The 115,343-nt window shown below is 34.1% G+C and carries 102 protein-coding genes and 2 tRNA genes (2 of these 104 cut by a window edge); 49 read left to right on the forward strand and 55 right to left on the reverse strand.

Annotation, left to right across the window (positions count from 1 at the left end; genetic code table 11):
* From GXM16_RS14940 to GXM16_RS14960, 5 genes are all read left to right on the forward strand, one after another.
* On the forward strand, positions 1–154 hold the end of the coding sequence (locus GXM16_RS14940) for an aspartate kinase (protein ID WP_163395294.1). Its footprint begins 1,109 nt before the window's first position; the window shows 154 of its 1,263 coding nt (coding positions 1,110–1,263); the start codon falls outside the window, past its left edge; its stop codon occupies positions 152–154.
* Positions 155–303: 149 nt separating this feature from the next.
* Positions 304–528, forward strand: a complete 225-nt coding sequence (locus GXM16_RS14945; protein WP_163395295.1) for a DUF5808 domain-containing protein — start codon at positions 304–306, stop codon at positions 526–528.
* A gap of 100 nt (positions 529–628) precedes the next feature.
* On the forward strand, positions 629–4,060 hold the full coding sequence (locus GXM16_RS14950; RefSeq protein WP_163395296.1) for a hypothetical protein: 3,432 nt from the start codon (positions 629–631) through the stop codon (positions 4,058–4,060).
* Between the two features lie 63 nt (positions 4,061–4,123).
* Positions 4,124–4,591 carry a hypothetical protein gene (locus GXM16_RS14955; RefSeq protein WP_163395297.1) on the forward strand — a complete coding sequence of 156 codons (468 nt, stop codon included), beginning with the start codon at positions 4,124–4,126 and terminating at the stop codon, positions 4,589–4,591.
* 312 nt (positions 4,592–4,903) lie between these two features.
* Positions 4,904–5,974, forward strand: coding sequence for a glycosyltransferase (locus tag GXM16_RS14960; protein ID WP_163395298.1), 1,071 nt, complete (start codon positions 4,904–4,906; stop codon positions 5,972–5,974).
* Between the two features lies 1 nt (position 5,975).
* Here the strand turns inward: GXM16_RS14960 and GXM16_RS14965 are convergent, their stop codons facing one another.
* From GXM16_RS14965 to GXM16_RS14975, 3 genes are all read right to left on the reverse strand, one after another.
* Positions 5,976–7,274, reverse strand: a complete 1,299-nt coding sequence (locus GXM16_RS14965) for a porin (protein ID WP_163395299.1) — start codon at positions 7,272–7,274, stop codon at positions 5,976–5,978.
* A gap of 167 nt (positions 7,275–7,441) precedes the next feature.
* Positions 7,442–8,521, reverse strand: coding sequence for a sensor histidine kinase (locus GXM16_RS14970; protein WP_163395300.1), 1,080 nt, complete (start codon positions 8,519–8,521; stop codon positions 7,442–7,444).
* Between the two features lie 214 nt (positions 8,522–8,735).
* Entirely contained in the window at positions 8,736–9,419 is a 684-nt protein-coding gene (locus GXM16_RS14975; protein WP_163395301.1) for a response regulator transcription factor, read from the reverse strand.
* 233 nt (positions 9,420–9,652) lie between these two features.
* On the opposite strand from GXM16_RS14975, the gene GXM16_RS14980 reads away from it, so the two are divergent.
* From GXM16_RS14980 to GXM16_RS14995, 4 genes are all read left to right on the forward strand, one after another.
* Entirely contained in the window at positions 9,653–12,403 is a 2,751-nt protein-coding gene (locus tag GXM16_RS14980) for a TonB-dependent receptor (protein ID WP_163395302.1), read from the forward strand.
* A 198-nt stretch (positions 12,404–12,601) separates the two neighbouring features.
* Positions 12,602–13,783, forward strand: a complete 1,182-nt coding sequence (locus tag GXM16_RS14985; RefSeq protein ID WP_163395303.1) for a hypothetical protein — start codon at positions 12,602–12,604, stop codon at positions 13,781–13,783.
* A gap of 108 nt (positions 13,784–13,891) precedes the next feature.
* Positions 13,892–14,227: a T9SS type A sorting domain-containing protein gene (locus GXM16_RS14990; RefSeq protein ID WP_163395304.1), complete on the forward strand. Its 336-nt coding sequence runs from the start codon at positions 13,892–13,894 to the stop codon at positions 14,225–14,227.
* Positions 14,228–14,318: 91 nt separating this feature from the next.
* Positions 14,319–15,299 (forward strand): LuxE/PaaK family acyltransferase, encoded by a 981-nt coding sequence (locus GXM16_RS14995; RefSeq protein WP_163395514.1) that lies wholly within the window; start codon positions 14,319–14,321, stop codon positions 15,297–15,299.
* Here GXM16_RS14995 and GXM16_RS15000 read toward each other — a convergent pair whose 3' ends face one another.
* From GXM16_RS15000 to GXM16_RS15025, 6 genes are all read right to left on the reverse strand, one after another.
* A complete protein-coding gene (locus GXM16_RS15000; RefSeq protein ID WP_163395305.1) occupies positions 15,300–15,554 on the reverse strand; it encodes a type II toxin-antitoxin system RelE family toxin in 255 nt (84 codons plus the stop codon).
* Positions 15,554–15,760, reverse strand: coding sequence for a hypothetical protein (locus GXM16_RS15005; RefSeq protein ID WP_163395306.1), 207 nt, complete (start codon positions 15,758–15,760; stop codon positions 15,554–15,556). Before GXM16_RS15005 ends, GXM16_RS15000 begins: the two co-directional genes overlap by 1 nt.
* Positions 15,761–15,794: 34 nt before the next feature.
* A complete protein-coding gene (gene tyrS, locus GXM16_RS15010) occupies positions 15,795–17,090 on the reverse strand; it encodes a tyrosine--tRNA ligase (protein ID WP_163395307.1) in 1,296 nt (431 codons plus the stop codon).
* Position 17,091: 1 nt separating this feature from the next.
* On the reverse strand, positions 17,092–19,863 hold the full coding sequence (locus tag GXM16_RS15015) for a peptidase associated/transthyretin-like domain-containing protein (protein ID WP_163395308.1): 2,772 nt from the start codon (positions 19,861–19,863) through the stop codon (positions 17,092–17,094).
* Positions 19,864–19,872: 9 nt separating this feature from the next.
* Positions 19,873–20,640, reverse strand: a complete 768-nt coding sequence (locus GXM16_RS15020) for a GLPGLI family protein (RefSeq protein WP_308422538.1) — start codon at positions 20,638–20,640, stop codon at positions 19,873–19,875.
* 82 nt (positions 20,641–20,722) lie between these two features.
* Positions 20,723–21,031 carry a hypothetical protein gene (locus GXM16_RS15025; RefSeq protein WP_163395310.1) on the reverse strand — a complete coding sequence of 103 codons (309 nt, stop codon included), beginning with the start codon at positions 21,029–21,031 and terminating at the stop codon, positions 20,723–20,725.
* A gap of 256 nt (positions 21,032–21,287) precedes the next feature.
* Between GXM16_RS15025 and GXM16_RS15030 the strand changes: the two genes are divergently transcribed.
* Together GXM16_RS15030 and GXM16_RS15035 are read left to right on the forward strand one after the other, a co-directional pair.
* Positions 21,288–21,611, forward strand: a complete 324-nt coding sequence (locus GXM16_RS15030; protein ID WP_163395311.1) for a helix-turn-helix domain-containing protein — start codon at positions 21,288–21,290, stop codon at positions 21,609–21,611.
* A gap of 47 nt (positions 21,612–21,658) precedes the next feature.
* A complete protein-coding gene (locus GXM16_RS15035; protein WP_163395312.1) occupies positions 21,659–22,660 on the forward strand; it encodes an NAD-dependent epimerase/dehydratase family protein in 1,002 nt (333 codons plus the stop codon).
* Here GXM16_RS15035 and GXM16_RS15040 read toward each other — a convergent pair.
* Genes GXM16_RS15040 through GXM16_RS15050 form a run of 3 tightly spaced genes read right to left on the reverse strand, consistent with a single transcriptional unit; the run spans position 22,655 to position 25,256 of the window.
* The gene (locus GXM16_RS15040) at positions 22,655–23,173 is read right to left on the reverse strand and encodes a DUF4296 domain-containing protein (RefSeq protein ID WP_163395313.1); all 519 of its coding nucleotides are present in this window, start codon (positions 23,171–23,173) and stop codon (positions 22,655–22,657) included. The genes GXM16_RS15035 and GXM16_RS15040 overlap by 6 nt on opposite strands.
* 6 nt (positions 23,174–23,179) lie before the next feature.
* Positions 23,180–24,520: a dihydroorotase gene (locus GXM16_RS15045; RefSeq protein ID WP_163395314.1), complete on the reverse strand. Its 1,341-nt coding sequence runs from the start codon at positions 24,518–24,520 to the stop codon at positions 23,180–23,182.
* 10 nt (positions 24,521–24,530) lie between these two features.
* Positions 24,531–25,256 carry a polyprenol monophosphomannose synthase gene (locus tag GXM16_RS15050; RefSeq protein ID WP_163395315.1) on the reverse strand — a complete coding sequence of 242 codons (726 nt, stop codon included), beginning with the start codon at positions 25,254–25,256 and terminating at the stop codon, positions 24,531–24,533.
* Between the two features lie 106 nt (positions 25,257–25,362).
* Here GXM16_RS15050 and GXM16_RS15055 point away from each other — a divergent pair, with 106 nt between their 5' ends.
* The 3 genes from GXM16_RS15055 (at position 25,363) to GXM16_RS15065 (ending at position 27,413) form a co-directional block, all read left to right on the forward strand.
* Entirely contained in the window at positions 25,363–26,040 is a 678-nt protein-coding gene (locus GXM16_RS15055; RefSeq protein WP_163395316.1) for a DUF4271 domain-containing protein, read from the forward strand.
* A gap of 11 nt (positions 26,041–26,051) precedes the next feature.
* A complete protein-coding gene (locus tag GXM16_RS15060; RefSeq protein WP_163395317.1) occupies positions 26,052–26,801 on the forward strand; it encodes a uroporphyrinogen-III synthase in 750 nt (249 codons plus the stop codon).
* 141 nt (positions 26,802–26,942) lie between these two features.
* The gene (locus GXM16_RS15065) at positions 26,943–27,413 is read left to right on the forward strand and encodes an Lrp/AsnC family transcriptional regulator (protein WP_163395318.1); all 471 of its coding nucleotides are present in this window, start codon (positions 26,943–26,945) and stop codon (positions 27,411–27,413) included.
* A 128-nt stretch (positions 27,414–27,541) separates the two neighbouring features.
* Here the strand turns inward: GXM16_RS15065 and GXM16_RS15070 are convergent, their stop codons facing one another.
* From GXM16_RS15070 to GXM16_RS15080, 3 genes are all read right to left on the reverse strand, one after another.
* On the reverse strand, positions 27,542–28,228 hold the full coding sequence (locus GXM16_RS15070; RefSeq protein WP_163395319.1) for a zinc metallopeptidase: 687 nt from the start codon (positions 28,226–28,228) through the stop codon (positions 27,542–27,544).
* A gap of 100 nt (positions 28,229–28,328) precedes the next feature.
* Complete coding sequence (locus GXM16_RS15075; protein ID WP_163395320.1) at positions 28,329–28,958, reverse strand: response regulator; 630 nt, start codon at positions 28,956–28,958, stop codon at positions 28,329–28,331.
* 13 nt (positions 28,959–28,971) lie between these two features.
* Positions 28,972–30,960, reverse strand: coding sequence for a sensor histidine kinase (locus GXM16_RS15080; protein WP_163395321.1), 1,989 nt, complete (start codon positions 30,958–30,960; stop codon positions 28,972–28,974).
* 171 nt (positions 30,961–31,131) lie between these two features.
* Between GXM16_RS15080 and GXM16_RS15085 the strand changes: the two genes are divergently transcribed.
* Complete coding sequence (locus GXM16_RS15085; RefSeq protein ID WP_163395322.1) at positions 31,132–31,533, forward strand: hypothetical protein; 402 nt, start codon at positions 31,132–31,134, stop codon at positions 31,531–31,533.
* A 283-nt stretch (positions 31,534–31,816) separates the two neighbouring features.
* Here the strand turns inward: GXM16_RS15085 and GXM16_RS15090 are convergent, their stop codons facing one another.
* The gene (locus GXM16_RS15090) at positions 31,817–34,918 is read right to left on the reverse strand and encodes a leucine--tRNA ligase (RefSeq protein WP_163395323.1); all 3,102 of its coding nucleotides are present in this window, start codon (positions 34,916–34,918) and stop codon (positions 31,817–31,819) included.
* A 229-nt stretch (positions 34,919–35,147) separates the two neighbouring features.
* Here GXM16_RS15090 and GXM16_RS15095 point away from each other — a divergent pair, with 229 nt between their 5' ends.
* The 9 genes from GXM16_RS15095 (at position 35,148) to truB (ending at position 43,873) form a co-directional block, all read left to right on the forward strand.
* A complete protein-coding gene (locus tag GXM16_RS15095; protein WP_163395324.1) occupies positions 35,148–35,495 on the forward strand; it encodes a winged helix-turn-helix domain-containing protein in 348 nt (115 codons plus the stop codon).
* Positions 35,496–35,614: 119 nt separating this feature from the next.
* The gene (locus GXM16_RS15100; RefSeq protein WP_163395325.1) at positions 35,615–38,173 is read left to right on the forward strand and encodes a TonB-dependent receptor; all 2,559 of its coding nucleotides are present in this window, start codon (positions 35,615–35,617) and stop codon (positions 38,171–38,173) included.
* 84 nt (positions 38,174–38,257) lie between these two features.
* Positions 38,258–39,190 carry a TonB-dependent receptor plug domain-containing protein gene (locus GXM16_RS22725; protein ID WP_208797385.1) on the forward strand — a complete coding sequence of 311 codons (933 nt, stop codon included), beginning with the start codon at positions 38,258–38,260 and terminating at the stop codon, positions 39,188–39,190.
* Positions 39,191–39,219: 29 nt separating this feature from the next.
* Entirely contained in the window at positions 39,220–40,254 is a 1,035-nt protein-coding gene (locus GXM16_RS22730) for a TonB-dependent receptor plug domain-containing protein (protein ID WP_229684366.1), read from the forward strand.
* A 17-nt stretch (positions 40,255–40,271) separates the two neighbouring features.
* The gene (locus tag GXM16_RS15110) at positions 40,272–40,859 is read left to right on the forward strand and encodes a molybdopterin-dependent oxidoreductase (protein WP_167519872.1); all 588 of its coding nucleotides are present in this window, start codon (positions 40,272–40,274) and stop codon (positions 40,857–40,859) included.
* Between the two features lie 236 nt (positions 40,860–41,095).
* Positions 41,096–41,971 carry a cell division protein FtsX gene (locus GXM16_RS15115; protein WP_163395326.1) on the forward strand — a complete coding sequence of 292 codons (876 nt, stop codon included), beginning with the start codon at positions 41,096–41,098 and terminating at the stop codon, positions 41,969–41,971.
* Positions 41,972–42,027: 56 nt separating this feature from the next.
* Complete coding sequence (locus GXM16_RS15120; protein ID WP_163395327.1) at positions 42,028–42,279, forward strand: DUF3098 domain-containing protein; 252 nt, start codon at positions 42,028–42,030, stop codon at positions 42,277–42,279.
* A gap of 83 nt (positions 42,280–42,362) precedes the next feature.
* Positions 42,363–43,172 (forward strand): undecaprenyl-diphosphate phosphatase, encoded by an 810-nt coding sequence (locus GXM16_RS15125; RefSeq protein ID WP_163395328.1) that lies wholly within the window; start codon positions 42,363–42,365, stop codon positions 43,170–43,172.
* A 2-nt stretch (positions 43,173–43,174) separates the two neighbouring features.
* Positions 43,175–43,873, forward strand: coding sequence for a tRNA pseudouridine(55) synthase TruB (gene truB / locus GXM16_RS15130; RefSeq protein ID WP_163395329.1), 699 nt, complete (start codon positions 43,175–43,177; stop codon positions 43,871–43,873).
* A 374-nt stretch (positions 43,874–44,247) separates the two neighbouring features.
* On the opposite strand, the gene GXM16_RS15135 is transcribed toward truB, so the two are convergent.
* A complete protein-coding gene (locus GXM16_RS15135) occupies positions 44,248–44,865 on the reverse strand; it encodes a thioredoxin family protein (protein WP_163395330.1) in 618 nt (205 codons plus the stop codon).
* A 183-nt stretch (positions 44,866–45,048) separates the two neighbouring features.
* On the opposite strand from GXM16_RS15135, the gene pyrH reads away from it, so the two are divergent.
* The 3 genes from pyrH to GXM16_RS15150 all read left to right on the forward strand — a co-directional run bounded on the left by pyrH (position 45,049) and on the right by GXM16_RS15150 (position 49,065).
* Entirely contained in the window at positions 45,049–45,756 is a 708-nt protein-coding gene (pyrH, locus tag GXM16_RS15140; RefSeq protein WP_163395516.1) for a UMP kinase, read from the forward strand.
* A gap of 135 nt (positions 45,757–45,891) precedes the next feature.
* Positions 45,892–46,455: a ribosome recycling factor gene (gene frr / locus GXM16_RS15145; protein WP_163395331.1), complete on the forward strand. Its 564-nt coding sequence runs from the start codon at positions 45,892–45,894 to the stop codon at positions 46,453–46,455.
* Between the two features lie 114 nt (positions 46,456–46,569).
* Positions 46,570–49,065 (forward strand): DUF5686 family protein, encoded by a 2,496-nt coding sequence (locus GXM16_RS15150; protein ID WP_163395332.1) that lies wholly within the window; start codon positions 46,570–46,572, stop codon positions 49,063–49,065.
* Between the two features lie 87 nt (positions 49,066–49,152).
* Here the strand turns inward: GXM16_RS15150 and GXM16_RS15155 are convergent, their stop codons facing one another.
* The 4 genes from GXM16_RS15155 to GXM16_RS15170 form a co-directional block, all read right to left on the reverse strand.
* Positions 49,153–51,423, reverse strand: coding sequence for a cation:proton antiporter (locus tag GXM16_RS15155; RefSeq protein WP_163395333.1), 2,271 nt, complete (start codon positions 51,421–51,423; stop codon positions 49,153–49,155).
* 111 nt (positions 51,424–51,534) lie between these two features.
* Positions 51,535–52,254, reverse strand: a complete 720-nt coding sequence (locus tag GXM16_RS15160; RefSeq protein WP_163395334.1) for a LytR/AlgR family response regulator transcription factor — start codon at positions 52,252–52,254, stop codon at positions 51,535–51,537.
* Positions 52,217–52,978, reverse strand: a complete 762-nt coding sequence (locus GXM16_RS15165) for a sensor histidine kinase (protein ID WP_163395335.1) — start codon at positions 52,976–52,978, stop codon at positions 52,217–52,219. The genes GXM16_RS15160 and GXM16_RS15165 overlap by 38 nt, the downstream gene beginning before the upstream one ends.
* 69 nt (positions 52,979–53,047) lie before the next feature.
* On the reverse strand, positions 53,048–53,377 hold the full coding sequence (locus GXM16_RS15170; protein WP_163395336.1) for a DMT family transporter: 330 nt from the start codon (positions 53,375–53,377) through the stop codon (positions 53,048–53,050).
* Positions 53,378–53,553: 176 nt separating this feature from the next.
* On the opposite strand from GXM16_RS15170, the gene GXM16_RS15175 reads away from it, so the two are divergent.
* The 3 genes from GXM16_RS15175 to rpoN all read left to right on the forward strand — a co-directional run bounded on the left by GXM16_RS15175 (position 53,554) and on the right by rpoN (position 59,218).
* A complete protein-coding gene (locus GXM16_RS15175) occupies positions 53,554–55,920 on the forward strand; it encodes an efflux RND transporter permease subunit (RefSeq protein WP_163395337.1) in 2,367 nt (788 codons plus the stop codon).
* Between the two features lie 306 nt (positions 55,921–56,226).
* Positions 56,227–57,672, forward strand: coding sequence for an asparagine--tRNA ligase (gene asnS / locus GXM16_RS15180; RefSeq protein ID WP_163395338.1), 1,446 nt, complete (start codon positions 56,227–56,229; stop codon positions 57,670–57,672).
* Between the two features lie 91 nt (positions 57,673–57,763).
* Positions 57,764–59,218 carry an RNA polymerase factor sigma-54 gene (gene rpoN, locus GXM16_RS15185; RefSeq protein WP_163395339.1) on the forward strand — a complete coding sequence of 485 codons (1,455 nt, stop codon included), beginning with the start codon at positions 57,764–57,766 and terminating at the stop codon, positions 59,216–59,218.
* A 65-nt stretch (positions 59,219–59,283) separates the two neighbouring features.
* Here the strand turns inward: rpoN and GXM16_RS15190 are convergent, their stop codons facing one another.
* Together GXM16_RS15190 and GXM16_RS15195 are read right to left on the reverse strand one after the other, a co-directional pair.
* Positions 59,284–59,703: a hypothetical protein gene (locus GXM16_RS15190; RefSeq protein WP_163395340.1), complete on the reverse strand. Its 420-nt coding sequence runs from the start codon at positions 59,701–59,703 to the stop codon at positions 59,284–59,286.
* Between the two features lie 34 nt (positions 59,704–59,737).
* Positions 59,738–60,328, reverse strand: coding sequence for a thymidine kinase (locus GXM16_RS15195; RefSeq protein WP_163395517.1), 591 nt, complete (start codon positions 60,326–60,328; stop codon positions 59,738–59,740).
* Positions 60,329–60,558: 230 nt separating this feature from the next.
* Here GXM16_RS15195 and GXM16_RS15200 point away from each other — a divergent pair, with 230 nt between their 5' ends.
* From GXM16_RS15200 to GXM16_RS15230, 7 genes are all read left to right on the forward strand, one after another.
* Positions 60,559–61,575: a hypothetical protein gene (locus tag GXM16_RS15200; protein WP_163395341.1), complete on the forward strand. Its 1,017-nt coding sequence runs from the start codon at positions 60,559–60,561 to the stop codon at positions 61,573–61,575.
* Between the two features lie 32 nt (positions 61,576–61,607).
* Positions 61,608–62,327 carry a 16S rRNA (cytidine(1402)-2'-O)-methyltransferase gene (gene rsmI / locus GXM16_RS15205; RefSeq protein WP_163395342.1) on the forward strand — a complete coding sequence of 240 codons (720 nt, stop codon included), beginning with the start codon at positions 61,608–61,610 and terminating at the stop codon, positions 62,325–62,327.
* 141 nt (positions 62,328–62,468) lie between these two features.
* Positions 62,469–62,813, forward strand: a complete 345-nt coding sequence (locus tag GXM16_RS15210; protein WP_163395343.1) for a HopJ type III effector protein — start codon at positions 62,469–62,471, stop codon at positions 62,811–62,813.
* 141 nt (positions 62,814–62,954) lie between these two features.
* Positions 62,955–64,655 carry a single-stranded-DNA-specific exonuclease RecJ gene (gene recJ / locus GXM16_RS15215; RefSeq protein WP_163395344.1) on the forward strand — a complete coding sequence of 567 codons (1,701 nt, stop codon included), beginning with the start codon at positions 62,955–62,957 and terminating at the stop codon, positions 64,653–64,655.
* A complete protein-coding gene (locus GXM16_RS15220) occupies positions 64,645–65,922 on the forward strand; it encodes an MFS transporter (RefSeq protein ID WP_163395345.1) in 1,278 nt (425 codons plus the stop codon). The genes recJ and GXM16_RS15220 overlap by 11 nt, the downstream gene beginning before the upstream one ends.
* A 122-nt stretch (positions 65,923–66,044) precedes the next feature.
* Complete coding sequence (locus GXM16_RS15225) at positions 66,045–66,908, forward strand: carboxypeptidase-like regulatory domain-containing protein (protein ID WP_163395346.1); 864 nt, start codon at positions 66,045–66,047, stop codon at positions 66,906–66,908.
* 85 nt (positions 66,909–66,993) lie between these two features.
* Entirely contained in the window at positions 66,994–67,350 is a 357-nt protein-coding gene (locus GXM16_RS15230) for a hypothetical protein (RefSeq protein WP_163395347.1), read from the forward strand.
* Here the strand turns inward: GXM16_RS15230 and GXM16_RS15235 are convergent, their stop codons facing one another.
* The 3 genes from GXM16_RS15235 to GXM16_RS15245 form a co-directional block, all read right to left on the reverse strand.
* Positions 67,351–68,094: a UDP-2,3-diacylglucosamine diphosphatase gene (locus GXM16_RS15235; protein ID WP_163395348.1), complete on the reverse strand. Its 744-nt coding sequence runs from the start codon at positions 68,092–68,094 to the stop codon at positions 67,351–67,353.
* Between the two features lie 93 nt (positions 68,095–68,187).
* Positions 68,188–68,640, reverse strand: a complete 453-nt coding sequence (locus GXM16_RS15240; RefSeq protein ID WP_163395349.1) for a 6-pyruvoyl trahydropterin synthase family protein — start codon at positions 68,638–68,640, stop codon at positions 68,188–68,190.
* A gap of 164 nt (positions 68,641–68,804) precedes the next feature.
* Positions 68,805–69,569, reverse strand: coding sequence for an enoyl-CoA hydratase/isomerase family protein (locus GXM16_RS15245; RefSeq protein WP_163395350.1), 765 nt, complete (start codon positions 69,567–69,569; stop codon positions 68,805–68,807).
* 105 nt (positions 69,570–69,674) lie between these two features.
* On the opposite strand from GXM16_RS15245, the gene GXM16_RS15250 reads away from it, so the two are divergent.
* Positions 69,675–69,748 (forward strand) — tRNA-Ala (locus tag GXM16_RS15250).
* A 45-nt stretch (positions 69,749–69,793) separates the two neighbouring features.
* On the opposite strand, the gene GXM16_RS22685 is transcribed toward GXM16_RS15250, so the two are convergent.
* Positions 69,794–69,970 carry a hypothetical protein gene (locus tag GXM16_RS22685; protein ID WP_167519873.1) on the reverse strand — a complete coding sequence of 59 codons (177 nt, stop codon included), beginning with the start codon at positions 69,968–69,970 and terminating at the stop codon, positions 69,794–69,796.
* 166 nt (positions 69,971–70,136) lie between these two features.
* On the opposite strand from GXM16_RS22685, the gene GXM16_RS15255 reads away from it, so the two are divergent.
* The gene (locus GXM16_RS15255; protein ID WP_163395351.1) at positions 70,137–70,700 is read left to right on the forward strand and encodes a DUF6642 family protein; all 564 of its coding nucleotides are present in this window, start codon (positions 70,137–70,139) and stop codon (positions 70,698–70,700) included.
* A gap of 192 nt (positions 70,701–70,892) precedes the next feature.
* Here the strand turns inward: GXM16_RS15255 and GXM16_RS15260 are convergent, their stop codons facing one another.
* The 5 genes from GXM16_RS15260 to GXM16_RS15280 form a co-directional block, all read right to left on the reverse strand.
* A complete protein-coding gene (locus tag GXM16_RS15260; protein ID WP_163395352.1) occupies positions 70,893–71,222 on the reverse strand; it encodes a YegP family protein in 330 nt (109 codons plus the stop codon).
* Between the two features lie 113 nt (positions 71,223–71,335).
* Positions 71,336–72,292, reverse strand: coding sequence for a lipid A deacylase LpxR family protein (locus GXM16_RS15265; protein ID WP_163395353.1), 957 nt, complete (start codon positions 72,290–72,292; stop codon positions 71,336–71,338).
* Complete coding sequence (gene mtgA / locus GXM16_RS15270) at positions 72,282–73,049, reverse strand: monofunctional biosynthetic peptidoglycan transglycosylase (protein WP_167519874.1); 768 nt, start codon at positions 73,047–73,049, stop codon at positions 72,282–72,284. The genes GXM16_RS15265 and mtgA overlap by 11 nt, the downstream gene beginning before the upstream one ends.
* A gap of 49 nt (positions 73,050–73,098) precedes the next feature.
* Positions 73,099–77,982 carry a T9SS-dependent choice-of-anchor J family protein gene (locus GXM16_RS15275; protein WP_163395354.1) on the reverse strand — a complete coding sequence of 1,628 codons (4,884 nt, stop codon included), beginning with the start codon at positions 77,980–77,982 and terminating at the stop codon, positions 73,099–73,101.
* Positions 77,983–78,024: 42 nt separating this feature from the next.
* Complete coding sequence (locus GXM16_RS15280) at positions 78,025–79,137, reverse strand: NAD(P)/FAD-dependent oxidoreductase (protein WP_163395355.1); 1,113 nt, start codon at positions 79,135–79,137, stop codon at positions 78,025–78,027.
* 269 nt (positions 79,138–79,406) lie between these two features.
* Between GXM16_RS15280 and GXM16_RS15285 the strand changes: the two genes are divergently transcribed.
* Positions 79,407–81,308, forward strand: a complete 1,902-nt coding sequence (locus tag GXM16_RS15285) for a S9 family peptidase (protein ID WP_163395356.1) — start codon at positions 79,407–79,409, stop codon at positions 81,306–81,308.
* Between the two features lie 137 nt (positions 81,309–81,445).
* Positions 81,446–83,887 (forward strand): ATP-binding response regulator, encoded by a 2,442-nt coding sequence (locus GXM16_RS15290; RefSeq protein ID WP_163395357.1) that lies wholly within the window; start codon positions 81,446–81,448, stop codon positions 83,885–83,887.
* On the opposite strand, the gene GXM16_RS15295 is transcribed toward GXM16_RS15290, so the two are convergent.
* The 5 genes from GXM16_RS15295 to GXM16_RS15315 all read right to left on the reverse strand — a co-directional run bounded on the left by GXM16_RS15295 (position 83,884) and on the right by GXM16_RS15315 (position 86,588).
* Entirely contained in the window at positions 83,884–85,224 is a 1,341-nt protein-coding gene (locus GXM16_RS15295) for a sigma-54-dependent transcriptional regulator (protein WP_163395358.1), read from the reverse strand. The genes GXM16_RS15290 and GXM16_RS15295 overlap by 4 nt on opposite strands.
* 127 nt (positions 85,225–85,351) lie before the next feature.
* Entirely contained in the window at positions 85,352–85,648 is a 297-nt protein-coding gene (locus GXM16_RS15300; RefSeq protein ID WP_163395359.1) for a hypothetical protein, read from the reverse strand.
* A gap of 17 nt (positions 85,649–85,665) precedes the next feature.
* Positions 85,666–85,962, reverse strand: a complete 297-nt coding sequence (locus GXM16_RS15305; protein WP_163395360.1) for a PepSY-like domain-containing protein — start codon at positions 85,960–85,962, stop codon at positions 85,666–85,668.
* Between the two features lie 14 nt (positions 85,963–85,976).
* Positions 85,977–86,264, reverse strand: coding sequence for a hypothetical protein (locus tag GXM16_RS15310; protein ID WP_163395361.1), 288 nt, complete (start codon positions 86,262–86,264; stop codon positions 85,977–85,979).
* Positions 86,265–86,291: 27 nt separating this feature from the next.
* The gene (locus GXM16_RS15315; protein WP_163395362.1) at positions 86,292–86,588 is read right to left on the reverse strand and encodes a hypothetical protein; all 297 of its coding nucleotides are present in this window, start codon (positions 86,586–86,588) and stop codon (positions 86,292–86,294) included.
* A 508-nt stretch (positions 86,589–87,096) separates the two neighbouring features.
* Here GXM16_RS15315 and GXM16_RS15320 point away from each other — a divergent pair.
* Complete coding sequence (locus tag GXM16_RS15320; RefSeq protein WP_163395363.1) at positions 87,097–88,347, forward strand: OmpA family protein; 1,251 nt, start codon at positions 87,097–87,099, stop codon at positions 88,345–88,347.
* 162 nt (positions 88,348–88,509) lie between these two features.
* On the opposite strand, the gene GXM16_RS15325 is transcribed toward GXM16_RS15320, so the two are convergent.
* From GXM16_RS15325 to pdxA, 9 genes are all read right to left on the reverse strand, one after another.
* Positions 88,510–89,412 (reverse strand): leucine-rich repeat domain-containing protein, encoded by a 903-nt coding sequence (locus GXM16_RS15325; protein WP_163395364.1) that lies wholly within the window; start codon positions 89,410–89,412, stop codon positions 88,510–88,512.
* Positions 89,413–89,468: 56 nt separating this feature from the next.
* Positions 89,469–91,637, reverse strand: a complete 2,169-nt coding sequence (locus GXM16_RS15330) for an alkaline phosphatase PhoX (RefSeq protein ID WP_163395365.1) — start codon at positions 91,635–91,637, stop codon at positions 89,469–89,471.
* Positions 91,638–91,766: 129 nt separating this feature from the next.
* Entirely contained in the window at positions 91,767–93,599 is a 1,833-nt protein-coding gene (locus tag GXM16_RS15335) for a cytochrome-c peroxidase (protein ID WP_163395366.1), read from the reverse strand.
* Between the two features lie 122 nt (positions 93,600–93,721).
* Positions 93,722–95,068: an acetyl-CoA carboxylase biotin carboxylase subunit gene (accC, locus tag GXM16_RS15340; RefSeq protein WP_163395367.1), complete on the reverse strand. Its 1,347-nt coding sequence runs from the start codon at positions 95,066–95,068 to the stop codon at positions 93,722–93,724.
* A 98-nt stretch (positions 95,069–95,166) separates the two neighbouring features.
* A complete protein-coding gene (gene accB / locus GXM16_RS15345) occupies positions 95,167–95,655 on the reverse strand; it encodes an acetyl-CoA carboxylase biotin carboxyl carrier protein (RefSeq protein ID WP_163395368.1) in 489 nt (162 codons plus the stop codon).
* Positions 95,656–95,678: 23 nt separating this feature from the next.
* Positions 95,679–96,677, reverse strand: a complete 999-nt coding sequence (locus GXM16_RS15350) for a beta-ketoacyl-ACP synthase III (protein ID WP_163395369.1) — start codon at positions 96,675–96,677, stop codon at positions 95,679–95,681.
* 173 nt (positions 96,678–96,850) lie between these two features.
* Positions 96,851–97,045, reverse strand: a complete 195-nt coding sequence (rpmF, locus tag GXM16_RS15355; RefSeq protein WP_008465217.1) for a 50S ribosomal protein L32 — start codon at positions 97,043–97,045, stop codon at positions 96,851–96,853.
* 9 nt (positions 97,046–97,054) lie between these two features.
* Positions 97,055–97,597, reverse strand: coding sequence for a YceD family protein (locus tag GXM16_RS15360; RefSeq protein ID WP_163395370.1), 543 nt, complete (start codon positions 97,595–97,597; stop codon positions 97,055–97,057).
* Between the two features lie 106 nt (positions 97,598–97,703).
* Positions 97,704–98,753 (reverse strand): 4-hydroxythreonine-4-phosphate dehydrogenase PdxA, encoded by a 1,050-nt coding sequence (gene pdxA / locus GXM16_RS15365; RefSeq protein WP_163395371.1) that lies wholly within the window; start codon positions 98,751–98,753, stop codon positions 97,704–97,706.
* Positions 98,754–98,810: 57 nt separating this feature from the next.
* Between pdxA and GXM16_RS15370 the strand changes: the two genes are divergently transcribed.
* Positions 98,811–99,401, forward strand: a complete 591-nt coding sequence (locus GXM16_RS15370) for a riboflavin synthase (protein ID WP_163395372.1) — start codon at positions 98,811–98,813, stop codon at positions 99,399–99,401.
* 34 nt (positions 99,402–99,435) lie between these two features.
* Here the strand turns inward: GXM16_RS15370 and GXM16_RS15375 are convergent, their stop codons facing one another.
* The 5 genes from GXM16_RS15375 to GXM16_RS15395 all read right to left on the reverse strand — a co-directional run bounded on the left by GXM16_RS15375 (position 99,436) and on the right by GXM16_RS15395 (position 103,727).
* Positions 99,436–99,645 (reverse strand): hypothetical protein, encoded by a 210-nt coding sequence (locus tag GXM16_RS15375; RefSeq protein ID WP_229684360.1) that lies wholly within the window; start codon positions 99,643–99,645, stop codon positions 99,436–99,438.
* 169 nt (positions 99,646–99,814) lie between these two features.
* Positions 99,815–99,888, reverse strand: a tRNA-Ile gene (locus GXM16_RS15380).
* Positions 99,889–100,024: 136 nt separating this feature from the next.
* Entirely contained in the window at positions 100,025–100,429 is a 405-nt protein-coding gene (gene mce / locus GXM16_RS15385) for a methylmalonyl-CoA epimerase (RefSeq protein ID WP_163395373.1), read from the reverse strand.
* A gap of 12 nt (positions 100,430–100,441) precedes the next feature.
* Positions 100,442–102,763 carry a hypothetical protein gene (locus GXM16_RS15390; protein ID WP_163395374.1) on the reverse strand — a complete coding sequence of 774 codons (2,322 nt, stop codon included), beginning with the start codon at positions 102,761–102,763 and terminating at the stop codon, positions 100,442–100,444.
* Positions 102,723–103,727 carry a hypothetical protein gene (locus tag GXM16_RS15395; protein ID WP_163395375.1) on the reverse strand — a complete coding sequence of 335 codons (1,005 nt, stop codon included), beginning with the start codon at positions 103,725–103,727 and terminating at the stop codon, positions 102,723–102,725. The genes GXM16_RS15390 and GXM16_RS15395 overlap by 41 nt, the downstream gene beginning before the upstream one ends.
* 183 nt (positions 103,728–103,910) lie before the next feature.
* On the opposite strand from GXM16_RS15395, the gene GXM16_RS15400 reads away from it, so the two are divergent.
* Positions 103,911–105,605: an Ig-like domain-containing domain gene (locus tag GXM16_RS15400; RefSeq protein ID WP_163395376.1), complete on the forward strand. Its 1,695-nt coding sequence runs from the start codon at positions 103,911–103,913 to the stop codon at positions 105,603–105,605.
* On the opposite strand, the gene GXM16_RS15405 is transcribed toward GXM16_RS15400, so the two are convergent.
* Entirely contained in the window at positions 105,602–106,369 is a 768-nt protein-coding gene (locus GXM16_RS15405; RefSeq protein ID WP_163395377.1) for an amidohydrolase, read from the reverse strand. The genes GXM16_RS15400 and GXM16_RS15405 overlap by 4 nt on opposite strands.
* Positions 106,370–106,542: 173 nt before the next feature.
* On the opposite strand from GXM16_RS15405, the gene GXM16_RS15410 reads away from it, so the two are divergent.
* From GXM16_RS15410 to GXM16_RS15425, 4 genes are read left to right on the forward strand one after another with little or no spacing between them, the layout of a single operon-like run.
* Positions 106,543–107,862: a GntP family permease gene (locus GXM16_RS15410; RefSeq protein ID WP_163395378.1), complete on the forward strand. Its 1,320-nt coding sequence runs from the start codon at positions 106,543–106,545 to the stop codon at positions 107,860–107,862.
* 4 nt (positions 107,863–107,866) lie between these two features.
* Positions 107,867–108,334: a RidA family protein gene (locus GXM16_RS15415; protein ID WP_163395379.1), complete on the forward strand. Its 468-nt coding sequence runs from the start codon at positions 107,867–107,869 to the stop codon at positions 108,332–108,334.
* 41 nt (positions 108,335–108,375) lie between these two features.
* Positions 108,376–109,491 carry a D-TA family PLP-dependent enzyme gene (locus GXM16_RS15420; RefSeq protein ID WP_163395380.1) on the forward strand — a complete coding sequence of 372 codons (1,116 nt, stop codon included), beginning with the start codon at positions 108,376–108,378 and terminating at the stop codon, positions 109,489–109,491.
* Between the two features lie 14 nt (positions 109,492–109,505).
* Positions 109,506–110,576 carry a dipeptidase gene (locus tag GXM16_RS15425; protein WP_163395381.1) on the forward strand — a complete coding sequence of 357 codons (1,071 nt, stop codon included), beginning with the start codon at positions 109,506–109,508 and terminating at the stop codon, positions 110,574–110,576.
* Here the strand turns inward: GXM16_RS15425 and GXM16_RS15430 are convergent.
* On the reverse strand, positions 110,573–111,346 hold the full coding sequence (locus tag GXM16_RS15430; protein ID WP_163395382.1) for a DeoR/GlpR family DNA-binding transcription regulator: 774 nt from the start codon (positions 111,344–111,346) through the stop codon (positions 110,573–110,575). The genes GXM16_RS15425 and GXM16_RS15430 overlap by 4 nt on opposite strands.
* Positions 111,347–111,517: 171 nt before the next feature.
* Here GXM16_RS15430 and GXM16_RS15435 point away from each other — a divergent pair, with 171 nt between their 5' ends.
* Positions 111,518–113,818, forward strand: coding sequence for a family 20 glycosylhydrolase (locus tag GXM16_RS15435; RefSeq protein ID WP_163395383.1), 2,301 nt, complete (start codon positions 111,518–111,520; stop codon positions 113,816–113,818).
* Between the two features lie 229 nt (positions 113,819–114,047).
* Here GXM16_RS15435 and GXM16_RS15440 read toward each other — a convergent pair whose 3' ends face one another.
* Together GXM16_RS15440 and GXM16_RS15445 are read right to left on the reverse strand one after the other, a co-directional pair.
* Positions 114,048–114,893, reverse strand: coding sequence for a hypothetical protein (locus GXM16_RS15440; RefSeq protein ID WP_163395384.1), 846 nt, complete (start codon positions 114,891–114,893; stop codon positions 114,048–114,050).
* A gap of 150 nt (positions 114,894–115,043) precedes the next feature.
* Positions 115,044–115,343: the 3' end of a succinate dehydrogenase/fumarate reductase iron-sulfur subunit gene (locus GXM16_RS15445; RefSeq protein ID WP_163395385.1), read on the reverse strand. 447 nt of this gene lie beyond the right edge of the window; only the last 300 of its 747 coding nucleotides appear in the window; its start codon lies beyond the right edge, outside the window; its stop codon occupies positions 115,044–115,046.

Here is a 115,343-nt window from a genome sequence, read left to right on the forward strand (position 1 = left end):
ATTCAAAGTTGATTATAACGAAAATGTAACATTGTATACGATTCGTCACTTTAACGAGCAGGCTGCAGAAACTGTTGTAGAAAACAAGGAAGTTTTACTTAGACAAGTAAGCCGTGAGACAATGCAGATTGTTACTAAAGAATTAAAACAATAGTTTCTAAACAGGTAATTATTCAATTCAGATTATATTAGAAAGGTTTCACTAAAAACGGTGAAACCTTTTTTTTATTTCCAGTAACTTTATTTATTCAAAAAAAACTAAATTTACTCTAAATCAAAACATTAACTCCTAATATTGAATTAATGCATTATAACGAACCTTCAGAAGAAACCAAAAACAGATGGCATAATGATCCTGACAATTGGGTTTGGGGCATGTTCTATTATAATACGGAAGACCCGAGATTATATCTGCCAAAAAAAATCAAAGAATTTGGATGGACGATAAACTTTGCAAATCCTAATTCAGCACTAGTAATATTAATACTAATTTCAGTGATATTAATGTTCGTACTGTCTGCTCATTAATCCTCATAAATTATACTTTTTAGCTGTCGAAACTAAAACATCACACACAACATTTCCCAATTATAAATACTACTTTTGGCTTTTTAGAGTTAAAGTATTTATGCTGAAAAAATTACTGTTTTTAATAGCTTTTATTTGTTATTCCGGGCTTCATGCTCAGGACGCAAATTTGCTTTATAAAACCAAAAAAGTAATTGTTACAAGAGATACCATTCACCTGGAAAATGTGAGTATCAACTCCGGATTTTTTGAGCTTTTAAATTCTAAAAATGAACCCATTGATTCAGCATTTTATAAAATCGATTTTCAAAAAGGAAAGCTTCTTCTAAATGAAAAATTCACTTCAGAATCAGACACCTTAATTGTCAATTATTTAAAATACCCTGATTTTTTAACCAAAGAATACAGCCTTTACAAATCAAGCCAGGTGGTAAGTAATGATGCAGGCTCTGATAAATTATACAAAATAGACAATTCTAATACTAAAAAAGCCACTCCGTTTGATGGGCTAAACACATCTGGAAGCATCACTCGTGGTGTTACTATAGGAAATAATCAAAATACGGTTTTAAATTCCAATTTAGACCTTCAGATTACTGGAAAATTATCAGACAAGGTAAGTCTACGGGCTTCGCTGCAGGACAATAATATTCCGCTGCAGGAAGGCGGTTATTCGCAAAAACTGGATCAGTTTGATAATATTTTTATGGAATTATTCAGCGATGACTGGAACATTCGCGCCGGAGATGTATTTTTAGAAAACAGGAAGACGCAATTTTTAAGTTTCAATAAAAAAGTTCAGGGATTGTCTGCCAGTTTTGATTTTGGAGAAGAGGATAATAAAACCAATGTTTTTGCATCTGTAGCTTTCGCAAAAGGACAATATGCAAAAAGTACTTTTATCGGACAGGAAGGAAACCAGGGACCATATAAGTTAAAAGGACAAAATGGCGAATTGTATGTTTTGGTCATTTCAGGATCTGAACGTGTGTATGTAAATGGTATTTTATTAAAAAGAGGTGAAAATAACGATTATGTAATTGATTATAATGCCGGCGAAATTGTCTTTACATCGCTTTTTACGATTACTTCTGAGATGCGAATTAACATTGAATACCAGTATTCAGAAAGAAGCTATAACCGAATAGTGACGTATGCTGGTGCCTCTCACGAAAACAAGAAATGGAGTTTTGCAGGTTATTTATATTCTGAAAATGATTTAAAAAACCAGCCTTTACAGCAAAATCTTTCTCCGGAACAAGTTCATATTTTAAGTGAGGCTGGAGATGATACAAATTTGATGAAAGCTCCCTCAGCTTATGAAGACACTTATTCCGACAAGAAAATTTTATATAAAAAAATAATTATAAATGGCATTGAAGTTTACGAGAATTCAACTAACCCGGATGATGTTTTGTACAATGTAAAATTCAGTCTTGTAGGTGCCAACTCCGGAAATTATGTAATCAAGAATGCAAATTCTGTTGAACGAGTTTATGAATATATTGCCCCCGCAAACGGAATTCCTCAGGGAAATTACGAACCTGTTGTGCAATTGGCAGCTCCTATGAAACTTCAGGCAGCGACTTTTTTAGGAAAGTATAATCCGAACGAAAAAACACTGGTTGATTTTGAAATTGGAATCAGTAATAACGACCAGAATTTATTTTCGGATATTGATGATAGTAACAACAACGGAATCGCCTTAAAACTAAACACCAAAAAACGTCTTTTTACGAAAGAATGGACATTAGATGTTTTTGCCAATTATCAATTTGTAGATGAAAATTTCAAATCGGTTGAACGTTTATATAATATTGAATTTAACCGTGACTGGAATTTAAACACGACACTTTTAGGCAATCAGAGTTTGTTGGTCGCGGGTTTAAATTTTGATTTGTTTTCGAAGAAAAAAACTTCTAATATTGGCTTAGTCAACTATCAATTTGAAAAATTAGATTTTAGTGAAAGTTATTCAGGAAGCAGACACACAGCAACTGCTTTCTTCAAATTAAAAAACTGGACTATCGAAAATCAGGGTAGTTTTCTGAACAGTGATGCAACAACTTCGACTTCAAAATTCATTAGAAACTTCGCCAGAACCAAGTATCATTTTGGAAAAAACTGGGTTGGTGGTAATTTTCAGATAGAAGATAACCAGGAAAAAGACAAAGCTACCAATCAATTTTCGGCAATTAGCCAGCGATTTTCAGAATATGGCGTTTTCGTGGGACGAGGCGACAGCACTAAGGTTTTTGTAGAACTGGGTTATTTGCGCAGAAAAAATGACAGTTTACAAAACGGATTATTACAGCATGTAAGCAATTCGCAAACCTATTTTTTAAAATCTAAGCTGATTCAGAACAAAAAAACAGATTTGGCCGTTTATGCCAGTTATCGAAATTTAGATTTCACAGCTTCTGACCGTGAAAGTGAACCATCGTTAAATTCGAGAGTTCTATACAATGATCGTTTTTTCAATCAGTTTCTTCAAATCGGAACTGTTTATGAAACGAGCTCAGGAACTATAGCACAACAAGAATACACTTATTTAGAAGTTCCTGCCGGTCAGGGCGTTTATGTGTGGAACGATTATAACGGTAATAATGTTCAGGAACTGGAAGAGTTTGAAGTAGCACCTTTTCCGGATCAGGCGAAATTCATCCGTATTTTTTTACCCAATCGAATTTATATCAAAACCAATCAGAATAAATTTTCACAATCGCTGACGATAAATCCTTTACAATGGCAAAATAAAAAAGGCTACAAAAAAATACTGTCTTATTTCTACAACCAAACCTCCTTTATACTAGATCGAAAAGTAATAAGTGATGGTGGCAATTTTGAACTGAATCCGTTTTACTCTTCGCAAGAAAATATACTTGGGCTGAACTCAAGTTTCAGAAACAGCTTGTTTTACAACCGCGGGAAACAAAAACATTCTGTAACCTATTCATTTTTGATTAACGATGGAAAAAATCTGCTTTCAATTGGATCTCAATCAGTTAAAAACAATTCGCATCAATTGCAATACACACATTTGCACCAAAAAAGCTGGCTGCTGAATTTGTTTACCAAAACAATTCAGACTTCCTTAACTTCAAAAGATTTTGAAGCAAAAAACTACGATTTAACCGGTTACCAGATTGCCCCTAAAATCAGTTATTTATTTTCGAAAAATACAAGCCTGGATTTCTTTTATGAATTACAAAAGAAGGAAAATCAGATTGGAAATTTTGAAACCCTAACCCAAAATCGGTTAGGAACTTCGTTTTCCTATGCCGGAGATAAAAAAGTGACTATAAACGGGGAGTTTTCTTTTTATGAAAACAAATTTGTTGGTGATGAATTTTCATCAGTAGGATTTCAGATGCTGGAAGGACTACAGGCGGGAGAAAATTTAGTCTGGAAACTGCTTTTGCAGAAAAACATAACCCAATTTTTGGATGTAAACTTAAATTATCAGGGACGTAAAAGCGAAACAGGGGTTACTGTACATACCGGTAATATTCAGTTAAGAGCTTATTTTTAGCACCTTATAAAATCGTAATCATAAATTGTTTACTTTTAATTGGAAATTTTAAACTCTACAGCTATGAAAAAATTATTATTGTTATGTTTTATGATTGTTTTATCAGGTAATTTTTATGCTCAGGAAACAGTAAAAACAACAAAGACAAAGACCGAAGCAGAAGCTAAAAAGAAAAAAGCAGCTGCAGATAAAGCTAAGACAGAAGCCCGCAAGGCAAAAGAAGCAGCTGCAAAAGCTAAAAATACAGCAGATAAAGAGGCTGTAAAAGCAAAAGGTGCCACTAATAAAGAGGCTGCTAATGCAAAAAGTACAGCAAACAAAGAAGCTGCAAAAGCTAAAGATGCAGCTGACAAGGCTAAGAAGTCTGCTTCAAAAACAAGCACTAAAACTTTAAAAGAAACAAATGAGAAGGCTCCAAAAGTAGCCGATAAAGTTACCGGAGAATACAATGGTAAAAAAGTCTATACCGGACCAAAAGGCGGAAGATATTACATTAACAAAAACGGTAATAAGACATATATCCAGGATTAAAAACTTTCTGTCTGACCAAAAAAGTCCGGATTTCTATTGAGAAGTCCGGACTTTTTTAGTTTATTCATTAAAAAGAAGTTATCTATATCCCAAAGGGCTTCGACTCCGCTCAGCCTGACATTCTTTATTCAATTACTGGCTAGAATTAATTTTTCATTGAATTTTGATTTGACATTTATTGCAGTTGAAGTTGACATTGATATGATATTGAAGTTAATTTTTGGAATCTGAATTTCAGAGTTAATAATTTAGTAATGTATCCGAAATAACAAAAAAAGAGTATTTTTTTATCTTCGTTTGAAAATCGCCAATATGAGCATTGAATATACTGCCAATAAAACAATTTTAATAACTCCTTTAAACTGGGGATTAGGTCATGCTACGAGATGCATCCCAATTATAAAAGCTTTACAGGATAATAATTATATCCCCATAATTGCTTCAGACGGAATTGCATTGGCATTACTGCAAAAAGAATTTCCATATATACAAACATTAGAACTTCCTTCTTACCATATTGAATATGCCAAAAACGGTAAAAATTTTAAATGGAAACTGATTAAAAGCTTACCTAAAATGATTACTGCTATTCTAGATGAAAAGAAAATAGTGAATTCATGGATAAGAAAGTATGATATTGACGGCATAATTTCTGACAACAGACTTGGCGTTTTCAGCAAAAAGGTACCTTCAGTATTTATCACACACCAATTGAATGTGATGACCGGAAATACTACAAAATTCACTAGTAAATGTCATCAGTATTTTATAAAAAAATACGATCAGTGCTGGATTCCTGATACAGATGGAGACCCAAATTTAACAGGTGATCTGGGGCATTTGAAAGACAATGATTTACCTCTGAAATACATAGGGCCTTTAAGCAGAATGCGCCAGAAAGAAACCCCGAAGCAATATGATTTAATGATAATACTTTCAGGACCTGAACCTCAACGAACTATGCTTGAAGAAAAACTGCAAAATGAGATCGTTCGATATACGGGCAATATTGTATTTGTAAAAGGTGTAGTCGAAAAAACACAAACCAAACAGCAAATCAAAAATGTGACATATTACAATTTTATGAATACCAAACAGCTGGAACAGACCTTTAACGAAAGTGATTTGGTTTTATGCCGATCAGGTTACACGACTGTGATGGATCTGGCAAAACTGGGTAAAAAAGCTTTTTTTATACCAACGCCTGGACAGTATGAACAGGAATATTTAGCGATAAAACTTCAGGATGAGCAATTGGTACCTTATGCAACACAAAACGACTTTACAATTGAAGATCTTTCAAAAGCAAAATCGTTTAAAGGTTTGTCCCAATTCAAAAACAATATCGACTGGGAATCTCTGTTTACTGTTTTTGAGAAGTAATTTAGAAATTGAACTGCGCCTGCAATCGCAATAAATTTCCTTGTTGTCTGTTAACAGGCAGAGCACTGTCTTCAAATGTTCTGTCGGCAATAACATACTCTGCGACTAATTCAAATGCTTTAATCGGCTGCCATTCCACACCAATTTGATAATCTCTTACAACGTAACTTCTCGCATCTTTTTCATATTTTTTACCTCCGTCATAATACTGAAATTTGGCAAAAGGATAAATATGCTGTTTTTTAATGTCCCATTTATAATTCAGTAAAACGTAACCTCCATTTAAATCTGTAACGTCAACGGAATTTGTTGTCGGATTGTAACGGGGACCAGTACCAATATTATACTCGGTCTGAATACCAAAAGGTTTTGGATATAAAACAAAAGTAGCCCCTATTCTTTCATCCTTTACATATTGTGGATCACTGTTAACTGTTACGCCCGAAGAAACTTCTCCGGTAAAAGCCCATTTTCCGGTATAGGCCTGAATTCCTGGCTCAATAATCTGGTTTCCAATAACAAACGGATAAGTCAGCCTTGCTACCACATTTAAATCTCTGTTTCCGTCTATTTTGTTGGCTATTTGTCCATTGTAGGCTCCCAGGGCAAAAACCCCAAAATCACCAGAACCTTTGAAACCGTCTTTTACCAGCATTTCAAAACGCTGCCTGATTTCTGCTGGTGCCCAATAAAAGAATAATCCTAAATCACGTTCGTTAGATATTGCACTATTTATACCATCTGCACGGTCTAAAGTCAGACGCTGCGAACTGGACTGCATGTTCTCGAATCCATACGGAATTTTGCTCTGTCCGATGCGTACCCGATATTCTCTTTTTTTATCAAAAGAAAGATCAAAATACAAATCGCGAATCTGAACAAAGTTATTAAGACCACTGCCTGGTGAGCTCGCAAAGTCAGGCTGAAAATAGAAAAACACATTTGGATGAACCTGTCCTGAAAATACTAAACGTGCACGTCGTATAAAAAGTCCGTTATTTGCTTTTGCATCAGGAGCAGTTGAAGTTGTTCCCCAGGATTTATCACACTGATCGCAGGAAACTTTGTCATTTGTAGAAAACAAACCGTTGTATCTTATTTGTGCATAACCTCTTAAAGAGATTCTGTCATACCAGTGTTCTTCAATCCCTCCACCGGATTTAGTATCAGGAAGTTTTGCCTTATTAATAGAATCTAAAATACGCATCACTTCGTTTTTTACATCCTGTTTATTCAATTCCTGCGCATTTGCACCGGTGAGAAGCAGTACTAAAGCTGCTATTAATGTCCTTTTTATCATTTTTTCTATTGCCCTTAATTTCAGGATGCAAAGATGTAACTACCTGTGTTAAGAAATCATTAACCAGATGTTATTATAATAAAAATTTAATGTTACGGGTCAAATTCTTGTGTTGATTTATTGTTAAAACCGTTGTTTTACAGCTTTTACAAAAAGTGAACTTACAATTATTTAACCTCAGCTTTTGCCGTTTTATTTGCTTTTTCAAGCGTAAAAGAGAATTCCGAACCAATACCGAACTCACTTTCTACATACACTTTCTCCTTATGCGCTTCAATTATATGTTTCACAATTGCCAAACCTAAACCGGAGCCACCTTCAGAGCGTGTTCCGCTTTTATCGACTCTGTAAAAGCGTTCGAAAAGACGTGAAATATTTTGTTTTTCAACCCCTTCGCCATTATCGCTAATACGAATTAAGACTTTTTTCTTAGTGAGATTTACTACACCAACTTCAGTCAAGCCTCCTTCTTTTCCGTATTTGATAGAGTTTACAATCAAATTTTCCAAAACCTGCTGAATTCTGTCTTTATCCCCTTTCACTATTAAGGATTGAACATTCTTGCTTTCGAATGCTAATTTGATTTTCTTTTTATCAGCTTTCATTTCCAATAAATCAAAAACATTGCGAATCAATTCGACGATATCAAATTCGATAATATTTAAATCCAGATCACCTGACTCTAATTTGGTAATCATATCAAGATCTTCAACGATGTAGATCAGGCGTTCTACTCCTTTTTCTGCACGCTTTAAATACTTTTTCCGAATGGTTTTGTCATCCATCGCACCGTCCAGCAAAGTCGAAACATATCCCTGAACCGTAAATAATGGTGTTTTAAGTTCGTGTGAAACGTTTCCTAAAAATTCTCTTCGGTATTGTTCCCTGATTTCGAGCATTTCAATTTCGAGTTTTTTATCGGTTGCAAATTTTTTCACCTCACGGGAAAGCGTTTCCATATCGGTAGTAATTGGCTGGTTGATAAGAGGCGTTGATTCAAGCAAGGAAACCTCATCGTAGATTTTCTTAACTCTTCTGTAAATAAAACGCTCAACGCGATATTGTAATACTAAAAATGAAAAGATGTAAACTGAGATTAAAAAGATTATTCCAAATCCTGCCTGATACTTTAACTGATTCTTATAAAACATATTCATGAGCAACAACACAAATCCCGTTGTAAACAAGCTTATGTACAATGCCGATTTGATAGCAAATCTGTAGGTTTTTTTGAAATTGATTTTCATTTAAATTAAATTAATTAACCATTAAGGGAAGAATTTCACCATATAAATAATATAAGTTCATTTAAAAAGCAAACTTGTTTTTTATGCCTTAAATGAATTGTAAAAAAGTCAATCTTCATCAAAGTATTAAATTTGACAAAGATTGACTTCGATTATGATAGTATAAATTTAATGAACTTATATTATTTATATGGTTCAAATTTATACTGAATATTTAAGCTTCAAATTTATAGCCTACTCCTTTTATGGTTTTAAAAAGATCTTCGCCAATTTTTTCGCGCAATTTTCGGATATGCACATCTATTGTTCTTCCGCCTACTACCACTTCATTGCCCCAAACCTTATCTAAGATTTCATCTCTTTTAAATACTTTTCCGGGTTTTGAAGCCAGTAAATAAAACAATTCAAATTCTTTTCTTGGCAGTGAAATCTCGATTTTATCTTTAATAATTTTGTATTCTTCACGATTGATTTCTATTCCGCCTACATTTAAGGTATCTGTAACTACTTCCTGTTCTTTTAACCTTCTTAACAAAGCCTTTACTTTACTTACTAGTACCTTTGGCTTAATAGGCTTTGTAATATAATCATCAGCACCCGCGTCAAAACCAGCCACTTGGGAGTAATCTTCACTTCTGGCAGTCAAAAATGTTATGATAACGTTATTTAATTCAGGGATTTTTCTGATGTTTTCGCAGGCTTCCATTCCGTCCATTTCGGCCATCATTACATCCATAATGATTAATTCCGGCAATTCTTTCTGAGCCTTTGCTATAGCTTCTTTTCCGTTTGAAGCCGTTACAATCTGATAGCCCTCCTGAGCAAGGTTATAGCCAACGATTTCTAAGATATCCGGTTCATCATCAACTAATAAAATCTTGGTTTGTGTTTTTTTCATAAATAACAAAAATTGAGTTTTTTACATCAAATTTCCTTTAATATATATTCGATGTTTTTTATTTCACAGCGTAAATATAGTAATAAAAGAACCGTATAAAATTGGAGTTAACGGTAATTTAATCTGGTAACAATTTGATAATCTTGACAACACAAAAACATAACAAGTGCCTAACATGAACTTTACAGTGCGTTTATTTCTTTGCACCAAAATAAATTAACACAACACTGAAAATGAAATTCAATTTAAAATTTCTAATTATTGCATTATTTATCTGTTCGATTTCTATCGCACAAAACAAAGGTACGATTTCCGGAGTATTAACCGACAAAGAAACGAATAATGAAGCACTTCCTTTTGCAAATATTTTAATTAAAGGAACAAACATTAGTACCAACACTGACATTGACGGAAAATATTCCTTATCTGTAAATCCGGGAGACTACACTGTTATTTTTAGTTTCGTTGGATATGAATCTGTAGAAAAAGCTGTTACTGTTAAAGCAAATGAAACTACCACTGTTAATCAGGTATTATCTTCAGGAGGCTATACACTGAAAGATGTTGTTGTAAAATCATCAACAGTGAACAGACAAAAAGAATCCGCTTTACTTCTGGAACAAAAAAATGCTGTAGATATAAAACAGACTATCGGTGCACAAGAACTTTCCAGAAAAGGAGTTAGTGATGTTGCGGCCGCTGTTGCAAAAACTACGGGTATCACAAAACAGGAAGGAACAGGAAATATATTCGTAAGAGGTTTAGGTGACCGTTACAATTCTACTACTATGAACGGATTACCAATGCCGTCAAATGATCCGGAAAAGAAAAACATCAATTTGGATATTTTTTCTACCGATATTGTGGAATATGTTTCTATTGACAAAGTTTATAACAGTAAATTATACGGAGATTTCGCCGGAGGAAATGTGGATATTATCTCTAAAGATTATAAAGGTGACGGATTCTTCAAAATTGAAATGGGTTCAAATGTAAACACAAATGCATTAGCCGAGGATAACTTCAAGCTACAAAAAGGCACTGGAAGTTTTGGATTTTCAAATCCATCAATTCCAAGCAATTCTCTTACCGAATATAATTACAACACCTTACAGATGGATGGTAAAGTTCCTTTTGCAGGATCAATTAACTTATCTGGCGGAAAATCTTTTAACGTTGGGGAAGATGGGAAATTAGGCTTTTTTGCTACAGCAAATTACAGCAATGAATATGCCTCTATTAAAGATGGTTCTGCTAAAGGAGGTGTAAACGGTGCTGGTGTTATAAACAAGGATTTCAATTCTTACACTGACATGAGTTATCAAACAAATGCGACCGGCTTATTGAATATTGGCTATAAAATTAATTCAGCTAATAAAATTAATTTCAATACAGCATACATCAATACATCCACACAGTCTAAAGAAGAATATTACGGATATATTGTTGATATAGCAGATGAAGGAAACGGATTGATTCGTCGTTTTAACTACGAAAAAAACAGTCTTTGGATCAATCAGTTATTGGGTGATCACAAATTATCAGACAGATCAAAATTATATTGGGGAACATCGTACAACCTTATTGACAGTTCAATGCCGGACAGGGTTCAGAACATTTTAAGAAATGAACCTAATGGTTATGTTATATCTACTGTTTCCCGACCTGATAACAACAGATATTTTCAAGAACTAAAAGAAGATGAATTAGCGGTAAATGCTGCGGTTGATTATAAATTTGGAAAATCTTCAGATGATGAATATAAAGGAAAAATTACTTTAGGAGCATCAGGAAGAATCAAAAGCAGAGATTTTGAAGCTACTCAATTCAACTTTCAGTCAAATAACGATTACAGAAACTTTATCGTTGATCCAAATAACTTAGATTTATTTTATAATAATACAAATCTACAAAACGGATACTTTGACATCTATACTTTTAGAGGAAATGCAGAAGTTCCAAATGCATTAGATCCACAAACATACAACGGTAAACAAACTATTTTTGGTGGATTTGCCAATACAGAATATAAATTCAACAAGTTAACTGCTGTATTAGGACTTCGTTTAGAATCTGTAGTTCAGGATGTAGAGTGGGATACGCAATTGGGTGATGTTGGAGACGACCAATTAAGTAAAATAGCATTTTTACCAAGTTTGGTAATGAAATACGAATTGAATGAAAAACAAAATTTACGTTTTGGTTTTAGTAAAACATACACATTGCCTCAATTTAAAGAAAGAGCTTTGTTTGTATACGAAGAAGTATTACAGGTAAAAGTAGGTAATCCATATCTGTACGAATCTGATGATTACAACTTAGATATCAAATGGGAAATGTTCCCTAAAAGCGATGAGTTAATCTCGCTTACTGCTTTTGGAAAATATATCCTCAACCCAATGAACGAAGTTACGATTGCCTCATCTTCTAATGACATTTCATACATCAACACTGGAGATTATGGATATGTCGCAGGAGCAGAAGTCGAATACCGTAAACAAATTCTCAGTATTGATGACAACAAAAAACTTACTGCTGGAATTAATGCATCATACCTATACAGCAATCAGGAATTAAATTCTGAAAAAGTAATTGAAGAAACAGATTATCAGGTTGATTTCACTAATTCAAAAAGTCAGTTTACAGGAGCTTCAGATTTACTATTAAACGCAGATCTTTCATACCTGACTCAATGGAGCAATAACGAAAAAAGTTTAAATACAACTGTTGCTTACTCTTACTTCTCTGACAGAATAAATGCTATTGGTACAAACGGAAGAGGAGATCTGGTAGACAAAGCATTTGGCTCATTAGATTTTATTGCAAAAACTAAATTGAATAAAAGCTTAGGATTAGATTTAGTTGTAAGAAACATTCTAAACCCTAAAATCAACAGAGTTCAGGAAAATGCTTCTGGTGATGTAAACATGTTATCATACAAAAAAGGTATGGGAATTAGTTTTAAACTAAACTATACTTTCTAAGATAAAAACATAAGTAGATAAGGGACTGGCATTTTTGTCAGTCCTTTCTTTTTTGCAGAATATTAATTTAACACCATAACATTCACTTAATACAAAAGTGTCTTTTTTTTAAACTAACAATTACACTCGCTTAACATCTAAAAAAGATTTCCGGTTCATCTTTGCAATAGAAAACAAACACAAATTATTAAAACAATTATGAAAAATTCAGTTGTAAAATTAATGGCAGTTGTTGCCTTATCTACTAGCTTATTTACAAGCTGTTCAAGTGATGATGATAATAACAAACCTTCATCTACATTTGTAGCCGACCCAGCAAACTTTACCGGAGAAATTAACGACGGAGAAGTTGTTCTTGATGCATCTAAAGTATACAAATTAACTGGAAAAATACAAGTAAATAGCGGAGCAACACTAACAATTCCTGCAGGAACAGTTATTGAAGGAATTGGTGGTACCAAATCTTACATTGCTGTTGCACAAGGAGGAAAAATCAATGTAAACGGTACTGCTGCCAAACCAGTAATTATGACTTCTGGTCTAACAACTAAAGCTCCTGGAAACTGGGGTGGTTTAGTACTTTGTGGTAAAGCTCCTATCAACCGTGTAAGTGGCGGTGCCAGTACGGCTCAGTCTGAAGTAGCTGACTTAACTTACGGCGGAACTATCTCTAACGATAACTCTGGCTCTATCAAATATTTAAGAATTGAATACGCTGGAGCTACTTTTAACGGTGATAAAGAATTTAATGCTCTTTCTTTCTTCGGAGTTGGATCAGGTACAACTGTTGAAAACGTACAGGCTTTTCACGGTTCTGATGACGGATTCGAATTCTTCGGAGGTTCTGTAAACACTTCAAACTTAGTTGCTATCGGAAACGAAGACGATCAATTTGACTGGACTGAAGGATGGAATGGAACAAACACTAACTGGTACGGAAAAATTGATTTCGGAAAAGGAAACAGAGGTATTGAAGCTGATAACTTTGAATTTGGATACGCTTACACTCCAATCGCTAACCCAACTATCACAAACATGACACTTATTGGACCTGGAAGTGCTGCAGATGCTTCTATCTACAAAGAGAACCAAGGTATCAAATTTAGAAGAGGTACTAAAGGATTGATCACAAATGTAGTATTAAGCGGCTGGTCAACAGGTGTTGATGTTGAAAACGACGAAACTATTGCTTTTGTTGGAACAGCCTTAAAAGTAACGGGTGTTAAATTCACTGACGTACCTGCACAAACTAAAGGAAAGAAAACAGACGGAACTTCTGCTAATGTTGCTGCAGTTGCTACAGAGTTAACTACTGCTACAGGAGCTGGAAACGGAACCGCTGCCCCATCTTGGGCTACTGGCTGGTCAGTTGGATTCTAATCAGTTCGAATAGAAAATGTTAAAAACATCCTAAATATTTAGGATGTTTTTTTTTGGTGTAATTTTTGAAAACTTTTTTTTGTATATTTACTTATCTAAAATAATGCGATGGCAAAAAATTACTTTTATATTACTTTCTTACTGGCTTTTTTCTTTACTGTTAGTGTTTCGGCACAAGACAGTAAACCAACGCCAAAAACTCAGGGAACTCCTATAGAGGGACTAAACTTGTACCCTAACCCTGTAGTAAATGGAAAAGTATATATTACTTCAAAAAATGATCTGGAAAAAGAAATTATAATTTTTGATGTATTAGGTAAAAAAGTACTTCAGGCACATTTGACTACAAAGGAATTAAACATAGGGGATTTAACACCGGGGGTTTACATCATAAAAATAAGCGAACAAGGGAATTCGGCAACAAGAAAACTGATTGTTCGATAAACATCAAAAAAACACTCATAAAGCTCCATAATTTGGAGCTTTTTTATTGCCTTTTGACTTACAATAATTTATACCTTTGCATAAAAAAGTTTTGATTACAGCCAGCGATATATTCACCATTTCGAGTCAGAAACAATTTGAAAAGATAGCACTTAAAGTGTTTCGTTTTCAACATCAGAACAACAAAGTATATCGTAATTTCTGTGATTTTTTAAACGTAAATCCACAAGAGGTAAAATCACTTGAAAAAATACCTTTTTTGCCTATTCAGTTTTTCAAAAGTCACGAAGTAGTTTCTAATTCCGATTTCCCACAGCTTACTTTTACCAGCAGCGGTACTACCGGAATGGTTACTAGCCGGCATTTGGTTACTGATGTTTCTCTTTATGAAGAAAGCTACCGAAAAGGCTTTTCACAATTTTACGGCAATATCGAAGATTACGTTGTTTTAGCCCTTTTGCCTTCATATCTTGAACGCGATGGCTCTTCGTTAATTTATATGGTCGAAGACTTAATAAAACTCTCCAATCAGCCTGATAGCGGGTTTTATCTGCACAATCACGACGATCTGATCAAAAAGCTGACTGCATTGGAGGAATCCGGACAGAATGTGATATTGATTGGCGTTACTTATGCTTTATTAGATTTGATCGAAAAACATCAGTTCAGTCTTCAAAATACCATCATCATGGAAACCGGAGGCATGAAAGGCAAACGCAAAGAAATGATCCGCGAAGAACTGCACGAACAGCTCTGCAAAGGCTTTGGCGTTTCTTCAATTCATTCAGAATATGGCATGACCGAACTTTTGGCTCAGGCATATTCTCTGGGAGACGGTGTTTTTGAATGTCCTTCGTGGATGAACATTCTGGTTCGTGATCCTGAAGATGCGCTCACTTACGTGAAAGACGGAAAAACCGGTGGAATAAACGTTATTGATCTGGCTAACATCAATTCCTGTTCTTTTATCGCTACGCAGGATCTGGGCAAAAAAAATCCCAACAACTCTTTCGAGGTATTGGGACGCTTTGATAATTCTGATATTCGTGGGTGTAATTTGATGGTGCTGTAATTATTCATAAATATCTTTTCGATGTCCTAAATCAATAACATCTATAACAAGTATGTCATCAAATATTTCATATATAATCCTATAATCACCAACTCTAATCCTATATCCAGGTCTTCCCTTAAGTTTTTTATAACCATTAGGTCGTGGATTTTCAGCCAAATCATAAATATTCTTTTTAATTGACGAGTAATATGGCTCATTAATTTTGATTAAAATCTTAAGGACTTTATTTCGAAATTCAATGTTATATGCCATTATTTTGCAGCTTTACGCTTTTCTTCAATAATTTTAAAAGCATCATCTATAGAAATTCTAAAGCCGTCATCATTTCTTTTGGCTTCATCGTACAATTTAATATCTTCTAAATCTTCCAATTTTTCCAGAAGCTCATTATATTGTTTAATTGGTAATAAAACAGCAGTTCTATTGCCTTTATCGTCTGTTATAAATTGTGTTTTCATAATTATTAAAATGCATTCAGGTAAAATTAAGAATTTATTTCACTCTAATCACAAAATAATTTTTCTTTCCGCTTTGTAACAACACAAACTGATTGTTAATCAAATCATCTGCAGTTAAAACAAAATCTTCTTTAATTTTTCCTCTGTTTACAGAAATTGAATTAGCAGTCAACGCTCTTCTCGCTTCTCCGTTTGATTTAAAAAAACCTGTTTTTTCGTTTAAAACAGTAATAATCTCCAATCCGTTTTCTAAATCCGCTTTTGCGATTTCTGCTTGCGGAACTCCGTCAAAAACTTCTAAAAAGGTTTTTTCATCCAGTTTCTTTAAATCATCCGCAGTTGAATTTCCGAACAAAATATTCGAAGCCTGAATCGCTTTTTCCAATTCTTCTTTACTGTGAACAAAAATCGTGATTTCTTCGGCTAATTTCTTTTGTAAAACTCTCAAATGCGGTGCCGTTTGATGTTCTGCAATCAAAGTTTCAATTGTATCTTTATCTAAAAAAGTAAAGATTTTAATATATTTCTCAGCATCAGCATCGGTTGCATTTACCCAAAACTGATAAAATTTATAAACCGAAGTTTTATCTGCATCCAGCCATACATTTCCTCCTTCAGACTTCCCGAATTTAGATCCGTCTGCTTTTGTAATTAAAGGTGTCGTTAACGCAAAAGCTTTAGCATTTTCACCGCCCATTCTGCGTACTAATTCTGTACCTGTGGTAATATTTCCCCACTGGTCAGAGCCTCCCATCTGCAAAAGGCAGTTGTTGTTTTTATATAAATGATAAAAATCGTATCCCTGAATTAACTGGTAGGTGAATTCAGTGAAAGACATTCCTTCGCCTTCTCCGTTAATTCTCTTTTTAACAGAATCCTTCGCCATCATGTAATTTACCGTAATACGTTTTCCAACTTCACGGGCAAAATCAATAAACGAGAATTCTTTCATCCAGTCATAGTTGTTTACCATGATTGGTCCGTTTGGTTCATTCGAATTAAAATCTAAAAAACGTGACAAAACACTTTTGATTCCGGCAACATTTTTAGCTAAAGTTTCTTCGTTCAGCAAATTTCTTTCATCAGATTTTCCGGATGGATCACCAATCATTCCGGTTGCACCTCCCACCAAAGCAACGGGCTGATGACCAAAATTCTTTAAATGAACCAGTAAAATAATCTGAACCATGCTGCCTATATGCAGCGAATCTGCCGTTGGATCAAAACCAATATAAGCCGATGTTACCTCTTTTAGCAATTGTTCTTCCGTTCCTGGCATGCTATCATGGTACAAACCGCGCCACTTTAATTCTTCAACTAGATTCTTCATTTTAAAATATTTTTGCGCAAATGTAATCAATATCAATTTCAATGGCAAAAAACAATGGCAATGGGAGTTTTAAAAAAGCAATCTTAATTGACAACCATTTATAAAATCTATAATCCATTTTTAAAATCACATATCTTGGAAGTATTCTATACTCCGTTTTTGAAGTTACAATATCACTTATATACGATTGCCTAAAAGTTCTCGTATCAAACAAATTTTTAGCCGATAAGGAAAATGACAACTTATTATTTGTAACTATGTAATTTGCTCTTAAATCGAGAAAATAATATTTACTATTCTGTCTTTCTAAATTTCCAAAATAGTACCTTTCAGTTTGAACTTCTGCATTCAAATTTTTATTAAAAACAAACAGCAAATCCAAAAAAGAAATATTGTCTGTGTTTTTGTTAATTACTGAAGTTTTAAATTCTGTAATTGTCCATTTAGAACCCAGATGGTAATTAAAAAAACCGTCAAAACTTGATTTCCATTCAGGACCTAAAATAAGCGTCTCCGATTTTACCTCTCTTAAATCACTATTGTTTACAATATTCTTATAATTTGATTTTGAATAATTTACATCTATTTTTATTATAGATGAAATTGAGCTTAATAAGTAACCAACATCTGCTTTTAAATCAAACATTGATCTGTTTTTAATAATGATTTTTTCTGTTTGGGAACAATCAGGCTGAATTAAAGTATTTGTAGAATAAAAATCATGGTTTTTATAATAATTAAAAGAGGTGTTTGATGAAAACTTACTATCCCAATCCCCAAACTTATAATTCAAAAAAAGGGAGTTAGATTGTAGTTGATTAAATTCTCCTGTACCTTTTTCAAAACTTCTGTAATTAGTTAAAACATAGCCATCAAATATGTCCAAGATTTTGGCATTTGTTGTATTATAAGAGTAAGATCCAATAATAGTATGTGTTTTATTAATTTCCCAAAGAGCTAGTATTGATGAATTTATAAAAAAAGGATTTTGACTTTGATTCTCTTCTCTTATTTCTAATTTCGTAAACAGCTGATGCAATTCTAAATTCGCTCCTATTGCAAATCTTCCAAAAGCATGATTATATTTAGTCTTAAAATAAGTATCGCCCGAATTATATTTAACCTTATTATTGTAACCTTCCGGGGCATTTATCACATTTTCATCATCTGCAAACTCTAACTTGGAATTTAAAACATCCAGCCGGTTTTGAATGCCAATCCTCATATCTAATAAATTCCCTTTTTCTTTTTTAGCCAGCAAATGAGCTTCAAAACCCGAAAACTGCATTTTATTTTCGCTTATTTGCCTAACATCGTTCGCTTTTACTCCTACTGGCAATAAATCCTGAAAAAGGAAAAAATTGTTATAATATTCCTGTGGTGTTTTTTCTGCAATAAATCTACCGGTAAAAATTAAAACTTTATTATTTTCAAATCGGTTTGAATAAACTGCTTTTTGATCAATTAGTTGATTATTTTCACGTAGTTTTTCGTTTGTATTTTCGTCATTAAATAGTAATGTTGTCTTGGTATTATCCTCCTGATGATTGAATTTAGCAACATACTCAAACATTTGATTTTTAGAAATATCATAATTAAAATCAAATTTACCAAAGCCAATAGTTTTCTTTTTATTTAATGTGTAGTCTTCAAAATTAGTAAAAGACACATCTCCGGAATTATAAGAATCAATTCCTTTTCTAAAAAAAGTATTATTATCGGAATTGAAGAATCCCATTATTTTAACTTTTATCTTCGGAGAAACTGTAAAAATAGAATTTAGAGAAAGTAGTTCGGCATTATTAAAATTGGTTCGATCATCTTTTAGATTTGGCCGAAACCCGTTTAGATTAATTAATTTATTAGCATTTTCAGTGTCTCCAATATTACTTATACCATCTGAATTAACTGGTCTGATGATATAATCTACATCTCCCACAGCATCAACTCCCAGATTATTAAAATTCCCAATTCCGTAATATTTCACTTTTTTTCTAAACGACATAAGATTGGTTCTTACCTCGTATCGGTTTTCGGACACTACACCATAACCCAAACTCATATTACCAAACCATTGTGTTTTAATGTCTTTTTTTAGTGTAAGGTTTAGGGCTACTTTATCACTATTCTCAATTCCTTTCAGCAAGCGGTTATTCGAATAACGTTTGTAAATTTCTACATTATCAACTGCAGATGCATTTAAATTTTTTGTCAATAATTTATAACCATGCTCAAAAAAATCATCTCCCTCAACCATGACTTTCTCTACTTCTTTATTCCCAACTTTAATAGTACCGTTTTTACTGATATTTAGACCCGGAATCCTTCTCAACAAATCCTCAACAACAGTTTCGTTGCCTTTTGCAAAAGCTTTTGCATCAAATATTATAGTATCTTTTTTTATTGTGACAGGTTTCTCTTTTTGAATAATTATTTCATCAAGAGTCATTGCTTCATCTGTTAGAACTACATTATGGATATATTTTTTATTTTCCTCAACCAAAATTATTAAACTAACAGCTTTGTAAGACATTGCAGCAAAAGTTATCTCTAAATGGCCTGTTTCAGATAATTCCAAAAAATACTTTCCATCATTATCAGTATGCGTAAAAGCCACAACAGACTGACTTCCTTTTGGTTTAACTAATACATTGCCAAAAGACACTCCATTACCCTTTCTATCAACCACACTCCCTGATAGTGTTACCTGAGCTTTTAAAAAATTAGATGGAAAAATCAGAAAAAATAAAATTGTAATGAGATTAATTTTCAAAATATTGATTTATTTTTTCTTGTCTGTTTCCCACTCATACTTTAGTTCAGGACCGCTTCTTTTGTCAAAATCACCAAAATCAACCACCGTACCTCTGGACACCGATTTTCGTACAGTTGCCATAAATGCTTTTGTTTTTTCATCTGTTTTTTCAACAAACTGCCTCAAAGTCAGTTGTTGCTTTACTTTTTGAGCATCTAAAACATTAAAATCAAACGATTCAGCAGACTGATTGTTTATTTTTGTTGCTGTCCAGTGATAATTATTATCTGTATCATAAACCTCCAGTATTAATCCAGGTAACCCATAAAATTTCCATGGACCAAACTGCGATGAGATATACGGAGTATACCAAGCTACATAATTACGCCCTCTGAAGCTTAAAGTAGCTTTATTGCAAACAAACTTATCTATTATTTTTGATTCTCCGTCTTTACTTAATTTCCAATTCATAACAGGCAAATCTTCTGTTACTTTATATTTCGAATTAAAAATACGATCAGTTGCAACAATTGTTTTATTATCTAAATTTATGGATTGATATAAATCCATTGGGGTTTCATATACAGTTGAGTTTTGTTCATCCCCATCCTTTGTCTCTGGTATTACATCGGCTAATGTTTTAGATATTGATTTATCCTTCAAATATTTCAAAATTACTTTACCATAGGAAGGATTTTGAAAAGTAACTATATAATTATATTCAACTACGACTGCAACTGTTTTTTTAGATTGTCCAACTACTAAAAAACTGAACAAGCTAAAAATTGAGATAATAAAAAATTTTCATAATTAGTATTTTAAACAGGACAGGACAAATCCCATCCTGTGCTTATCTTATAAGTATAAATTAATTTCGTTATTCTTTTTCAGCCAATGGCAACAAAATCTCTTCAGAATCTATCGCCGTATACTCTCTCAAAAGCATTTTTAATAATTCTACATCTTGCTTTAAAAATACTTGACAACAACTAGTACTGCTACAATCATCATGGTAGAATGATATCTTTTTAGATACCCCGTAATTTTTATACCATACCGTTGTAGTACAACCATAATACATTTCTTCTCCATTTTGTTGCTTTTCTTTCTCTTTTTCTTCCCTTGTACCTGCAAACATTCCTGATATAAACAGAGACAAACATAAAACTAATGCTAATTTCTTCATAATTACAGGTTTAAATTAATAAATTTTAATATACAATCGACTTTATTTATTTCAAAAGCGCTTTTGAGTCAAAATAAAATACGTCATATTTTCGCTCAAAGAAAATAAGTTTATTCCGATTAAAAAATGTCTCAATCACATTTTGAATGTGATTGAGACATAATATACTTACAAAAATAGCTCTACAAGTGAGTATATTTATAAAAAACTGCTATCTATAGATTACAACACTACTGCTCAACCAACATTTTCAGACATGAAGCTAAATCAAAAAGTAAAACTGATAAGAGAATCTAAAAAAATATCTCAAATTTATCTTGCACATGAGCTAGGATTAAATCAATCACAATATAGCAGAAGAGAGAAAGGTGAAATACAATTTAATTCTGATGAAATAATTAAGTTATCGAATTTATTAGAAACATCGATTTCTAGTCTTTTTGATGAACAACAAAATATAATTTCACATAAATGGGATTATAACAACATCAATTCAATTTCTTCTAAACTAATTGAGCAATATGAACATCGTCTAAAAGAAAAAGATGAAATGATAAAACTTCTACTTAAAACCAAGTAATCCTGTTATAATTTTTAATTTAATGAATCATTCAATATCTTTACAAAATGGTATTAGTAACAGGAGGAACTGGCTTAGTTGGCGCACATTTATTGCTTCATTTAGTTGAAAATGGAGAAAATGTCCGGGCTATTTACCGCAACTCAACCCATATTCAAAAAACAAAATCGGTTTTTGAACTATATAAAAAGGGTGATTTATTTGAAAAAATCGATTGGCTTGAAGCCGATATTCTTGACATTCCTTCATTAGAAATTGCCTTTATTGATATTGAATACGTCTACCATTGTGCTGCCTTGATTTCTTTTGATCCAAAAGATGAGGATGCACTTCGAAAAACCAATATCGAAGGAACTGCCAATATGGTTAATTTTTCTTTAGCCAAAGAAATAAAGAAATTCTGTTTTGTAAGCTCAATTGCCGCTTTGGGAGATTTGCAGCTACACGAAACTTACATTACCGAAGAAACCGACTGGAATCCGGAAAAACCACACAGCGACTATGCTATTTCAAAATACGGCGCCGAAATGGAAGTTTGGAGAGGCGTTCAGGAAGGCTTAGATGTAATTATTATAAATCCCGGCGTTATTTTAGCTCCCGTTGCTACAAAGTCAATTTTTGAACACGGAAGCAATGAACTGTATCTAAAAGTAAGTAAAGGGCTTTCATTCTACACCCTTGGAAAAAGCGGATTTATCACTATAAATGATGTTGTAAGAGTAGCTTTTGAACTCATGAAAGGCGATATAAAAAACGAACGTTTTACGCTAATCGCAGATAATATTGTTTTCAGGGACATCCTGAATACGATTGCAGAGGTTTTAAAAGCAAAAAAGCCAACAATTCACGCCACGCCGCTGTTCATGAATCTTCTTTGGATTGCAGATGGCATATTTTCAACTTTATTTTTTCAAAAAAGAAGTCTCACTAAAGCAACTGCAAAAGCATCATATTCTAAAAATCTGTATTCTAATGAAAAAATAAAAACCGCTCTGGGAACGGTTTTTTCAGATGTGCGACAATACATAAACGAATCGTCGAAATTATAGTCCTTTATGCTGAAGTCGTCTCATTCTTTTTACAGAATCGATATTTACTTTTTTTACAACTTTCTTTTTGACAGAATCTTTAGGAGTTTCTTTTAACTTTTTCTTTTTCGCTTCAGCTGCTTTTTTCGCATCGGCTGCCTTTTTGTTTTTGGCAGCTTTTTTTTCCTCAGCTTTCAGCTTTTTTTCTGTACTCTTTTTTTCTTTATCTAACCTTGCATTTATTTCATCAAACATTTCTTTGTAACTGTCATAATCAGCAGCATAGTACATATTGCTTTTGGCAAATTGCAGACTGTCAACTTTGTATTTTTTAAAAATAAATTTCGTAGGATTTGATTCAACTGAATCCAACGATAACGGCTGCTGGTATTTTATGGCTTCCAAAAGAGACAGATCATATATAATATCGATCATCTTTTCTTTCTCTATAAGCTTAGCAGGTTCTTTGACCAGCTCTTTTTTACAGCTTACAGAAAAAAATAGAATCAATATTATAAATACAAAATTCTTCATTGCAATTTATCTGTTAAATAATAATCGTTTTCCGGCACGGACATCTTTTACCTTAAAGTTGTTATATACCATTTCGCCATTCACAAAAGTATGGGTAATTCTCGATTTGAAAGTATAGTTTTCAAACGGAGACCAGCCACATTTATACAAAATGTTCTCTGGTTTTACACTCCATGGCAAACCTGGATTTACAATAACCAAATCTGCATAATATCCTGCTTTTATAAAACCTCTTTTTTCGATTTTAAAGATCTTAGCAGGATTATGGCACATTTTCTCTACGATTTTCTCTACCGTGATTTTTCCCTGATGGTACGCTTCAAACATCGCAACAACAGCATGCTGTACTAAAGGTCCTCCTGAAGGAGCTTTTAAGTAAGACTGTAATTTTTCTTCTTTCGTATGCGGTGCATGATCGGTTGCAATAACATCAATGCGGCCGTCGTTCAGGGCTTTCCAAAGTTCTTTTCTGTCATCAGCTGTTTTTACAGCCGGATTCCATTTGATGAAATTTCCTTTTGTTTTGTAATCTTCATCGGTAAACCAAAGATGATGCACACAAACCTCAGCCGTAATTTTTTTCTCTTCCAGCGGAATTTTATTCGTAAACAATTCCATTTCTTTCGCCGTTGAAAGATGGAAAATATGCAAACGGGCTCCGGTTTTTTTCGCCAAAGCAACTGCTTTTGAAGATGAAATGTAACAAGCCTCTGCACTTCTAATTAAGTTATGGGCTGTTACGGGAATATCATCTCCGTATTTTTCTTTGAATTCAGCCAAATTATTCTGAATCGTAGTTTCATCTTCGCAATGAACTGCAATCAGCATTGGTGTACTCGAAAATATTCTCTCTAAAGTCGCTTCGTTGTCAACCAGCATATTTCCTGTTGAAGAACCAAGGAAAATCTTGATTCCGGCAACATTTTTAGGATTTGTTTTTAAAACTTCTTCCAGATTATCATTGGTTGCCCCCATCATAAACGAATAATTCGCAAATGATTTCTGGGAAGCAATTTGATATTTATCTTCTAAAATTTCCTGCGTAACTGCATTCGGAACTGTATTAGGTTGTTCAATAAAAGAAGTGATTCCACCGGCAACAGCCGCTCTCGATTCAGATTCAATATCACCTTTATGTGTTAATCCCGGTTCTCTAAAATGCACCTGATCGTCAATGGCACCCGGAATCAGATAATTTCCTTCTGCATCTATGACTTTACAATCAGATGATTTTAGACTGATGCTGTCTGCAACTTCAACAATTAAGTCGTTTTCTATTAAAACATCACCTTCAAAAATCAATCCTTCGTTTACAATTTTGGCATTTTTTATTAAAATCCTGTTCATCGCCGTTCGTTTATAGTGTGTTGAATAATTTTTTTAATCGGAGAGAAATAACTCCAAGAATCGCTTCTTTAATAATAGCATTGCTCATTTTTGAGACTCCTTTTGTACGATCTGTAAAAATAATCGGAACTTCTGTTATTTCAAATTTACCACAATAAGTTCTATATTTCATTTCGATTTGAAAAGCATACCCAACAAATTTGATTTTATCAAGGTTTATCTTTTCCAGCACTTCTCTTTTATAACAAACAAAACCTGCTGTCGCGTCGTGAATTTTCATTCCGGTAATAAATTTCACATATACCGAAGCAAAATAAGACATCAATACCCGGCTTAGTGGCCAGTTCACCACATTTACGCCTGTAACATAACGGGAACCTATCGCTAAAGAAGCACCTCCAAAATGACAGGCATCATATAATTTTTCAAGATCGTTTGGATTGTGTGAAAAATCAGCATCCATTTCAAAAATGAAATCATATTTACGTTCCAGTGCCCATTTAAAACCATGAACATAAGCCGTCCCAAGACCGGATTTTTTAGCTCTTTTTTCAAGAAATAATCTTCCCGGAAATTCTTCCTGAAGCGCAATTACTTTATTAGCAGTGTGATCCGGCGAATTATCATCGATGATTAAAAGGTGAAAAGATTTATGTTGCGAAAGTACAGCACGTACTATACTTTCTATGTTCTCAATTTCGTTATAGGTAGGAATTATGACAATACTATCATTCATTTTTTCTGCGTAATTTCACCGCAAAAGTAAACTTTTTATAGCATTTGGTTCATAATAAATCCATAATAAAAGTATTGATACAAAAAATTACTAATTTTGCATCGTTATGATTGAACAGCTCCATCCCAGAATTATAGAAAACAAAGATTGGGCAACACTTTTATTTGTGTTGGCTTTTGCTGTTGTTGCTATCACTAAATCAGCTTACGAAAATAGATTTAGTGAATTTACAAAACTTATTTTCTCTGATAAATATGTTAAAATTTATCGTGACATTTCCCATTTAAAAAGCAGCTTTACAGTTGCCTTATTTTTTGTGCAGATTATATCGTATGCTTTTTTCATACAGCTGACCATGCATATTTTTGAATTTCCGGTAAAAACAGAAAAAACAGACTGGATGCTTTTTACCCAGATTGTCACTTTTTTGACGTACTTCATATTAGCAAAATATTTGATTGAAAAAATCGTAGGAACTTCTTTCAATATTGATGAATTTGTAGACCTTTTTAACTTACAAAAAGCAACATATAGAACATATATTGGGCTTTTTATTCTTCCTGTCAATGCGATTTTGTTTTATCGCGACGATGTGCCCAAAATCGTACCACTAGCAATAATAGGGGTTTCAGCATGTATAAGTATGTTTTCCTACTTTATTTCAATTAAAACTTATCAAAATACAATAATCAATAAATTATTTTATTTTATTTTATATCTTTGCGCTCTTGAAATAGCCCCTTATTATTTCCTTTATTACTGGATTACAAAGGCGGCTCAGTAAATGTCTATAATATGAAAGTGAAAACAATTTTGGTGTCACAGCCTGAACCTAAAGTGGAAAACTCCCCTTACTTTGAGCTCCAACAGAAACACAAAATAAAAATTGATTTCAGACCTTTTATTCATGTGGAGGGAGTTAGTGCAAAAGAAATCCGATTACAAAAAATCGATCTTAATCATTACACTGCAATTATTTTAACAAGCCGAAATGCGGTTGATCATTTTTTCAGGGTAGCTGAAGAAATGCGCTACAAAGTACCTGAAGGGCTGAAATATTTTTGTCAGTCTGAGGCTGTTGCTTTTTACCTGCAAAAATATGTAGTGTACAGAAAACGTAAAATTTACGTTGGAGCTAAAGATTTTGCAGATTTATCACCGCTTATCAAAAAATACAAGGACGAAAAATTCTTGTTGCCGGCTTCTGATCAGTTGAACGCTGATGCACCTGTAACTTTAAATGGTTTAAAAGTAGACTGGGCACAAGCTATTTTCTACAGAACGGTAATGAGCGACTTATCCGATTTAGCAGACGTTTATTATGACGTTTTAGCTTTTTTCAGTCCAACCGGAATAAAATCATTGTTTAAAAACTTTCCTGATTTTAAACAAAACAATACCAGAATCGCTGTATTTGGAAGCACAACTCAAAAAGAAGCCCTGGATCATGGTTTAAGAATTGATATCCTTGCCCCGACTCCTGAAACTCCTTCTATGACAATGGCTTTAGAAAAATATATCGCCGAAGCAAACAAAGGAAAATAAATCTTCACCAAGCCTAAAAACATTAAATTCCAAACTCCAACTTCCTGTTGGGATTTGGAATTTTTCTTTTTAAACCATTTTAAGTACATTTGATTTCTATTCCAAAGCCAAAACCGCAAGAATAGTTTCAAATTTTAAGTTATGAAAATTAATTCCCTCTTAATCGAAATTGACGGTATCGACAAAGAAATTCTTCGTTATCTTATGGATGATGCCCGCAAACCTATTCTTCAGATTGCCAATAAAATAGGCATTTCAGGAGCGGCGATTCATCAGCGATTGAAAAAACTGGAACAATCAGGTGTAATTTCGGGATCAAAATTCACTGTAAACCCAAAAGTTTTAGGCTACAATACCATGGCATTTATTGGTGTTTATCTCGACAAAGCTTCGGGAAATTCCGAAGCCGTAAAAGAACTGAGAAAAATCCCCGAGGTTTTAGAATGCCACTACACTACCGGAAACTGGTCGGTTTTGATTAAAATTATCTGTCGCGACAACGAACATTTGATGCAGCTTTTAAACACCAAAATTCAGGCTATTGAAGGTGTTTCGAGAACTGAAACGTTTATTTCTTTGGATCAGCAGATTGACAGGCAGATTCAGTTGTAAATTGGATAATTTGTCAATTTGATAATTATATAATTTAAATTCCAATTAAAAAACAAAACCCGACAAATTTTAAAATCTGTCGGGTTTTCTATAAATTATCTAATTGACTAGTTATCTCAATTATAAAATTAGTTCCTCCTGCTTCCTGAGTAAATCGAAATATAATACAATAAAGTAGCAATAGAACCAATTGCTGCTACCACATACGTTCTGGCAGCCCATTTCAAAGCATCTTTTGCACCAGCCTGCTCCTGCTGTGTCAGCATTCGTTTATTTTCTAACCACGCCAAGGCACGATTACTCGCATCGTATTCAACTGGCAAAGTAATGATAGTAAATAACGTCGTTGCAGCAAAAATAACAATACCCACCAGCAATAATTGCGGAAAAACTCTAATCATTAAAATTCCTGCCAGTAAAATCCATTGTACATAATTGGACGCCACACTAACAATAGGAACTAACGCAGAACGCATTGTAAGCCACTCATAACCTATTGCATGCTGAACAGCGTGACCACATTCGTGTGCTGCAACTGCCGCAGCAGCCGCGTTTCTGTGATTGTAAACCGCCTCGCTTAAATTAACTGTTTTATCTGCCGGATTGTAATGATCGGTTAATTGTCCCGGAGTTGAAATTACCCGAACATCATAAATGCCATTATCGGCCAGCATTTTTTCCGCAATTTCCCTTCCGCTCATTCCGTTTTGTAATTGCAGTTTTGAATATAATTCGAATTTACTTTTTAATCTTGAACTTACCAGCCAGCTGAATAACATAATAGCCCCGGCCAGTATTAAATATCCACTTCCCATGATTTTATATTTTTGATTGAATTTAAAGTTACAAAACAGCCTGCAAATTATGAACCATTTTAACAAAATGTCATTTTGACATTTTTATTCCTATTTTGTCTCAATTCAACATATTGTTCTTTAGCAGGAAAGCGATCAGTTCCGCTACATTCTTCATTTTATATTTTTGGAGAATATTACGGCGATGGGTCTGAACGGTTAAAAAACTTAGAAATAAATCGTCAGCAATTTCCTGAGTTGACTTTCCTTTCGAAAGCAGCAGGGCAATATCTCGTTCTCTTCTGCTTAAGCCGGGAATACTTTCAAAATCTTCAGACAATGGCTGACTGATTATCGTTTTTACTTCTTTGCTAAATACGATTTCTCCACCAATTGCTTTATAAATACATTCTTTAAATTCATCAAATGAGGCATTTTTTAGAATATAGCCATTTCCGCCATTTTGAATAAATTGCATTACCAGACTTCTTTCTGACTGGCTGCTCATTCCGATAATAACAATTTTAGGATTCTTTTGTTTGATTGTTTTGCACAAATCGACACCATTAATAGTCGGCAAAAAAATATCCGTTAATATCAAATCAATAGTATGATTTTCAATGTAATCCAGCAATGCAATTCCGGATTCAAATTTTTTTACTATTTCAATATCTTCCAAATCAGACAATAATCCTTCAATTCCTGAAATAACTATTGGGTGATCATCTACTATTACTGTTTTATAGCTCATAATTTATTTCGGATTATACTTTTAGTTCAATATAAGTCGATGTTCCTTTATCAAGAACTGAATCGATTTCTAATTTTCCGTTTAAGAAAGCAACACGGTTTTTAATATTTCTCAGCCCCATTCCTTCCCGCTTTTCTGCATTTTCAAGATTAAAACCTATTCCGTTATCTTCGACAGTAATAAAAAAAACATTCTTGTTTTGAGAACAGGAAACCAAAATCTGTGAAGCTTTTGCATATTTTAAAGCATTGTTTAAAAGTTCCTGAATAATCCTGAAAACCATGATTTTGAAATGCTGCTGCAAAGTATTTTTTTTTACCAGATATTGAAATTCAATTGTTGTTTCGGCATTGGAATGTGAGATACATAGATCCTTTAAGGCGTGTTCCAGTCCTAATTTCATTAAACTTTCCGGCATCAAATTTTGAGAAATATTCCGAAGTTCTTTAATTGAATCATTAAGCATCGCATTAACATTAGGATTGATTGCATTATTTTCTCTATCGGCAATAGTCAAATGCATTTTCAAACCGGAAAGCATACTTCCGAGTCCATCGTGTAAGTCCCTTGCAATCCTTTTCCTTTCCATTTCTTCACCTTCTATCAAGGCATTTGAAATCGATAATTTCTGCTGATTTTCGAGTGAAGCCAACTCTTGTATATGATTTACTTCTTTTTGAGTACTTAATTTTTTCTGATAATTATTCCAGCTCCACAAAAACAAAACCGTCAAAAACAACACAAACGAAAGCACCGCAAAAAGCATCATATTCAAACGGTTATTATTTACCTGCAGAACTGCTTTTTCGTTCTCTGACTGCAATAAACTAATTTTCTTTTCAGCCTCTGCTTTTTTATATTTTGCTTCTAGTTCTATAATTTCATTTTTCAGATTGGCATTGTTAAGACTATCGTTGATTATATTATATTTATTTGAATAAAAATAGGCTTTTGAATACTCCTTGGTTGCATTATAAACCTTGGACAACTCTTTAAAATAGTTCTTTTTATCTACAACAAAAGGTGTTTTTTCTATCAGATATTCAAGATTATCTTTGGCTTTATCGTAATTGTTCAGTTTAAAGAGCACTTCATATTCTGCAAATTTCAATCTGTTTAAAGCGACAAGATTATTGTGTTTTTTAGCAGATGTTATCCCTTTTTCAAAACTGATAAGGGCTTCTTTAAGCTTATTTTGTTTAGCATAATAAATTCCTTCCACATAATAATAGGAGTCGTTTAAGTTTGATTCCGGATAATTTTTTAAAATTGAAAAAGCTCTGTCCAAAATCACTTTTGCATCATAAAAATGTTTGAGCTCTATTAAATTTTCGGCATTGATAATATAGGTTTCCATTTTAGATTCTGCAAGTGTTGCCGATTTTCTGGTTGTATTTTCTATATATTTCTGTGCCTGAGCCAGATATTCAGCTGCTTTTTGACGCTCTTCATTATTCATTAAAATAATAGCAACCGCTTTGTTTAAGCCACTGATCAGTTCAAAATCGCCACTTTTCCTTGCAATCGGTATTGCTTCATTTACCAGCAGTTTCATATACAGCTTTTCATTATTCTTATGCTGCTGTACAATACCATAATTTTGAAGAATAACTGCCCGAAGTTTGTATGCTTCTTTATTTCGGTATTTCTTTAGTCTGGTATTGGCTTCAAGTAACGCTTTTTCATAACCTTCTAAATCTCCTTTTTCAATAAAGTGATAGGCATTATAATAAACAGAGGCATCCCTTAAAAACGGAAATTTCATTTTCAATCGGTTTGCCTGTTCCAGATATCCTTTAGATTTTTTGACATCCTGAACCATTAAAAACAATTTGGACAATCTGAAACTATTCAGACTTTTAATACTGTCTGACTTTACGTTTTTTGTAATCTTTACGATACTATCAATATAAACTGTGTCGTCATCTAAGGAAAGAATTACCTGTGAATTAGAAATTGCAGAAAAAAGTAAAAAAAACAATAAGGCGTAGATTCTCTTCATAAATGTGGCATTTACTCAAAGTTATTAAAGCTTACTGACTTTCAAAAAGAAATACCACTCTTTTACCTGATATCAGGTAGTGAAAAATACATTTTATCAGGTATTGCCGTCTCCTTAACAAGCTTTTAACTTTGATATAGAATGAATTTTAAATAATTAAAGAAATTAAACATGAAAACACATTTGAAACAAATTATGCTGATGCTTACTCTTGTATTTACATTTGCTTCCTGCAGCAGCGATGATAACGATAACGACTCTGTAAACAAATCAAGAGACGTTAAATATGAAGTAACAGGAAACTACACAGGACAACTTGATGTAACTTATATGGAAAAAAGCGGAGCGCCTCTAATTGAAGACATCACTTCACTGCCATGGACAAAAGAGTTTACTGCCGATGCAGATTCTGACGGAGCTTTAGTACACACTAGTGGTTACGGCGGGATTAAGGATCAGACTGTAACTGCAAAAGTTTATGTTGGAGGAAAAGTTGTTTCTGAATTAACGGGAAAAGCTGATTCTGAAGGAATTATTGTAGTACATCCTAAAACTTACGTCTTTCCAAGATAATTTATAAAATTTTAGAAATCAGTTTTAGAAAACACAAAAGCTTCGAAATTTACTCGAAGCTTTTTTTATGATTTGAATCAATGACTCTTTTTTTAATCTCAAGTACAAGAGTTTTTGTTCAAAAAGACATGAAGTCATTTTTTTTAGTCCACAAATTTCACGAATGACTCGAATTTATTTGTGGAAATTAGTGCAATTCGTGGCAAAAAACTACAGCCAAAAAAATCCCAAACCCCAATCGTAAAATTGGAATTTGGAATTTTCATATTTGGAATTTATTTGGTTATCCAACCAAATTGATGATTTTCCCAGGAACGATAATCACTTTATTTGGCGTTTTCCCGTCTAATTGCTTTTGAGTTCTTTCGTCTTTCATTACGATTTCTTCGATTTGTGCTGCAGTTAAATCCAAAGGTAATTTGATCGTGAAACGCATTTTTCCGTTGAAAGAAACCGGGTATTCTTTTTCAGATTCTACCAGATGTTTTTCTTCAAAAATCGGGAACGGAACTTCAGAAATTGAAGTGGTATTGCCTAACTGTGACCATAATTCTTCAGCGATATGTGGCGCGTATGGCGAAACCAAAATCGCTAGCGGCTCTAAAATCGCTCTTGAATGACAGTTTTGAGTTGACAATTCATTTACACAAATCATAAACTGGGAAACCGAAGTATTGAAAGAGAAATTCTCGATATCTTCTGCTACTTTTTTGATGGTTTTATGCAATGATTTTAAGTTGTCTTTTGTTGGTTCGTCGTTGTTTACGATTAAACCGTTATCATCAAAATACAATCTCCATAATTTTTTAAGGAAACCGAAAACTCCTGAAATACCAGCCGTATTCCAGGGTTTTGCCTGCTCCAACGGACCTAAGAACATTTCGTATAAACGTAAGGTGTCGGCTCCATATTCTGCACAAATATCATCTGGAGTTACCACATTGTAATATGATTTCGACATCTTTTCGACTTCACGGCTTACAATATATTTTCCGTTTTCATCATAAATAAATTCAGCATTATTAAAATCGCTTCTCCAATTTTTAAATCTTTCTATGTCTAATTCATCGGAAGAATTCACAAAATTTACATCTGTGCGAAGCTTAGTAGTACCAAATCCTAATCTAGAAACATCTACCAAATTAGCATCAATTTTTTCTACAAAATCCAGAATTGACTGTATTTTATTTTCAATTGCAAATTGCTTAATCGTAATTGAATCTTTTAATTTTGACTCCAAAAATTTTGTCGAACAAAATATCGTTGGAAAAGTAAGTCCCTCTAAATGTTTAATTGCTTCTGAAGAAAAAGAGAAATCAGCACTTTCAACATAATAATAGCCAACTCTACTCACATAAGCACTAGTCCCCAAAATCATTCCCTGATTGATCAGTTTTTTGAATGGCTCTTCAGTTGGAGCAAAACCTTTGTCTTTTAAGAATTTATTCCAAAAACGAGAATACAATAAGTGTCCGGTTGCGTGCTCGCTTCCTCCAATGTATAAATCTACACTTTCCCAGTAAGCCAAAGCCTCTTTAGAAGCAAATTCATTTTCATTGTGTGCATCCATATAACGCATCCAATACCAGGAACTTCCCGCCCAACCCGGCATTGTGTTTAATTCTAAAGGAAAAATTGAAACATTGTCAACCAAATCGGTATTGACCACTTTGTTTTGGTTCGTGTCCCAAGCCCAAACAGCTGCGTTTCCTAATGGTGGCAAACCGTCTTCGGTTGGTAAATATTTCTCTACTTCCGGCAAAATAATTGGCAAATGCTGTGCATCAATCATTTTCGGAAGTCCGTTTACATAATAAACCGGGAAAGGCTCTCCCCAATAACGCTGACGTGAAAATACGGCATCACGCAATCTATAATTCGTTTTTCCGGTTCCCTGGCCAATTTCTTCTAATTTTTCGATCGCTTTTTTAGTCGCGCCTTTATAGTTTAATCCGTTTAGGAAATCAGAATTGGCGATTTCAACGTTGTCTTTTGATCCATGCGCCGCTTCAGAAATATCAACGTTTGCGAAGATATTTTTAATTTCCTGCATTCCGTTTTGACCTTTAAAGAAATTAGCAAAAGCGTAATCTCTTTCGTCTCCGCAAGGAACCGCCATAACCGCTCCTGTTCCGTAACCTGCCAAAACATAATCACCGATCCAAACCGGAATTGGTTCTTTAGTAAATGGATGTTCTGCATAAGCTCCGGTAAAAACCCCAGAAATCGTTTTTACATCGGCCATACGCTCACGCTCAGAACGTTTTGATGTTTTTTCGATATACGCTTCAACTTCAGCTTTTTGTTCCGGAGTTGTAATTTTAGCAACCAAATCGTGTTCCGGTGCTAAAGTCATAAAAGTTACTCCGAAGATGGTATCAGGTCTTGTAGTGAAAACTTCGATGAAAAAGTCCTGAGTACTTAGTCCTGAGTCTAAGAGTGAAGGTTCACTTTGAACTAAGGACTCTGGACTAAGGACTTTAAACTTAACCATCGCCCCCACAGATTTCCCAATCCAGTTTCTTTGCGACTCTTTAATTGATTCGCTCCAGTCAATATCATTTAGCCCCTGAAGTAAGCGTTCGGCATAAGCAGAAATTCGCATACTCCATTGTGTCATTTTTTTTCTTATAACAGGAAAGCCTCCCCGCTCCGAAACTCCGTTTACGATTTCGTCATTTGCTAACACAGTTCCTAAGCCCGGACACCAGTTTACTTCGGTTTCTGCTAAATAGGTTAATCTGTATTGTAGCAAAATCTTCTCCTGTTGTTCTTTCGCGAAAGCATTCCATTCAATAGACGTAAATGCTTCTACTGCATCATCTGAAACAGCATTTACAGTTGCATTTCCTTCTTTTTCAAAAATAGAAACCAATGTTTCAATATCTTCGGCCTGATCTGAATTTTTATTGTACCATGAATTGAACAACTGAATAAAAATCCATTGTGTATGTTTGTAATAATCCGGATTTGAGGTACGCACTTCACGCGCCCAGTCAAATGAGAATCCGATTTTATCTAATTGTTTTCTGTATCCGGCAATTTGCTTTCCTTCTTTATCTACTCCACCATCAATATTGACACGTGTAGTATCTTCAGGACGCTGTCCAGTCTGAATCGCATATTGTTCTGCCGGCAATCCGAAACTGTCGTAACCCATCGGGTGCAAAACATTGAATCCCTGATGTCTTTTGAAACGAGAATAAACATCTGATGCAATATACCCAAGCGGATGCCCAACGTGTAATCCTGCTCCTGATGGATAAGGAAACATGTCAAGAACATAATGCTTCGGTTTTTCAGAGTTATTTTTTGCTGCAAAAGTTTGATTTTCTGCCCAATATTTTTGCCATTTGGCGTCAATTTCGTTTGGATTATACTTCATTGTAAGGTTCAAAGTTGCAAAGTGACAAAGGATCAAAGGCTTTCTCACAGTTATTATTAAGTCTGCAAATTTACATTTATTGCGCATTGTACCAAAGCTATTTAGCTGACAAACAAATAAAATAACAAAATACGTATTTTAATTAAGTAAAAATACTTATTATTGCGATCTAAAATACTTATTACACAAATCGATTAAACGCAAAAGTTTCTTTTAAAAAATAACATCGATGGGAGAAAACAAAAAGTACAATGTTGAAGTCCGCCTTTGGATTGAAGAAACTGAAGGACCATTTTTAGGAATTGGAAAAGTCTGGTTACTTGAAAATATACGAAAAACGGGTTCAATCACCAATGCTGCAAAAGAAATGAAAATGGCATATCGTCAGGCCTGGCAATTGGTCGAAGAAATGAATCAGCGTGCTGAAAGTCCGCTGGTAGTAAAATTGCTTGGCGGGAAAGGCGGCGGCGGTGCAAAACTTACCGAAGCCGGAGAAAAAGCTATTGTTGTTTTTTATGAAGTCGAAAAACGTATTAAGGATTTCGTTCAAAAAGAAACTCAAAACCTTAAATTTTAAAAACTTAAACGGCACTATTCCTTTTTAAGCATATTGAATTAAAAAAATCAAATAACCAAAAACCAATTTCAACAACCTTCAGTGTTCATTTTAAAACATACTGAAATTAATCCCCAATTATGAAGATACACTATTGCATAATCTTTCTTTTTATAAGCCTCACAGGTTTTTCTCAAACAGAAAATCCGAAAAATCAGGACAGCATCAAAAAAGAAGTGCTGAACGAAATTGTCATTACAGCTTCCCGCCGGTCTGAAAACTTAATGCGTTCCCCAATTAGTATTGAGCAATTAAAATCGGCGGAAGCTAAAATAATGGGAGCGCTAAGTATTTATGAAGCTTTGGAAAACGTAAAAGACGTGCAGATTATTACGCCAAGTTTAAGCTTTAAAGTCATTAACACCAGAGGGTTTGCGAATACTACCAATGTCAGGTTTGCGCAATTAGTAGACGGAATCGATAATCAGGCACCACATCTGGGAACTCCAATTGCCAATGCTCTTGGTGCAAATGATTTGGATATTGATAAAATCGAAATTATTCCGGGAACTGCAGCTGCTTTGTACGGAATGAATGCTATTAATGGTCTGGCCAATATTCAGACAAAAAATCCATTTGAGTATCAGGGAATCAGTATTCAGCAATTAACGGGTATAAATCATGTTGGTAATATCGATCGGTTTTCGCCAAAAGCATATTCACAGTTTAACTTAAGATATGCTCAGACATTCAGCGATAAAATAGCTGTAAAACTAAATGTTTCTACCACCGGCGGAACAGACTGGGTTGCGGACGACAGAACCGATTTGGCTCCCAATGCAAATGCTTCAACCAACTTATTCGGAACGAACAATCCCGCTTACGACGAAGTGAACGGTTACGGAAACGAATCCGCCAATCGAAAAACATTAAACTTAAACGGCAAAAATTATGTGGTTGCAAGAACCGGTTATCGCGAAACTGATATTTCTGATTATGAAATTAAAAATTACAAAGCCGATGTTGGTTTCTATTTTCGCCCAAAAACAGGACACGAATTATCGGTAACTTATAAAACCGCTTTAATCAATACCATTTATCAGCGCTCCAACCGATTTAGATTAGACAATTATACCTTAAATCAGTTTGCTGTTGACTACCACACGCCCGTTTTTCAGGTAAAAGGATATGCCACTACAGAAAATACCGGAGATTCGTATAATATGCGTTCGCTTGCTGAAAACATGGACCGCGCTTTCAAGTCAGACAATAATTGGTTTGCCGATTATACCTCAGCTTACAAGAATGCGATAACAAACGGATCAAGTGTTCCCGATGCCCATAAAATAGCCCGAACAACTTCTGATACCGGAAGATTTGAGCCGGGAACCGAAGCTTATGAAACAAAGAAAAAAGAATTAGTCAATATTAATAACTGGGATATTGGCGCTGCTTTGCGTGTAAAATCTACTTTGGTTCATGCCGAAGGATTAATCAATTGGGACAAAGCTTTTTCGTCTTCCTTTGAAAAAATCGGCACCAAATTATTAAGCGGTTTCGATTACAGAAATTATATTATTGTACCTGACGGAAATTATTTTATTAATCCGGAAAACGATTCTGAAAACTTGACGTATCAAAAAACGGGTGCCTTTACACAAGTGACAAAAGATTTATTTAACCAAAAATTACGTTTGGGAGCAACTTTAAGAATGGATAAATCCGATTATTTTGATACGAAATTCACTCCGCAGTTTACAGCGGTTTATTCCCCAAAAGAAAGTTTAAGTTTCAGGGCTTCGTACCAAAACGGATATCGTTTTCCAAGTATTTTCGAAGGTTTTTCAAATGTAAATTCCGGTGGTGTAAAACGTGTTGGTGGTTTGAGAATTATGTCTGATGGAATTTTTGAAAATTCATACACAAAAGCTTCTATCGATAAATTTCAGGCTCAGGTTAACAGCGATGTAAATACGCTCGGTTTAACTCAGGCACAGGCTATCGAAAAAAATAAAAACACGATTCAGAAAAATCCGTACACGTATCTGGAACCTGAATTTGTAAAATCATTTGAAGTTGGTTTCAGAGGAATGGCTTTAAACCAAAACCTTTTTATAGATGCCGATTTCTATTACAACTCTTATAAAAATTTCATTGCTCAGGTTGAAGCGAGTATTCCGAATACAACAGATCCGGCGTTAATTCCGACGTCCTTATATTCCAGAACAACGCAAAACCGTTACCGTTTGTGGACGAATTCGAAAAGTAAGATTTACAATTACGGAGGAAGCTTAGGCCTAAAATACCGACTTAACCAAATGTTTACTGCTTTAGGAAATGTAACCTACACCAAACTTGACCGTACAGATGACAAAGATGGTCTCGAAGACGGTTTCAATACACCGGAATTCAATGTAAACGGAACTTTGATCGCAGAAAACATCTGGAAAAAACTGGGTGCCAGTGCCAGTGCACGATACCAAAACAACTATGATTATATTTCTTTTTTAGTAAGCGGAAATGTTCCTGCATACTGGACTATGGATGCACAGGTAAATTACAATTTCAAAAAATCAGGCATTACCACTAAATTGGGAGGAACCAATATTTTAAACAAAGCCTATAGTTCTATTCTTGGCGGACCTTCAATTGGCGGACTTTATTATTTGTCATTAACCTGGGAAATTAAGAAAATCTAAAACTCATTCATTAAATAACCAACCAAACTCAATTCTTCAACCATCAGTATTCATTTCAAAACATACTGAAATTATGATCAAATTATGAAATTAAAAATTATTCCCATTTTATTATTTCCGTTACTGTGCTTCAGTCAGCAAAACAATTCAAAACAGATTGATTCAGTAAAAACGTCTAAAACTTTTATACTTGGAGAAGTTATTGTGACCAGCAACAAAAGCCATGACACACTCAATACCGTTACTTCAAAAACAATGGAATCCCAAAATAAAATGGATGTTTCCAGAGCCCTTAATTTATTGCCGGGTGTTACTTTGACGGCATCAGGACCAAGAAACGAATCGATGGTTTCGGTACGTGGTTTTGATTTAAGGCAGGTTCCGGTTTATATGGACGGAATCCCGGTTTACGTTCCGTATGACGGTTATGTAGATCTGGCTCGCTTTACCACTTTTGATTTGGCTAAAATTGATGTTTCAAAAGGGTTTTCATCTATAATTTACGGTCCCAATTCATTAGGTGGAGCAATTAATCTGGTTTCCAGAAAACCTGTAAAGAAATTTGAATTTGATGGTTCTTTAGGATTAATTGATACCGACGGACAAAAAAGCAATCTGAATATCGGTTCTGATTTCGGGAAATTTTATGTTCAGGGAAGCTTTTCGTATTTAGACAGAAAGTCGTATCAGATGTCTAAAGATTTTGTTTCGATGAAAAATGAAGACGGAAAAGAAAGAGACAATTCCTATCGAACAGATCAAAAAATCAGTTTTAAGATTGGCTGGACACCCACCAAAAAAAGTGAATATGCTTTAGGATACATCAACCAAAAAGGCGAAAAAGGAAATCCGGTATATGCAGGAAGTGACGCTAAAAACTCATTACTGGCAAAACCACGTTTCTGGCAATGGCCAAATTGGGATAAGGAAAGTATTTATTTTATTTCAAACACTAATCTGAATGATAAAAACAGCTTCAAAACCAGATATATTATGACAAATTTAAAAACTTACTGATCAGTTATGATGATGCTACTTACACGGCCATAACGAAACCATACGCCTTTAAAAGTTATTATGATGATTACACGTATGGAGGAAATCTGGAATATGAAACTCATTTTATTCCTAAAAACAACCTTAAGATTGCAGTACAATTTAAAGAAGATGTGCATCGCGAAAACAATCTGGGAGAACCGCTTCGTAAATTTGATGATCAGACTATTACAATTGGAATTGAAGATATTTATAACGTAACCGAAAAGTTTACCGTAATTCCGGGATTGAGCTATAACTCCAGAGAAGACAAAAAAGCAGAAGATTACAACAGTACTACAAAAGTAATTACAGATTATCCGGATGCCGGAAAAAGTGATGCGATCAATGCGCAGATTGGGTTGTTTTATCAGTTGAATGAAACACAAAAATTAGGCGCAACGGTTTCACAAAAAATGAGATTTGCCACTATCAAAGACCGTTATTCGTATCGAATGGGGACAGCAATCCCAAATCCGGATTTAAAACCTGAAACGGCTTTGAATTATGAATTGAATTACAATGTGGAATTTTTCAGCAAATTACATTTTCAGACCGCTCTTTTTTATAGTTCTCTAACAGATGCTATTTTAAGCGTAAGCAATGTAGAACCAGGAAAATCTCAAATGCAGAATTTTGGCGAAGCCCAATACAAAGGTATTGAAGCGCAGTTGACGTATATTCCAACAGAGAAATTAAACATTAGTGCAAATTACACGTATATCGAAAGAGAAAACATAACAAATCCGGATATTCATTTTACTGATGTTCCTAATACAAAAGTGATTGGAACTGTCGAATACAGCCCGCTTAAAATATTGAAATTAATCGCCAATACTGAATTTAATTCTTCCCGTTACAGCACAAGTTATGGTGCAGGTGTTCCTGATTACACACTTTTGAATGCTTTTGCTTCATGCAAAGTTTTAGAATATTTAAGTATTGATGCCGGAATTAAAAATATTTTCGACAGAAATTACAGTTTGGTTGAAGGTTATCCTGAAGAAGGACGTAACTTTTTTGTGACGCTTCGTTTTTTTAATTAAAACTAAAATCAATTTATATGAAAACTAAAAATTATATTCTAATTCTTCTGATTGCATTTTCATGTACAATGTGTAATTCTTCTAAAAAAGAGGATATTGTTTCAACAGAAGTTTCAAAACAAGACAATGACAAACATCCTGTTCTTTCCCCTGCAGATAGTTTAAAAATGGTGAATCATCAAATTGAAGTAAAAGGCGATGTTGAATTTCCGCTGCAATTGACTGTTGATTCCTTAAAAAAGATGAAGGTAGTTACAATCGATGATTTCAAAGTCGTTTGCCAAAGTGGCGAGGTTAAAAAAGACGATAAAATTTGTAAAGGCGTTTTATTAAAAGACATTTTAGAAAAAGCTAAAATCAGGCAAAACGGTCATAAAGACAGAAACTTCTATATTGTTGCCAGAGCATCTGATGATTATAAAGCAACCTTTTCATGGGCAGAAATCTTTAATAACCCAACCGGAGAAAACACATTCATTCTATTTGAAGAAAATGGAAAACCGGTTAAAAATGGTGAAATGATTGCGATTTGTAAAAATGATATCAAAACTGGCCCGAGACATGTGTATTGGCTGAAAAGCTTAGAGGTTTATAAGGTCAAATAACTTTAAATTTTAAACGCAAAGTACTATCCAAAGTTCTCAAAGCTTTATCCAAATAAAGCTTTGAGAACTTTGGATTTTTTACTAAACCATGTATAAAATTTGCGTGCTTTGCGGTTAAATCATTTTTTAGGCTTCGTATTTTCAATATCTAATTGTACATTTATAGTATAAAAGTTCGTTAATAACTTTAAATAAAGAAATTGTTTATTATTTTTACCACATAATTTAAGCATACTATGAGTTCTAACTTTGATAAATTTCAAAAGCGCAGGTTAATTTCCTCTTATTTTTCGGTTGTATTGAGTGTATTTCTGGTATTATTCCTTTTAGGAGTTCTGGGATTATTCATTATCAATTCAAAAAAACTGGCCAATGATTTTAAAGAAAAAATCGCCATGACGGTTTTCTTTAAAAACGAAGCTACAGACAGCGTTACCAAAGCATTTGATACCGAATTAAAAAAAGCCCGTTTTGCAAAATCGTATGTTTACGTTACCAAAGAAAAAGCAGCAAAAGAACACACCGATATCATTGGAGAAGACTTCCTGACCTTCTTAGGAGAAAACCCATTACTGAATTCTTACGATATTCATTTAAAAGCAGATTATGTTGAAAGAGACAGTATTGTAAAAATTGAAAGCAATCTCCGCAAAAACACCATGATTGAAGACATTGTTTACGACAAACAATTGGTAAACTTAGTAAATGATAACATCAAGAAAGTGAGTATGTGGATTTTAATTATCAGCGGTTTCCTTGCCGTAATTGCAGTTCTTTTAATCAATAGCTCTTTACGATTATCTATTCATTCCAACAGATTTATTATTAAAACCATGCAAATGGTTGGCGCTACAAAAGCATTCATTCGTAAGCCTTTTGTAATGCGCAGTGTAAAACTCGGAATGTTAGGTGCTGCATTGGCAATTTTTGCCTTAATCGCACTTTTACTTTATGTGGAAAGCAATTTTCCGGGATTAGGAATTTTAGAAGACAAAGCTTTAATTGGCTTAGTATTGCTGGCCGTATTCGGTTTAGGAGTTTTAATTACCTGGGTAAGTACACACTTTGCCACACAGCGTTTCCTTAATTTAAGAACCGACGATCTTTATTAATTTTAGATCATTAAACAAAAGCCCATCGACTCCGCTCAGGGTGACAAATTATAACGATGAAAAACAATAATAAAGAAATAGAACAACAAAAACAGGAATTCCTTTTTGACAGTATCAATTACAAAATCCTATTAATTGGAATTGGCGTTATCATATTAGGCTTTATTTTAATGTCTGGCGGAGGAAGTGACAATCCAAATGTTTTTAATGAGGATGTTTTTAGCTTTAGACGTATTCGTTTAGCTCCAACAACTGTTTTAATTGGTTTTGGAATCACGATTTATTCTATTTTCAAAAAATCCAAATAGACTTTCTTAGACTTCAGACATCTTAGATTTTAGACAAATCTTTTCTAAGAAGTCAAATCTAATGATCTAAAAATCTAATTTTAATGAATACATTACAAGCAATTCTTATTGCAATAGTCGAAGGATTAACAGAATACCTGCCTGTTTCTTCTACAGCACACATGATTTTTACAAGTTCATTTTTTGGAATACAGGAAGATGATTTTGTAAAATTATTCCAGGTTTCCATCCAGTTTGGCGCTATTTTGGCCGTTGTAGTTTTATATTGGAAGAAATTCTTTGATTTTAGTAAAATCAACTTCTATATCAAATTAGCCTGTGCTGTTATTCCGGCTTTGATTTTAGGAAAATTGTTTGATGATAAGATCGATGCTATTTTAGGGAATCCTATTCCGATTGCTGTTGTTTTAATACTGGGTGGAATCGTTTTGCTTTTTATAGACAATCAATTCAAAAATCCAACCGTAATCAAGGAAGAAGATATTACCATAAAAAAAGCCGTAACCATTGGTTTCTGGCAATGTTTGGCAATGATGCCCGGAACAAGCCGTTCTGCCGCTTCTATAATTGGCGGAATGCAGCAAGGATTGGACAGACAGACTGCTGCAGAATTTTCGTTTTTCTTAGCCGTTCCAACAATGCTGGCCGTTACAACATACTCTTTGTTATTAAAAACTTATGAAGTTTCCCAACTGAAAGGTTACGAATTATTGACACAATCACCAGACAATCTGAAATTGTTTTTGATTGGAAATGTAATTGCATTTGTAGTAGCCATTATTGCGATAAAATCGTTCATCGGAATCATAAAAAAATACGGCTTTAAACCATGGGGTTATTACAGAATTATTGCAGGAATACTTTTACTGGCTTATTTTTCATTAAATAAATAGATTTGAAAACTCCTCAGGAATATTTAGACGGACAAGTTTTACTGATAGACAAACCTTTAAAATGGAGTTCGTTTCAGGCAGTCAATAAATTAAAATACCTTTTAATTAATAAAGTCGGTTTACCAAAAAAGTTTAAAATTGGCCACGCCGGAACTTTAGATCCTCTGGCATCAGGATTATTATTAATCTGTACCGGAAAATTTACCAAACGAATTTCTGAGCTTCAGGGTCAGGCAAAAGAATATACGGGAACTTTTTATATTGGAGCGACTACTCCATCATATGATCTGGAAACAGAAATCGATCAGACTTTCCCAACAGATCATATTAACGAAGATTTAATCTATGAAACTGTAAAACAATTTTTAGGAGAAATCGACCAGAAGCCACCTATTTTTTCAGCCATCAAAAAAGATGGTGTTCGTTTGTACGAGCATGCCCGTGCAGGAGAAACCATTGAAATTGAAAGCAGAAAAACGACAATTCACGAATTTGAAATTACCAGAATTGCATTACCGGAAGTTGATTTCAGAGTCGTTTGCAGCAAAGGAACCTATATTCGCTCGCTGGCCTATGACTTTGGAAAAGCAATGAAATCCGGTTCACATTTAACTGTTTTACGCCGCACTAAGATTGGCGATTACAATGTAAAAGACGCAATTGATATCACGCTGTTTGAGGAAAACTTTAAAATAGAATAAAAATAAAAGCACATTACAAATGTGACGACAGTAATGTGCTTGTTCCAGCTTCCCGATTAAAAATAAAATTATTCCATACTTTGGGATTTAATAATGAGGGATGTTTTTTCCTCCAAATAAAAGTCTTGAAAAAAAATCGTAGAATTTTTCGAATAACGTTTTCATAATAGTGTATTTTTAAATTATTAAATATTAAATAAAACACCAATTAAAAAAGTAAATCAGAAAATAAATAGTAGAAATGGGATTATATTACTAAGTTACAACATTTAATCTTATAAAAAACATTTTTAACGTATTTTTTATTACTAAAAATCTTGTTTTCAGCAATTTACCTCTAAAGCAACACCTTTAAACGATTTTTCAGCAGAAAATTACAATCTGTTATATTTTATATTTTCCATAATTTCGACTAATTCTTCCTGAACCGAAATTCCCTTGTCTGCTAAATACCATAATTGCAAATCGGTTTTGATCTTTTCATCCACAACGCCAAAATCCCTTTTATAATTCGCCATCAATTCTATTGCTCCTTTTGGCCTTGGACCCCAGTCAGTACGCACAATTCCAGCTTCTTTACAAATCACAATAACTTTTGGGATTGCCCTTCCTCCATTAGTTAAATATTGATTCATTAGCTCTTCATTTTCATCTCTTAAAACAATCCTGAGATCAATTTTCTTATCTGATACCAAAGCCATCTTGTTTAATATTGGAAGTATTTGGGCAGCATCACCACACCATCCTTCAGAGATTACCAGCCATATATAATGATTGTCCAGATTTTGCAATTTCGAAATTACATCTTCAGAAATTTTGATAGTTTTCTCTAAACGATTCATTCTGGCCTCATTCAAACTGGTATAATGTGTCAAACTTTCAGATTGTTCATCACCGGTTGATTTTCCTTCTGACAATAAATCAGTAACTAATTTTCGATATTCACTATAAGAATGACTATTGAATAATGCTTTGGCTACAATACTTTTCATATTTCTTTCGTTTTGATTCCATAAAAATACACTTTTTAAAAACATTGCTGAATGACTTTTATCACATTTAAAAAAATTCAGAAATGCAGCAGAAATTTAATTCGAAAAGAACAATTAATTTTTTAAAACTCTATTTCAAAAAAACAGAATATGTCTATATTTGCACAAACAAAAGCAACACACATGAAATACAAAAGAATTCTTCTAAAATTAAGCGGCGAAGCCTTAATGGGAGACTTACAATACGGAATTGACCCTAAAAGATTAGCTGAATATGCCGATGAAATTAAGCAGATTCACGACAAAGGAGTAGAAATTGCTATTGTTATTGGAGGAGGAAATATTTTTAGAGGAGTTGCCGGAGCAAGTTCAGGTATGGACAGAGTACAGGGCGATTACATGGGAATGCTTGCTACTGTTATTAACGGAATGGCTTTGCAGGGTGCGCTTGAAGACAAAGGGATGAAAACCCGTTTGCAGACTGCTTTGAAAATGGAGTCTATCGCGGAACCTTACATTAAAAGAAGAGCAGACCGTCACCTTGAAAAAGGAAGAATTGTAATTTTTGGTGCCGGAACCGGAAACCCTTATTTCACTACAGATACAGCAGCAGTTTTAAGAGGAATCGAAATTAATGCTGATGTTATTTTAAAAGGGACCCGCGTAGATGGAGTTTATGATTGTGATCCTGAAAAAAATGCTTCAGCAGTCAAATTTGACTTTATTTCTTTTGACGATGTTATCAAGAAAGGATTAAACGTTATGGATACCACAGCTTTTACATTAAGCCAGGAAAATAAATTGCCAATTGTTGTTTTTGATATGAACAAAATTGGAAACTTATTAAAAATCTGTAAAGGAGAGAACATCGGAACTGTGGTAAATATTTAGACAAATTAGATTGTTAGATTTTACTCTATCATTCTGAATAACAATCTTAAAAAATAATTATATTAGTTAGTAAATTAAACTAAGACATTTTTAAATTTAAAAATACTTAGATTAAAAATCTAAAAATCTAAAAAAATGACTGAAGAAATAGATTTTATCTTAGAAAGTACTGAAGAATCAATGAATGGTACGATAGCGCATTTAGAAAAAGAATTTCTAAATATTCGTGCAGGTAAAGCTTCTCCGGCAATGCTTGGAGGTGTTTTTGTTGAATATTATGGCGCTGCAACACCCCTTTCTCAGGTATCTAAAATTAGTGTTCCGGATGCAAGAACTATTACATTGCAGCCTTTTGAAAAAAACATGTTATCAGCAATTGAAAAAGCAATTTTGGTTGCCAACATTGGTTTCAATCCAATGAACAATGGCGATGTTATTATCATTAGTGTTCCGCCTTTGACAGAAGAGCGTCGTAGAGATTTGGCAAAACAGGCAAAATCTGAAGCTGAAGATGCAAAAGTAGGAATACGTAACTCACGTAAAGATGCTAATACTGATATCAAAAAATTAGAAAAAGAAGGAACTTCTGAAGATATTTGTAAATCTGCCGAAGAAGAAGTTCAGAACCTAACAAATACTTACACCAAAAAAATAGATGAATTATTAGCTGCTAAAGAGGCTGAAATCATGAAAGTGTAACTTATTTGACATAAAATTAAGAATCCGTTTGGTTAAAATTATACCAGACGGATTTTTTTATTATTATTTTTGCATACCAAAAAACACATTCTTTCCGAAACCACAATACTCTGTATGAAGCTATTCTGTTTTTTCTCTTTGTTTTTTACGCTTACTTTACAAGCGCAATTTCAAATAAACGGAATTGTAAACGACTCAAAAAATAAACCTCTTCCGTTTGCAACCATTACAACTTCAGACAATGCCAATACAATTACAGATGTTGATGGAAAATTTATACTTTCCTCAAAAGTAAAAATCAATTCTTTTACGGTTTCTTATGTTGGCTTTCAAACTAAAATCATTACGGTTTCAGACCATAAAAAGTTTTATCAGGTTTCGCTAAAACAAAAAACTGATGATCTTAAAGAAGTGATTGTTTCAAATGAAAATCCTGCATTAGCAATCTTAAGAAAAGTTATTACCAATAAAAACAATAATAATCCACAAAAAAAATTAAACAGTTTTGAGTATAAAACATACAATAAACTGATCGTAACAGCTAATCCTGATTCCATTATGGGCAGAGTTGACTCTTCTGCAGCTTACAAAGATTTAAAGAAAAAAAGAATAAACATTGACTCTTCCGATTATAAGTTTAAGGAAGTCATAACGAAACAGCATTTGTTCCAAACTGAAAAAGTATCGCAATATCAATTCGGAAACAAAAAACTCAAAGAAACTATTCTGGGCACAAAGATGGCCGGTTTTAAACAGCCTGTTTACGAAATCATTGCCTTCAATTTACAGTCCATTTCTATTTATGATCCGAAGTACGAACTTTTTGAAACCAAATACAACAACCCTGTTTCTGACGATGCGCTAAAAGATTACAATTATAAATTACTGGATACTGTCGCCATTAAAGGCCGAAACACCTTTATGATTTATTTTAAAAATAAAGAAAGAAGAAAGGCAGCCGGCTTAGAGGGCGTTCTGTATATTGATCAGGAAAATTTTGCCATTGCAAAAGCTGTCATGCGAATAAAAGGGGTACTCGATATTAGCGGAATTCATGAATTTGAATATGTTCCTGAAGAAAAAATATGGTTTGCGGACAATACCACTTTCAAAATCGTAAAAGGAAAGAACGATGATGACATTAAAATTTTGGGTGAAACTATTCAGTTTGAAGGGGATGCGGAAGATGCTTTTACCACCCGAAAAAAAACGGCTTCGGATTTTACTTATGTGCTTTCAGAAAGTAATAATTTCGACATTCATTACAATACTGCTTCACCTATAAAAGATCCGTCCCATTATATTGAAATTAAAGATGATGCAAGCACAAAATCAGAAGATTTCTGGAATGAATACCGAAAAGAAAACCTTGATATTAAAAGCCAAAGAACATATCAGTTATTAGACAGTATTTCAATTAAAAAAAGAATTGAAAAACGTTTAGGACTTGGCCGAAAAATTATCAACGGCTACATCCCGCTTGGTCCGGTTGATCTGGATTTAAAAAAAGTAATCAGTTATAATAACTATGAAGGTTTTCGGTTAGGACTTGGCGGAATTACAAATGATCGTTTTTCTAAATACTTCAGAATAGAAGGTTATGGTGCTTATGGAACAAAAGACGGTAACTTCAAATACAATCTGGGTTCCGGGGTTTTACTGGATAAGAAAACCAATACCTGGCTAAACGGATCGTACACTGATGATGTAAGGGAGATTGCGAGTACTGTTTTTGCTGTTGATAAACGTGTTTTTAAAATTTACGATCCCCGTCCAATCAATATCAGCACTTTTTACCATTATATCAGCTGGAAAACCGGCCTGCAGACGAAAATTATTCCGAAGACAGAAGCTGTATTTGAATTAGCAAGAACATATGTCGAACCAAAATTTGACTATATTTTTAATTTAAATGGGCAATCGTATTCCAATTATGTCATGACAACTGCTATGGCTTCTGTTGTCTGGGCACCGTTTAGTGATTTTATGCAGACACCAACAGGCAGATCCGAAACCGAAAAACGTTTTCCAAGATTTACTTTTCAGTTCACTCAGTCTTTGCCAAATATTCTGGATAATGATTTTACATTTAGCAAAATAGATTTTAAAACAGAGTACGAAAAAAAATATTTAGACGGACAAAAAACCAGTCTCTTATTACAGGGAGGGTACGCCATGGGAGATGTGCCAATAACTCATTTGTACAATACGATGCCAAATAACCTTAACAAGGAAACCATAATTCAGCGTATTACTTTTTCAGGCAGAAACAGTTTTGAAACTATGTTTTTTAATGAATTTTTCTCCAGCGAATATCTTTTTTTCCAGATAAAACATGGATTTAACCGGGTAAAAATCCTCAAAAAAGTTCGCCCTTCCTTAGTTTTAGTTACCAGAATGGCCTGGGGAAATATGGAAAAGCCTGAACAGCATGCTGGCCCGGCTTATAAAACACTGAACAAAGGTTTTTTTGAATCCGGACTTGAGTTAAACAAAATTTACAAAGGTTTTGGTTTAGGAGGATTTTACCGTTACGGGCCAAATCAATTGCCGGAATTCGAAGATAATATTGCGGTTAAGATTTCTTATGTACTGGATTTAGGATTATAAAAAATTTAAATCTCAATTAAAAAATTCCAAATTCCAATTTTTATATGATTGGGATTTGGAATTTTTAAATTTTGGAATTTATCAGACTTATGGCTTCAAAATCAAAACCGATGGTGTATTGTTTAGCCAGATACTTTGAGATTCAATTAATTTTTTCCAGCTGTCTAAACTTATAATCATTAAATTCTGAGTTTCTAAAAAATCTTTTTTGATTGTTCTGTCGTGCATAATCATAATATGGTTTGGTGCAATCTGCTCGATAGAGCGAATATTTTCCTGCATGTTTCTTGTACTTTTTACTTCACCACTGGTATCCAGAACTGTAATTTGCGAGCCATTATTATTGATTAATTTTCTGGCATAATCAATTAAAAAAGAATCTTCCTCACTGAAAATCGGCATAAAAATCCGATCCACTTCATCTAGATCTTTGTCAATAAAAATACCAACGGGCATTTTTGTTTTGGAAATAATATGACGTGTTCTTTCATCAAAAGGAGAGTTCTCAAACAGACCTTCTTTTCCGGTAAACTTATCAATCAACCGATCGGGATTTACAATTCTGGAGGTAAAGCCAAGGATTTTTCCAAGCAGGGTTCCTTCAAAAATAGATTGTCCCAGACCTATCAGCAACAAATCATATTCTCCCTGATTTGCTGTATCTATAATATCTGTATCAATATCATTGGTTACTTTAAAAACACTTACCATATTCTGGTTCAAACGTTCTGATTCTTCTATAACCGGAACCAGCATTTTGCGTTCATGATCTTTAACATCAAAAGAGTGAATTTCAGTACTAAGCGATAAATGCATCGCCGTAACAATTGAATTGTCGGTTTGTTTTTTCACTAAACTATTAGCAATCTGCAAAAGTTTTTTACCTCTTTCCGGAGTCGCAAACGAAAGCAGGATTTTGTATTTGCTTTTATTTCCAATTTCCTGGGGAATTATTGTTGGTTTATCCTTAAAAATATACCCAATAAAATCCAGGGCCGGTCCTGTCATAAAAGTAGTAACCAGAGCCATAATGACCATCATCGTAAAAATCTCTGTCGACAAAACTCCCAGATCATAACCAATATTTAAGACAACCAGTTCCATTAATCCACGTGTATTCATTAAGGCTCCGATAGCCAAGCTGTCTTTCCAGTTTTGTCCCACAAATTTTGCAGCCAGTGCACTTCCAAAAAATTTTCCGGCAACTGCAACTGCTATAATTACTGCTGTAACTTTCCATAAATACGGATCGTTAAGTAAACCAATCTGTGTACGTAAACCTGTAAATACAAAAAACAAAGGCAGCAAAACGATAATAGAAACGTCTTCGACTTTTTCAATAAAAATATTTCTGAATTTATTATTCTCCGGCATAATGGCTCCTGCTAAAAAAGCGCCAAACAAAGCATGAATCCCGATTAATTCTGATGCATAAGAAGAAAACAAAAGTGTTATAAAGAAAATAGCAACCACAGGTTTGTTCAGACTCTCGCGGGTTGAATTTAGATCTCCAACACGCTTAAGAAACGGACGAACTATTTTCAACATTACGATTACGTATAAAATCGCTAATCCAATAACATATAATGAACTGGCAAGTGAACCGGCTTTTACAATTGCAATTACAACTGCCAAAATACACCAGGCCGTAATGTCATCAGCTGCGGCACAGGTGATGGCAATAGTTCCGAGTTTGGTTTTCTGCATTCCCCTTTCCTGAACGATTCTCGCTAAAACTGGAAAAGCAGTAATACTCATTGCTATTCCCATAAATAATCCGAAAGAAGAAAATGCTACTCCCTGCGGCGCAAAAGTTTCATAAACAAAATAAGCCAGGGTCAATCCTAAAGCAAACGGAATCACAATACTCGCATGACTGATTACCACAGATTCGTGTGCTTTATTTTTTAATACTTTCAAATCCAGCTCCATTCCGATAACAAACATAAAAAGTATCAAACCAATCTGACTTAGAAACTGCAGATTCCCTAAAGATGCAGCCGGAAATAAAGCAGCTGAAAATTCGGGAAAGTACATCCCCACCAAAGAAGGCCCCAAAACAATTCCTGCAATCATCTCTCCGATAACTGATGGCTGTCCAATTTTCCTGAAAATCCACCCAAATAAACGTGCTGCCAGGATAATGGTTACAATTTGAGCCAGCAAAATAGCCAGAGGATGCTGTAGATTTTCAATCATTGAATGCAAAAAGTCATTCCAGTGATTGCTTTCAATTTTTTTCTGGACGATTCCACGACCTGCTTCAAGCGAAGCCCCTTTTGAAATCATCCAGTATATCAGAGCAGTAAAACCACCAATGACTGTAACGTAGAATAAAGAATTTTTAATATTATTCATAACCCGTATTTTAAATTATGGGACAAATATCTGCACTGAAAAGCTAGTGAAAAAGCAAATTCAGAGCTAATTTTCAATCTATGTAACAAGTCTGAAAAACTTTGTAATAAGTTAGATTTTGACCTTTTTTAAAAAGTCGGAACGATAGGTTTCACTTAGCAAAAGCGTAGTATTTTTATTGTTTTCTTCTAAATGATGCAGCACAATTTCGTTGTGATTAAAGAATTTGATTGCTTTTACTGCAACAATTTCTTTTTTATTCACACGACAGAAATCAGTTTCCGGCAATTCTTTTAAAAGAGTATCAAATTTCACATTCTTTAAATTCAAAAAACTTCCGTCTGACAAAAGAACTGTTTTATCACGGCTATCGCTTACGGCTGTTTTAATATACTGAATCTGATTAAAATACAATAAGGTTTTTCCTTTATCTGTATTGAGCTGAATGAATTTTTTAGCTGTTTCGGGTTTGCTAATTCGCTCAAAAGCTTTTGAGATTGCTTTTTGCAGACGTTCCAGCTTTACAGGTTTTGTAATATAATCTACAGCATCAATATTAAAAGCTTCGGCGGCATAATCTTTATAAGCTGTACAAAAAATCACGAGTTTATTGTGAATCATTTCAGCCAGATGCAATCCGTCAATTCCTGGCATTTCGATATCTGAAATCAACAAATCAAATTCGAGATCCGGAATTTCGGTCAATAGTTTTTCAGGATTATTAAACGTCTTTACGATTTCAACTTCGGGAATTTGTTCGCAAAGCATTTTCAGGTACGTTAATCCCGGTAACTCATCGTCCAGAAGCAAGCATTTCAGTTTTGTATTCAAGTAAATCTATTTTTAGATGTGCAATATAAATATCATTTTCTGTAAACCTTTCTAGTTTGAAATTGTTTTTGTAAATAATTCTTAAACGGTGTTCCAATGTTGTATTTCCTAAACCGCTTCGTTCCTTTTTTAAAACTTTTTTATCCGAAATTTTATTCGAAACTGTCATAAAGAAAGCATTGTCCTTAAACTCAAACACAACCGAAATAAAGGCATCAGCGCTTTGCAGATCAGCATGTTTAAAAGCATTTTCAATTAAATCGATCGAAATTAAGGGTGCCAGTAAAGGCTGTTCATACAATTTATCTTCTTTATTGATGTTGGTTTTTATCTTTAACTCAAAAAGCGGACTGATTTTAATTTTATTGATTTCGATCAGGTTCAGTGCAAAATCAATTTCTTCCTTGGCAGTAACAAATTTCTTTTTGCTTTCGTACAAAATATAATCCAGCACATTGGCCAGTTTATCCAAAGCAAAATAAGTCTGATAGGCATGTGACTGAATCGAATTTAGAATATTCTTAAACAAATGCGGATTGAGTTTTGATTCTAAATTTTCTAATTGCAGGTCATTTACTTTTCTTTCAAGGGCATAAAAACTTTCCTCAGCATTTTCTTTTGCTTTTTTAGACTGCATTAATTGATACACCATAAAACCAATGATGACAATAAGCAATAAAACAATTGCTAAGAAGATAAAATTTATAGTATTGCTTTCCTGCATAAATTTTTATTTTTTGCCAGAGATTCACACATTAAAAATAATTAATTCTAATAATCTTTAGCTGATTTTTTAATGACTCGAAACAAACTTAAGACCAATAATCGAAGCAATCAAAGTAGAAAGAAAAAATATCCGCCAGAAAGTGGCAGGCTCTTTAAAAATCAAAATTCCAACTAAAACAGTTCCAACCGCACCAATTCCTGTCCAGACAGCATAAGCTGTACCAATTGGCAAAACCTGAGTTGCCTTGTAAAGCAAAATCATACTGATTGAAAGACAGACAAAAAAACCAGCCATCCAATAAGTTGATACAATTCCGGTTGTTTCTTTGGCTTTTCCCAAACAAGATGCAAAACCTACTTCAAAAAGGCCGGCTATGATTAATAGAATCCAGTTCATTTTATTCTTTTTAAAATTAAATACAAAGATGAGAAAAGCTGATGTAAATCACAGTCAATCTCTAAATTATCTAAACATTATGAATGTTAATTTATGTTAACAAATCTCAAAAACGCCCCTGATTATTAATCATTTTTAACACTTTTCACTACATTTGCATCCATTTTACAAATTTTATGAAAAACACTATACAAGTAGGTTTTTGGGAAAAACTAGCCCGAATCATACTTAAAAACAGAATTACAATTTTAGTTCTCCTTGCTGCTTTAACTATTTTCTTTGGTTTTCAATGGAGAAATCTCTCCATGACTTATACAGAAGCAAACCTACTTCCTAAAAATCATATTGCCAATAAAGAATATCAGAAATTCTTAGACAAATTTGGTGAAGAAGGAAATCTGGTGGTTATTGGTTTTCAGGATAAAAGATTTTTTACTCCAAAAAATTATGCCGCCTGGAATGAATTGATGACAGGCTTAAAAAAATCGAAAGAAGTTGATCTGGTCGTTTCTTTAAATGATTTGAAAAAACTGGAAAAAGATACTGTTAACGAAAAATTTGTCTTATCCCCATTTATCGACCAAAGTAAAGCTCTTGATCCAGCTTATTTAAAAAATGTTCAGCATGAATTGTTTAATAATTTACCTTTTTATGAAGGCCTTTTGTTTAACAAAGAAAGCGGAAGTGTACGTTCTGCAATTTATATGAACAAAAATCTTGTAAACACTGCAGGGAGAAAGACTTTTATTCTTGAAAATTTAGTTCCTAAAATCAACAAATTCGAAAAAACCACCGGTATTGACTTAAAAGTTTCCGGAATGCCATACATCAGAACAATCAATGCGGATGATATGAAGGGTGAAATCGGGTTGTTTATCGGAGCATCTTTATTGACCGTTTCGCTGATTTTCTTTTTCTTTTTCCGTTCATTCAGGGCTACATTTATTTCGATTGTTATTTTGATTGTAGGTGTAACGTGGTCATTTGGAACGCTTGGGTTGTTTGGCTATAAAATCACTATTTTAACAGCTATTATTCCACCGCTGATTATTGTAATCGGAATCACAAACTGCATTTTCCTGATTAATAAATACCAGCAGGAAATTAAATTGCACAACAATCAGGCAAAAGCGTTACAGCGTGTTATTTCCAAAATTGGGCATTCAACTTTTATGACCAATTTAACTGCGGCGATTGGTTTTGCAACTTTGATGATTACAGGAAACGAATTACTGTTTGAATTTGGTTTGGTAACTTCAATCAACGTACTTTCTGTTTATACTTTGACACTTTTTATCGTGCCGATTATTTACAGTTTCATGCCTTTGCCAAAAGCAAAACATTTATATCACTTAGACAAAACTTATATTTCGACGCTTTTAAACACAGTTACAACAATCGTTAAAGGCAAAAAAACAATCGTTTATTGCATTTACGCTGTCCTGTTTCTTGTGAGTTTAAATGGCGTTAGGCAAATGAAAGTTTCGGGCAGTTTGATTGGAGAAATGCCAAAAACAGCTTCTTTTTTTAAAGATATTTTATTTTACGAAAAAGAATTCAACGGAGTGATGCCTCTTGAAATTATGGTAGACACCAAAAAGAAAAAAGGAGTTATGAAGGCTTCGACAATTCGTAAAATGGATGAACTGCAAAATACAATTGCAGAAATTCCGGAATTGGCAAAACCGGTTTCTGTAGTAAATCTGGTAAAATATTCTAAACAGGCTTTTTATAACGGAAACCCGGAATATTACCAATTGCCAACTTCGCAGGAACAGACTTTTATTTTGAGTTATGCTAAAAATGCGACCAAAAACAGCAAGGAAAACCTAATGAAGGCTTACGTGGATTCGACTGGACAATATGCCCGAATTACTACTTTCATGAAAGACATCGGAACCGATGAAATGGCTGTTGTAGAACAAAAACTGCGTAAAAAAATCGATGAAATTTTCCCTAAAGAGCGTTATGAAGTTACGATAACCGGAAAAGCACTGGTTTTTCAGAAAGGAACAACTTATTTAGCACACAACCTAATCGAATCCTTGCTTTTTGCAATTGCGACGATTGCAATTTTAATGCTATACTTGTTTAGATCTTTCAAAATGGTAGCAGCTTCTTTGATTACGAATATTTTACCGCTGTGCATTACTTCCGGATTAATGGGTTATTTTGGAATTCCGCTTAAACCTTCTACTATTTTGGTATTTAGTATTGCTTTTGGAATCTCGGTTGACAATGCGATTCAGTTTATGGCGAAATACAAACATGATCTGATTCAAAACAAAGGAAAAGTAAAAAAATCGGTTTTCAGCGCTTTGAGAGAAACCGGAGTAAGTACATTCTATACTTCTGTAGTTTTGATTTTAGGTTTTGCAACTTTCACTTTATCAAGTTTCAGCGGAACAATCGCTTTAGGAGGATTGATTTCTTGTACTTTAGTTTTTGCGATGTTTGCTAATTTGGTTGTTCTGCCTTCATTGGTTTTGACTTTTGAAAAGAAGAAAACTAAGAAAGAAGAATTGGAGAATTTGGAGAAATAATTTTCCATTCTAAATAAGGGAATTCGCCACGAATTCACGAATTATTTGTTTTTTATTCGTGAATTCGTGGCTTATAAATTTATACGAATAATGAAAAAGTAAAACACAAAGAGCTTCTCTTTAAAACGAATCCTCTAGCCCTGATAGAAGCGGTATCCTTTTTCTTGCTCCTTTAGCAAGAAAAAGATATAGCAGATAGCAGGAAACAGCTTCAAAAATTAATTATTATCGTTTATATTTGCAATTCGATATAAAAACTGATTTTATATGAATGTAAAATCAGCAATCTAAAAATCTAAAATTAAAATGAAACACACAAAAGTTAGAGACTTATTAAACAGTACGACGACGTTACAGGAAGTGAATGCAAAAGGTTGGGTGAGAACTTTTAGAAATAATCAGTTCATCGCGCTTAATGACGGTTCTACGATTAATAATATTCAATGTGTAGTTGATTTTGAAAATACACCAGAAGAGACTTTAAAAAGAATCACAACCGGAGCTTCGGTTTCTGTTTTTGGAACTTTGGTAGAAAGTAAAGGTGCGGGTCAGAAATATGAAATTCAGGTTTCTAAACTAGAAATCCTTGGAGATTCTGATGCTGAGAAATTCCCAATGCAGCCAAAAAAACACTCTTTAGAATTTTTACGCGAAAACGCTCACCTGCGCGTACGTACAAATGCTTTTGGTGCAATTATGCGTGTGCGTTCGGTATTGTCTTATGCGGTTCACAAATACTTTCAGGATAAAGGTTTCGTGTATGTAAACACGCCAATTATTACCGGAGCTGATGCTGAAGGTGCAGGTGAAATGTTCCAGGTAACTTCTTTACCATTGGATAATCTTCCAAAAAATGAAGAAGGAAACATTGATTTCAAACAGGATTTCTTTGGAAAACATACCAACTTAACGGTTTCCGGACAGTTAGAAGGAGAAACTTTTGCAATGGCTTTGGGTCAGATTTATACTTTTGGACCAACGTTTAGAGCAGAAAACTCAAACACTTCCCGTCACCTGGCAGAATTCTGGATGATTGAGCCTGAAGTTGCGTTCAACGACTTGGACGACAATATGGATTTGGCTGAAGATTTTATTCAGTATGTTATTAAATATGCTTTAGACAACTGTAAAGACGATTTGAAATTCTTAGAAGGAAGACTTTTGGAAGAAGAAAAATCTAAACCACAGGCAGACAGAAGCGAAATGAGTTTGTTGGAAAAACTAAACTTTGTTTTAGAAAACAACTTCAAACGTGTTTCTTATACGGAAGCAATTGATATTTTAAGAGATTCAACTCCAAATAAAAAGAAGAAATTCAGTTACCTAATCAACGAATGGGGAGCAGATTTACAATCTGAGCACGAACGTTATTTAGTGGAGAAACACTTTAAATGCCCGGTAATTTTATACGATTATCCGGCAAACATTAAAGCGTTTTACATGCGTTTGAATGACAACACAGAACCAGGAAGAGAAACAGTTCGTGCCATGGACATCCTTTTCCCAGGAATTGGAGAAATCGTTGGTGGTTCTGAAAGAGAAGAGCGTTACGATGTTCTGGTTCAGAAAATGGAAGCACTTGGAATTGACAAAGAAGAATTATACTGGTATTTAGACACCAGAAGATTTGGTTCTGCAACACACGCAGGTTTCGGTTTAGGATTTGAGCGTTTGGTATTGTTTGTTACAGGAATGACAAACATTAGAGACGTAATTCCTTTCCCAAGAACTCCTGGAAGTGCTGAATTTTAAGAAATAAGTTTAATCGGTTAATCGTTCATTCGGTTAACCGATTTTCACGAAACGACGATTTAACGATTAAACAAATAAACGATTAACATTAATGCTAAAGCAATTTTTAAATTTAAAATTATCCCAGAAATTATCTCCTCAGCAAATCCAGCTGATGAAGTTAATTCAATTGCCTACGCAAGCTTTTGAACAGCGTTTATTAGAAGAAATGAACGAAAATCCGGCTTTAGAAGCAGGTCAGGAAGATGAATATGAAGCTGACGAATTTACTAATGAGGAATATGATGATTATGCGGAATCAGACAGAATCGAGGCAGACGATATTAACATTGATGAATACTTAAGCGACGACGACACGCCTGATTATAAAACACAAGTCAATAATTATAGTGAAGATGAAGAACGCGAAACGCCTTTTGCTTCGCCGATTAGTTTTCATCAGGATTTGATCAATCAGCTGAATACTTTTATTCTGAACGATGAAGAGCGCGAAATCGCTGAATTTCTTGTAGGAAGCATTGATGATATGGGCTATATCCGCAGAAGTATTCCGGATATTGTAGACGATATGGCTTTCACTCAGGGAATTTACACTGATGAAGCAATGGTTGAAAAAATGCTGCATGTAATTCACGAATTGGAGCCTTCGGGAGTTGGGGCGCGTGATTTACAGGAATGTCTTTTATTGCAATTAAAGCACAAAACACCAACCGAATATGTAGATTTAGCAATTGACATTATCGAAAATCAGTTTGATGCTTTTACAAAGAAACATTACGATAAACTTTTACAGAAATACAGTGTTTCGAACGAACAGCTTAAAAAGGCGATTCACGAAATCGAAAGACTGAACCCAAAACCGGGCGGATCTTTTACGGGAAATAATAAAATCACCGAAAATGTAGTTCCGGATTTTGCTATCCGAATTGTAGATGGCGAGTTAGAACTAACCTTAAACGGGCGTAATGCTCCTTCCCTGCACGTTTCTAAAGATTATCAGGAAATGATGCAGACTTATAAAGAATCCCGTGATAAATCGACTGCGCAAAAAGATGCCGTTCAGTTTATTAAACAAAAACTGGATTCGGCCAAATGGTTTATTGATGCGATCAGACAACGACAGGAAACTCTTTTTGTAACCATGAACGCCATTATGCATTATCAGGAAGAATTTTTCTTAGACGGCGATGAAACCAAACTAAAACCAATGATCTTAAAAGACATTGCAGACATGGTTGGTTTAGATATCTCGACAATTTCCCGAGTTGCGAACAGTAAATATGTCGAAACACCATACGGAACCAAACTGATTAAAGAATTCTTCTCTGAAGCTATGAAAAATGATCAGGGAGAAGATGTTTCAACTTTGGAAATCAAAAAAATCCTTAAAAATACTATTGAGGAAGAAGATAAAAGAAAACCACTTCCGGACGATCAGTTAGCTGAAATCTTAAAAGAAAAAGGGTATCCGATTGCCAGAAGAACTATTGCTAAATACCGTGAACAGCTTGATATTCCGGTTGCGAGAATGAGAAAGAAAATTTAGCTTTTTGATAAAATAGAAAACCCGACAAAATTAAACTTTATGTCGGGTTTTTATTTGTATTAAAATTATTTGTACTGATCCGGAAATATCTTCACATTAAACAAAAATGCTTTCTTTTTATCACTATAACTATACACCAATGTATAATCATTGTCAGTAAAAACCTGAAGTCCGGGATTTGCTTTCGCTGTACTAATCAGGCTTTTTTCAATTTCTGTTTTTATAACACCTATTTCTGCTGTTTCTTTTACAACGTTCAACAAAGTCAAATTGTACTGAACAGTTCTTTCTTCATGTAAACTTACACTGTCTAAACGAATTCCTTCCTGAATCTTTAATGGGCAATTTTTATTGTATTTCCCAACTAATTCAGTTACTTCAATCTTTACTTCTTCAGCATTTTCTTCAAGAAAAAAATAAAAATAACCTACTGCTCCCAACGCAATTATAATAATTGTTAAAAATAGAACATTCTGCTTTCTCATATTTGTTTTGTTGAGACTTATGATTAGGGATATATTATTTCTCCTGATTCTTTTTCATTGCATTAAAATACGCTCCTCGGCTAAGCGGTTCGTATTCTTCTGTCTCACCAAGCATCACCAGTTTATCATTATCGGTTTTTCTGAAACTGTAATTGGCAAGATTTCCTGTCCTGGTACAAACTGCATGAACCTTGGTTACATACTCTGCTGTAGCCATAAGTCCCGGCATTGGTCCGAATGGGTTTCCTTTAAAATCCATATCCAGACCGGCAACAATAACACGGATTCCCTGATTCGCAAGGTCATTACAGACAGTTATGATTTCATCATCAAAAAACTGGGCTTCATCAATTCCGATTACATCACATCCCTGAGCTAAAATCGCAATATTAGCAGCAGCGGGAACGGGTGTTGAGCGAATTTCGTTGGAATCATGAGATACCACCATTTCGTCATGATATCGGGTATCGATAGCAGGTTTAAAGATTTCAACTCTTTGTTTGGCAAACTGGGCGCGCTTGAGCCTGCGGATTAACTCCTCGGTTTTACCCGAAAACATTGATCCACAAATAACTTCAATCCATCCAAATTGTTCTTTGTGATTTACTGTATTTTCGAGAAACATTTTGTATTTTTCTACCTTTAAAAATGAATAGTTTTTATTACTTTGTACTGGTAATAAACTGATGTGAAAAATTGTTCTTTTACACTTTTTCAAAAGTAGAGAATTTTTATCAAATTGAAGATTCGCTCACGTTTATTAACAGAAAATAAATATCAGTCGAATTTCTTTCGCGAATCAAAAAAACATTCAAAATATACTAAAATACCCTATTCACTATAATTTCAATAGTTATGAAAAAAAAACTGGAAGCCGATTTAATCAGCATTGCACATCGAATTTTAAAACTTAAAAATAAATCCGATATCAATCAATTGTATCTGGAAACACAGAAATTATACGAAAAATTAGCGGTTTTAAAATTTGTAGACGAAAATTTTGACGATATAAAACCCACTATCGGATACAGCGAAATAGAATCTCAGATTGCAACTATTTTTGACAAAGATGAAAATCTTCCTGCAGAAATTAACGCTGAAGAAACAGTTCCGGCTGTTGTTGAAGAAACTGTAACTGAAGCAGAAGTTATTTCCGAACCTGAAATTATTGAAGCAACTCCGATTGAAGTCGTTGCTGAAGTTCCAAAAGTTACTGCGCAAAAAGAAACAATAGTCGATATTCCCGTAGAAGTGGTCGAGAAGATTGCTGCAAAAATTGAAGAACCTGTTGCTGAAAACAAAAAAGAAACAGAACCTGTTGAAGAATTCTCTTTTAAAACAGTAAGCGATTTAAAACCAATTCCGGATTTTAAACCTGCTTTTGAATTAGAAAAAGAAGAAATTAAAGCAGAAGAACCCAAAGTAGTAACTCCTGCAAAATCAGATGCTGTTTCTATTTCTCTTGAGGACATTTTAGGTGTTAATTATGCTGAAGCACAATTCGTAAAGCTAGATGATGTTAAAGATATTGCTTCTGCTCCTACAGCCTCAATAAGTGAATTTCAGGAGAAGCAGGCGCCTGTTCAGGCTGCAATTGCAGAACCTGTAAAACCTAAAACTGTTCCGTTAAACGAAAAACTGGCAAAAGGTTTCCATATTGATCTGAATGATCGTATAGCCTTTACCAAAAATCTTTTCGGAAACAGTACTGAAGATTACAGCCGCGTTTTAAATCAGCTATTGACATTCGACAATTTTAGTGAAGCAAAAGAATTCATTGATACCATGGTAAAACCAGATTATAATGACTGGCAGGGTAAAGAAGATTATGAAGAGCGTTTTCTGGGAATTATCGAGAAAAAATTCTCATAAGCTTTTTTCATTTCACATTTCACAAAGAAACTATGTCTAAATTATATATCGTTCCAACGCCAATCGGCAATCTTGAGGACATGACTTTCAGAGCCATCCGGATTCTGAAAGAAGTCGATCTGATTTTGGCCGAAGACACCAGAACGAGCGGTAAACTCCTGAAGCATTTTGAAATTGGCACGCACATGCACAGCCATCACATGCACAACGAGCATAAAACAACCGAAAATTTAATTGCCCGCCTGAAAGCCGGTGAGACCATCGCTTTAATTTCAGATGCAGGAACTCCGGCGATTTCAGATCCCGGATTTTTATTGACCCGTGCCTGTGTCGAAAATAAAATTGAGGTAGAATGTCTTCCAGGCGCAACGGCTTTTGTTCCCGCTTTAGTAAACAGCGGACTTCCAAACGACAAATTTGTTTTTGAAGGTTTCCTCCCGGAGAAAAAAGGACGTCAGACGCGATTTTTGGCTTTGGCCGAAGAAACCCGGACGATGATTTTGTATGTTTCACCACATAAACTGGTCAAAACTTTAAGTGAGTTTATTCAGTATTTTGGGGAAGACCGGCAAGTTTGCGTTTCTCGTGAATTATCAAAACTGCACGAGGAAAACGTACGCGGAACTGCCAAAGAAGTTTTAGCGCATTTTGAAAAAACAGCTCCGAGAGGAGAAATCGTTGTGGTTGTTGCTGGGAAAGTATTTGAAAAAGAAGCAAAGAAAAGTAAATATTCAAAAAACGAAGAGGAATAAATATTTTTAACCAAAAATTAGAAAAATTAAATAAAGAAGAGCCGCCACGACCCGAACTATAGCGCACAGGCGAAGTAATTTCACAAATTAGCACGAATTAATTAGTGAAATTCGTGGCAAAAAAACATCAAATAATATATCATGAGCATTCAAGCCTTTTTAGAAAAAGTAAAACAAACTCCAACACAAGTAACATTTCCTGAAACTATTGCAGTAATTGAAGAAAACTACAACTTTACTCCAACTGCTTTTCAAAACGGAACACAACATAATGCTGCAGGAGAAAATTCAGGTTCCTGTAAATTATTTTCTTTCGCAAAATTGCAGAATTTAAGTAAAGAAGAAACATTAGCCTGTTTTGGCGCTTTTTATTTTGAAGAAGTTTTAGGCGATCCAAACGGAACAAACCACCAAAACATTAGAAACTTCATCAACTTAGGCTGGGACGGCATTCAGTTTGAAGGAAATGCTTTAGAAGCAAAATAATTTTAGATTTTAGAATTCCACATTCTGAAATAATTAAAATTCTGAAAAAGCCAAACACAAAATATTCAACCACAAATTAAACGTTTTTAGTCCCGATAGCCATCGGGACTAAAATCTAAAATCAACAATCTACAATCAATAATGCGCTGGACCTTAAAACAAAAACCTTCTGAAGAAAAAATCAAACATTTGGCACAAGCCTTAAATGTAGAAGATTTTGTAGCCACGTTATTGATTCAGCGTGGAATTGAAACTTTTGAAGATGCTAAGAATTTCTTTCGCCCTTCATTAGAACATCTTCATGATCCGTTTCTAATGAAAGATATGGATAAAGCCGTTGCACGAATCGAATCGGCAATTGAAAATCAGGAAAACATTCTGGTTTTCGGTGATTATGATGTTGACGGAACAACTGCTGTTTCTTTGGTTTCTTCGTATTTAAAATCCCATTACCCAAATATTGCGACTTACATTCCGGACCGTTACGACGAAGGTTACGGAATCTCGTATAAAGGAATTGACTTTGCAGACGATAACGGATTTTCTTTAATTATTGCTTTAGACTGTGGAATAAAATCAATCGATCATATCGCCTACGCGAAAGCCAAAAACATCGATTTCATAGTTTGCGATCACCACCGTCCAGGCGAATTTCTCCCGGATGCCGTTGCCGTTTTAGATCCGAAAAGAGAAGACTGCTCTTACCCTTACGATGAATTGTGCGGCTGTGGCGTTGGTTTTAAACTGATTCAGGCCTTAGGCCAAAACCGAAATGAAACGATAGAAGATCTGGTTCCGTATCTGGATTTAGTTGCCACTGCAATTGCCGCAGATATCGTTCCGATTACGGGCGAAAACCGTGTTCTGGCTTATTTTGGTTTAAAGGTAATCAACAGCGAACCAAGACCCGGAATTAAAGCCCTCGTTCATCAGGTAAAAAAGAAAGTGCTTGATATTACCGATGTTGTTTTTATCATTTCGCCAAGAATTAATGCCGCAGGAAGAATCAAACACGGTAATCATGCTGTGGAATTGTTAACCGAATTTGATTTTGAACAGGCTCAGCAATTTGCATCCGAAATTGAGCAATACAACGCAGACCGAAAAGATTTAGATAAAAAAATCACCAAAGAAGCTTTTCAGCAAATTATAGAAAACAACGAAGAAGAAAGATTTTCAACGGTTGTTTTTCAGGAAGACTGGCACAAAGGCGTTATAGGAATTGTAGCTTCAAGATTAATTGAAACTTATTATCGCCCGACCTTGGTTTTCACTAAAAGCGGAGATAAATATGCTGCCTCGGCAAGATCTGTAAAAGGATTTGATGTCTATAATGCATTAGATAACTGTTCAGAGCATCTCGAGCAATTTGGAGGTCATATGTACGCAGCCGGAATGACTTTAAAGGCTGAAAATTATCTTGCTTTCAAAGCCGCTTTTGAGAAATGCGTCGAAGAAACTATTCATCCCGATATGCGGACTCCGGAAATCGAAATTGATGCCGAGATTAATTTCGCAGATATTACTCCAAAATTAATCCGGATTCTAAAACAATTTGAACCTTTTGGCCCACAAAATATGACACCTGTATTTATGACACGAAATGCAAAAGATACAGGATATGCCAAAACTCTTGGTTCAGAAGAAGAGCATTTAAGGCTTTTTGCAAAACAAAATAACTCTGATGGAATAGCCGCGATTGGTTTTGGACTCGGAAAAAAAATAAATATTGTACAAAATCAAAATCCGTTTCAACTGGCATACTGCATTGCTGAAAATGAATGGAACGGAAACATCTCAACTCAGCTGATGCTAAAAGATATTAGAACAAATGAAAAATAAGGAAAATAAAAACGACCCTTATCAGGCCCTGCGCTATAGAGAATTTAATGTGTTTTTACTATTACGTTTTGCCATGGTTTTTGCCTGGTCGATGCAATTTATTGTAATTGAATGGGAAGTGTACAGTTTGACAAAAGATCCACTCTCCTTAGGTTTTATTGGTTTGATGGAAATTATTCCTGCCGTTTCAATGGCTTTGTTTGCAGGCCATATTGTCGATCAGAGAGAAAAGAAAGGATTATTGGTAAAATGTATTTTAGGGTTTTCAGTAATTAGTTTTGGGCTTTTCTTATTAACCTGGCCAAAAGTTGTTGGAGATTGGTCTAAAGATTACATTTTATATTCCATTTATGCTCTTGTCTTCGTGGGCGGAATTGTTCGTTCTTTTATGGGACCAACTATTTTCTCTCTTTTATCATTGATTATTCCTAAAAAAGCATATCCAAATGCGGCAACCTGGAGCAGTACAGTTTGGCAGATTGGAGCCGTTATGGGCCCTGCATTGGCAGGGTTTTCAATTAACTGGATTGGCGTTCACTGGTCTATGTGTCTGGTATTCGGATTTTCTATTCTTTCCTTAATTGCCTTATCGCAAATCAGTCAAAAACCAATCTTAAATCCGAAAATTGGAGAATCTATAAAAGACAGTCTCACTGAAGGTTTGACTTTTGTATTCAAAAACCAGATTGTTTTAGGTGCGTTGTCGCTTGATATGATTGCGGTACTTTTTGGAGGAGCCGTGGCATTATTGCCTGTTTTTGCTCAGGATATTTTAAAAGTGGGTTCTGAAGGTTTTGGTATCTTAAGAGCCGCTCCTGCAGTAGGATCTTTCATTACAGTACTCGTTTCTGCTTATGTACCTTTAAATAAAAATGCAGGAAAGAAACTTTTAGCAGCCATATTTGTTTTTGGATTGTCAATCATTTTATTTGGCCTTTCAACTTATTTCTGGCTTTCTGTTTTCGCTTTATTTTTGAGTGGTCTTGCCGACGGAATTTCGGTTGTTATTCGTCAGACGATTTTACAGCTTAAAACGCCGGATCATATGCGTGGTCGTGTTGGTGCTGTAAATTCAATTTTTGTTGGATCTTCTAATGAATTGGGTGCTTTTGAAAGCGGCGCGACTGCCAAATTAATGGGAACGGTAACTTCAGTTGTTTTTGGTGGAAGTGTAACGCTTTTAACGGTTATTGTAACCGCACTTAAATCACCAACATTTAGAAATTTGGATCTAAACAGAGATATGGAAGATCATAATAAACTGTAGTAATCAAATTCATTTACATTACCTATTTAATTCACAATACAACAATTCCTACAAAAAGTTAAAAATTGGATAAAATAGAATTCAATTTTAATCTTATTTCATTTCTTTATTAAAAAAAGCAAATGAAATATCTTACAACCCTATTTTCCATTCTTTTTACATTTATCATATCTGCTCAAGAATCGATAATTTCAGGCAAACTAAAAAATGCTCAAAACAACGAAGAACTCGTTTATGTAAATATAGGAATCGTGAATAAAAATGCTGGAACAGTTTCAAACGAAAAAGGAATTTTCAAATTAAAACTCAATGAAAAAGTAGCCCCAAATGATACTGTTGTATTTTCTCATATTGGTTTTGAAACGAAAAAATTATTGGTTAGTCAACTGAAATCTGATCATAATACTATTGAGATGAAACCTTCTGAAAATACATTAAAAGAAGTTGTCGTAGTTTTTAAAAAACCTAAGCCCAAACAATTTGGCAGAAGTGCAAAAGGTCTAAGTCTTATGCATTTTAATTTTTTTACAGTTCATGACAAAACTGCCGATGATTATTTGAGTCGTGAAAGAGGAATGGAATTTCAAATCAAAAAAGATTGTAAAGTCAATGATTTCAATTTCAATATTACTTCTAACGAATTTAAATCGGTTAAATTCAGATTGAATTTTTATAAAATTGAAAATGGCCTGCCTTCTAAAATAGTAATAGAAAAAGACATTATTTTTGAAGTAAAGGACAAAAAAACCGGATTATTTTCAGTTGACCTAAAACCTTACGATATTTATCTGTATAAAGAAATGGGGGATATTGCGGTCACTATTCAATGGCTTCAAAGTATAAAAGCCAACGAAAAAAGCAAATTTTTCTCTATTTCTACCGCTAAGTCTCTCAGTGAAAATAGTTTTTACAGAGAAAGAAATATGGCCAATTGGAGCAAAACCGGACAAAGCCTGACATTCTACCTCAACACCATGTGCCAGTAAACTGAAAATTTTATTTTTTATTATTGTTTTTTATTTAGAACTAATATAAATAATATTTATATTTGTTGAAATAAAGGATTTTATAATGAAAGATATTGAACAGATATACTACAACAACTTTGGAGTATCTTTTTACTGGAAAAAGGAAAACAAAACAATTTTAGATAAAGTACAATTGGTTTTCAGGGAAACCGGATTTTATCTTTCTATTGCCGAATTGAATCAGTTTTGTGATTTGATTGAGGATAGCCTTATAGAAAATACTTGTTGCGAATCCTGCCAGCTAAAAAACAGCTGCCATAAATTTTTACTCAAAACACCTTTATCTCAAGTTGATTTAGCCGTTTCTATGAAGGAAATAAAATCAATAAAAGATTTGATTGAAGGAACATTATTCCGGTTGGATCTGGATGAATATGTTTATGGGGCTGGTAGAAATTAATTATTTCTCAAACTTTTTAAGTTCAAAACTTTCTCCATCAAAAACACCGTACGTAAAATAACCAATCCAGTCACCCAGATTTACATATTGTGAATCTTCTCCCACCGGAATAATCATTGGCAGGTGGCGATGTCCGAAAATGAAATAATTGTAATGTTTGGTTTCAAGTTTACGTTTAGCATACAAAACCAGCCATTCGTTTTCTTCGCCCAAAAATTTCACATCATCATCACCGGAAATCAGTTTATTCTTTACTGATAAGTATTGCGCTAAACTTACACCAACATCAGGATGAAGCCAGCGAAAAAGCCATTTTGAAAAAGGATTTGTAAACACCTTTTTCATTCTTTTATATCCTTTGTCTCCGGGACCTTTTCCGTCCCCGTGACCAATGAGAAATGTCTTTCCACTAAAGGTAAATTCTTTATTGTCATGATAAACCGGGATATTCAATTCGGTTTCAAAATAATCATGCATCCACAAATCATGGTTTCCGACAAAGAAAAAAATTGGGATTCCGCTATCTCGAAGTTCTGCAAGTTTTCCCAGAATACGAACAAAACCTTTTGGCACAACCGTTTTATATTCGAACCAAAAATCGAATAGATCACCTAATAAAAAAATGGCTTCGGCATCTTCTTTTACCTCGTCAAGCCATGCCACAAATTTCTTTTCACGAGGCAGACTCAATTCGGGAGTTGGAGCTCCAAAATGCTGATCAGAAGCAAAATATATTTTTTTCATTTATTGTGTATTGTGAAATATGATTGTGAGATGTAAAATGTAAATGTTTGCTTTATATTGCTTTTCACATTTTACTGAGAACATTTTACTTTTTTACAAATTATCAGACGCAAACCATTCTGCAAATGAAGAGTCGGTTTCCTGAAGTTTTAGTGAAAAAAGTGAAATTCCGGCAGGTAAGCGCGATATGATTCTTTTAGCAAAATCAATTACCATATTTTCGCTGGTTGGCTGGTAATCTACTAAAATTACGTGATGACCACGATTTTTCAGTTCGTTTGCCAATTCGATATGCGGGGTCGTTTCGTTAAATACAGTTGCATGGTCAAACTGGTCGACGATTTCTTCTTTTACAATTTTCTTTAGATCCGAAAAATCAATCACCATTCCGAATTTTACATTGGATCGGTCCGTAATTGGCGAACCAATAACCGTTACCGATAATTTGTAACTGTGTCCGTGAACGTTTTTGCATTTTCCGTCGTAGCCGTACAAAGCGTGTCCGGTTTCGAAACTAAATTGTTTTGTAATTCTGATATTACTCATCGGTTGTTTTTTTCTGCAAATTTAGGAAATAGATGTGAGAAATGGTCTTTTAATAGAAAAAGGTCTTGAATTACGGTTTGTAGCCCTAATCGCAGCGACATCCTTTTGTGGCGGGGTTCGCCACAAAAGATATAGCGGAGAGCAGGAATCAGCTCCTTAAAAAACTACTTCTTAAACTCTAATAAAGCTTTTTTAGTAAAATCAGACAAAACGAGTTTTCCTGTAATTTTAGCACGTTCAATAAGTATAGATTCCCATTGTTCTGTACCTTCCCATATAATTTTCTTCATTTCAAATAAAGCTTCGGGATTGTATGAACTGAGTTTTTGAGCAAAATTTTGAACCTCTGCATCAAGTAAATCTGCGTTGTGAAGTCCTGAATAAAGTCCGTTTTGCAAGGCCCATCTTGCGGATTTCCATTCGTGCGCTGCCAAAGTCATTTGGGTCATCGCCATTTTACCAATTTTACGCGAAACGGCAGGCTCGATTACAAACGGTCCGATACCGATAGCAAGTTCCGAAAGTTTTACAGCACTTTCCGGCGTTGCCAGAACATAATCACAGGCAGCAATAATACCTACGCCTCCTCCAACGGCTTTGCCTTGTACCCGTCCAACAATCAATTTAGTGCAATTACGCATGGCATTTAACAGATGAGCAAAACCGGAGAAAAATTCGGTTCCCTGTTCTTCATTTTGTACCGCCAGAAGCTCATCAAATGAAGCTCCGGAACAAAATACTTTTGACCCTTCGCTTTGCAAAATAATAACTGAAATACTTTCATTTCGGCTCAATAAATTGATTTCGGCTGTCAGTCGATCTAACAATTCGCGTGGAAAAGAATTACTTGCGGGGTGACCAAACTGAATAGTCGCCACTGTATTTTGAAAGGAAGTTTCTAAGCTTCCGTTTGAATTTTCAGAACTCATAAAATTAGTTTTAATAGTAAAGTTACGTTTTTGAAAAATATTTTACCAGAAAGTATCTTAAATTTGTTTTTTGTAAATTAATTGACTTTATTTGCTCTCGCTATGGGGGGATTAGCTCATTTGGCTAGAGCGCTACGCTGGCAGCGTAGAGGTGATCGGTTCGAATCCGATATTCTCCACAAACTACAAACCCTTGTAAAATCAAATTTGCAAGGGTTTATTTTTTACTTCTCATTAACTGTATCTTCAAAATCCGGTTCGTCTTCTTCAGATTTCTTAAAATCATTGTTTAGAAACTCCGTTAATTTCTTTTTCTCCTTTTGATTTTTTTTAATCATAACCAAAATCAACACAATTAGCACTATAGCCACAACTCCAATTACTATCCAATTGATTTCCATAACTTTAATTTTAACCTAAAAATAAAGCTTTTAAAATTTTAGCGCATTATCTAAAGGTTAAACCTCATCATTATGTTAAACTCCTCTGAGCTTCTTTTATATCCGGGCTATTATATTTAAATTGCTGTCAGGGAAAAATTCTCCGCTTATAATAAAATCAATCGTCATGGATTCTGATAAATTTATTTTCTGTCTGGAAGGTGTTTCAGATATAGAAAACGATACCGTTACCGAAGTAGTTAAAAGCTTAGAAAAATTAGCCTTTAATCAGGGAATTTCAAGTATTCATAAAACCTGTGACACGATTGAAGGACTCGAAGAAAGCCTCAATACTTTGCTCTATGACGATCATAATTTCAAGGATTACGAAATCATCTATCTGGTCATGAAAGGCGAAGCCAACAACATTTGCCTCAATAACTACTATTACAGCCTGGAAGAAATCGCCGAAATCTTTGAAGGAAAAATGAAAGGTAAAATTCTGCATTTTGCCAATTCAAAAATACTGGATCTCAACGAAGAGGAAGCGCAGTATTTCCTGGACATCACCGGTGCAAGAGCCATTTCAGGCTACGGAACTTTTTCGAATAAATTTACCAGTACCGGCTCTGTTGATAAGGCTTTTTTCAAATTATGCCAGAAAGAAGATGATCTCATTGAAATCGTAGAAACCCTCTACGAGAAGCATTATGACCTTTGTAAACTTCTTGATTTCAGGTTGTATTATTAGTTTTTTTTAGGGAGCAGATATTTTGTTTTCAAACAGAACTTTTGTCCCGCTATTCGTTTCAATCTTTTATGCCGAACTCCGGCACAAAAGGATTTTCACTGCTATCGGGGCTAGGTTAGAACTTTAATTTTTCAAGAAATTAAAAAGCCCTCAATTACGAGAGCTTTCCAATTATATTATTTCAAATTAAATTTACGCTTGATCATCAGTTGCTGCATCAGGGGCGTTAGTTTTTACAGAAGCTATTCCGTTGTCTCTTGCTGATGCACTTTCGTACATTTCACTTGCTCCAATACTTTGCCCATTTGATGCTTTCAAATTAAAATAAGGTTTCCCGTTTGAAGATTCTTTTTTATCATACTTAGAATCATCCTGAGAATTCGTTTTTACAGATTCTATTCCGTTCAAACAAGCTGCTTTGCTTGAGTATCCTTCGCTTGTCAAAATAGTCTGACCGTTGCCCGCCTTTAAATTAAATTGAAATTCTCCATTGGCTCTTTTGGTAATTACAAATTTTCCCATGATCTTTTGCGTTAAGTTAGAGGTTAGAAATCATTTTTTATACTGCGTCATATAAAATTACAAAACTTAGAAATACAATTTTATGGTTAACCGTAAATTATCTCTTTAATAAACTATTTCAGTAAGAATCCTAAACGAATCGAACCGTAAAAATATCCCGTATTGGTATTATTAACAGGATCTTTTAATTCTCTTCCTCGATACAGGAATGAATACGATATATTAAAATTATTGTAACGATATTTTAAACCCGCCTCCGCATTAAACCGCAGGGGTTCCAGATCAAAAGTCAGCGGACTTGTATCATTAAACATACTACCCTGAATCGTCGCATCATAAAACTGGTAATTCACGCTTGGCATTGCATAAAAGTAAAACTCCCGAATAATATACTGAGACTCTAAACTAACAGAGGCATCGTGCAGATTTGAATCGTAAACCGGCAGCAGCTTTTTAAAACCAAAACGGGCTAAAAAACCTGTAGAAACTCCTGTGAATATAGTTCCAAAATTTGCTTCCGACTGAAAATGGAAATCTGTAAAATCGTGATGCTTTTTGGGAAAAAGTTTTTTTGAGTACAAAACATGTGCCTGCAGTGCTAACGCATTATGCAGCTGATTTTCCCAGCCATACACTTTTTTATATCCAATTATTTTATGAAAACTTTCCTGCATTTCTTCACCAAAAGCATTAGGCCCCATGAAACCAATCTGAAAATCAGTTTTAAAAACCGATTCGCTTTGGTAGAAAAAACTGCGTCCTGCCTCTGCAAAAAGATAACCTGTAAACGGACGATCGTTTATCGTAACAGCTTCTTCGTTTATAAACCTCGGATTGTAAATATATTGTCCAACCCTGAATTCGGTAATTTTTTTATTAATTTTTGCATTGTTATTTTTTGACAAAAACCGGTAAAAAATTTCCAGTCCGTTGGTATAATACATGTCATTTTTAAATGAAGTATACAAATCATTATCAGTTATAAAACCTATTTCTTTAGATCTTCCCTGTCCAAAAGTCAATACAGAAATCAACAGAAACAATGCAAGAAAGATGTTTCTATTTTCCATCATAATTTATTTTACCAACAGCACGCATTTCACGAACGATTCTTTCTTTTCTTCTGTTGATATAACTTGAAGATCCTGTTGCTTTAAACTTACGTGGATTTGGTAAAATGGCTGCAATTCCGGCAGCCTGCATTGGCGTTAAACTAGAAGCATCACGTCTATACCAATACTCTGTTGCTGCATAAGCACCGTAAACGCCATCTCCCATTTCGATACTATTCAGGTAAACTTCCATGATACGTTCTTTACCCCAGATAATTTCGATCAGAACTGTAAAATAGGCTTCGAGACCTTTACGGAAATAACTTTTTCCCTGCCAGAGAAAAACGTTTTTGGCTGTTTGCTGCGAAATCGTACTTCCCCCACGGATCCTGCGCCCGCGTTCATTGCTTTTATATGCCTTTTGAAGCGCTTTAAAATCAAAACCGTTGTGATACAAGAAAGTTCCGTCTTCACTGGCAATAACCGCTTTTTGAAGATTTTTGGAAATCTTTTCTATAGGTTCCCAGTTATGGTCGAAATACACTTCTTTATCAGACATTTTATTCTCTATTACACGTATCACCATAAGTGGTGTAAAAAACACCGGAACGTATTTTAAAATTACAACCCATACAATAGAAATTCCGAAAAACCATAAAGCAGCTTTGATGAAAAACCATTTTATTTTTTGCCCCCAAGAACGGTTTGATTTCTTAGAAGCAGGTTTAGATTTACCTGCGGTTGGTTTCTTGGGTGTTGGTTTTTTGGCTGCCATTATGTTGAATACTATTTATTAATTGCACCATCGAAACTAGAGCTTACAATTATTTTTTTATCACTTTAAAAATTTCTTTCTTTTCTTCACTTTTTAAAACAATCAAATATAAACCAGCTGAAAATCGTTTAAAATCGACTGATATTTTTAAATCTGAATATTTATTCTCAAAAAGTAATTGTCCGTTTACATCATAAACTTCTAAATTCGAAATTATTGAATTACTTTCTATATTTAAAATATTTTCTAATGGATTTGGATAATATTTAAAATCTGTCATTTTATTTTCATCTATCGATAAACTTTCGACAGTTTTAGCAAAGCTAAGATTGTCTAAATATGCATTATCTCCTAAATAAGATTTTCCAATATGCTGTAACGAAATTCTAATTTCTGAACCTACATAAGCAGTTAAGTCAAACATATATTTTTCAAAATTGTCTCCAATGTTTTTTACAGGTTTTAGTATTGTACCTAAAACGTTTCCGTTTACAACAACCCTAAACATCGATTCCGTATTACTGTTAACAAAAGTCTGTTTCAAATCAAAACTCATAAATAAAGAAGTTGCGTTTTTGGCATCTACTTTTGCATTTACTTTTGTAATACTTCTTTGATTTAATTCCCAAACCGAATTTGAATTTTCTGTTATTTTTCCGGAAACAGAGTTATTAGAAGCAGTTACCCACTCATCAGAACCACTATTCCCTTTCATCACAACAATTTTATTATTGATGGATTGACTATCAGATTCAACACTAATATAAGAATCTCTAGTTTCTTCTAAAACAATATCATCTGAAACTTCATTTTGGAAATCATAAAAAGTTGATTTTTTACTTCCATCCACAGCCATTTTATACCCTTCTTTTAATTCAAATTTATCTGCTAATAAATTAGGAGAGCCCGAGTGTGAAAAATCCATTAAAAAGCTATAATCACCAGAAATCATAGGGGTAAAATAATAATAAAGATCGGTATAATTATATTCTGTAAGTCTTCCTGAACCCGATGGGGAAATATTTGTCTCCATATTGTAGTCATTCTGTCCTCTTCCAACAGACAGGCCAACTCCTTGTGTCCTGTACTCGTATCCATTTCTGGCTTTTAAACTAAACTTGTATGTTGTGCCGGCAGTCAGAAAAAACATTGGCGTCATCAATTCTGTGCGATGACTCCCTCTTATATACAGATAACTTGTATCATCATATCCGGTACGTATATAATCTGGACCAAAACGATAAAAATTATCTGAAACAGGAGTCTTTTCTAATATCAGATCTCCATACAAGAGCTTAAAGCAGTCTGGCAACACATTTGCCCCATAATTTTCTAAATTACTAAAGTTTTCCATCCACGGCAAAGATTTACCTTTGCAGGTAGTTTCAATTTTCTTTGGCCCCACGACAATCGAATTTCCAGAATCACAAACTGTTTTTAGATAAAACTGATAGGAAGTTCCTTCTTCTAAATGAGAAATCTTAATTTCATTTGTATTGGCAACAGCAATTTTACCTGTTCCCGGAACAAAACCTGTCAGTCCATATTCTATCTCGACCTTTTCTGAAGTTTGATTTTTAGACGTCCAGTTTATTTGCAGTGATTCACTATTTATATTTGAAAAGACAACATCTACAGGATCCTTGCATGACAAAGTGTGATCGTAATAAATATCGTCGATTAAAACTCGATTGGTTGCTTGAAATTCTAAATTCTCGGCAACAAATCTAAAAGCGATTTGTTTATTAGCTCCTTTGTATTCAGAAAAGTCAACATTTATTTCTTTTCCGTACACAGGAAGATTTCTCAATTCTTCTAATGAAATATATTGATAAGGTTCAAAAGTACTTATGTCAATTGGATTCTTAATAGTTCCAATAATCAAGTTACCAAATTTCAAATCGGCATTAGTTATTTGCTGATTAAGCCAAAATTTAATTTTTTTATTTTGATCAAAATCATCTAAATAGGGAGATACCAAAAGTGCAGTATCTTCATTGTTTTGGAGATAAAAGACATGTGGTGCACTGGTTATATTTGGTAAGTTATATTCGTAGATCTGAGTATCAATAAAACTATTTTTAGTCCAGCAAAAATCAGGAATTTCATTATAAGGCAGATATTGATCAAAATTCTCAATAAACGGTGCTTTTTCTGTACATCCAATTTTAAAGGTATAACGATCAGACCATTCACTTACAATTGTTTTTTCGCAATATGCACGCACACGATAGTCATAGATTCCTTGCGCTAAACCTGTCAAATTATAAGGGTTAGTATTCACATTGACAATAGTTCCCTGACCATCTGCAAAACCTTTTGGTCCATATTCTATATCCCAGCTTTCTGATATTTTTTTTGTATTATTATCTCTCCAATCCAAAGAAGCGCTATCAGAGCCTGATTGTCTGGCACCTAATAGCCCGGATTTTGGACATTCATTTTGAACATATTCAAAATCATCAATATAAAAGTAATCCAATCGCTGATTTTTGGAACTATGTTTGAAACCAACAAACTTATCTGTTCCGTAGTAATCTGAAAACTCTACTTCATATTTGATCCATTTATCATTATTTTCGACAGGAACAGTTAAAATTTTATAGGTCGTAAACGTATTATAATCTCTAGAATCAGCTAACGTACCGATAGTTACTTCTATTGGATTTTTTGAAATTCCTGCTCTGGTTTTTAACCAAAAAACAATTTTTTTATAGTGATCAAGATCTTTCAGCCTTGGAGAAACCAATACAACACGATCAGCATCTTCGCCTTTACCAGCCGGAAAAGGATCATCTGATTGGTTTGCTACACAAACAGATTTTGTACCACTGTGTGTTAAAGTCCCCGCATTTCCTATTATATCAGAAATGTAACGATTTTTATTATACCATCTTTGATTAAAGTACGGCACTATTCTTGTCCAGCATCCTGTCTTTTCAAAAGAAGAATTTTCAAAACCTTCAGTGTATCCAGCCGTGAAGCCTTCACAATTTGTTCTAAAGTATCCCCTATCTGACCATGGGCTGTAATTACTCCCACATTTAGAACGCACATAAAAGTCATAATCAGTTCCCCCTAATATCGATTCAGTAATCTTAAAAGGATAACTCACAGCAGTGACAATAGTTCCTTTTCCATGTTCAAAACCTTTTGGTCCATATTCGATCTGCCATTCTGAGGCTGTTTTGTAATTATCCCATTTTACTATTGCAAAATCATATCCAAAATCAACTGTCGCTGGGTTTAGTGGTTCATTACAAGAAGGTGCTTTCTCATATATAAAATCATCAATATTAAATTGTGATTTGCCTTCATTATTATACCTAATTGCAATGTAATGATGATTATTGCTTTTTATATAATTATCTAAATAAACGGTATGCTCTTTCCATTCTGAAGATTTGTTATCATTTTGAAGTTCATTCATTTCTGAAGGTAAAATCGACTTTAAAGCTACAAATGTTGAGGCATCTTTAGGGTCAGACATTGTCCCAATTGTAAGACTTGTACGATTATATGTTTCCTCACTACTATAAGTTATCAAACTAAATTTTATTCTTTTATCAGCGTCTAAGTCTCCAATATATGGCGTTATAAGATAAGCTTTGTCTACATTTAAAGTCCCTACAAAATTCGACATTCTAATACTTGCCTCACCTGTTTTCGCTATAAGTTTTGGTGTTTCTCCCAGATTTTCCATACTAGATCTTACTAAGCAATTATTTTCAATTGTACTCCAGCAAGGATCAACATATTTTGTACCTTCAAACGAGGTGCTGTAATATCCAGAAATTACAGTACAAGGGGTTTTAAAACTAATCGTTTTTGTCCAGTTAGAATATAAATCATCAATACAATGAGCCCTTACTTTAATTTCGTAGTCTGTATTCCCAATTAAATTTGTTAAAGTGTAAGGACTGCCCTGCATCTTTATAATTTCGGTCGTACGACGGACAACATTAGTTAAGCTAACTTCATAATCATTTTGGTTTTGAGAACCAAAATTTATCTGAACCGAATTCTGTTTTAAATTTGTAAGCGAAAAATTAGTCAGATCATAACAATTAGCAGCTGTTTCGTAGCTAAAATCATCAATATTTACATACTCATTGGCACTATAATATTTCTTTTTAAATAAAAATACAATATATTGGTCACCGCCCTTATAATTATTGAAGTATACCGTTTTCTGCTGCCAGCCATACCCTTGTGTATTTTCTACACTTGAAAGCAAATGAAAAGTACTTAAATCATTTGGGTTTGTCATTGTTCCGACGAGCAATTCACTATTAGGTCCATAGCCATAGGTCCAAAATTTTATTTTTCGATCGGTTGCCAAATCATTAAATTTGGGAGATACTAAAGCTATTTCAGAACCATCCGCATAATTATAATTTGTCATATTCATTGAAAATCCTGGTTTATTATTCTCACTATGATTGTTTTGGGTCTCATAGATCCCTGCAGTACTCGAAGAATTTTTATAAATTAACCCCCTCCATTCTAATTTTGTTTCACTTTGAGTATCAAAATTCGTAGTATATCCTACCGAAAAAACTTTATCACTTGTTGGGAAAATTGTTTTTGCCGAAGACCAGCCTGTCCACACAAGATTATTATTAGTCAAGTATCTTTGTCTAACTCTAAAATCATAACCAGACAAAGGGTTTACCTTAAATCGATAAAAGTGTATTCCTGAAACAGTTGTAAGGATACCTTGTCCGGATTTAAAGCCAATTGGACCATATTCAAATTGCCATTCATAAGTTGACATGTAATCATAATCATTAAATTTGACCTCGACATCTCCTGTGTAAGAAACGGTAACATTAAAATTAGATTCTTCAAATTTGTTTTCGGCAATTGTGTTTGCCCGTAAAAAAAGTAGGTTAAAAATCGAAAAAAGAACAACAAGTCTAGTTTTTTGCATGTTTTGGATTGTTTTTAGATTACTAGTCTGGTTAAATTGTTGCTATATTAAATCTGCTAATTCTGTTCCTATTAAACTTCCTATTGCTACTCCCATTCCGCCTAAACGCACTCCACAAAACACGTTATCAGACAGTTGCGACACAACAGGTTTTTTACTGTTTCCGACTCCCATAATACCGCTCCAGCGATGGGCGATCTGAAAATTCTGATTTGGTAAAATTACATTTTTCAGCAAATGTTCCAATTTATTTTGCACAATTTTGGTTTGACCGAATTCGGTAGTATTTTCTGTTTCAAAATCCAGGTTTCTTCCTCCGCCAAGCAAAATTCTGTCGCCAATATTCCTGAAATAATAATACCCGCGATCCAGATGAAAAGTTCCCCTAATATCTAACCCCGGAATAGGCTCCGTAATTACAACCTGAGCCCGGGCAGGCTGTACAGCACCATTGGTTAATGTACTTGAAAAACCGTTCGTTGCAAAAAGTAATTTTTTAGTATTAAAACTAAAATCATTCAACACTACTTCGACATGGCTGCCGGCATCACTAAAAGAAGTTACAATTTGCTGGTTCAGAATTAAAATATTGGCAGCAACAGCTTGTTTCAGTAATTCCTGCATCATATTTCCGGTATCAATCTGCGCTTCAAACGGATTAAAAATCAAATACTCCTGAATATTTTCAAACCCGAAACGGTCAATCTCTTTTGTAAAAACATCTGCTTTAAAAAGCGGTTTCAAAACTTCATTTATAAAAGGAATTTTAGAAATACATTCATTAAACCCAAATTCATCTTCTTTTAAAAACAATTCATAACCACCATGAGGCCTGAAATCTATGGCATTATCTCCTAGCCTTTTTCGAAGCAATTGTAATCCCTGCCAGCGTTTTTCTATTAGCTGAACTACATCTTCTTCTGTATGGGTTTTCAAGTCTTCCATTATTTCAGAAATACTTCCAAAACAGGCAAAACCCGCATTTTTGGTACTGGCTCCCTGAGGCAGTATTCCTTTTTCTAATACCAGAATTTTTGCATCCGGAAATCTTTCGCGCAGGCGTAATGCTGCATGAAGTCCTACAATCCCACTCCCAACTATGGTATTGTCTACATTTGTAAACCAGTTTTTTAGTTCCCAATAACTAAGCTCCATCTCTGCATTTTATTAAATTCCAATATCTTAAATTCCAAATCCCAATCTTGGGGTAAATTACAATTTTTTAAATTCCAAATTCCAATCTTTAGACAAAATTCCAAAAACTTAATCTCCAGAGTTTCGTATCACTAAGAGGAATTAAAACCTTCGACTATACTCTCGCAAAGAATTTGGAATTTGGAATTTTCAAAATTGGAGTTTAAAATTTAACTATCCCGGCTTTAAATGTTGTATTTTTAGCCCCACAAAAATCAGGATTTTTTATTATGAAAAAAGTATTATTTATAACCTTAATAATGATGAGTTTAAACGCTATCGGACAGAATGTAATGTCACAGGAATTGCTATGGAAATTAGGAAGACTAACACCACTTGGACTTTCAAAAGACGGCAAAAATGTTGTTTTTAAAGTTTCAACTCCTTCTGTTGAGGAAAACAAATCGAATTCTAAATTTTACATTTTGCCTGTAAAGGGAGGAGATGCAACTGAACTTAAAGATACTAAAGATGTTCTGACCGACAAGAATATCTCGCCTGACGGAAAATATTTGGTATACAATGAAGAAGTAAAACTGGAAAAGGTTTTAGGAAAAGATTTCTACCCGAATCTTGACAAATCAGAAGTTCAGATTTATGACGGTCTGGATTATCGCCATTGGGATACCTGGAACGAAGGTAAATTTAATCACGTTTTTTATAAGGAAAACAAAGATGGCGCAACAGGAATTGATATTTTAAAGGGGGAAAATTTTGACAGCCCTCAAAAACCTTTTGGCGGTGATGAAGATTACATCTGGTCACCGGATAGTAAAAGTATTATATATGTCTGCAAGAAAAAAGCCGGAACAGCTTATGCAATTTCTACTGACACCAATATTTATGAGTACAATTTAGAAAATCAAAAAACAGTAAACAGAACCGAAGGCAATTTGGGTTACGATACCGCTCCTCAATTTTCTCCAACAGGAAATTTATCATGGCTGCAAATGAAACACGACGGGTACGAGTCGGATAAAAACGATATTATTGTTGAGTTTAAAGGAACCAAACAAAACTTAACCGCAAACTGGAACGGAACTGTAGATAATTTTATCTGGAGCAAAGACGGGAAAACAGTATTTTTTGTAGCTCCAATTGACGGCACAAAACAGCTTTTTACGGTAAACTTTCCGGGAGTAACCAGAATTGCAATTACAGTTCGTCAATTGACAAATGGTGATTTTGATGTAAACGACTTAGTTGGTTTCTCCGGCGATGACATTATTGTAACGAGATCCGACATGAATCATGCTTCAGAAATTTATTCTTTTAATCTGAAGAAAAATACCTGGAAGCAATTATCGAATGTAAACACAGTAACATACAAAACTTTAACCCTGAGCAAAACACAAAAGCGTTACGTAACTACCACTGACGGCAAAAAAATGCTGGTTTGGGTAATTTTGCCTCCAAATTTCGACGCTTCAAAAAAATATCCTACTCTATTGTTCTGTCAGGGAGGGCCTCAGAGTCCGTTGACACAATCGTATTCTTTCCGTTGGAATTTCTCTTTAATGGCAGCAAAAGGGTATGTGGTTGTGGCGCCAAATCGTCGGGGAATGCCGGGCCATGGTGTAGAATGGAACGAGCAGATCAGTAAAGACTGGGGGGGTCAGGTTATGGACGATTACCTGTCTGCAATCGATGATATTGCCAAAGAAAACTATGTTGACAAAAACCGTTTAGGTTGCGTAGGTGCAAGTTATGGAGGATATTCGGTATTTTATCTGGCCGGAATTCACAAAAACCGTTTTAAAACTTTCATCGCCCACGATGGTGTTTTCAATACACAAAGTATGTTTGGAACCACTGAAGAAGTTTTCTTTAGCAACTGGGATTTTGGCGGTGCTTACTGGGAAAAAGACAATGTCGCTGCACAAAAAACATATACAACATTTAATCCTGCGACTTTAGTTGGAAACTGGAACAGACCTATCTTAATTATTCAGGGTGGAAAAGATTTTCGTGTACCAATCGGACAAAGCCAGGAGGCATTTCAGGCGGCGCAGTTAAGAGGTATCAAGAGCCGCTTTCTTTATTTCCCTGATGAAAATCACTGGGTTTTAAAACCTCAGAATGCACAGGTTTGGCAAAACGAATTTTTTAAATGGCTAAACGAAACCCTTTAATAAATAAACAAAAAATTTCTAGCCACAGATTTACAGTCTGTGGCTTTTTTTATAGAAAGTTTGGCTTTTTAAAACAGAAAATATTGAATAAATTGCAGTAATCATTTCAAAAAAAATAAATTCCTTAATCCTAATTTATGGAAAGCAAAAGAAGCTACATGCCCATTAAAGTCCTTTTCGGCTATCTTACTCTGGTCGGATTAGTAGTAGTTGTGGGGTGGTTTTTATATTCTGAAAATGTAGTTTACAATAAATTAGAAGATAAAATTGCCTTTGAAAAAACAAAAATATTAAGGGTCAGCAAGCTTTTTTCGAATGTGTATAAAACTGAAAGCTTAGCCCGAAAAACAATTCAGACCAACTCTGAAAAAGATTTTAAAAGCTACCTTATCGAAACAGACTCCCTAAAATCGAGATTAGATACACTGAAACAAATTGTTACTACAGATTATCAGAAGGTTTTATTAGACAGTGTTACTTATCTATTATCTGAAAAAACAGAAAACATCAGACAATTAAAAACTATAAAAAATAAAGCTGAGGATGAAGTTTCTGTTAATACTGCTATTGACGAAATCACCAAAATGGAGTTCAAACTCCGAAAACTGGAACTTCAGGATTTTACAAAAAACCCAAATGATTTAGGGAGTTACCAGCGAAATGTACTGCAAAAATATGTTGATTATCTCAATCAGAATATTCCCGATGACAGCACCAATACGCTTACCAAACAAGCTTCTGATTCTATTCTGGCCAATTCAAAAAAGCTTTTGAGTGATGTAAAACAAAAAGCAGAGAAGAAAAAGGAATCACTCAATTTTGAAGAAAACAAACTATTAAAAAATGAAATTGCCATCTCTGAACAGCTCCGAAAAGTACTTCGGATTATTGAGCGGGAAATTATTATCAATTCAATTAAGAACAATTCCCTCAAAGAAAAGTCACTTAAAAAAGTAAATGAAATCGTCACTGTTTCAGCTATTGTGGGTCTTTTACTTACTGTTGTTTTCTCTATCATAATTGTAAGTGATTATTCGAAATCGCAATTGTATAAAAAACAGCTGGAGATTGCCAATTTTAAAACTAAAAACCTTCTTAAAAGCCGGGAACAGCTCATCTCAACAGTAAGTCATGATTTAAAAACACCCTTGAGTACAATTGTGGGATACTCAGAACTTTTAGGCAATTCTGATGTCAACACCAAACAGTCCTATTTTATTAAGAACATTAAAAACTCTTCTGAATATATTACGCAGCTGGTACAGGATTTACTCGATTTTTCTCAAATAGAAGCCGGAAAAATCACGATTGAAAAAGTTCCTTTTTTATTACCTGAAATTATTGATGAAGTTGCTAAAAGTATTCAGACGGTTTACAAACAAAAAAATATTGATCTCATCATCAATGTTGATGAAAAGCTGAACACAAAAATCGTTGGCGATCCGTTTCGCCTGAAACAGATTTTAAGCAACATTATCGGAAATGCTTATAAATTTACTGAACAGGGTTTTATAAGAATCAGTGCTTATGTTGCTGAAGACAATAATTTTTTTGCCATTACCGTTGAAGATTCAGGTATTGGAATCGAAAAGAAGAACCAGAAACTGGTATTTGAAGAATTTGCCCAGGCGAATGAAAATATCGAAAAAAAATATGGCGGAACAGGTTTAGGACTTGCCATCTGCCAAAAAATTATTTCCATCTTAGGCGGAAAATTAAAGCTTGAAAGTACATTTGGAGAAGGAAGTACTTTTAAAATCAAACTGCCACTGTTGTTTGATACGAGTGTAAGCCTGTCAGATCCGGAATCAAAAGGAATTGTTCCGAACCCTGAAAAATATACTTTTATTGTTCTCGATGATGATATCAATTTGCTGAATTTAACCAGTACTGTTTTAAAACAGCAGGAACATCAGGTTTTATCATTTACGAGTGCAGCAGAAGCGTTGGAAGCTATTCAAGATACCGATTTTGATTTCATTATTACAGATATTCAAATGCCTGAAATTGACGGCTTCTTGTTTGTTAAAAAATTAAAAAGCAAAACGGGTTCCTTTTATAAAAACCAGCCCATTATTGCTATAACAGGGCGAACAGATTTAGATTTTTCTACTTATACGAATGCTGGTTTTTCGACAGTGATAAACAAACCCTATTCACCAAAAGTCTTACTTGAAACCATTCAGAAAGTTGTAGACAATACTATAAATTTTGATAATAAAATTGTAAAAACGGAAGAGGAAATTTCTTCAAAAACATATTCTTTACAAACCTTAAAAGAGTTTTTAGGAAATGATAATGAATCGGCAAAAGAGTTCATCAGATCATTTATAGAAAGTACAATGCGGAATTTAAAAGCTTTGGAATATGCCGTGCAGAAAAAAAACATAGCCGAAGTAAATGCAATCAGTCATAGAATGGCTCCTATGTTCAGGCAAATACATGCTCACGAAATTGGGGCAACCCTTAAAATATTAGAACAAAATACTTTGAAGAATTCAGATTTAGAATCTCTTTTGAATAATTTAAAAATTAAAATAGATTTCCTTTTTGATGGTTTAAAGAAAGAAGTTCTTTAATCAATATTATACTGCTTCAGTTTGTTGTAAAGTGTTTTTCGGGTTATTTTTAAAAGCTTTGCCGCTTCAGATTTATTATTTTGAGTTCTGGATAAAGCATGGATAATGGCTTCTTTTTCATTGTCTGACAAAGAAAAACTGCCTGAAGTACCTGATTTTTCTGTTTGAAAAAACTCAATCGGCAAAACATCACTTTCAATGAAATCTCCCTGAGACAAAAGCGTAGCGCGTTTAATACAATTTTGAAGTTCTCGTAAATTTCCGGGCCAGCTGTATTTTTGAAAAATGGCCACAACTTCCGGTGAAAATCCGATAATATCTTTATTTAACTGCTGATTTGCTTTTTCTAAAAAGTAATCTGCAAAGACCATCAAATCTTCTCCTCTGTCTGTTAGTGAAGGCGACTGAATAGAGAATTCATTAATTCTATGGTATAAATCTTCACGGAAATCCCCATTTTTAACAGCTTCACGCAAATCTTCGTTTGTTGCTGTAATAATCCGGATATCAACATTAATTTCCTTGTTGCTTCCAACCGGTTTAATTTTTCTTTCCTGAAGTGCCCTTAACAACTGAATTTGATTTTCATAAGAAAGATTTCCTATTTCGTCCAGAAAAATAGTTCCGCCATTCGCTGCTTCAAAATATCCTGTTTTATCACTGATTGCTCCCGTGAAAGATCCTTTTAAATGTCCGAAGAATTCGCTAGCTGCCAATTCTTTTGGAATCGCACCGCAGTCAACAGCTATAAAATTGTTGCTTTTTCTATGGCTTTGCTGATGGATACTTTTGGCTATAATTTCTTTTCCGGTTCCGCTTTCCCCTATAATTAAAACAGACATATCAGTAGGACTAACCAGTTTAATATGTTCTAATAATTTTTTGGAAGCAACAGAAATTCCTTTTACAAATTCATTTTCAACAGGGGCTTGTTTAGCCGGAACTCTTTTTTCTTTTACTGTCACTTTTTCAGCCGGATCAGACTGCAAAGCATTGGTAATAACCAATAAAACTTCATCAGGATTAAATGGTTTTGAAATATAATCAGATGCTCCGTTTTTTATTGCTTTTACAGCGGTATTTACATCAGAGTAGCCTGTCATGAGTATAACAGGGATTTGAGGATAAGCAGTTTTAAATTCAGACATTAAAACAATTCCGTCAGCATCAGGCAAACGAAGGTCTGTCAAAATCAAATCGAAAGATTCTTTTTTGATATAGGATCGGGCTTCTTCTGCGGAGAAAGCAATAGTTACATCAAATGCTTTTTTTACCAGAAACCTTTCCAATAATTTGCAAAATGAAATATCGTCTTCTATTAATAATATCTTCGGCATGTGCTTTTTGGGACTTTTTGCTAAAATACCACTATTAATACAGTATTTTCACAAAATTATGCAAAAAAAAAAGAGACTGCTGTAAGCAATCTCTTTTTCACCAAAAACATAAATCTAATTCACCTAATTATATTTTTAACCAGTTTCCATTGGCATCTGAGTAAACAGTAGCCTTTTGGTCTCCAACTGCTATATCTAATTTGTATTCGTTTTTGTCGTTTTTATACGCTTTTTCAAGCACGGCACCAGGATAAGCTGTTTCTAATGCAGTTTTCACAGCTGCCGGAACGTCATCTTTACTAATTTCAGTATATTCAGACTGAAAAACTACGGAAGTTTTTTGTGGTTGAGCATCAGTAATTGTTGATGCATAGATTGACAAACTTCCAAAAACAATCGCTGCGGATAAAATTAACTTTTTCATAATGATTTAAATTTTAGTTACTTTTTAATTATATTTCCTGATGCATCTGTAAAAACTGTATACTTTTTGTCGCCGTTTGAAATTTCCAGTTTATACTCGTTTTTTGCATTTTTATATACCTTCTCGAGTTTAGTGTTTGGAAAAGATTTCTCTGCTGTAGATTTTACAGCTGCCGGAACTGCATCTGAAGCAACTTCTGTGTATTCATCCTGAAAAATAAAAGAATTAACAGTTGAAATTTTTCTTTCAGAAACAGCTGCCTGAACTGATAAACCTCCCAAAATAATTGCTGCAGATAAAATTAATTTTTTCATAATGCCTCTTTTAACTATTTTTTAATGATATTTCCCTTCTCATCTGTGTAAACAGTAGATTTTTCACCTCTTACTGTTATTTCGATTTTGTATTCTTTTTTGCTGTTTACGAATGCTTTTTCAAGTTTTACACCTGGATAAGCATTATCTAAACCTGTTTTAATAGCTGCAGGGACAGCATCAACTTCTTTATAATCGTCCTGGAATATGGATTTAGTAATTACATTTGCAGGACTTGAAGCAAATGCATGAATTGACAAACTTCCTAAAACTATTGCTGCTGATAAGATTAACTTTTTCATAATAATATGTTTTAAAGATTATTGTGCTTATTTTTTGATCCATGTACCGTCTGCATTAGCAAAAAGATTACCTACTTTATCACCAACACTAACATCTAATTTATATTCTGATTTTGCATTTTTATATGCTTTTGTAAGTACAGCGTCAGGATATGCTTTTTTAAGTGCGTCCGTAATTGCCGCAGGCACTTCTTCTAATTTAACTTCGGTATATTCGTCCTGAACAGGGATAATTTTTACAATATTATTTGAAATTGGGGAAGTTGATGCAAATGAAGTTAAACCTCCTAAAACAATTGCGGCTGATAAAAATAAATTTTTCATAATGTGTATATTTTAATTAATATTTATAATCGTTTTACACATAAAGTAATGAAATTATTGTGCCGGAACTAAAACCCCACACATAAACACATGTAAATCCTTGTATTTAAGGAATTTAAACAAATATAAGCTTTTTTAAAATTAATAACAAGTGTGTAATTTGTAAAAAAAAGTGTGTAAAATATATACACAAAAGTGTTTCTGCTTTTATTATATTCTGATTTTGACATCTTAAAGGTGATAGATTATATGATAAATTGTAGTATACCATTTGTATAATAAAAATTCATATCTATTCTTTAAAAATACTTAATACGAAATAAAAGATTTTTGAATCCATTCAAAACCAAAAAGAATTCATAATAAACAGAATAGTAATACAAAAATTACGACCTTAAAAAAATTTTTAACATAATCGCAAACAATTCATAATAATTGTGTTAGGCCCATGCTTAAATGTTAAAAATTAAATTGTAATTTTGCAAAAATTTTAAAATTGGAATATAAAATGAAAAAAATTATACTATTACTTGTTTTACTTGTAACAGTTGTAACGACTAATGCTCAAACAAACACTGTCGAAAGTTTAACTGATGGAAATTACAACAAATGGTCTGTCGAACTTGCAGGTGGATTTAACAAGCCACAAAAACCAATGAAATATTTCACAGCACCTATAAACCCTTTTGTTGTTGATTTAGGAGTACGATATATGCTCAATAACAAATTTGGTTTGAAAGCTGATTTAGGTTACAACAGTTTCCAGGAAGACAAAAACTCACCTTCTTTTGACACTAGATATTATAGATTTGATGTTCAGGGTGTAGCTAATTTAGGAAGAATCATGAATTTTGAAACATGGACAAATACTATTGGTTTACTAGCACATACAGGTATTGGCGCGGCATACTTTGAAGACAAAAACTCTTCATTAGATGACAATATGCTGAATTTTATTATTGGTATAACTGGTCAGGTTAAACTTTCAAACAAATTGGTTTTGACTGGGGATTTTTCAACTATCATGAATGGTTTTCAAGGCTACACATACGATGCAGCCGGAATAAATCAGGACAAAGGTTTGAGCGGAGCTCTGCTTAATGGTACTATAGGTTTGACATTATACTTGGGTAAAAATGAAAAACATGCTGACTGGGTTACTCTTATTGACAATGATACATTTGCTCAAAGAGAAAGAATTGACAACCTTGAAAAAATGTTAATCGACAGTGATAAAGATGGCGTAGCTGATTATTTAGATTTAGAGCCTAATACAATTGCCGGACTTTTGGTAGATTCAAAAGGAAGAGCTGTGGATTTAAACAACAATGGTGTTCCTGACGAATTGGAAGGTTACTTAACTAGAACTTATGGAAATAAATCTGATGCTCCGGTAAGCGATAAAGAATCAATAACAAACTTAGTTAACGGAGGTTATGTTGCGGCTTATTTTGATTTCAACAAATCTACTCCAACCGATTCTTCAATGGATGGTATTAATTTTGTACTAAATTATTTAAGAAATAATCCTTCAGCTTCTGTTGATATTACTGGTTATGCTGATGAAATTGGTAATGCTTCATATAATGAAAAATTAGCTGTCGAAAGAGCTAACAATGTAAAAGATATTCTTCTTAAAGCAAAAATTGCTCCTGAAAGAATAAATGTAATTAGTGGCGGTGTAGATACTTCTGTGGATAAAGAATCTGCTACTGCAAGAAAATTAGTAAGAAGAGTTACTTTTAAACTAAAAGACTAATTAAGTTTAAAAAAATAAAAAAAGCTACATCATATCGATGTAGCTTTTTTTTGTCACTCCATAGACTAAATAAAATATATTAGTTTAATGCAATAGCGTTCCATAAAAAAACCTCATATCATGAGGTCTGATAATATTTATCTGCTAATTTGAATTATTACTTTAAAAATAAATAGCTGTATCAGGCATTAAGATTTTCAGGCCAGCAATAGTCTCTTTACTCATAGGATTACCAACCAAAACCAGAGTTTTGAGTTTTTTTAAATACCGAAGTTGTTCCGGCAGTTCTTTTAGTTTATTATTGGCCAAATTCATACTTACAACATTTTCAAGTCCCTTAATTTTTGGAGAAATCTGAGTTATAGCGTTATCACTTATATTTAGATACTCTATATTTTTAGATTGAAATATTGTTTCAGGAACTTTTACAATACGGTTTTTTTGTAATTCTAAATACTTTAAATATTTTGGCAATTTTAGCTCCCCTAAATCATTAATTTGATTGGCTGAGAGGTTCAGATATTTTAAGTTTTTTATCTTGTCTAAACGGTCTGAAACGTAACTTATCTGATTACTATGCAGGTTAATCTCCTCCAAAGAAGGTATACTTAACAATGCCTCAGGAAAGACACTTAAATTATTAGAATCAAAATGTACAATTTTCAAATTTTGAAGTTTTGAAATTTCTGAATTTATAACATTCAAATTATTAAGGTTCATCGATAATGTTTTTAGCTTTTTTAATTCGCCAATTTCATCCGGAATAAATTTAATACTGTTTTCATTTACATTTAAAATTTCGAGCTGCTTTAGAGAGAATATTACTTTATCCATTTTCTCTAAATGATTCGCCATTATATTTAGAAAAAACAATGAATCCATTCTCACAAGATCAGGGGGAAGATTGTATAATCCTTTATTTCTAAAACTCATACTGTAAACCGTCTTTTTACTTAATAGTGCCACATCAATATCGGTATAGGTAGGATATTTTAACGGATCAATCTGTGCTGCTGCATTTGAAACCGAAAAAACAATTGCAATAAATAAAAGTATATTTTTCATAAAATATAAAAGCTGCCGGCAGTGAAATGCCGGCAGCTAAAAGATAAAATTGGTACTTATTTTTTTAGAAGTTTTACAGTTTTTTGGAAACCATCTGCTTCAATATTTAAAATCAGCATATTGGAAAATTGAAATTGAGTTGTAAAATCCAATTCCAAAACAGCATTTGTTTCTGCAAAAGCTTTCTTATAAACAATCTGCCCCAACATGTTATAAGCGGTAACATTTAAATTTTTAAGATTGTCTGAGTTAACATTCACATTTACAATTCCGGAAGTTGGATTAGGAGACACGATAACGTCGTTTTGTATTGTATGATCGATAGTCCCTAAAGAAGCACTACCAAGATTTTGCTTGAGTGCAATAACTATTGTAGCCGATTTTCCTTTGTAATCAATCGTATTTCCTGTTGCATCAACGTCAGTAGCAATAGACGAGCTTGGATGCTGAATAGAGAAAAATCCAAATTTATGATCTGGTGTGAAAGTAAGACCTGTTGGTTCAGAACCAGCTGGCATAGAAGCGAAAAGCTTAACTTTAGGATTTGCCTGAGTATGGTCCGGAGCTATTACCCAAATATAATTCTTTCCACCATCCTGCAACACCCAAAGATTCCCTAATTCATCAAAAGTCAAATTATCATTACCATCTCCCCACGCTTCAGATTTAACTCCGTCTGCCGTATACAAATTATAAACAGTTGACCCGCCTCCAACGAAGACTTCTACTTCTGAAGCTGTTGTTCCGTTATCTTTTAAACGATATACTTTATCCAGTCCTTTTGCTGTAAAATATACTTTACCATCTAACGGACTTATTTCTACATCTTCTATTCCGTTGAATTTAGTTCCACCTAAAGATTCAGCCAAAGAAGTTGTATTGTTTTGATCCGCCTGTGTTTTATTTGGAACTTGAATCCAGGTTGCTGTAGTACCTACAGGATCTCCATTTACTAAACCCTGATCCAGTTTTAAAACATATAAGTTTCCAGACGAAAGGTCATTTGGAGTATCCATCGCATATTTGTATACCATGTGTGTTCCTCCATCTTCACCATAATAAGCTAAAGTTCCGGCATCATTAACCACAACATTTTCGTGATTCATGATTCCCATTTGCCAAAGTTTCCCTTTCGTTCCATTGGCATTTTTAGAAGAAACCTCTGCAGTAGCGGGATCAATTTCTACTAACCAGCCGTAATCTTTGTATCCATCACCATTTGTATCATTACCCGTTACAGATTCCTCGGCAGTAACGATAGTTCCCCAGGGTGTAACTCCTCCGGAACAGTTTCTGATAGTTTGTACTAAACTCGCTGATGAAAAATCTACAGCTCTTGATTTTGTAAGCTGCCAAAGTTTTGTTGCAGCATTGAAATTAATTTCGGCCATTGTAACACCACCCGGATTTGTTTCATGGTTTACAGAAAGATATCCATCTGTGCTGCTCGGCGTACCGCTTACTTTTTTAGCAACATAACCGGTAAAATCGTTTTGTCCGCCAACAAATCCTCCTCCTTCAGTATAAGGATCACCTTCCTTAAGAATCAATTGAAATTTATGCTGCGTCGGAATAATTAATTTTGAAGTCTGTGCTGTAGGTACAATTGATGTAAAACAGCTGATATGGTTCCCGTCATTACAAGAAGTATCCGGAGGGATAACTACTGGCGGGGCTGCATTTTTTAGATAAGCATCCATTCTTAAATCAGAGCTGCCTGCACCTCTATTGTGTAATTCAATCGAAATTCTGTTAGTTCCCTGCACAAAATTCGCTTTTGGAATAGAGAAAACATTGTAAACACTTTCATTGGCTCCATCTATTGTTGTACTCGATAGCGTGGCATAAGTAATTGCTCCTGCCGGCATATTATCTCTTACGACTTCTACTCCATTCAAAAAAACAAGTATACCATCATCTCTCATCACTCCAAGTTCCACTGTTTCGGTAAGATCAGCCAAATTAACGGTAAAATCTTTAGTAAAATAAGCAGCATTTAACGGTTTTGTGATGGTAGTAGTTACAGGATCACCATATCCTAAAGGCCCGTTTCCTGATTTCCATGCTGAAACATCAAATCCTGGATTTTTCCATTGTTCTGCCAATTCTACTCCTTTGTCATCATAACTCCATGATGAACCTTTATCAAAAATTGTGGTCTGTGCCTGAATAACTGAATTAGTCATCAATAAAAAAGCGGCAACTGAAAGTAATTTTCTTTTCACGGTATAGTCTGTTTTGTTATACCACGCGAAGTTATTCCCCTATGACGGACTTTGTATTAAGCGCATTTTAAATAAACATGGTACTAAATTAGCAAATCTTAAACTTAATGTTAACCTGTTAAGATTAAGTTAGTACTGTACTTTACTGATGTCGGTCAAAGAATTGATAAAAGCTACCAGCTGTTTTATTTCTTTTTGATCAAGGTTAAGTTTATCCGGTGCTAATGTCTGGTTTTTAATTTCCAGACCCATCCCTTCAGCACCGCCTTCATTATAAAAAGCTATAACTTCTTCCAGTGTTGAAAATGCACCATTATGAAAATAGGGTTTTGTAAGAGCAGCATTTCTTACAGACATTGTTTTAAAAGAATTTTCATAAATCCATGAACTTTCTTTTTTAACATTACTGTTTATTCTTCCTTTATCATCATCAACTTCAATAGGCAACATTTGTAACGGCTGTTTTGTTACACCCAAAACTTCAGATTCGTTTTCATTATAAAATGGAGGCACTAATCCTGAAAAATGCGGAGCAAAATGACAAGTCGCACAGGCAGCTTTTCCCATAAAAAGATTGTATCCTTTTTTAGCATCTTCAGAAATTTCTTTTTCGTTTCGCATGAATTTATCAAAATCACTATTGAAGGAATACAGCGAGGCTACATATGAACTTAAAGCTTTAGAGAAATTTTGTTTGGTGATATTCCCGTTTGTAAAGGCTTTTCTGAAAGCTTTTTTGTACTGCGAATTTGTTTTTAGTTTTTTAATGATGGTTTCATAACTGGTATTAAATTCCTGTTCATTATAAATCACATGTTCTACCTGCTGTTCAAGATAAAAAGCACGCAAATCATAGAAGAATCTTTTAGCAAAAACAGCATTATACAGAGAAGGAGAGTTTCTTAAAACCGTTTTTCCTTCTACGCTGCTTAAAGATTTCGCTTTTAAATCGGTAAAAGCATTTTCAGGCAAATGGCATGAGGCACAGCTCATTTTTTCATTATTGCTTAAACTTTCATCATAGAAAATTGCTTTGCCTAAAGATTTCAAATCCGCATTATCTTCAGATGATTTTAAAAGCGTATAAAAATAAGGGTCGAGAAAATCATCGTTGAAAAAGTTTTTATTATTAATATTCCAACCCGAAACCTCTTTCAAATCATCCGGAGAATTATCCCATTTGCCTAATTCTTCATACAAAGGCTGAAGATGAACTTTATAGAATTCTATTCGGTCAAAAGTATCAAAATCGGTGTTTTTAGAAAGATAATCAATACTGCCTGCTAATAAATTTTCGGCTTTTCGAGTGTCAAAATTTTTAAAATAATCGTCTTTTTTTATGTAGTTATCAATTCCTGTCATGGCATGAACAGCTTCTTCAAAAACATTCAGTGATCCGGGTGTGTCAAATCCTGTAATACCCATAGTATAAATTCTAATAAGCTCTATACGCAATGGCAGTGTTTTATTCTTCTCTTCTGAAAAGCCGTTTTTTAATACGCTCAGATAAAAATCATTATAGCTGTTATAAAGAAAATCTGTCATTTCAACGATCTTATTTTGCTGCATCCCGGCTTCATCTGAAAAAACAAGTTCATCTAACACTTGCAATCCTTCCGGAGGCAAAGTATTTGAAGCAGTTCCTGTACCTTCTATATGAAATAATGGTGCGGCATTAAGATGTGTTTTGGAAAATTCAGGATAATGATATGCAATATAAAATTCTATTTCCTTATATGAATTTCTGGTATTTTTTAACGATACTTGTAAGTCTTCTTTTGAAATCTTACCCTGCTGAAAAAGACGTACATCTGATTTTAAAACAGCTAACTTATTATTAAAAGTTTTTAATCCGTGATTAATTAAAGCGTTCGTAGTTACATATTCGTTATCTCCGGGATTAAATGACATTATTATAAAGCCTGCAAAAAGTGCAATACCGAAAAACAAAAAAGATTTCATATTTTTTGCTCGCAAAAATATTTCCTTTAGATCGTATTAATTTTAAATCTGGATTAAATAATATGCATTTTTCAGTTAAATCTTTGCATAAAAAAACCTCATTTTTCAATGAGGTTTAGTAATTATTCCGGACTATTCATTTTGAAAGTATCCATAAAAGCAGTTGTATAATCTCCTGCGATGTATTTTGGATCATCCATTAATTGTCTGTGAAAAGGTATAGTTGTTTTTACTCCTTCGATAACGAATTCGTCCAGAGCTCTTCTCATTTTACTGATCGCTTCTTCACGGGACTGCGCGGTTGTAATTAACTTCGCAATCATTGAATCGTAATTTGGCGGAATGCTATATCCTGAGTAAACGTGAGTGTCTAAACGAACTCCGTGTCCTCCTGGCATGTGAAGCGTTGTAATTTTTCCTGGTGAAGGACGGAAATCGTTATAAGGATCTTCCGCATTAATACGAACTTCTATAGCATGTAATTCAGGAAGATAGTTTTTACCAGAAATTGGAATTCCGGCTGCAACCATAATCTGCTCACGGATCAGATCATAATCAATTACCTGTTCAGTAATTGGATGCTCTACCTGAATACGTGTATTCATTTCCATGAAATAGAAATTTCTGTGTTTATCCACTAAAAACTCTACAGTTCCGGCTCCTTCGTATTTAATGAATTCAGCTGCTTTTACAGCCGCTTCTCCCATTCTTGTACGCAATTCATCTGTCATGAAAGGTGAAGGTGTCTCTTCAGTCAATTTTTGGTGACGACGCTGAACAGAACAGTCTCTTTCAGAAAGGTGACATGCTTTTCCGTAAGAATCTCCAACAACCTGAATTTCGATATGACGTGGTTCTTCGATAAGTTTCTCCATGTACATTCCGTCATTTCCAAATGCTGCAGCTGCTTCCTGACGTGCGCTTTCCCATGCTTTTAAAAGCTCATCTTCTTTCCAGATGGCACGCATTCCTTTTCCGCCACCACCGGCAGTAGCTTTCATCATAACCGGATAACCAATTTCTTTAGCCACTTTTTGGGCGTGCTCGAAAGATTCTAGCAATCCGTCTGAACCTGGCACACATGGAACTCCTGCTGCTTTCATAGTAGCTTTTGCAGAAGCTTTATCTCCCATTCGGTCGATCATTTCAGGAGCCGCACCAATAAATTTGATTCCGTGTTCCTGACAAATTTTAGAGAACTTAGCATTCTCTGAAAGAAATCCGTATCCCGGATGTATTGCATCTGCATTTGTAATTTCTGCAGCAGCAATAATGTTTGACATTTTTAAATACGATAAGTTACTTGGAGGAGGACCAATACAAACCGCTTCGTCTGCGAACTTAACATGTAAGCTTTCCGCATCGGCCGTAGAGTAAACTGCTACAGTCTTGATTCCCATTTCCTTGCATGTACGTATTACGCGTAGTGCAATTTCTCCTCTATTCGCAATTAATATTTTTTTAAACATCTTTTTAAAATTAGATAATTAGATAATTAGATAATTGGATAATTAGATTTCAGGCACTTCCGAAAAAGTCTAAAATCTAATGATCTAACGATCTAAGATTAAGATGGATCAACTAAGAACAAAGGCTGGTCAAATTCTACCGGAGACATATCGTCAACAAGAATTTTTACAATTTTACCTGAAACTTCTGATTCAATTTCGTTGAATAATTTCATTGCTTCAATTACACAAAGAACATCGCCTTTAGCAATTGTACTTCCTACTTCAGTGAAAACTGGTTTATCCGGAGACGGTTTTCTGTAGAATGTTCCGATAATTGGAGATTTTATAGTAACGAATTTAGAATTTTCAGCAGGAGCAGCCGCTTCACTACTTACGTTTACAACTACCGGTGCAGTTTGTTGTGGAGCAACTGCTTGTGGCAATGCAGCCTGAGCTGGTAATTGCTGTACATAAGTAGCTTCAGTTACATTTGTTTCTAAAGTTGTTCTGATAGTGATTTTTACATCATCCATTTCTAACTTAACCTCTGCAACTCCCGAATTTGCTACAAATTTGATTAGGTTTTGAATTTCTTTTAAATCCATAATGATTCGTTTTTAGTTTTAATTTATTTCTTATCGTAAGCCCATTTTAAGTAAATAGATCCCCAGGTGAATCCACCACCAAAAGCGGCAAAAATAACATTATCTCCTTTTTTAAACTTATTCTCAAAGTCAGCCAGCACTAATGGCAATGTTCCAGAAGTTGTATTACCATATCTTTCGATATTTACAAGTACTTTAGAATCTTCAAGATCTAATCTGCCGGCAGTAGCATCAATAATACGTCTGTTTGCCTGATGTGGTACTAACCAGCTCACATCTTCTTTTGTCAGATTATTTCTTTGTAAAATCAATTCACTAGCATCAGCCATATTGGTAACAGCATATTTAAATACTGTTTTACCATCCTGCATAATATTGTGCTGTCTGTTTTTAATGGTCTCTTCTGAGGCCGGGATCAAAGATCCTCCAGCAGGGATTTTAAGAAAATCGCGTCCAACACCATCACTTCGTAAGTACTCATCCTGTAATCCAAGACCTTCATAATTTGGTTCAAATAAAACCGCTCCGGCCCCATCCCCAAAAATAATACAGGTAGATCTGTCTGTATAATCTACAATTGATGACATTTTATCTGCACCAATTAATAATACTTTTTTATAACGTCCTGATTGCACATAAGCTGCTGCCGTAGACATTCCGTATAAAAAACTGGAACAAGCCGCTTGTAAATCGTAAGCAAATGCATTTGTGGCACCAATTTCTGTAGCAACATGTACACCTGTAGCTGCTACCATCATATCTGGTGTTGCAGTTGCCATTATTACCATATCAATTTCCAACGGATCAATATTGGCTTTTGCTATTAAATCTTGTGCTGCTTTTATAGCAAGATAGGAAGTTCCTTTATCAGCATCTTTAAGAATTCTTCTTTCTTTTATTCCGGTACGGGTAGTGATCCATTCATCATTGGTATCAACCATTGTTTCTAGTACTTTGTTAGAAAGTACAAAGTCAGGAACGTATCCTCCAACAGCGGTAATTGCGGCTGTGATTGTATTCATTATATTCTATTATTTCCTGTCAAATACAGTGTATTTGAAAAATTTTTAAAAGACTTGAAAATTACAAAAAAATTTCTAAACGTATTGTCGTAAATTTCCTTAAAAAAGAAAGTTGTATCCAACAAAAAAAACTCTCACATAGTGAGAGTTCTAATATCATTTACAAAAACGTATTAAGCAACCGCTTCAGATTTATCGATAACAACTTGCCCTCTGTAATACATTTTACCTTCATGCCAGTAAGCTCTGTGGTATAAATGCGCTTCCCCTGTAATAGGGCATGTAGCGATTTGAGCTACAGTAGCTTTATAATGTGTTCTTCTTTTATCTCTTCTTGTTTTCGAGGTTTTTCTCTTAGGATGTGCCATTTTACTATATTATTTATCCGTTAATAGTTTTTTTAATTTTTCCCAACGCGGGTCAATATCTTCTTCTTGTTTACTCTCTTCCTTTTGTTCCTTAACTTTTAACTCCTTTAGTTTTGTCAGGGCTTCTGTCTGCAACGTTCCGTCTTTTACACCCGGATGAATTCTCTTTTGCGGAATTGACAATGCAATCATTTCATAAATGTATTGTGCCACATCTATCTCAAATTCACCATGAGGGAGAATCAATAACTCTTCATTGTCATTGTTAAATTCTTCCCCAAAACGAACGATGAGTTTCATCTTTCCTTTTACAGGCAAATCAAAATCTTCACTGGTAAGATCACAAGGTACATTTACTGTTCCTTTATGCTTAAAATCCAGTTCCAGCATATTGCTTTTCTTATCTAAAACTAAAGTAACTTTGATATCCGAATTTTGAAACTCATCATAATCAAAGTCCTCAAAGAACTTGTTACTTATTTGATATTCAAAATGGTGTTTGCCTAGCTTTAATCCCACAAACGGAATTAAAAATTCTTTTGTTTTGCTCATTTCAACATCAATTTGTACAATTAGGCTCTAAAACTCAGATACCTGAATTGGGGTGCAAAGATATAAAATTATTATAAAACTAATAATCTTATTCACCTTTTTTTGTTTATAACTGTTTTTCTTTTATTTTAAGAGGTTTTGCACTAATCTCCTCATACTGACTGCGTGAACGAAAAACATCAATTGCAAGATAAACAGCCTCTTTAAATGAATTATAATCTGCCATATCTTTTCCTGCAATATCATAGGCAGTACCATGATCCGGCGAGGTTCTGATTCTGTTTAGTCCAGCAGAATAATTGACTCCTTTTCCGAATGATAATGTTTTAAATGGAATCAACCCCTGGTCGTGATATGTTGCCACGACAGCGTCATATTTTTCATACTGACCGCTTCCAAAAAAACCATCTGCAGGAAAAGGACCAAAAACCATAGTTCCGGCATCGAATATTTTCTTTAAGACAGGTTTTAACACCAAATCATCCTCTTTTCCTATCACACCTCCGTCACCTGCGTGCGGATTCAGGCTTAACACCGCAATTTTAGGCTTTACAATACTAAAATCCTGAATTAATGATTTTCTGATAGTTTCAATTTTCCTCGTAATTAATTCTTCAGTCACATGAGAAGAAACTTCATTTAAAGGAACATGGTCCGTCAGCAGCCCAACTCTCAGGTTATCGTGAACCATCATCATTAAAGCATTTCCTTCCAGTTCCTGATCCAGATAATCCGTGTGCCCCGGAAATTTAAAATCTTCTGACTGGATATTATATTTATTTATTGGAGCCGTTACCAAAACATCAATCTCTCCGTCTTTTAATGCTTTTGTAGCAGCCACAAACGATTTTATAGCGTATTCCCCTATTTTCTCATCGTTTGTACCTAGATTTATATCAACACTTTCTCTCCAAAGATTAAAAACATTCACTTTTCCCGGCAAAACCTGATCTAACTTATCAACTCCGTGAAACTGAACTGTAGATGTAAAACTTTTTTTAACAAAAGAAAGTATTTTGGCATTTGCAAAAATAACCGGCGTACACAATTCCAACATACGAGAATCTTCGAATGTTTTTAATATAACTTCGCTTCCAATACCGTTTAAATCTCCAATTGAAATCCCAACAATTATATTTTCTGCTTTTTTATTCATGAGCTCAAATTATTTATTACTAATTTTGATGTGCAAATTTAGTAAATAAAACCAACAATGTTCACAGGAATTATAGAAACCTTAGGAAGGGTTCACGAAATACAGAAAGACCAAAATAATCTTCATATAACAGTTGATTCATCGATCACAAACGAATTAAAAATTGACCAAAGTGTATCCCATAACGGAATCTGCCTTACAGTCGTTGCCATAAAAAACAGTTTCTATACCGTAACCGCAATTGAGGAAACTATTTTAAAAACGAACATTGGAACCTGGAAAACCGGGGATATCATTAATTTAGAAAGAGGAATGAAACTTGGTGACCGTCTTGACGGACATATTGTACAAGGACACGTTGATCAAACCGGAACCTGCATTAAAATTGAAGAAGCCAACGGCAGCTGGAATTACACTTTTGAATATGACAAAAACCTAAGTAATATTACAATCGAAAAAGGCTCAATAACGGTAAACGGAGTCAGCTTAACAGTAGTAAATTCTAAAACAGACGAATTTAGTGTTTCAATAATACCTTATACTTTTGAAAACACTAACTTCAAAACTTTCCAAGTTGGAACAAAGATAAACTTAGAATTTGATGTAGTAGGAAAATATATTACCAGACTTTATTCCATTAACCAATAAAACAAAACTTTTTTTACAAAACAAAAGCTTCAGTTTACACTAAAGCTTTTGTTTTTAATTTATGTTTATATATTACATATATTCCTAATAAAATAGCGGCCAATAACAATATCAGCAACCCAACACCATCAATTGGTGCAGGAGGTTCCGGCGGTCCAGGACCAGGACCAGGAGGCTGAGCAAAAATACTCAAACCACCTAATAGCACAAAAACAACGGTCGTAATTTTATTTATCATTTTCATAAAAAACGAAATAGTTTAAAATCTTAATTTCCTTAAATTTGATTTACAGACTTTTACAAAAGCGTGGCTCTTTCATAAAGTATGCTACAAATATATCGCTTTTTTATCCAAAAAAAACATGTAACAAAAAAAAAAGCTTCATAAAAATTTCATGAAGCTTTTTTTAAAGTGGTCCCACCTGGGCTCGAACCAGGGACCACCTGATTATGAGTCAGGTGCTCTAACCAGCTGAGCTATAGGACCGGTTAAGAGTTTGCAATATTACTACTATTTTTTATTCGTTCCAAATATTTTGCACTATCATTTGTACTTAATTTCAATATTAACAAATCTTATTAAAAATTAAATTGATTATCAAGTGATTATTAAAACAATAAAACTACCTGATTTCCTGACAAAGCTCGACTAAAACACCGTTTGTGCTTTTGGGATGTAAAAAAACAACCATTTTATTGTCGGCCCCCAGCTTTGGATTCTCATTTATCAGCACAAAACCTTCGTTTTTTAATCGGGCAATTTCTGCTCCTATATCATCCACATCAAAAGCGATATGATGAATTCCTTCTCCTTTTTTTTCTAAAAACTTTGCAATCGGACTTTCAGGATTTGTAGCCATCAAAAGTTCGATTTTATTGGTTCCGGTTTGAAAAAAAGAAGTTACTACATTTTCTGATTCTACTTTTTCCGTTTTATACGATGGAACACCTAATAATTTTTCAAATAAAATATTAGCATCATTTATATTATTTACCGCAATTCCTATATGTTCAATTCTATTTACCATATCATAAACAATTTATTGATTGACATACGTATTAAAATAACCGCATTCGGCAATTACATCCTGATAGTATTTTGTATCAGAATACTCTTTGTTCAATGTTTTGAACGCTTCCCATGCAATAAAATTGACTTTATCATCCTGTCTCTCCCACCAGCTTACATTTTTATATTTAGTATTGTAATAATCGTTTCGTTCACATTTTGCGATCATATAAATACATTTTGCTTTTTGCTCTTTTGTTGCTGCTGCATCAAATGCTTTTTTATAATACATCTTAGCAATGTCGCACGAATAAGTCCCGGCATCATTACTTGATATACTAATTTCATAGAAGGTTCTGCCGTTTCCAAAATAAGTAATATTATAAAATGCATTTCCTAACAACAAACTATTAGTATAAACATCTTCTTTTTGAGCAATTCTATCCTGCATCGCTTTTATGGTAGTCAAAAATTCTATTTGTGTATATTTCTTTTTTTGATAAGCAGCATGGTCACAATCGTGACAATCTTTTATGTTTCCGTTAAACGGATTTCCTAAAAAAGTATAGTACTGAACAGAATCTGCCTGCTGCATAAAGGCAATAGCCTCCGGAATTTTATTTTTGTAAGTGGCCTGAACGGCCTGAAAATTATTAATATCCTTTAATTTCAAATGATAAATTCCGGCGGCAATTTTTTCAATTTCAGTTTTATTGGATTTAGTCAAGAATGCTTTCATGTCTAATAAATCTTTTTCATTATCATAAAAAGTATTTCCTGAACTCCAATATCCATAATTCGAAGAACCAAAGAGTTCAGCCATCACCGGATTTGCTTTTGCTTTATACAATACTGCTAAATAATTTTTACTCCATTGTGCTGCATTTTCATAACGAAATTCCTGTCCTTTGTAAGTCTTCGGAAGTTCATTGTAAAGCCAATTCAAATCGGCCAGAATTGTTTTTTCATTTTTATCAGTAAGCTTGTCAATTTTACTCATATTATTTACAAACCGCAACAATCTTAACTGATAACCTGCCAGTTCTGTTTTCGGAAGTGTTTTTTCGGCTTTATCAAAATTTTTGTCTGCGTTTGCAAAATCCCCTTTCAATGTTTGCAGATATCCTAATGCAATATCCCATAGATAAGGTCTTTCTGTATTGCCAGCTCCTGAAATTTTAGCAATTAAATCAAAGGTATTTTTATCCAGTTTCGCATAATTTTCAGTTCTGTTTTCTGCGATTGATTGCTGCCTCATCGGAAGATTTTCCCCGGCATCCTGTTTAAAGGAATTGTTTATACCTTCCTCCTGTCTGTTTACTAATCGCGTCACCAGATAATTTAAATGTTCACTTTTGGGATCCAGTTCGTAAATCTTTTCAACAGCTTGTTTTTCATCTTTATGATAACCATGAATTGCCCAAAGGGCTGCTTTCTCTTTATTATTTTTGGCCATTGCCAATGATTTATTCCAATCGGTTTCGCTTTTTGGATTAAAACAATATGCTGTAACCACCCTCAATTCAGGACATTTATCAAATACCTGAGCATACTGATAATTTGAAACTGCATATTTTTTCTGTTTATAATTTATTCCTGCTACATATGAAAGTGCACGGTAATACAAAATGTTTTTAGGTACGGAATTCTCCGTTTTATTAAAAAACAAAATCGCTTTTTGCTTATCAGTACTGTAAAAACGAGCTTTCATTGTCAGAAACCAGTATCTGTTTTTCAGAAAAGGATCTGATGTTGTATTGTAAACATTCTCGATCGACTGAATCATTTTTAAGTCTTTAAATGTTTTTACCTCAACGGGATCATAACTCCAGTAATCTTCTCCAATTGACACTGTTTCTATTTTTTGAGCCAAATACAGAAATTCAATAAAACTCTTTATTTTATCATCTTTCAAACTGATTTTCTTCCCCCATTTTAAGGAAGCCTTATTTTCTTTTTTGGTTTTTAAGAAAACATGAAGCTGCTCTATTTCTGTTTTATTGGCAGCAGGTTTGTTTCGGTCATCATAAGAAACCGGTTTTTCGTCACCAATCAGAAAATAGTTGACAGAAGTAGTATCTGCTTTTCCTTTTAAATACGTTCCCCAATCTGATTTTATGTTTCCGTTGAAACGGGAATTATGACCATTATCAAAACCAATTCCGTAAAAAATACTGCCTGACAAAAAAAGCGGCGCGTATGATTTATCTGCAAAAGTCTCTGGCGTAAAATTCGAGTTATAGCCAAAAAAATCCCATTCATCACCTCCTCCGCAAGCCGTAATTATTCCATAAACAAAAAGTAAAGAGGCACTAGAAACAAGAAATAACTTGCTCAAAAATATTCTTTTCATAGTTTTTTAAATTGAATTCGTCTAAATCGTAAAATATAATTTCGTTTGGTTTTCGCACAGAATGATCATTTAAATCTTCTGCCATTTCAATTAAATCTTCTGATGAAATGGCTTCGATTTTCAACACATCATTTTCCTCATAAAATATGCCGTTTTTATAATTAGAATGTCTGACCTTAAAAAAAAAAGAACTGATTTGTTCAAAATTTTTATCTTTTTCAAGTTCAGAAACATTTAATTTTGATCGTAATCCAACCACCTTATGATTTCTGATATGAACTGCCCAGGAATAGATTGGCAAAGCAAAATCAAGATGCAGCGGATATTTTTTTAAACTTTTCAGATAACGTTCCGCAATTTTCCTGTCATAAACAGAGTTTGAAGAATCAGCAGCAATTTTTCCTATGTTATAATACATCAAAATTCCTGAATCGACATTGGGTATTTTGGTTTTTCTGAAATATTTTATTTGATGGAGTCGTATTGTTGCTGAAATTTTCTTTTGCGAAAGCTTTTTAAATATCTCAATAAATTTCAAATAATTGTCTTTGCTTGAGAGTGTCCAGTCGCAGTCAATTTGAATCTCCTTACTGTAAATTTTATTTTTAGAATTGATTTCGTTTATAAGTCCCAAGGTTTTCTTAGCTAAATCTTCAATATCTAGATTGGGTTTTAGCATTACCTTATTTTTGATATAAATTACCGAAACGACATCAAAAGGCTTCATTATTTCTTTAAAATGAATCGGACTTAAAGGAATCGGATTTGTATCTTTTGGATGTAAATCAATATCAAAATAGCGAATATAAATTTTACGGACATTATTTTCACGGAGCGTTTCCTTTTCTGTTTCAGATAATTTGAAAATGGTTTTCCAGTAATAAAAAGAAACAATCGGTTTAGGAGTATCTTTACACGAAATAAATAAAAAGAAAAGAAATATTAAAAAGAAAATCTTCTTCAAAACCTGTAAATTAAATTGAAATCAAATGTAAGAAATTATATCCCGTTTTTAAATTTACTTCTGCAACTTTTTATTAAATTTAAAAACAACTTTCACTAAAATTACAAAACCTAATAAAACGATAAAAAATTTCAATTAAAGCAAATATAATCGTTATTTTGTGCAATTAAATTACAAATCGTTATGTTGAAAAACAGTTTAAAATATTTTACTTTTTTATTGGTATTTTTAATGATGAGTTGCGCTAAGCGAGGCAGCATAACGGGCGGTTTAAAAGATACACTTGCCCCTGTTTTAAAATCAAGTTCACCTGAAAATTTCAGTACTAATTTTAAAGCAAAGGAAATTACTTTGACATTTGATGAATATGTAAAGCTTAAAAACACTAATAAACAGCTGATTATTTCACCACCACTGAAAAATCCGCCAATTATTACACCGTCAAATGCAAGTAAATTTATTAATATAAAAATTTCAGATACTTTACAGCCCAACACCACGTACAGTCTTAATTTCGGACAAAGTATTGCAGATAATAACGAGGGAAACCCGTACAATCAATTCAAGTATATTTTCTCCACAGGTACCTATATCGACTCTTTGGCACTTACCGGAAGAATTAAGGATTCTTATGAGAAAAATGCCGATAATTTTGTGACTGTAATGCTTTATGAAGTCAATGATAAATTCAAGGATTCTGTTGTTTACAAAGAAAATCCCCGCTACATTACTAATACGTTAGACAGTTTAACCGTTTTTAAATTAGAAAATCTAAAGGCGGGAAAATATCTTTTAGTAGCCTTAAAGGACAAAGGAAATAACAATAAATTTAATCCAAAGGACGATAAAATTGGCTTTATCAAACAACCCATAACGATTCCAAACGATACTGTTTACGAATTGGAGTTGTTTAAGGAACGACTTCCCATGAAGGCTTTTAAACCCATACAGACTTCAGGAAACCGACTATTGCTTCCATATGAAGGAAAACAGAATTTTAATAAAGATTCAAAACCTAAAATTGTATTGAAGAACAATACTGAAGTTCTGGAAACAATTATAACACGATTTCCAAAAAAGGACTCTTTGCAAGTTTGGTATAAACCGATAAAAGTGGATTCCTTATCAATGGAAGTCAGTAAAGATGATTATAATAAAAAGTTTAGTTTTAAAATCAAAAACCAGAAAAAAGATACGCTGAATATTACTGCGCTGCAAAACGGAATAATACATTTCAGAGACAGGTTTACCCTTGAAACTGCTACACCACTGGTTAAATTTGATAAATCTAAAATTAAGTTAGTCAATAAAGATTCTGCAGCAGTTGATTACACAACAGAATATGACGAGTTTGAGCAAAAACTATATATCGATTTTAAAAAAGACCCCGATCAAAAATATAATTTTACATTTTTACCCGGTGCGCTGACCGATTTTTATGAAAAATCAAATGATACCTTGGCATACAAACTGAACACACGTGAAATAGAAGAATATGGAAATCTTACACTGAATTTACAAAATGTAAAGCGTTTTCCTATTATCGTTGAATTAACCAATAAAAAAGGAGACGTTGTACTTACCAGCGATTATTCTGAAAGCAAAACTAATTTTGAATTTCAGCTTTTAGAACCTACTGTATATTCAGTCCGGGTTATTTATGACGACAACAAAAACAAGGTGTACGACCCAGGAAACTATTTAGAAAAAAGATACTCAGAAGAGGTATTTTATTATCAGGAAGAAATCGATCTGCATGCAAACTGGGATAAAGTCGAATCTATAGATTTAAGCATCCCATATAGTCCTGAATTGGCGAAAAAGAACGAACAGGCAAAGTTAAATGCAGAAAAAAAGAGAAAGAAAACCGCTTTTTAATCCTGAATTTCAAACACATCTTTATCACTTAGGAAATCCATTTTTTTTCGGGTTTCCAGCATGATGTTTTTATCTAATTCAACTATAAAAACACCCTCATTTTCCTGAGGTTCCAGAATTGGACTTCCAAGAAAATCGACAACCTGCGAATGACCATTGTAATGATGATTATTCGCATCAACACCTACTCTGTTCACGCCAATTGTATAACTAAGGTTTTCGACAGCGCGGGCTTTGAGCAGGATATCCCAGGCATTAATCCTTACTTGTGGCCAGTTGGCAACATATAAAACCAAATCATAATTTTCGACATTTCTGACAAAAACAGGAAAACGTAAATCATAACAAACCTGCAGGCAGATTTTCCAGCCTAAATATTCAACAACTTGTTTTTTACTTCCTGCTGTATATACTTTATCTTCTCCTGCCAGCGTAAATAAATGTCTTTTGTCATAAAACTGGATTTCCCCTGACGGAAAAACAAATAAGAAACGATTATAATATTCCTTATTCTCTGAAATAACTAAACTTCCTGCAATAGCACAATTTTTATTTTTAGCCAAAGCCTGCATCCAAAGAACAGTTTCTCCGTGCATGCTTTCTGCCACATCTTTAGCATTCATAGTAAATCCTGTAGAAAACATTTCAGGCAGCACTACCAAATCAACATCTGAATCGATCTGGTTAATTTTAGTTTGAAACTGATTTCTATTTTTAAAGGTTTCTTCCCAATAAAGATCAGACTGAATAAGCGCAATTTTCATTTTTTGAATTTTATGTAAAGATAAAAAAAGAAGACTGATTTCCATCCAAAGTTAATTTCAAATTAAATCTGCAATCATTATTTTGCAAAAAAAATGCAATTAATTGCAAAAAAAACGCTTACACTTGAAATAATTTATATATTTGAATTTCAAACACTTTCCAAACCAACCAAATGAGCATCATAATCCTTATACTGTGCATTGCTTTTTTAATCATTCAGATAGCCTGGTTTAAAATCAATGCTTTTGTTGCTTTTATTATAACTGCTCTTTTTGCAGGTTTCTTTTTAGGGATTCCATTAAATTCCCTTTCGCAAACAGTTCAAAAAGGATTAGGAGAAATGCTGGGTTCGATTACCTTAATAATTGTTTTTGGAACTTGTATTGGCAAGCTTACAGTTTCATCAGGTGCTGCCAATGTAGTTGCCAAAACAGTCATGGGATGGACAGGTGAAAAATATGTTCGACTGGGATTGATGATCACAGGATTTATAGTTGGGATTCCGCTTTTCTACAGTGTTGGATTTGTATTATTAGTTCCTTTAATATTTTCGGTCGCTCATCAATTCAAATTATCAAAAGTATATTTAGGAATTCCAATGCTCGCTTCGCTTTCTGTAGCGCATGGTTTTTTACCGCCACATCCATCACCAATGGCTCTGAGTAGTATTCTGAATGCTGATATTGGACTTGTCTTAATTTATGGGATTTTGATTGCTGTGCCCACCATTTTTATAGCCGGTTTATTATTCTCTAATTTACTAAAAAACATCAAAACCGAATCTGATAATGGAATATTGAATGTAGAAGAAGTTGCCAATACGGGTAAAGTTCCAGCTTTTTCAAACAGCTTATTCTCTGCCCTTTTCCCGGTATTCGGTTTAACGGTTACTTCAATGTTCACTTTAATTTCCACAAATGAAACTCTGAAAAACATTTGCAAAACAGTTGGAGATCCCAGCATCATCATGCTGATTTCTCTTACAATCTGCACCTATACTTTAGGATTACGAATGAACCGAAGCCTGCAATCTGTAATGGATGATTATACCTCAGCCATAAAAGATGTAGCATTGATTATCTTAATCATTGGCGGTGCGGGAAGTCTAAAAGAAGTGATGATGGTGAGTGGCGTTAACGAAACCATTGTTACAGCCTTAACTCAAATCAATATTCATCCGTATTTATTGGCCTGGATGATGGCTGCTATTATTCGCATTTGTGTCGGATCGGCAACTGCAGCAGGATTAATGACGGCCAGCGTTTTATTACCTTTATTACAAACTAATAACCTTGACCCTAACCTATTAGTTTTATCTGTAGGTGCCGGAAGTCTGATGTGCTCTCACGTAAACGATCCCGGCTTTTGGATGTTCAAGGAATATTTTAATATCAGCATGAAAGATACTTTTAAATCATGGACTGTCATGGAATCATTAGTCTCTGTTTTAGGAATTATTTTCGTTTTTATTTTAAACTCAATTATACATTAATAGCATGAATTTATTACCACAAGAAAAATTTGAATCATTAGGTTTATCCTTGCCTCCTGCACCACAGCCTCTTGGTATTTACAAACCTTATCTGATTGATGGAAAATATCTGTACCTTTCAGGTCATGGTCCGGTTCGTGATGACAAATCCCTTATTATTGGAAGAATCGGTGATGATATGGATATTGAAGAAGGAAAACTGGCCGCAAAACAAGTTGGACTGACCATGCTTTCAACAATCGTAACCAATTTCGGAAGCTTAGACAAAATCAAAAGAGTCATAAAAGTGCTGGGAATGGTCAATTGCAGTTCTGATTTTTTAAGGCATCCTTATGTTATTAATGGCTGCAGCGAATTATTTGCAGAAGTCTGGGGACAGGAAAACGGTATTGGTGTAAGAAGTGCTGTCGGAATGGGGTCACTGCCTGATAATATTCCTGTTGAAGTTGAAGCTATTTTTGAATTACATTAAAAACATTGGCTCTATTGAATTTCAAAAGCTAAACGTAAGTTATGAAAGAAAACTGGTGGGAAATCAATCCCGAAACTCCCATTGACACCCCTTTTTTGGCCGTTTACGAGGACCGTATCCGGTTCAATCTCGAATGGCTGATTCGGGCAGTAAACGGGGACACTCAAAAATTAAGACCCCATATCAAAACACATAAAATTGGCGAAATTCTGGAGTTGTTTAAAGTCTACAACATCAAGAAGGTTAAATGCGCTACAATTGCAGAAGCTGAACTTGCTGCGATACATGAAATCCCGGACGTTCTTCTGGCCTATCAGCCTGTTGGCGCAAAAGCAGACAGATGGATTTCACTGCTTCAAAAATATCCGAATATCCATTTTTCGACTATAGTTGATAATTTAGAATCGGCGAAAGCCTTAAATGAAATTGCTCAGAGAAATAAACTTACCTTGAATATTCATCTGGATTTAAATACCGGAATGAACAGAACCGGAATTTCTGTTTCAGACCAATGGTACGATTTGGCAAATACAATTATTTCATTTAAAAACATTCATTTTGAAGGGTTCCATATTTATGACGGCCATTTGAAAGGTAGTGTTGAAGAGCGCAAATCAGCAGCCTCAAGTTCATTTTCGATAATAAAAAAGGAACTTGAAAAATTGCAGCAAAGTGCAAATTATAAATTAAAAATTGTTGCCGGAGGTTCCAACACTTTTCCGTTTTATGCTACGCAGGAAAATGTAGAATGCAGTCCGGGAACTTTTGTTTTTTGGGATTCGAATTACCAGATTAATTTACCCGAACAAGAATTCAGACCTGCATTGGTTATTGTAGGAACTATTATTTCAAAACCTACAAACTCAACGTTTTGTATTGACATTGGATACAAATCGGTTTCTTCTGAAAATCCAATCGATAAAAGGTTAGTGATTTTAAATGATGAAAATTTAATTCCTGTTTCTCACTCTGAAGAACATTTGGTTATAGAAAACCGTGGCAAAAATCAATATTCAATTGGCGATACAATCTATGCACAGCCGTATCATGTTTGTCCGACTTGTGCACTCTACGATTCCGTCCAGGTGGTGAACAAGAAACATCAAATTTGCGATCAATGGCTTGTTGCTGCCCGATTGAGAAAAATTAATATATAAATCAAGCTGTGAATATGTTTATAATAGATGCGCATTTGGACCTTAGCATGAATGCGATGGAATGGAACCGGGATTTAAGAAACGACGTTTCCGTTTTACGCCATTTAGAAAAAGGAATGACCGACAAACCGGATCGTGAACGGGCTACGGTTTCGTTTCCTGATTTGCGCAAAGGCAATATCGGAATTGTTGTAGCCACTCAAATCGCCCGTTTTGTAAAACCGGATAGTAGTATTCCGGGCTGGAATTCGCCTGAACAGGCCTGGGCACAAACACAGGGACAGCTGGCGTGGTACAAAGCAATGGAGGAAGCAGGTGAAATAATTCAAATTACGGATAAAAAATCACTCCAAAAACAAATTGAAATATGGAATGACGGCACTCCCAATGATAAAAAACCAATTGGTTATATTTTGAGCCTGGAAGGTGCTGATTCCATTATAGATATTTCGTATTTAGAAAAGGCATATAATTACGGATTACGAGCCATTGGTCCCGCACATTATGGCCCCGGACGTTACGCCAACGGAACAGATGCAACGGGAAAAATGAATCAAAAGGGCCTTGATTTATTGACAGAAATGGAACGCCTGAATATTATTCTGGATGCAACACATTTATGTGATGATGCTTTTTGGCAGGCTTTAGATCATTATCAAGGACCAGTTTGGGCAAGTCACAATAATTGCCGGAGTCTGGTAAACCATAATCGTCAATACAGCGATGAAATGATTCAGGCTTTGATTTCAAGAGGAGCAGTTATTGGAGGGGCTTTAGATGCCTGGATGCTGGTTCCGAATTGGGAAAGAGGTGTTTCAACGCCAAAAGGAACCAATTGTAATCTTGAAACCGTTTACAAACACATGGATCACATTTGCCAGTTGGCCGGAAATGCCAATCATATTGGTATTGGTTCAGATTTGGACGGCGCTTTTGGTACAGAACAGTCTCCCTATGATTTAGATACCATTGCCGATTTGCAAAAATTGGTTTTGATTTTTAAAAACAATGGCTATTCTGATGCAGATCTAAATAAAATATTTCACCAAAACTGGATTGATTTTTTAATGAAAAACTGGGACTAAATAAAAACCAGATCTGGAACTGCCTTCTTATACGATTTTAGTTTTTCGTGATCGGCACCTACTTCGGTCACTACATAATTCACTTCGGATAAGTTGGCAATTTTCATTTTTAGAACGGTGTCCAGTTTTTCAGAAATAGTAAGAATGGCTGTTTTTTCAGAAGCCTGAATCATCGCTTTTTTCACCTGAACGGTTTCCCAGTCAGAATCTGAGAAGCCGCCTTCGATATCTAAAGCATTGGTTCCTAAAATTAATAAATCAGCCTTAATATTGGCCAGCTGATTATAGACATCGCCGCTCACACACATTTGGCTGTAAGATGAAATGCTGCCGCCAATCATGATAGTTTTAACGTTTGGTTTATCTAAAAGTTCAACTGCTGATAAAACCGTAACCGTAAAAATAGTCAGATTTAAATCGTTAGGAATTAAACGGATAAACTCTCTAATTGTCGTTCCGCCGCCAATTAACAAAACCATTCCGTCATGAAGAAGACCTAAAGTTTTTTGCGCAATAATTTGTTTTGCTTCGCCGGCATAAGTAGGATTAGAGGAGGAATGATGGTACGCCTTTGTCATCGCACCTCCTTTGACTTTAATCAATAACGATTCTGACTCAAGTTCATTAATATCGCGTCTGATAGTGTCTTCAGAAACAGACAATTTAGCTGAAAGTGTTTCAAAACTCACTCGGGTGTGCAGGTTAATCTCTTTTAAAATATGATTTTTACGTTCTTCCTTAGTAAGATTTACTAATTCATTATCATTCATTTCGAATCGTTTTAATATAGCAAATGTAAAAAATACCTGCAATACTATTGCGGATCAGATATTAAAACAATTTATTACCTTTAAAAATCTCATATTTATAAAGGACTCTGATGAAATTAATGTTGCATTTTTTTTGCAAAAATATAATTCCATATAATTTAAATAAGCCCTATGTACAAAAGTCTTTTATTCATTTTCGTGTTTTTATATTCTTTGGGAAACGCACAGAATTTCTCTCATAGCAGTTCAATTATCCCTGCACCTAATTTTTATAAAGCGACAGGCGACAGTATTCAACTGAACGGTCAGATAAAAGTTATTTTCGAAAACAATACATTTAGCCAAAAAGAACAAAAAACAGCGGCCATTTTTGAAGCTGTCGTAAACTCCAATAGATCAAATAAAAAAAGCAATATTGAAGTTTTGTTTATTACCAGAATTCCATCTTCAACTTTAAAAAAAGAGGGATATACAATCAATATTACTCCAAAAAAAATAACCGTAACCGGAAGTGAGGAAGGATTATTTTATGCCGTTCAGAGTTTATTGCAAATGCTGCCCAATAAACCATCGAAAAAAGAAATGAAATTACCGTGTATGACGCTACAAGACCAGCCCAGATACGGTTATCGTGGCTTGCACCTGGATGTTTGCCGTCACTTTTTCAGCGTTAATGTTATAAAAGATTTTATCGCACAGATGTCCAGTTATAAGCTAAATACTTTTCATTGGCACTTAACAGACGATCAGGGCTGGCGAATTGAGATTAAAAAGTATCCAAAACTAACTGAAATTGGTTCTCAAAGAGCACAGACTTTAGTAGGGAATAAATTCGAAAGATCTCCGTTTTTTTTCGATGGAAATCCATACGGAGGTTTTTATACTCAGGAAGAAATTAAAGACGTTGTTAAGTTTGCAGAAGCATATTACGTAAATGTAATTCCGGAAATCGAAATGCCCGGTCATGCGACTGCAGCAGTAACAGCTTATCCTAATTTATCCTGTTTTCCGGATCGTAAATACAAGGTTGTAGAATCGTGGGGTGTTTTTGAAGATGTATTCTGTGCCGGAAAAGAAGAAACTTTTACTTTTTTAGAAGATGTTTTAAAAGAAGTTATGATTTTATTTCCGAGTAAAAATATTCATATCGGTGGAGATGAATGCCCGAAAACAAGATGGAAAGTTTGTCCGAATTGTCAAAAGAGAATTAAAGATCTGGGTTTGAAAGACGAACATGAACTTCAAAGTTATTTCATCAAAAGAATTGAAAAGTTTCTCAATGCCCATGGAAGACAGATTTTGGGCTGGGATGAAATTCTGGAAGGCGGGATTGCTCCAAATGCAGCGGTGATGTCCTGGCGGGGAGAATCAGGAGGAATTCACGCAGCAAAACTCAAACATCCGGTCGTGATGACTCCGGAAAGCACAGTTTATTTTGACTACAATCAGGGTTATTCTCCTGAAGAGCCTCTTACCGTAGGACGATTGAGTACTTTAGAAAAAGTCTATAATTATAACCCAACACCCGTAGATAGTTTAACGATTGAAGAACAAAAATACATTATTGGTGTTCAGGCCAATCTATGGTCTGAATATCTGACAAGTGCGGCAAAACTCAATTATATGCTGTATCCCCGATTATTCGCTTTGGCAGAAATTGCGTGGACAGAACCACAACATAAAAATTACGACCATTTTATTCAGAATCAGCTTCCGTATCATTTAGAAAAATTAGAACAACAGAAAAGATTGTATAAAGTTCCAATGGCTTTTGGTTCAAAAAATAAAGCAGTGATTGCTTCAGAATATCTCTTAGATTTAAAACCAACAATTAAAAACGGAAAGATTTTTTACACCATTGACGGTTATGATCCGGATGAAACGGCTAATCTTTACCAATTGCCGGTAAACATAAACATTCCAAAAGGTGAATTTCGAATCATCAAAACAATTCAAATCAGCGAAAGCGGCAAAAGAAGTTCCATTAGTAAAATCATTGTACGAAACCCAGACTTAAAACCAGCTTTAAATCTTCAGCCGAAGAAAAATGGTTTAAAATATGAATATTTCACAGGAAAATTATTTCAGCACACACAGGATTTAGAATTAGCAAAACCCATCAATTCCGGAATTTTTGAAGGTAAAATCAGCGCAGAAAAATGGAAAACAAAATTAGAGCGTTACATCGGCTTAAAATTCAGCGGTTATATCTTTATTCCTGAAACCGGAAATTATTCATTTTCGACCGTTTCAGATGACGGATCAAAGCTTTTTATAGATGATGAACTTGTTGTAAATAACGATAGCATACATTGGCTTAATGAAGCTTTTGGAGCGGTTAAACTGGAAAAAGGTTTCCATAAAATAAACATCAGTTATTTTGATTTGACTGGAGGTACCACTTTAAACGTTTTTATTCAATTGGAAGGAAAAGAAAAACAGGAAATAAACGCTTCTCAGTTATTTTTATGAGTAAAGCTAAACAAAAGCTATTTCGATAAAATGCTTGAATCGCTTATTGGTTTCAAATTCTAAAATGCTACAAAAAAACGGAACAGTTTTTGAATTATGCATGTTCTATATAAAGTAGCAAAATCCGTAATTTTATAAGTATGCAAAAAACAAAAAACACATTCAAATTAATGAATGCGTTTTTTATTTTTGCATAAACCTAATTCAAATTTTGGTCTTACTTATTGGATTAGTAGTAATAATAATTCATCGTTGTTGTATTAGACGGAGTTGTACTTCCAGCATAATAATATTTCTCTACGGCTTTTATCAAATTTTTATTTTTATCATAAGTATTTTCAAATTGAATAGTTGCCGTGAGTTTATCAGAATAAGAATTGTATACATTTATAGTTTTCAAATTATTGACAGATACCTGACTTCCATAACAATATCTAAATGCATCCGGTTTTACACCTGATAAATAATTATTGCCTTGGTCATGTTCTATTTTATAATATTCATCAAAAAAACCGGACCCTGATTCATAACGAACTAAATTTCCATTAGAGTATTCAAAAAGCTCCTCAGTATCAACATCTGTGACATCAGAACATACTGTTTCTTCACCCCCGGTAATCTGAACATAATGTTTTATAGATGTCAGACTAGAATTCGAGTAAGTCTGACTAATTCTATCGGTTGAATTTGTTACATAACCCGATTGTTTTTTTATTCGGTCAATACACATATTCGTAATCAGTCCGTTTGTGTATTCCAGCGAATTCAATTGTTCTATTACATCAGAAGGATTCGATGTGTAATATTCTTTTAAATTCCAACTAATCATTTTATTAGTTGTGTCATAATTAAAAGTTGTTTGATAAGATTTTGAATCATCTTTTATAGTTAATTTAGAGATATTCCCTAAACTGTTATATTCATATTCACTTGTTTTAATTACAACACCGTTTTGAATTTCTTCAACCTTTTTTATTTTGTTAGAAGATGAGTTTTGAGAATCATCTGATTCTGAATCGCCCGAACAAGCAATTATAAAAGAAGTTAGTAACAATAGTAGTAGTTTTTTTTTCATATATTAATTGATTTCGCAATGCTTTTTACTAAATGGGAAAGCATTTTTTCTTCAAATATAAATAAAATATTAAGATTATTTATACTACAAAAAAAGTCCCGGAAATCGGGACTTTTTTTATTTATCATAGTCTGAAAAGACAAATTGAAATTATCCTTTTAAACTTGCTGCCAAATACTCACGGTTCATACGTGCGATATTTTCAAGAGAAATTCCTTTAGGGCATTCTACTTCACAAGCTCCTGTATTGGTACAGTTACCAAAACCTTCTAAATCCATTTGGTGAACCATGTTTAGTACACGCTCAGTAGCTTCAACTTTACCTTGTGGCAACAATGCATATTGAGAAACTTTTGCACCAACGAATAACATTGCAGATGAGTTTTTACAAGTTGCAACACAAGCTCCACAACCAATACAAGCTGCAGCATCAAATGATTTATCTGCATC

The sequence above is a fragment of the Flavobacterium limi genome, from assembly GCF_010645075.1.
In the GTDB taxonomy this organism is placed as follows: domain Bacteria; phylum Bacteroidota; class Bacteroidia; order Flavobacteriales; family Flavobacteriaceae; genus Flavobacterium; species Flavobacterium limi.

Bases quoted from the DNA above. Each gene is read 5' to 3' on its own strand.
- GXM16_RS14945 (WP_163395295.1), top strand. From the start codon at position 304: ATGCATTATAACGAACCTTCAGAAGAAACCAAAAACAGATGGCATAAT.
- GXM16_RS14950 (WP_163395296.1), top strand. From the start codon at position 629: ATGCTGAAAAAATTACTGTTTTTAATAGCTTTTATTTGTTATTCCGGG.
- GXM16_RS14955 (WP_163395297.1), top strand. From the start codon at position 4,124: ATGAAAAAATTATTATTGTTATGTTTTATGATTGTTTTATCAGGTAAT.
- GXM16_RS14960 (WP_163395298.1), top strand. From the start codon at position 4,904: ATGAGCATTGAATATACTGCCAATAAAACAATTTTAATAACTCCTTTA.
- GXM16_RS14965 (WP_163395299.1), bottom strand. From the start codon at position 7,274: ATGATAAAAAGGACATTAATAGCAGCTTTAGTACTGCTTCTCACCGGT.
- GXM16_RS14970 (WP_163395300.1), bottom strand. From the start codon at position 8,521: ATGAAAATCAATTTCAAAAAAACCTACAGATTTGCTATCAAATCGGCA.
- GXM16_RS14975 (WP_163395301.1), bottom strand. From the start codon at position 9,419: ATGAAAAAAACACAAACCAAGATTTTATTAGTTGATGATGAACCGGAT.
- GXM16_RS14980 (WP_163395302.1), top strand. From the start codon at position 9,653: ATGAAATTCAATTTAAAATTTCTAATTATTGCATTATTTATCTGTTCG.
- GXM16_RS14985 (WP_163395303.1), top strand. From the start codon at position 12,602: ATGAAAAATTCAGTTGTAAAATTAATGGCAGTTGTTGCCTTATCTACT.
- GXM16_RS14990 (WP_163395304.1), top strand. From the start codon at position 13,892: ATGGCAAAAAATTACTTTTATATTACTTTCTTACTGGCTTTTTTCTTT.
- GXM16_RS15000 (WP_163395305.1), bottom strand. From the start codon at position 15,554: ATGGCATATAACATTGAATTTCGAAATAAAGTCCTTAAGATTTTAATC.
- GXM16_RS15005 (WP_163395306.1), bottom strand. From the start codon at position 15,760: ATGAAAACACAATTTATAACAGACGATAAAGGCAATAGAACTGCTGTT.
- tyrS (WP_163395307.1), bottom strand. From the start codon at position 17,090: ATGAAGAATCTAGTTGAAGAATTAAAGTGGCGCGGTTTGTACCATGAT.
- GXM16_RS15025 (WP_163395310.1), bottom strand. From the start codon at position 21,031: ATGAAGAAATTAGCATTAGTTTTATGTTTGTCTCTGTTTATATCAGGA.
- GXM16_RS15030 (WP_163395311.1), top strand. From the start codon at position 21,288: ATGAAGCTAAATCAAAAAGTAAAACTGATAAGAGAATCTAAAAAAATA.
- GXM16_RS15035 (WP_163395312.1), top strand. From the start codon at position 21,659: ATGGTATTAGTAACAGGAGGAACTGGCTTAGTTGGCGCACATTTATTG.
- GXM16_RS15040 (WP_163395313.1), bottom strand. From the start codon at position 23,173: ATGAAGAATTTTGTATTTATAATATTGATTCTATTTTTTTCTGTAAGC.
- GXM16_RS15045 (WP_163395314.1), bottom strand. From the start codon at position 24,520: ATGAACAGGATTTTAATAAAAAATGCCAAAATTGTAAACGAAGGATTG.
- GXM16_RS15050 (WP_163395315.1), bottom strand. From the start codon at position 25,256: ATGAATGATAGTATTGTCATAATTCCTACCTATAACGAAATTGAGAAC.
- GXM16_RS15055 (WP_163395316.1), top strand. From the start codon at position 25,363: ATGATTGAACAGCTCCATCCCAGAATTATAGAAAACAAAGATTGGGCA.
- GXM16_RS15060 (WP_163395317.1), top strand. From the start codon at position 26,052: ATGAAAGTGAAAACAATTTTGGTGTCACAGCCTGAACCTAAAGTGGAA.
- GXM16_RS15065 (WP_163395318.1), top strand. From the start codon at position 26,943: ATGAAAATTAATTCCCTCTTAATCGAAATTGACGGTATCGACAAAGAA.
- GXM16_RS15070 (WP_163395319.1), bottom strand. From the start codon at position 28,228: ATGGGAAGTGGATATTTAATACTGGCCGGGGCTATTATGTTATTCAGC.
- GXM16_RS15075 (WP_163395320.1), bottom strand. From the start codon at position 28,958: ATGAGCTATAAAACAGTAATAGTAGATGATCACCCAATAGTTATTTCA.
- GXM16_RS15080 (WP_163395321.1), bottom strand. From the start codon at position 30,960: ATGAAGAGAATCTACGCCTTATTGTTTTTTTTACTTTTTTCTGCAATT.
- GXM16_RS15085 (WP_163395322.1), top strand. From the start codon at position 31,132: ATGAAAACACATTTGAAACAAATTATGCTGATGCTTACTCTTGTATTT.
- GXM16_RS15090 (WP_163395323.1), bottom strand. From the start codon at position 34,918: ATGAAGTATAATCCAAACGAAATTGACGCCAAATGGCAAAAATATTGG.
- GXM16_RS15095 (WP_163395324.1), top strand. From the start codon at position 35,148: ATGGGAGAAAACAAAAAGTACAATGTTGAAGTCCGCCTTTGGATTGAA.
- GXM16_RS15100 (WP_163395325.1), top strand. From the start codon at position 35,615: ATGAAGATACACTATTGCATAATCTTTCTTTTTATAAGCCTCACAGGT.
- GXM16_RS22725 (WP_208797385.1), top strand. From the start codon at position 38,258: ATGAAATTAAAAATTATTCCCATTTTATTATTTCCGTTACTGTGCTTC.
- GXM16_RS15110 (WP_167519872.1), top strand. From the start codon at position 40,272: ATGAAAACTAAAAATTATATTCTAATTCTTCTGATTGCATTTTCATGT.
- GXM16_RS15115 (WP_163395326.1), top strand. From the start codon at position 41,096: ATGAGTTCTAACTTTGATAAATTTCAAAAGCGCAGGTTAATTTCCTCT.
- GXM16_RS15120 (WP_163395327.1), top strand. From the start codon at position 42,028: ATGAAAAACAATAATAAAGAAATAGAACAACAAAAACAGGAATTCCTT.
- GXM16_RS15125 (WP_163395328.1), top strand. From the start codon at position 42,363: ATGAATACATTACAAGCAATTCTTATTGCAATAGTCGAAGGATTAACA.
- GXM16_RS15135 (WP_163395330.1), bottom strand. From the start codon at position 44,865: ATGAAAAGTATTGTAGCCAAAGCATTATTCAATAGTCATTCTTATAGT.
- pyrH (WP_163395516.1), top strand. From the start codon at position 45,049: ATGAAATACAAAAGAATTCTTCTAAAATTAAGCGGCGAAGCCTTAATG.
- frr (WP_163395331.1), top strand. From the start codon at position 45,892: ATGACTGAAGAAATAGATTTTATCTTAGAAAGTACTGAAGAATCAATG.
- GXM16_RS15150 (WP_163395332.1), top strand. From the start codon at position 46,570: ATGAAGCTATTCTGTTTTTTCTCTTTGTTTTTTACGCTTACTTTACAA.
- GXM16_RS15155 (WP_163395333.1), bottom strand. From the start codon at position 51,423: ATGAATAATATTAAAAATTCTTTATTCTACGTTACAGTCATTGGTGGT.
- GXM16_RS15165 (WP_163395335.1), bottom strand. From the start codon at position 52,978: ATGCAGGAAAGCAATACTATAAATTTTATCTTCTTAGCAATTGTTTTA.
- GXM16_RS15170 (WP_163395336.1), bottom strand. From the start codon at position 53,377: ATGAACTGGATTCTATTAATCATAGCCGGCCTTTTTGAAGTAGGTTTT.
- GXM16_RS15175 (WP_163395337.1), top strand. From the start codon at position 53,554: ATGAAAAACACTATACAAGTAGGTTTTTGGGAAAAACTAGCCCGAATC.
- asnS (WP_163395338.1), top strand. From the start codon at position 56,227: ATGAAACACACAAAAGTTAGAGACTTATTAAACAGTACGACGACGTTA.
- rpoN (WP_163395339.1), top strand. From the start codon at position 57,764: ATGCTAAAGCAATTTTTAAATTTAAAATTATCCCAGAAATTATCTCCT.
- GXM16_RS15190 (WP_163395340.1), bottom strand. From the start codon at position 59,703: ATGAGAAAGCAGAATGTTCTATTTTTAACAATTATTATAATTGCGTTG.
- GXM16_RS15195 (WP_163395517.1), bottom strand. From the start codon at position 60,328: ATGTTTCTCGAAAATACAGTAAATCACAAAGAACAATTTGGATGGATT.
- GXM16_RS15200 (WP_163395341.1), top strand. From the start codon at position 60,559: ATGAAAAAAAAACTGGAAGCCGATTTAATCAGCATTGCACATCGAATT.
- rsmI (WP_163395342.1), top strand. From the start codon at position 61,608: ATGTCTAAATTATATATCGTTCCAACGCCAATCGGCAATCTTGAGGAC.
- GXM16_RS15210 (WP_163395343.1), top strand. From the start codon at position 62,469: ATGAGCATTCAAGCCTTTTTAGAAAAAGTAAAACAAACTCCAACACAA.
- recJ (WP_163395344.1), top strand. From the start codon at position 62,955: ATGCGCTGGACCTTAAAACAAAAACCTTCTGAAGAAAAAATCAAACAT.
- GXM16_RS15220 (WP_163395345.1), top strand. From the start codon at position 64,645: ATGAAAAATAAGGAAAATAAAAACGACCCTTATCAGGCCCTGCGCTAT.
- GXM16_RS15225 (WP_163395346.1), top strand. From the start codon at position 66,045: ATGAAATATCTTACAACCCTATTTTCCATTCTTTTTACATTTATCATA.
- GXM16_RS15230 (WP_163395347.1), top strand. From the start codon at position 66,994: ATGAAAGATATTGAACAGATATACTACAACAACTTTGGAGTATCTTTT.
- GXM16_RS15235 (WP_163395348.1), bottom strand. From the start codon at position 68,094: ATGAAAAAAATATATTTTGCTTCTGATCAGCATTTTGGAGCTCCAACT.
- GXM16_RS15240 (WP_163395349.1), bottom strand. From the start codon at position 68,640: ATGAGTAATATCAGAATTACAAAACAATTTAGTTTCGAAACCGGACAC.
- GXM16_RS15245 (WP_163395350.1), bottom strand. From the start codon at position 69,569: ATGAGTTCTGAAAATTCAAACGGAAGCTTAGAAACTTCCTTTCAAAAT.
- GXM16_RS22685 (WP_167519873.1), bottom strand. From the start codon at position 69,970: ATGGAAATCAATTGGATAGTAATTGGAGTTGTGGCTATAGTGCTAATT.
- GXM16_RS15255 (WP_163395351.1), top strand. From the start codon at position 70,137: ATGGATTCTGATAAATTTATTTTCTGTCTGGAAGGTGTTTCAGATATA.
- GXM16_RS15260 (WP_163395352.1), bottom strand. From the start codon at position 71,222: ATGGGAAAATTTGTAATTACCAAAAGAGCCAATGGAGAATTTCAATTT.
- GXM16_RS15265 (WP_163395353.1), bottom strand. From the start codon at position 72,292: ATGGAAAATAGAAACATCTTTCTTGCATTGTTTCTGTTGATTTCTGTA.
- mtgA (WP_167519874.1), bottom strand. From the start codon at position 73,049: ATGGCAGCCAAAAAACCAACACCCAAGAAACCAACCGCAGGTAAATCT.
- GXM16_RS15275 (WP_163395354.1), bottom strand. From the start codon at position 77,982: ATGCAAAAAACTAGACTTGTTGTTCTTTTTTCGATTTTTAACCTACTT.
- GXM16_RS15280 (WP_163395355.1), bottom strand. From the start codon at position 79,137: ATGGAGCTTAGTTATTGGGAACTAAAAAACTGGTTTACAAATGTAGAC.
- GXM16_RS15285 (WP_163395356.1), top strand. From the start codon at position 79,407: ATGAAAAAAGTATTATTTATAACCTTAATAATGATGAGTTTAAACGCT.
- GXM16_RS15290 (WP_163395357.1), top strand. From the start codon at position 81,446: ATGGAAAGCAAAAGAAGCTACATGCCCATTAAAGTCCTTTTCGGCTAT.
- GXM16_RS15295 (WP_163395358.1), bottom strand. From the start codon at position 85,224: ATGCCGAAGATATTATTAATAGAAGACGATATTTCATTTTGCAAATTA.
- GXM16_RS15300 (WP_163395359.1), bottom strand. From the start codon at position 85,648: ATGAAAAAGTTAATTTTATCCGCAGCGATTGTTTTTGGAAGTTTGTCA.
- GXM16_RS15305 (WP_163395360.1), bottom strand. From the start codon at position 85,962: ATGAAAAAATTAATTTTATCTGCAGCAATTATTTTGGGAGGTTTATCA.
- GXM16_RS15310 (WP_163395361.1), bottom strand. From the start codon at position 86,264: ATGAAAAAGTTAATCTTATCAGCAGCAATAGTTTTAGGAAGTTTGTCA.
- GXM16_RS15315 (WP_163395362.1), bottom strand. From the start codon at position 86,588: ATGAAAAATTTATTTTTATCAGCCGCAATTGTTTTAGGAGGTTTAACT.
- GXM16_RS15320 (WP_163395363.1), top strand. From the start codon at position 87,097: ATGAAAAAAATTATACTATTACTTGTTTTACTTGTAACAGTTGTAACG.
- GXM16_RS15325 (WP_163395364.1), bottom strand. From the start codon at position 89,412: ATGAAAAATATACTTTTATTTATTGCAATTGTTTTTTCGGTTTCAAAT.
- GXM16_RS15335 (WP_163395366.1), bottom strand. From the start codon at position 93,599: ATGAAATCTTTTTTGTTTTTCGGTATTGCACTTTTTGCAGGCTTTATA.
- accC (WP_163395367.1), bottom strand. From the start codon at position 95,068: ATGTTTAAAAAAATATTAATTGCGAATAGAGGAGAAATTGCACTACGC.
- accB (WP_163395368.1), bottom strand. From the start codon at position 95,655: ATGGATTTAAAAGAAATTCAAAACCTAATCAAATTTGTAGCAAATTCG.
- GXM16_RS15350 (WP_163395369.1), bottom strand. From the start codon at position 96,677: ATGAATACAATCACAGCCGCAATTACCGCTGTTGGAGGATACGTTCCT.
- rpmF (WP_008465217.1), bottom strand. From the start codon at position 97,045: ATGGCACATCCTAAGAGAAAAACCTCGAAAACAAGAAGAGATAAAAGA.
- GXM16_RS15360 (WP_163395370.1), bottom strand. From the start codon at position 97,597: ATGAGCAAAACAAAAGAATTTTTAATTCCGTTTGTGGGATTAAAGCTA.
- pdxA (WP_163395371.1), bottom strand. From the start codon at position 98,753: ATGAATAAAAAAGCAGAAAATATAATTGTTGGGATTTCAATTGGAGAT.
- GXM16_RS15370 (WP_163395372.1), top strand. From the start codon at position 98,811: ATGTTCACAGGAATTATAGAAACCTTAGGAAGGGTTCACGAAATACAG.
- GXM16_RS15375 (WP_229684360.1), bottom strand. From the start codon at position 99,645: ATGAAAATGATAAATAAAATTACGACCGTTGTTTTTGTGCTATTAGGT.
- mce (WP_163395373.1), bottom strand. From the start codon at position 100,429: ATGGTAAATAGAATTGAACATATAGGAATTGCGGTAAATAATATAAAT.
- GXM16_RS15390 (WP_163395374.1), bottom strand. From the start codon at position 102,763: ATGAAAAGAATATTTTTGAGCAAGTTATTTCTTGTTTCTAGTGCCTCT.
- GXM16_RS15400 (WP_163395376.1), top strand. From the start codon at position 103,911: ATGTTGAAAAACAGTTTAAAATATTTTACTTTTTTATTGGTATTTTTA.
- GXM16_RS15405 (WP_163395377.1), bottom strand. From the start codon at position 106,369: ATGAAAATTGCGCTTATTCAGTCTGATCTTTATTGGGAAGAAACCTTT.
- GXM16_RS15410 (WP_163395378.1), top strand. From the start codon at position 106,543: ATGAGCATCATAATCCTTATACTGTGCATTGCTTTTTTAATCATTCAG.
- GXM16_RS15415 (WP_163395379.1), top strand. From the start codon at position 107,867: ATGAATTTATTACCACAAGAAAAATTTGAATCATTAGGTTTATCCTTG.
- GXM16_RS15420 (WP_163395380.1), top strand. From the start codon at position 108,376: ATGAAAGAAAACTGGTGGGAAATCAATCCCGAAACTCCCATTGACACC.
- GXM16_RS15425 (WP_163395381.1), top strand. From the start codon at position 109,506: ATGTTTATAATAGATGCGCATTTGGACCTTAGCATGAATGCGATGGAA.
- GXM16_RS15430 (WP_163395382.1), bottom strand. From the start codon at position 111,346: ATGAATGATAATGAATTAGTAAATCTTACTAAGGAAGAACGTAAAAAT.
- GXM16_RS15435 (WP_163395383.1), top strand. From the start codon at position 111,518: ATGTACAAAAGTCTTTTATTCATTTTCGTGTTTTTATATTCTTTGGGA.
- GXM16_RS15440 (WP_163395384.1), bottom strand. From the start codon at position 114,893: ATGAAAAAAAAACTACTACTATTGTTACTAACTTCTTTTATAATTGCT.